Source organism: Shewanella sp. FJAT-51649, assembly GCF_019457435.1.
In the GTDB taxonomy this organism is placed as follows: domain Bacteria; phylum Pseudomonadota; class Gammaproteobacteria; order Enterobacterales; family Shewanellaceae; genus Shewanella; species Shewanella mangrovisoli.
This window is the reverse complement of the sequence record NZ_CP080411.1, coordinates 230,687-346,029: the sequence shown is the minus strand read 5'-3', so window position 1 is coordinate 346,029 and position 115,343 is coordinate 230,687. Positions and strand designations below refer to the sequence as shown.

Below are 115,343 nucleotides of genomic sequence, written 5' to 3'. Positions count from 1 at the left end.
TGCAGCAGGACGCACTCACGGCGCGCGCCCTCGAACAAGTGGAATCGACACTCGCCGATCAAGTGTATCTCGCTCTAATTGCCGAGGATGAACCTCAGGTGGTTGCGGCGGCCACACTCCTGATGGAGCAGCTTAAGACTCAAAATACCGCCTTTACCGATATTCGCAGCGCCGATCTGCAGATGGGTGAAGCCCTAGGGCAATTTTATTTCCCCTATCGCTTTAAACTGCTCACGCCTGAACAAACCGAAGCCTTAAGCCATAATGGCCTCGAGCACTTAATTGCCTCAACCACTCAGCAGCTCTACAACGCCTTTAGTTATGCCAATAGCCAACTCTTGACCCAAGATCCTTTGCTATTGTTCCCCGCCAATTTGCTCGTCCTTGCGCCCAGTACAAAGCTGAGCGCCAGCCAAGGGATTTTACTTGCTCGTCCACAAAGTGTTGATACCAAACAAGGTGTTAATAGCAGTGAAGGCGTGGCTGCCATTGTGATGGCAAAGGGCACAGAAAGCGCCTTTAACCCGAATGCGCAATTACGCCAGCAAGCGGCACTAACGAAAGCGCTGAATACCGTCAGCGCGCAATACCCCAGCATTAAAGTGTTACAGGCGGGCGCGCTGTTCCATGCCATCGAGGCTACCAATACCGCTAAGAGTGAAATCTCTGTCCTCGGCCTAGCTTCTTTGCTTGGCGTAGTGTTATTGGTTTGGCTCGCGTTTCGCTCCGTGATGCCACTCTTGCTGGCGATGGTGACAATCGGCAGCGGCCTGCTGCTGGCGGTGACCTTTACCTTAAGCGTGTTCGGGGAACTGCATTTACTCACTCTCGTCTTTGGCACCAGCCTGATTGGGATTGCCATCGACTACAGCTTCCATTTTTACTGCGAGCGGTTAAGCGATAATGAGCGTAGCGCGCAGGCGACCGTGGCCTATATCTTCCCCACAGTGTCACTCGCCTTTATCACCAGTGCCTTAGCCTATGTCGGTATCGGTTTAGCACCGTTTCCCGGCATGCAGCAGGTAGCGATTTTCTGCGCCTCGGGTTTACTCGGCGCCTACCTGACGTTAGTGCTCGCCTATCCATTATTGGCGGGCAGCAAGTTGCCTTCGGGGGAACGTCCGTTAACCCTTGCAGAGGCCTATCTTGCGAGACTCACCGGATTCTCCAATAAACTGATCTCGCCATGGGGATTGAGTCTGTTTGCCTTAGTGCTCGCGGGAGTCTGCCTGTTGGGGATCAGTAAGCTTAACGTCGACGATGATATTCGCCATTTACAGCAAAGCCCTGCGAGCGTGACTGAGCCTGAAGACAGGCTCAGAAAATTACTCAGTGGCGGCACGGATAACCAGTTTTTATTGGTGCGAGCCCCCAGTGAAGAAGTCTTACTGCAACGACTCGAAGCCTTAAGTCCACAGCTCGATGCCGCCATTAAACAGCAAGAGCTGGGCAACTATGTCAGCCTCAGCCGTTATCTGCCGAGCAAGCAAAAACAGGATGCGGCGTATCAATTGCAGGGCAAGATTTACCAGTCGCAATTAACCACAGTGCTAAACAGCATTGGCCTAGATGACGGCCTAGCACCTGAGCTTTCTGCCGCCTACCTTGCCGCCAAGGATAGCTATATCACCCCGACGGATTTTTTCGAACTGGGCTTAGGCAAACAGCTAGCTCCACTCTGGCTTGCACCACAGGGATTTGCACCGTTTGGGCACTCAACAGAGTCAGCGACCAGCCCCGATAATGCCAACCAAGTGAACGATAGCCACGGCGCCATAGTGCTGCTCGGCGGTATTGAAGATATTGCGGCCCTCAAGGCGCGCTTTGCCGAGGATCCGCAGGTACAGCTTATTGATAAAGTCGCGGATATCTCCACTGTGATGGGCCATTATCGCCTGCTTACCCTCAAGTTATTGGGGCTGGCGCTCGTTATCGCCCTCTTGCTATTTAGCCTGAGCTTTGGCGTTAAAAGAGCCGCCCTAGTGGTCGCCGTACCCGCGCTGGCGGCCTTACTCACCTTGGCCATTTTAGGCTTTGTCGGATCGCCCTTAAGCTTGTTTCATGCGCTGGCGCTGATTTTAGTCTTCGGTATTGGGATAGATTACAGTTTGTTCTTTGCCTCTGCAGCGCAACATGGCAAGGCAGTGATGATGGCGGTGTTTATGTCCGCCTGCTCGACCCTGTTGGCCTTTGGCTTACTCGCCTTTAGCCAAACCCAAGCTATTCATTATTTTGGATTAACCCTGTCCCTCGGCATAGGGTTTACCTTTGTACTTTCGCCATTGATTTTGACCACCAGTCAGGTTTTAGCCACCAACAAGGTCTCGATACCTACAAGGAATGTTATTTAAATGTCCACATCTACCGCTGCAAGCTCCACACAGTCTCACTCCCTTTCCGTCGATGTGGCCATTATTGGCGCAGGCCCCTCGGGCTCGATTGCCGCTAGCCTGTTGCATAAGCAAGGCAAACGCGTATTAGTGCTCGAAAAACAACACTTTCCACGCTTTTCTATCGGCGAGAGCCTGCTGCCATGCTGCATGCAATTTATTGAAGAAGCAGGCATGTTAGAGGCGCTGAATGCGGCGGGATTCCAATATAAAAATGGTGCCGCCTTCCGCCGCGATGGCGTATATACCACCTTCGATTTTACCGACAAATTTACCCCAGGACCGGGCACAACCTTCCAAGTGCAAAGGGCAAACTTCGACAAATTGCTCGCCGATACCGCGGCAAGCTTTGGGGTGGAGATCCGTTACGGTGAAACTGTTGAGGCAATCGATTTAAGCGCCAACCCATGCTTAAGCGTACGTAACGAACAGGGCGAACTCTATCAGGTCGAGGCGCAATATGTGCTCGATGCCAGCGGTTTTGGCCGAGTATTGCCACGGCTGCTCGACCTCGAAACGCCGTCTTCACTGCCGACCCGTAGCGCTATCTTCACCCATGTTGAAGATAACATCAGCGATCCCGACTTCGACCGGAACAAGATTTTAATTAGCGTACACCCACAGCATCAGGATATTTGGTACTGGTTAATTCCCTTCAGCAACGGCCGCTGCTCACTCGGCGTCGTGGCTGAGCCTCAGTTACTCGCGCGCCTCGAAGGCGATTTAGAGCAGCAACTACTGACCATAGTCAAAGAAGAACCCGGCCTGAAAGCATTACTGACCAATGCCAAAGTCGCTCAGCCCTGTGCGACACTCAAGGGCTATTCCGCCAACGTATCGCGCCTCGCCACCGACAAGTTTGCCCTGCTGGGCAACGCGGGCGAGTTCCTCGACCCTGTCTTCTCATCGGGCGTGACTATTGCCATGCAGTCGGCATCCATGGCGGCGAAATGCGTGCTTAAACAGCTTAACGGCGATACAGTCGATTGGCCCACCGAGTACTCGGCGCCGTTAATGCAAGGGGTGAACACCTTCCGCACTTATGTGCAGGCTTGGTACGATGGTCGCTTCCAAGATGTGATTTTTTACGAAAATCCGAATCCTAAAATCAAACAGATGATCTGCTCGATTTTGGCGGGCTATGCTTGGGATGTGCAAAATCCCTTTGTAAAAGATTCCGAGCGACGCCTGAATATGGTGGTCGAGCTATGTCGGCAAGAAGCCGAACTCAGCGCCGAACCTGCCGTTAGCGAATTAGCCGAGGTGTAATTCGATGCGCTTAAGCCTTAACGCCAAAGGTCACTCCAAGGCGATAGCAACCTTTTCCCTGCTCCTTATCAGCCTTGGTTTGATGGGATGCAGCGAGCTGCTCTATCGGCAAACCTGTGTTGGTTTGGCGAAAGATATGCGTTACTGCTTAGCGCCACTGCCCCATGATTTTGGCCCTGCAACGAATAAACCGCTCAATAAGCCGCAGGCGAATGACCCTAAAACTCAAGGCAATAGTCAGCAAGGTGACAGCAAAGCTGGGGTATCCTCGCCCCAGTCCTTTAGTCAGAAGGTGAGTATTAAGGTGGGCGATAACACCCACGAGCTACTCACCCAGCTCGAACTCGAAGGGGAACGGATGACGCTGGTCGGGCTCGCGCCCCTTGGGCAGGCATTGTTTACCTTGGTTTACGATGGGAATACACTCAGCAGTGAACAGAGTCTCTTGCTAGGGGATGAGTTTAAAGCCGAATACCTGATGGCGATGATGCAACTCATCTATTGGCCGGAGCAGAGTATTAAAAGCCATTTAGAGGGCGGCGAGTTAGTGACGGGGCTGTGTGACACTCTTCCCTGTCGCCAGTTTTATAGCCAAGATACGCTGATCAGTCACAGCGATAGCCAGACTCAAGTGATACAAATTCGTTATCAGCAACAGACCGACGATGCCCTCTGGCAGGCACATATTAATTTGACCATGCCACAGGCAAAGTTTGAGTTAGAGATACAACCCATTTAATCGTCTTTTGACAATGCCATAGGCACCCGTTAACAGCCAATTGATATGAGCCTTTAGTCTTGCTCACATCAAAGGCCATAGGTATAGCAAGCAGCAATGAACAACAGAGTCGCCATTACACAAATTGGATTGTGTACCCCGTTAGGGCAAACGCCCGAGCAGGTGTTAGCCCGCTTGATTGCAGGCGATACCAGTGCCATGCAAACCAGTGATACTCTGCTATTTGGGGAGTCGACACTGGTTGCGCCAGTCACTGAGTCGTTACCGACGATTCCTGCCGCGTTGGCGCAATTCGATTGTCGCAATAATCAGTTACTCCTTGCTGCCGCACTGCAAATTCGCGATGCCGTAGAGCAAGCCAAAGGTAACTTTGGCGCCGACCGCATCGGCGTGGTCTTAGGCACCAGCACCTCGGGGATTTCGAAGGGCGAAGCCGCCTTGGCCTATCGCAATCAACACGGCCACTTCCCCGCCGATTACCATTACTTCCAGCAGGAACTCGGTAGCACCAGCGATTTTCTACGCCAGTTATTTGAGCTCCAAGGTCCCTGCTACACCATTTCGACCGCCTGCTCCTCCAGCGCCAAGGTATTTGCCAGCGCCAAACGCCTGCTCGAGGCCAAGCTGTGCGATATGGTGATCGTCGGCGGTATCGACAGCCTGTGCCAACTGACAGTCAACGGGTTTCACGCCTTGGAATCGGTTTCCAAGGGACATTGCAATCCCTTCAGCGCCAATCGCGATGGCATCAATATCGGTGAAGGCGCCGCGCTGTTTACTCTGACCTTAGCGGAAAACGAAACGCTCGGTGCAGCGCAAGCGAATGTATTGCTTGCAGGCATTGGCGAGTCGAGCGATGCGCACCATATGTCGGCGCCGCATCCCGAAGGTGCGGGAGCGATTGCCGCCATGCAAGCCGCGCTTGATGATGCACAAATATCGGCACAACAGATTGATTATATAAACTTACATGGCACAGCAACGCCTAAAAATGATGCGATGGAAAGCCGCGCCGTAGCCTCGGTATTTGGCGACACGCCGCCACCCGCAAGCTCAACAAAACCGCTGGTCGGCCATACCTTAGGTGCCGCGGGCGCGATTGAAGCCGCATTTTGTTATTTACTGCTCTCACCCCATAATCACCATCTTGCCCTACCTCCCCACAGGTTTGATGGGCAGCAAGATCCACAGGATCCCAACATAGCCTTAGTCGCGCCCAAGCAATGTGCCGAGCATGGCAGGCTGAACTATGTGATGAGCAACTCCTTCGCCTTTGGCGGCAGCAATGCCAGCCTGATTTTTTGCCGTAAAGGGGCTTAAGATTTATGTCCAGTTCTACTGACACTGCAATGGCACCCACCGAGCCGATGTGGCTGCAACAATTAGCCAAGCAGAATATTGCCGATTTTATTCCGCACCGCGCGCCGATGATCTTGATTGATAAAATTATTCGCCATCAGCAGGATGCGCTCGAAACCGAAGTGCAGATCACTCCTCTGAGTGCTTATTTTGACGAGCAACGTCAGGCAGTCCCCAATTATGTGGGTATCGAATACATGGCGCAGAGCATCGCTGCCCTCGCCGGCGTTGAGGCCAAACTGCGCCACGATAAAATCCGAGTGGGTTTTTTATTGGGATCGCGTAAATTAGCCTTGCACACAGCGCAGTACGAACTCAATCGCCGCTACCGCACTCGGGTTAAACGCCTCTATCAAGAAGAGTCGGGACTGGCCGTATTCGATTGCCAGATTTATCTGTTGCCTGAGGCGGGAGCGGAGCAAACACCACAACTCGTGGCCGAGGCCAATGTGAACGTGTTCCAACCCCAGGACACCCAAGCGTATATCGCCTCCAGTCAGGCTTAACGCCAGAATTAGCGCTCACAAGCGCCAAGCTTTAAACCGACGCAACGTCAGTCGCACTACAAAAGGATTTAGCCCTTTGATGCATAAACAACTCATCATCAAGCATCACGGGTGGAGAAATAAAGATGAATAACAGAGTATTAGTCACAGGTTCGAGCCGCGGTATTGGCAAAGCCATCGCCCTTAAACTGGCTGCGGCGGGATACGATATCGCACTGCATTACCACAGTAATCAAGCCGCCGCTGATGACAGCGCCGCAGAGCTTAGCGCCCTTGGGGTGAATGTTAGCCTGTTAAAGTTTGATGTTGCCGACCGCGCCGCGGTAAAAGCCGCCATTGAGGCCGATATTGAGGCCAATGGTGCTTATTATGGTGTGATACTCAATGCGGGCATCAACCGTGACAATGCCTTCCCAGCGATGAGCGAAGCCGAGTGGGACAGCGTGATCCACACTAACCTCGACGGTTTTTACAATGTGATTCACCCCTGCGTAATGCCTATGGTACAAGGCCGCAAGGGTGGCCGTATCATCACTCTAGCCTCAGTGTCAGGCATTGCGGGCAACCGTGGTCAGGTCAATTACAGCGCCTCTAAGGCGGGATTGATTGGTGCCACTAAGGCGCTGTCCTTAGAGCTGGCAAAACGTAAGATCACCGTCAACTGTATCGCCCCAGGTTTAATCGAAACCGATATGGTGGCGGATATTCCTAAGGATATGGTCGAGCAGTTAGTGCCGATGCGCCGCATGGGTAAACCGAATGAAATCGCCGCCTTAGCCGCCTTTTTAATGTCGGACGATGCTGCCTATATCACGCGCCAAGTGATTTCGGTGAATGGAGGCATGATCTAAATGACGCAGCACAATCCCCTAGGCAGACGAGTCGTCGTTACCGGTATCGGTGGTATCAGCGCCCTTGGCCATGACTGGCCGAGTATCGCAAGCAGCCTTAAGGCACAAAAAAACTGTGTCGTGACGATGGCGGAATGGGATAAATACGACGGGCTGAACACCCGCTTAGCCGCCCCAGTTACTGACTTTGAGGTGCCGAGCCACTATTCCCGCAAAAAGATCCGCTCCATGGGACGCGTCTCGATTATGGCGACTCGCGCCAGCGAACTTGCGCTGATGGATGCTGGACTCTTGGACAATCCTATCGTCACCTCGGGGGAAATGGGGATTGCCTATGGTTCTTCCACCGGCAGTACCGATCCGCTAATTGCCTTTGGCGATATGCTCAAACATGGCGATATGTCGGGCGTCACCGCCACCAGTTATATCCGCATGATGGCTCACACCACTGCGGTAAACGTGGGGGTTTTCTTTGGCCTTAAGGGACGCATTCATACCACCAGCAGCGCCTGTACTTCGGGTAGCCAAGGCATAGGCTATGCCTATGAAGCCATCAAATACGGTCAGCAGACCTTAATGCTCGCGGGTGGCGGTGAAGAACTCTGCCCCACCGAGGCGGTAGTATTCGACACCCTGTTTGCCACCAGCACCAAAAATGCCACGCCAGAGCTAACGCCTCGCCCCTTCGATGCCAATCGCGACGGTTTAGTGATTGGCGAAGGCGCTTGTACACTAGTGCTCGAAGAGTTAGAGCATGCCTTAGCGCGCGGCGCGAAAATTTACGCCGAGATCGTCGGTTTTGGCACTAATTCCGATGGTCAGCATGTGACTCAGCCCAATAGCGATACTATGGAAATCGCCATTCGTTTAGCCCTTAAGGATGCGGCGCTCACGCCAGATGCCATTGGTTATGTGAATGCCCATGGCACTGCCACCGATCGCGGTGACGTTGCCGAAACCCATGCGACCCATGCAGTATTTGGTGCGGATATGCCGATTTCATCCCTGAAAAGCTACACAGGCCATACCTTAGGTGCCTGCGGTGCGTTAGAGGCTTGGGTCAGTATCGAAATGATGAATGCGGGCTGGTTTGCCCCCACGCTTAATCTCGACAATATCGACCCAGAATGTGCAGCACTCGATTACATTCGCGGCGAGCCACGTACACTCGACACTGACTATGTGATGAGTAATAACTTCGCCTTTGGCGGCATCAACACCTCACTGATTTTTAAACGCTGGAAAACGACATAAGGACATATCAATGAAACCATTAGTAGCAAGCATTTTACTCGGCATTAGCTTACTGGGCTCACCCGTATGGGCACAGGAATATACGGTTGAAACCTATCAAGAAATTTTTAAAGGCGACAATCAATTTAAGCAAAAACAAGCCATCGAAGCCCTGACGATTGCCGGATTATCCGATCCCGCCATTTACGATGTGTTAGAGGCCAAACTGCTCGAATCCCTGCCCCTCGCCACCGAGAAAAATGCCATCGACTACAGCGCTTGGTTAGTCAAAGGCTTAGCTTACTCGGGTAATGACAAATACAGCGCGACCATCAGCAATATAGTCAATGGCAGCTACCATAAGAAGCTAAAGAAATACGCATCACAAGCCCTTGAAAATCTTGCGCAATACAAAAAGTGGAACGCCATTTTAGCGGATAACAGCCAATATGTGGCCGAGCAAAGCCCTAAGAACAATGCCTTTGCCAACGCCTTGAAAAGCGATGATTTAGAGCTGATGCGCCTCGCCGCTAAACGCATAATGGACGATCAAAACTACGATGATTTTCTATTAGAGCGCCTTAGCGTTGAGCTGAAAAATCCACGCCTAATGAGCAACGACAAGTTAGCCATCGACACCTACGCCAATATGGCCAAGGCCCTCGCCGCATCGGGTAATACGCAATACCGCGAAGTGATTGAAAATATTGCCAACAACAACCCAAACAAAAAGCTGAAAAGCTACGCCGAAAGCTATCTGAAGAAGTACTACTAATCATCTTTGGATGAGCAAAAGCGTTAACAAAAAGCCGAGAATCATCTCGGCTTTTTGATCTCTTTTGTAGGCAAACCATGGTACTGACTCGACGACACGCCACAGAGTGAAACCAGCCATGGTAATGACTCGACGACACGCCACGGAGTGAAGCCAACCATAATACTGACTCGACGACACGCCACGGAGTGAGACCAACCATGGTACAGGCTCGACGACACGCAGCAAGTCCATCCCTGGATGCTCGACCGCCCCGTCCATGGGGCAGACGGTCGTCTCGCCAATCACCATGGTTTGCCTTTCGAGCACAGACAACATCTGAAAGCTTAAAAGACTAGAATCACATTAATAATCTGAAAGTAGAACAATCATAACTAAAGGCTAATATATTAAACGGTGTGAGGTTTATTATATTTTAATTATGAGAAATCATTAAACAGATGAAGATATTGCTCAAACTCACTTCCGGTTAAAATTTTTACACTACTATTATCTTTCATCTTTCGGATTAATTTTTCAGTAGAGATTTCAAAACCAGCCTTATTACTCCGATGCAAACAAATAAAATTTTCCAGATGCTCGCATTTCACAAAATTATCAAACCTACTTATTAAGCTGTTTAAGTTATTACGAAAACCCTGTTCAATTTGATAAAGATGACTAGGTTGATAAGCATGCTCCCTAACATAAACCATACTATTCCAAACTGAAGTGTAGTGTTCCAGAGCCTTTTGAGCATTATCTCCATTGGGATCGCCAATATAACTTATTTCAAGCTCACATCCAGACCAATTATGTTTACCAGAACGATACATAGTCGAATAATTCAACTTGAACTTTGGATAAAGTTCATAACTAAAAACACTCCCAACGAGCTCTATAAATGAAAAAGCTGTGTTTGATGGTAAATTAACTAAAGCTGCATCTAATCTAGCGCAAAGTTGTTCCATTCTTCGTAATGAAACCCGATGAAAAGCACAAAACAGTGCTACTATTTCATAAGCAACATCTTTAGTTACTGCTGGATACATTATTACAGGATCAAACTCTATTATGGAGAAGAAATCGTTTGCCTTGATAAAATCCAAATAGTTTGGCTCAGATAAAGTTAATCGCCTTTGAAAAAATCGACTTAAATATTCCTCTGAATCAAACTGTTAACCGTAAACAGCCTTAATTGAACACTCCAGCTGTTTAGTATCTGTAGACATCACGAAAACCAACTTAGGAATATCAAACAAATGCTTTATCACCTCAAGCATTTCAATAGCATATGTAGGTCTACATCGGTCTAATTCATCAATAAAAATATAAACTTTATTTTTATTAGACAGTTCACAAACTTGATCTATTAAATTAGACAACTCCGTTTTAAACTCAACGGCGAACTCTTTATGCTTGTTATGCATTGAAAATATCTCAGCCCCAAACTCGCCTAAACGATTCTTTGATACACTTTTATCATTAGCCGAATCTTTAACTGCCACACCAATTTCTTTAAGTAGATCTCCAAACTCACTACCTAGAAAATGTTTACCTAAAGCCATGGTGATCACTGGTAAAAAGTTTTTTGCTAACTTCCAGCCAGCATTGAATATTTTACTTTCAGTTTCCGAGAAATCTATTATCCCACTCTGACATTTTAATTTAGTCAAGAGTTCAGCGGTGACAAGAGCAAGTGGATCGTTTAGATAATCAGATTCCCATGCGTCGATTTTGATCGCAACATATCTTTGCTCCCCAAGTTTACGACACCAATTATCGACAAAGAAGGTCTTCCCCGTACCCCACGCGCCGTTAAGATTCGCTACATATGCTTTTTCATCACTTCGAGTATCCAAGTACTTCGTAAACGCATCAGCCTGCTTCTCTCGAATTTGCCTGTAAGCACAGGTTGAAAAAGCTAGTGAAGATGTAGAGTCGTTCATGAGTTTTTATTCCATATTTTGTATACTTTTCGGCTCAATGTTACTGCCAATCAATATCTCCTAATTAGTTTCTCTTTATATGATATTTGACGCTCAAATAACACTGAAATCAAAGGAGTACACCATCCCCTCGGAGTTGCCGCAGGGCGAATAGGCAAATTGCGTGAGTCTCGCCATGGATGGCGAGCTAGCTTTCGCAGGTGCAGGGACGCATCCTTCGGAAGCGATAGCAAATTTGGCTATGAGCACAAGGGGCTTTCAACTCCGTTAGGGGCGTCTTGGAGCATCCAAGGAGGATAGGACGAGCAGTTCTCCTTGGTCAGGTGTGGGGTGAAGCCCCACGACTTTGATTTCATCTAAAAATCCAAACTAAGTTGGGAAAGATCTAGAGGCGACTTTTCTAGCATTTACCTGAACCATAGAAAAGAAAGCAAAATAAAACAGTAAGTTATTTCTCTTGCTATCAAGACTGATACCAACCTCTTCCCTAAATATTGGCCTACCCTTTGCTTATCCACCGCGGCGTTTTACCTCTTAAAACAACGAAACGTGATAACGCTATGATGGTTAAGCGACAACACAGGGAATTTTAATCTTGAGAGCAACAATGAAAATAATACTAGATGATCTAAAAGGGCCTGAAATTGCAGCACTTTTAACTGAACACCTCGAGGATATGCGGGCAACCTCGCCGCCGGAGAGTGTGCACGCATTAGACTTGGATGGCCTGCGCCAACCCAATATTCGCTTTTGGACACTGTGGGATGGCCGAAATCTGGCGGGCTGCGGTGCACTAAAATGGTTAGATGCCGAGCATGCGGAGATCAAATCGATGCGTACCGCCGCCACCTACAAACAACAGGGGATTGCTTCTAAGGTATTGCAGCACTTGATCAATGATGCCAAAGCCGCAGGCGTGCAGCGCCTCAGTTTAGAAACGGGCTCAATGGCCTTTTTCCAACCTGCCCGTAACCTGTATGCCAAATTTGGCTTCGAGCTGTGCGGCCCCTTTGCCGATTACGTGCTCGACCCCAATAGCCTGTTTATGACCAAAAAGCTCTAGGCCTCAACATACATCAATCCACTAAGGTGGCGAACCGCAGCCTAGACCTAACCACAGCTAAGCTTTTGCCTGTTTAGCTGTGGTTAAGACGCGATGCTTGTGCCAGTAATGCATTAAAAATCCGAGTAATAATCCCCAGAAGGCACTGCCGATCCCCAATATACTCACACCCGAGGCGGTGACGAGAAATGTAATCACAGCCACTTCTCGCCCGTCGTTATCCGCGAGCGCAGCGGTCAGACTGTTACCTATGGTGCCAAGCAGGGCTAATCCTGCAATCGCCAGCACCAGCTCCTTCGGAAATGCTGCGAAGAGCCCCACCACAGTTGCGCCGAGTAGACCTGTTATCAAATAAAATACTCCGCCCCACACCGCTGCCCAATAACGAGTTGCGGGGTTAGGGTCCGCCTCTTTTCCCATGCAAATGGCCGCCGTAATGGCGGATAAGTTAAAAGCAAAGCCACCAAAGGGTGCAAACAATACGCCCATCAGACCCGTCACGGTAATTAATGGCGAGATAGGCGGGCGATAACCATGGCCGTAGAGCGCGGCCACTCCAGGCATATTCTGCGAAGCCATAGTCACCACAAATAAGGGCAGCGCCACGCCCACCACGCTAGCGATAGAAAACGTAGGCGCTATCCATACGGGGGCGGCGAATTGCAGCTCAAGCTTATCGAGTTGCAATAAACCCAATTGATAACTCATCCCTATCCCAGCAACGAGGGTAAGCAACATAATGTAGCGCGGCGCCCAGGGCTTAAGCACAACAAATACCAATAACATCAAGAGGATTAGACTCAGCTGAGTCTGCATGGCTTGAAATAACCCTAAGCCAAACTGCAATAAAACCCCCGCTAACATGGCCGCCGCCACCGAGGGTGGCATAATGCGAATAAGCTTATCCATCCAGCCTGCCAAGCCGCAGAGGGTGATCAACAAAGAGCTAATCAGGAAGGCACCAACGGCTTCGTGGATACTTAATCCCGCAAGGCTGCTGACCATCAGCGCCGCCCCAGGTGTCGACCATGCCGTAAGCACCGGATTTTTATAGTAGAGAGACAGGCCAATACTGGTGAGCCCCATGCCGACACCTAAGGCCCACAGCCATGAACTCATCTGTGCCGATGTCGCGCCAACGGCGTCCGCCGCCTGCAGGATAATCACCGCCGAACTGCTGTAGCCCACCAGCACGGCAATAAAGCCTGCCGATATTTTTGATAGTCCCAAAGCCTCGCGCCACATCATCCCTACTCCTCTGCCTACCTTTGTTTTGATCATCGAACCACTCTTCGTGCGCTATAACGCACAATATGGACAAGATAGCACTTGTGCGTTATAACGTACAAATAATTTTTTAAGCGTCAGAACCTAATGCAGACCATCAACAGTTATCTTGCCGCGACCCTAAAACAACTGCGCAGCCAAAAGGGTTGGAGCCTAGATAAAGCGGCACTCGAGACAGGCGTAAGTAAAGCCATGATAGGCCAGATTGAGCGCGGCGAATCCAGCCCCACCATTGCCACCCTGTGGAAAATCGCCAGCGGTTTTAATACCTCACTCTCGACCTTTTTGGAGCCAACGCCCGAGAGCCAAGGCGCCGTCTTTCGTAACGCCGATGCATTACGTCAAAAGCCTGCAACCGATGGCATGTTAGTGGCGTCGCTATTTCCCTTTGAGCCACGTTTTGGTTTTGAGATGTTTGAACTCACCCTATTGCCCCACTATGAACGCCTCTCCGAGCCCCATGAGGCGGGTGTGACCGAGCATGTGATCGTGCTGAGCGGCAACATGGAAGTGTTAGTCGATGGTCAGTGGCAGCCATTACAGCAGGGTGAAGCCGTGCGCTTTGCCGCCGATAAACCCCATGGTTACCGTAACTTAAGCGATCTACCCGTGGTGTTTCATGATCTTATCCACTATCACAGGGAACTGCCTGCCACCGAGTAGCACCGACAAGCCAAGCGCCCAACAGATTGTTGCTTGCGCCCGCCAATTCATTAGAATAAACTTATTGAAAATTTTCTAATCATAGAGGCAAAGCTATGTTTCAATCTTTACTGGCTAAATTATCTGGTAGTAGCAACGGTGAAAAGTGTTGGCAATTGATTGATCAAGGTGCGCGCGTTATCGATGTGCGCTCACCGGAGGAGTTTGCCTCGGGTCATTTGCCTCAGGCCATCAACGTGCCGCTGCCTACGCTAGACCAATGGTTACATCAGGTTGAAAATAAACAGCATCCCTTTGTGCTTTACTGCGGCGCAGGCATTCGTGCCCAAAAGGGTTGCGATATTTTAAGGGCCAATGGTTTTGAATGTGTGGTTAACGGTGGCTCGCTAAAAGATTTAGTCTGCTGCCAGCCAAGCTAAAACCTAAGCCAAGCAAGCCAACTATGCGTGAGGAGGTGCGGATGACAACAAAGTGCCCACGCCCAACTAGCGATGAACAACTGCCTCAACCCAAAGTGGTTCGCGAAGCCCGCTACAGCGTGAGCCGCAACCGTGGCCAAGCCAGCACTAAGGTGCGCTATATCGAAACCAGCGCTATGTCCCTCGGTTGCAAGCTGTGCGAATAATCGCTTGCTGTAGAAACAAAAATGCCAGCATTTACGCTGGCATTTTTTATAATCTTGACGATTAAACGGTTAACGCATCGAGGCTTTGTTTCGCTTCGCTGATACCTTTTTGGTTGGCTTCTGGACCCATATTCAGCGCTTCGCCATAAACTACTTCCACGTCGGTGATACCGATAAAGCCGAGGAAGGTTTTTAAGAAAGGCACAATGTGATCCGTTGGACCATCTTTATGGGCGCCACCACGAGTGGTGATCAACACAGCGCGTTTACCTTCTACTAAGCCTTTAGGGCCGTTTTCGGTATAAGTGAAAGTCACACCTGCACGGGCCACAAAATCAATCCAGTTTTTCAGCTGGGTTGGAATGTTGAAGTTGTACATAGGCGCGGTGATCACGATAGTGTCGTTCGCTTTTAACTCTTCAACTAAGGCGTTAGACAAGTCGAGCATCTCTTGCTGACGTGCGGTTAACTCAGCACCGCCACGTAGGCCAGAGGCAATTTCACCATCAACCATTGGCAACACATCTTTACCCGCTAAATCGCGAACTGTGATGGTCGCGCCTTGGTCTTCCCATTTACCGATAAGGTGGTCAACTAACAAGGCAGATTGTGAATAACCGCCAAGAATACTGGATTTTAACACTAGGACTTTAGACATAATCTGCTCCGAAAATTGAAATTCTTGAGAGTCTTTCAACTTGCTCTCGACTCTATGGGCTTAGTTTATTAGCCCATAAAAAAGAAAAAAAGCGGATAAAATTTGAGATTAATTTCGATTTTTTAGAAAGGTTTTACATTTTAGGCACACTGACATACAAGCCATCGAATTGGGCACAGAGTTTTCCGTCACAAAAGAGTTGTACTTCGAGTTTGACTTTGGCTTTGCGCCCCCGTTGCAGCGGGCTTAAATCCGTTTCAGGCCAACGCACTTTGACCTCGGGCGCACAGGTCACGGGCGCCATGTAGCGGATATGGGCATCGGCTAATACTATGTCGCCATCCACCTGTTGAAGTTGCTGTTGCAGCCACACCATGCCCCAACCCGTCAGGGTCATAATGGTATAAATGCTGCCCGCAAACATAGTGTTATGCAGATTGATATTCGGCGCCAGTGGCGCACTCACGTGCAGCTCCCCTTCGACAAAGGAAACTGGCGCTATCTGCATAAACTCGCTAACGGGAATGGTGCTGTGCCAGGTTTGGCGCAATTGGTTTAATAATTCATCCATGTTCATATTCTTACTGCCGTTGGCACACTGTCTTGGGGTTATACCTGCAAATTGAAGGTCACAGGGCCATCGTTGATTAGCTCGACCTTCATGTCGGCACCAAATTGCCCCGTTTCAGTCGTTACCCCCTGCACACGGCAAAAGGCGACAAAGTCTTCATACAGACCAAGCGCTTGCTCAGGAGTACCCGCCCCCGAAAAGCTCGGGCGCAGACCACGACCAGTGTCGGCGGCCAAGGTAAACTGCGACACCACTAAAAGCGAGCCACCCGCCTGAGTCAAGTTGAGATTCATCTTGCCATTCTCATCGGAAAACACTCGATAACTCATCACCTTAGTGGCTAATTTTTGCATCTTCTCGCGGTTATCTTCCCGCTCAACCCCAAGTAAAACTAACAAGCCCTTATCGATTGCACCTATGGTTTGATTGTCCACCACCACGCTGGCGCGGCTCACTCTTTGAATTAACGCGATCACAACTTTTCCTTTAAATTAAGACTTAACGAGGGGCATCAAGGGAATAGGACGCAGATACTGCTCCACACCTTCGGGCAATGACTGGGCAATTTCCGCTAAACCGCCATCGGTCCACAGCATAAAGCGGCGAAGTTCCTCGATTTCAACCTTATCGGCAAAGGTCACTGTGCCTTGGATTTGGATCACTGCGCCCTGCTCACGCAGCACGAATTTAGCAAAATTGAGCTTGGCATTCAGCTCACCAATCACCGCTGGCAGTTCAGGATTAGCCTGCAACTGCGGATGCACCGCATAAAAACGGTTCATCAGAATACGGTCAATCCCCGCTGCATTCATGCTGGGTTCGAGCATAAAGTCATTATTGCCAAATTGCACCGCAACCTTATCTGCCCCAACTTTGGTGGCTAAATAGTTGGCATTGATTAAGGCCTGATACAAGGTATCGGCGGCGGCCTCGTTGGTCATACCCGCCAATTGCACCACTTTAGGCGCCACAGGAGCGCGCGCCTCAGTGGACTCGACCACAGAAGATGAGGATTGAGACTCTGGGGTAGGAGATGAGGTGGCCGCGCAGGCAGTTAATCCCAAAACGGCGGCAATAATAACGGCTAATTTCATGCTAGCTCCTGTCGCTTTATCCAAGTCCACATGGCTTGGATCTCGAGTGTGACGGCAAGTGAGAGTATGTCACTATTCAGCGAATGCCCACCATCGACAATGGTATGAATTTGTATCCTAGGGTTGTCGATTTTTGCCAAAAATGCGGCTAATAAACGTGCCGGACAGACAGCATCCTGCGTGCCTTGTAATAGCAGGGTACGCGCTGTTACTTGCGATGTCACCCGCTGTAATACGCTGAACATATTGAAGTAATCGTTTTTTGCATAGTGCAGCTCGATTTGAGCCAAGGCCAATAGCGGCGCAGCAAGCCGCTTCGGCAAGCCTGTTGGTACGCCCGCTAAGGTTAATTCCCATTGGATCCAGCGACGGGCAAATTCATGACGGGTTGCTTCATCTTGGGCGTTCAATCCTAGCTGGTAGTACGTAAATAAATCCGCCAAACCAATAGAAGGTGCAGCAAATTCACAGTAAGCCTGCGGATATAACTTCGCAGCGCCCGAGGGTGCATAGAGCCATTCAATACCCGCCTTTGAGGGAATAAACACAGCCCACAGCACTTGGGCAATCACTCGATGGGGAAATAAACCACTGTAAATTAAGGCTAAGGTGGCGCCAAATGAGCCCCCCGCGAGGCACCAACGCTCTATGCCTAAGTGAATGCGAATCGCCTCAATATCGCTGATAAGTCCATTTAAATGATTATGCTCTAACTCGCCAGTAGGCAGTGATTGTCCCGCACCACGTTGATCTAACAGTAAAATCCAGTAGTGCTCGGGGTTAAATAAACTCAGTTCACTGACCGAAGCACCCGCCCCTGGGCCGCCATGCAAATACAGCAGCGGAATACCCTGCGGATTACCATATTGAGCCAGATGCAGCTGCTGCCCATTGCCCACCATCAACCAATCACGGCGGATAAAAGGGGCAAGCTGATGGGCATCAGTGATCATAGGCGGGATAAGGTTCGTTGAATGTCTTGGTGGATGACAACTTAGCTACGGCTTATCCAGTGTAGTCGATTGCGGCGCGTTTGCGGCACGTTCACCCGTCGTATCAACCTCTTGGCTTGATTGGGCAGATATGGTTTCTGGCTCCACGGTGGGTGTATCCTGCACCGCTAAAGGCTCACCATCGAGATTGGTTTCATTAATATCGCTGCTGGACTCATAGTCCAAATACTCGGGCATGGCGGCGGTAATTTCGGCGCCAAGCAGCACTATCATCCAAGATAAATAGACCCAAACGAACAGAATAGGGATGGTCGCCAATGCGCCGTAAATGGCCTCATAACTTGGGAATTTAGTCACATACAGGGCAAAACCTTTTTTTCCCAGCTCGAATAGCAAGGCCGCCACAACAGCACCTAATAGTGCATGCCAAAACTTCACCTTCTGATTCGGCACCACCATATAGAGCAGTAAGAACGCTGCCACCGAAAACAGCATAGGCAAACGTTCGATAAATAGCGGCATAACCCCAGATAAGGTATCGCCCTCAAACAGTTTTAACGACACTACATAGGAGGTCGCCACTAAGCTTGCGCCCACCAGCACAGGGCCCAAGGTAATCACCATCCAATACATGGAAAAGGCCACGACCACAGAACGCTTTTCCTTAGTTCGCCAGATATTATTCAGCGACTTATCTATGGCAGAGATCAACATAATCGCTACAACCACGAGAGCGGCGATCCCCACGGCCGTACCCTTAGAGGCATTGCCAACAAATTCATTGATATAGACTTGTACCGTATCGCCCGCCGCGGGCAGAAAATTCTCGTAAACGAAGGCTTCGATTTGGCCACGGATCCCCTTAAACACAGGGAAAGCCGACAGCATGGACATAGTCACAGCTACCATAGGCACAAGGGATAACAGGGTGACATAGGCCAAGTGGCCGGCGCGAATATTGATTTGATCTTCCACTAAACGCTGACGTAAATGCAGCAGGAAGCGCCAGATCCCGAGGAATAAGACTTGAATTTGTGCCAGTTCTATCTTCTTAGTCACGGGTTTCTCTTGATTCTGTTGGTATTGACTCGTTATCTTCGTACAATAAACACTTAATTTACAAGTCTAAGGAGTGAATTGATGTCACAACAAGGATCTGCGGGCAACGTTATCGCCGCTATCGCCAGTCTGTTCTTTCCCGGCCTAGGTCAACTGGTACAGGGACGAATTATGGCTGCATTGCTGTTTTTCGTGGTCACTGTGGTTGGCTATGCCCTCTGGTGGTTAGTGGTCCCTGCGGTAATAGGTGCTATCTTTCACCTCTGGAGCATTATCGATGCGGCGCGTTTTAAGGCCGACTAACTTCATCTGACTCAGTGACGGAATACCCAATGAAAAGATTGATCACCTCTAGCCTGATGGCGGCAACGCTATTGCTGACGGGCTGCCAGAGCGCCTATTACGGCGCCATGGAAAAAGTGGGCTACCACAAGCGCGACATTATGGTCGACAGAGTGAAGGCCGCAAAAGAATCCCAAGAGGATGCCCAAAAAGAGTTCAGCTCAGCACTCGAGGAGATGCAAGCCCTGCTCAACCACGATGGTGGCAACCTCGAAAAGGCCTATAACAAGGCCAAAGATGAATACGAGTCAGCCCAAAGTGCCGCCGATGACGTAAGCAATCGCATCAATAAAGTCGAAGATGTCGCCGAGGCGCTCTTCGATGAGTGGCAAGCCGAAATCGGCGAGATCAGCAAAGCCAGCCTGCGCCGCAACAGTGAAACCAAGCTCAAGGAAACCCGCCGTTCCTACGAGCAACTGATGAAAACCATGCGCCGCGCCGAATCTAAAATGCCACCCATCCTCACCGCCATGAAAGACAATATGCTGTATTTAAAGCATAACTTGAATGCTCAAGCGATTGGCGCGATTAAAGGGGAATTTGCGAGTTTGCAGACGGATATTTCAGGCCTAATCAAAGAGATGAACAAATCGATCAACGAGTCGACCAAGTTTATCGAGGCCCTCGAAAACTCTAAAGGTTAACGCTCGCCGTCATCTTGCCTTGTCAGCCTCAAAGGCTGGCAAGGTCGATACTCTCTTTAACCTTTCACGACATCTACTGTTTGCCGCTTGCTTTGCCACGACTGCCATTCTTATTCAGCGCCATCTCTTCCGCTTTATTTAACTCGATAAAATCCCCTAATCTCGCTGATTTTTTTTCATTCTCAGTACGCTATTGATACTTTATGGCATACTTGTTAGCTCAACGTTAATCAAGAGAATCTGTATGGGCCGAGCGACATGGATGGGTTTACTCACATTGGGAGCATTGCTGCTCATCTGCGTGACATTCACGACCAAGGCCGCAACGGCAGAGATATCCTGGCAGGATAATACGACCAGTCTCACCGACTTTCCGATGAGCTATTTTGTCGATACCTCGGAGAACATGCCCTTTACTGAAGTCACGCAACAAACCTTTATCGACTCCAGCAATCGCGTATCTCTTGGCACAGCCGCCATCAAAACCTGGGCAAAGATCCCCTTAGTTAATACCAGCAATAGCCCACAAACCCTGTATCTGCACCATCCCTACGCCTATCACAATCGCCAGGTTGGACTCTATGAAACAGTCGATGGACAGGAGACGCAGCGCCGAATACTCGACCTCGACGACCCTAGCACCTATGGCTGGCTCTATGGCGGTGCGGCGGTATTTGAGGTCACACTCGCGCCACTGCAAAAGAAAACCCTATACGTCGAAAGCGTGTCCTTTTCACACCAATGGTTTTCTATCGATTTATACAACAAGGAACAATCCCAACGAGCATTGCTCGGCAGTTTTACCGATATCGCCGTGATGGTGGGTATGCTGCTGGCGCTGATTATCTACAACCTATTGTTATTTATGTATTCCCGCCAGCGGGACAATTTGTTTTACGCCTGTTACTTAATCTCAGGCGGGATCTGGATTGCCCTCTCCTATGGGCTGGTCGCCGAAGTATTCGCGTTTTACGGCTCAGCCAGCCTGTATTGGCACCTTACCCTGATGACCATGCCCATCTTTTTGATTTTATTTATGATGGATATTTTCGAGACTCGGCAACATTATCGCTTCGAGCATTACGCTCTCGTGTTTGTGCTCGCCCTGTTAGTGGCCGAATTTTGTTACGGCGTGGTGGATATCGTTGGTGCGCTGCGCTATTCCAGCAGCCTGGCAGCCTTGATGATGTTAACCACCCTCTCGGTCACGATTTCGCTGGTGATAAAACGACATCCCATCGCGAAATACTTTCTCCTCGGTCATTGTCTTTTCGTCGGTTTTAGTGGTCTTGCGGTGATGTTTTACAAAGGCCGCGCCGAGTTTAGCTATCTCTCAAGCCACGGTGTCGGCGTGGGCATTATGCTAGAAGCACTAGTGCTTGCACTTATCATCGCCTATCGCATCCGTCTGCTCGAAGAAATTAAAGCGTCGCAGGAAGAGCTTAAATATCAAGCGGCTACCGATTCGCTCACCCATTTATTTAATCGCCGTCATTTCCACAAAGAAGCGCAGCGGATCTATATGCAGGCGAGCGTGACACAACAACCCATGGCGGTGATTATCTGTGATATCGACCTGTTCAAACGGGTCAACGATAATTACGGCCATCTGATGGGCGATCAGGTCATTATCGATATTGCCACCACCCTCAAACAGCATGCGCGTAAATGCGACATAGTGGCGCGCTACGGCGGCGAAGAATTTATTATGCTGCTGCATGACGTGTCCCTCGCCGAGGCACACCAGTGCGCCGAACGCATTCGCAGCGCCGTTGCTGAGCTAAGCTTTATGGCCGAGACGCAAGAAGTGTTTACTGTCACCCTGAGTCTTGGGGTGGCGGCCGTTGATTTTGCCCATCCCCTAGAGCATGCCATCAAGCTCGCGGACGATGCCCTGTATCGCGCTAAACATCAGGGACGTAACAATGTGCAATCCAGTGAAATCAATCTATTAGAGATACAGGAAGGCATAAACTAACACGATATATCGAAGCAATAGCCATCGCCTACTCCACAAAATCGACTCGGTCTATATGGGGCTGTGTCGGCTTTGTGAGCTATCACTCGCTTTTACCACGGCATACTGTAAATATCGGATCTGCCGCACAATTTCGCTTTAGGCTCAAAAACTTATCCAACGAAAGCCACTCAGATGGAATACGTGTATTCTATTTGCAGTATTAACATGACTTTTATTGAATCTCTTACCCTGATGTTGGCCCTGATGTATATCGCATCCTTAAGTTATTGGAGCGGTAAAAAATGGGGCGCCGTTGCCACCTTACTCTTAAGTGTTGGCGCCGTAGCGATTAGCCTCTACTGGCCTTTGGCGATCGCCCTCGCCATTGCCTTGCCGCTGTGTCTGATAGCCAACAAGTTCGCCCCTGAGGAATTAAAGGGCGAGATAAAAATCAACACCCTGCGAGAAGGCTGTCAGCATCTGCTCGCGCTCTCGCTGTTTATCGTCGCCATCCAATACTGCATTAATGCCATCCAGCTTAAACAAGGCATAGTGCCTTGGTTGATGCGCCCCGATGTCGCCGACGCCTTCTTGCCTATCGCGGGCGGAATTGAGCTAAAAGCCATTTTGGCGCTCAACCTGTGGGACCAAACACACCCCGCCGCAGCCGTCATGCTCTTCGCCGTGCTGCTCACGGGCTTACTCTGCAAACGCGCCTTTTGTGGCTGGGCCTGCCCATTAGGACTTGCCGGCGAATACCTCTACGCCTTGCGCAAACGCTTTATCAAAGCAGAACTTGCGCCACCGGCATGGTTAGACTGGCCACTGCGGATGCTTAAGTACCTATTACTCCTTGCGCTTTTTTACATCGTCATCGGAATGCCTAGCGAGTCGATTCCCTATTATCTGCAGGGCAACTACCACAAGATTGCCGATCTTAAGATGGCGCTGTTTTTTGTCACGCCTGGCCTCATCACCTTAGCCTGCTTTGCGCTTATCCTCGCCTTAGCCGCATGGCGTCGCCAAGGATTTTGCCGCTACTTGTGTCCCTATGGCGCCATGCTCGGACTGTTAAGTTTTGCCAGCCCACTCAAGATCCGTCGTGATACTCAGCATTGTCTGATCGAAGCCAAAGGTATGAAATGCGATAAATGTACCCGCGCCTGCCCAGCCAACATCATAGTGCACACCAAAACCACGGTGCGCAGCGACGAATGCCAAGCCTGTATGCGCTGTGTGGCCGCTTGCCCTAAATCGGCGGCGCTCGCTTTTGGCCTTAAATCGGGCCACAGAGTTAGCCATAAGGACTTGTTAGTATTGTTATTATTGGCACTCTTCGCCCTACCACTGGGCGCATATTTAGCCGGGTTCTGGCATAGCCAAACACCGGACAGTATCCGTATGGAGCTTATCCAAGTGATTGACCGCGTGGGCCATTAATTCTCTGATTTGTTGGTAAGTAGACATAAAAAAGGTGTAGCCCAAGCTGCACCTTTTATGTTCACGCTAAACTTAAGCGCTAGTGATTAGGCAAGGTCAAACCTATCGGCATTCATCACCTTAGTCCAAGCGGCCACAAAGTCATACACAAACTTCTCTTTGGCATCATCCTGCGCATACACCTCGGCATAGGAGCGCAAAATCGAGTTAGACCCAAACACCAGATCGACGCGGGTCGCGGTCCACTTCACTGCGCCAGTTTGACGCTCGACTATCTCATAAAGATTGCTGCCCGCCGGCTTCCAGTTGTAGGCCATGTCGGTGAGATTCACAAAGAAATCATTGGTTAACACACCCACTTTGTCGGTAAACACACCGTGACGCGTGCCGCCATAGTTAGTGCCTAACACCCGCATTCCCCCAATCAGCACCGTCATCTCATGGGCGGTTAACCCCATCAATTGAGTGCGATCGAGCATCATCTCCTCGGGCTGAACCACATAATCCTTTTTCTGCCAGTTACGATACGCATCGTGCAAGGGTTCAAGCACGGCAAAGGATTCCACATCTGTCATTTCCTGCGTCGCATCGCCACGGCCGGGGATAAAGGGCACTGTGATTTTGACTCCCGCAGCGTGGGCGGCCTTTTCAATCGCAGCGGCGCCGCCCAGCACAATTAAGTCGGCGATGCTCACTTTTTTACTCAGGCCTGCCTGCAACTCAGTCAATACTTTAAGCACCTTTTGCAGCCGCTCGGGTTCGTTCGCCTGCCAATCCTTTTGCGGTTCTAAGCGGATCCGCGCGCCATTGGCGCCACCACGGAAATCCGAGCCTCGGAAGGTGCGCGCACTGTCCCATGCCGTTGCAACTAACTCGGATACGCTAAGTCCCGAGGCTAATAATTTCGCCTTCAGGTCGACAATCTCACTGGCATCTAAGCGATAATCGACACTTGGGATCGGGTCTTGCCAAAGCAAATCCTCATTCGGCACTTCTGGCCCCAAGTAGCGACTCTTAGGCCCGAGGTCGCGGTGGGTCAACTTAAACCAAGCGCGGGCAAACACCTCGGAGAAATAGGCGGGGTCTTGATAAAACTTCTCGGAGATTTTGCGATACTCAGGATCCATCTTCATCGCCATATCCGCATCTGTCATGATGGGATTAAACTTGCGATTCGGATCGCCCACAGAAACGACTTTATCTTCCTCTTTGATATTAATCGGTTCCCACTGTGAGGCGCCCGCTGGACTTTTTTTCAATTCCCAATCGTAATTTAACAGTAGGTGAAAATAACCGTTATCCCACTGGGTGGGATGAGTTGTCCAAGCGCCTTCGAGGCCACTGGTCACAGCATTCGCGCCCGTGCCTGGGCCTTTTTTATTGAGCCAGCCCAAACCTTGGGCCTCAAGTTCTTCGCCCTCAGGCTCGGGGCCAAGATCCTGCGCCTTACCATTACCATGGCATTTACCCACAGTATGGCCGCCGGCGGTTAAGGCCACGGTTTCTTCATCATTCATCGCCATTCGCGCAAAGGTGACACGCACATCTTGGGCGGTACGCAGGGGATCGGGTTTGCCATCGACTCCTTCAGGATTCACATAAATCAACCCCATCATCACGGCGGCCAAGGGGTTTTCAAGGTCGCGCTCGCCAGAGTAACGACTGTTGGGATTTTCCGTCGGCGCTAGCCATTGCTTCTCAGAGCCCCAATAAATGTCCTTCTCTGGGTGCCAGATATCCTCTCGGCCACCGGCGAATCCATAGGTTTTTAAACCCATAGACTCGTAGGCCACATTGCCCGCGAGGATCATTAAATCCGCCCATGAGAGTTTGTTGCCGTATTTTTTCTTAATCGGCCAGAGTAGACGACGCGCCTTGTCCAAGTTGGCGTTATCGGGCCAGCTATTGAGTGGCGCAAAGCGTTGATTGCCCGTTCCCGCGCCGCCACGGCCATCGGCAACTCTGTAGGTCCCGGCCGAGTGCCATGCCATACGGATCATCAGGCCGCCATAGTGTCCCCAATCGGCGGGCCACCAATCTTGGCTGTCGGTCATTAAAGCATTGAGGTCGCGCTTCACCGCGGCGAGATCTAAGCTGTTGAAGGCATCGCGATAGTTAAACTTAGGATCCATAGGATCCGTCTTCTTATCGTGCTGGTGCAAAATATCGAGATTAAGTGCCTTAGGCCACCAGTCCATATTGTTGCTGGCGACCGCTGAATTCGCCCCATGCATCACGGGGCATTTACCTTGGGAGCTTTGCGTCTTGTCCATTGAATATTCCTTTACTTAGCTTGCACTAACGGGAGTAGCGCGCCCTAAAACTCTTGCTAGACACACTACGGTCGAAACGAGAGCCTTCACAGTTTGCCAAGGCTTGTTGGCAATCTTGTGACAGCAAAAAAGACAAATTTGGTAACAAAGACAATGCCATCACTAGGGATTGGCCCAACCATTAACCCTAGGCTAGATTCAACAAAACACAATCGAAATCGGTCAAAAGTCGCTATTTTGTGAACCAGTTCAGGATTAAAAATTAGCCAATTGAGGATAACAAAAATAGCAACAATGAACAAAAAAGCCGCTAAACGAGTTAGCGGCTTAATTTGATTGAGCGCTTTGAACGATTAGTTGAGCGTCTCCAACTCGCCGTTACGCCAAGGTTCAATCACAACCTTAATATGTGGATTCGGTTGCATTAATTGCTTGAATGCCGCCGATACCCCATCCATCCCCACTTTACCCGTGAGCAGCTTACGCCAAGGAATGGTGCCCTGAGCTAATTCCGCTAAACAGGCAGCGAATTCATCTGGCTGATAGTAGTAAGAGAAACGCATATCCAGCTCTTTCACTGTGGCATAGGCGTAGTTGATATTCGCTTCTGCGGTGTGAATACCCGTCACAACGATAGTTGCCTTAGCTGGCGCACGCTTCACAAAGCCTTCGATCAGCTTGTGGATGCCCACGCATTCGAAAATCACCACACGATGACCCGCGGCAACTTCGGCGGCATAGGCGACTTCGTCCTGCTCACCTGGGTTTACTATATGAGTCGCACCAAATTCACGGGCTAATTGCAGTTTTTCGCCCTGTAGGTCGGCCGCAATAATGTTGCGTACTCCGCGTAGATGCAGTGCAGAAATGGCAGCTAAACCAATTGGGCCACAACCCACCACTAATGCCGTGTCTTCTGCGCCGACGTTCCCCCGATTTACGGCATGTAACCCTACGGCTAAGGGTTCGGTTAGCGCCACGGCTTCTGGTGGTAAATGGTCAGGCACAGGGATTAACAGCGCCTCATCGAGAATAAAGTACTCTGAATAGGCCCCATTAACACCGGGAGTCACCCCCACACCCGCACCATTTTGGCTCATCAGGATAGGTACCGAAGTGACTCGAGTTCCTAGAGCCAAGGTTTGCTGGGTTTCGGGGCCGAACTCGACCACTTCGGCACAAAACTCGTGACCTAACATCACTGGAGCGTGGTTATCAATTCCCTCTGGCATTACCCCAAGCTTACGATAGAAATCGAACACTTCGTTGTAGTGGCGGGTAATGTGAATATCCGAGCCACAGATCCCACAGGCGAGGCTACGCACTAACACTTGGCCGGACTGTGGCTTAGGCAGTTCAACCTGTTGCAGACTGACTTCGCCATCCTGCATCACTATTGCCTTCATTGTGGGTGCATTCATCATGCTCATTACGGGATCCTTATTCAGCATCGCTCATGCGCGCTAACGCACCGGGTTTAATGTAACGTGGCTTAATGCCCTGTGCCTTTGCCGCCGCCAAGAGTGCCTGCTCAATCCAGCCCGCATCCATGATAAACATAAAGTTACCATCGGCATCGAAGTTAACGTTCACCCCGGTAATCACCATCACACCATCGGCACCTTCGGAATCCGCAGGGCAATGGAACGTATGGATAGAACCGCCCGGCTCGTACAAGTAGCTGCCCGCAGTTTGCGGTTGGTCTGGGTATTCAAGGTAGTTCCAACGACCCGCTAAGGTATAGAAATGCACCACACCAGTGTGGAAATGCTTAGGTAAGGTAATACCCGGCTTAAACTTAGCGCGGATCACCCAGATACCGTTTTCAGGATCTAAAAATAACGGGTACACATCAACGCCCGGCAGCGCATCTTTGATGATCTGCTCTTCGTTGGTATTGAGGGTTAATAAAAAGTCTTGATGATTAATCACTTCTGGTAGAGCCATGTTTGCATTCCTCATTGTTGTTATTGTGTTGTGGGTCGAGCGACCACTACCCCAGCAGTGGATATTTAAAGTTTTCAAAGCCGTCGGAGGCGTTCACTGTGCAGCCATTGATGCAGTTGGCCTCGTCACTGACGAGAAACGCCACCACATCGGCAATCTCATTCGGTTGGGTAAATTCTTGACGCATTTGCTCTTTACGAATGTGTTCCCACAACCCGAGCGCCTCGTACTGACGCAGCATAGGCGTATCGACACGGCCTGGCGCCACGGCGCAAACCCGCACGCCAAGGGGCGCCAGTTCAAGCGCAGCGCATTTAGTCATCATATCTACGGCGGCTTTACTGACGTTGTAGGTGAAGGTCATTTCTGAGGCGATCTGCGCGTAAACCGACGAAGTATTTAAAATCACGCCCCGAGAGCCTTGGGCTTGGAATTGACGGCCACCGGCGAGGATGCCGTGGTACACACCTTTTTGGTTTACATTGGTGACAGGTTCAAAATCATTAATAGGATCATGCTGTAACAGCGGCTTAGCCAAGCCAATGCCGGCATTATTGATCAGAATATCGAGCTGACCGAACTGGTCAGCCGCATGCTTGACCATGGCTTCAACTTGCTTGTAGTCGGTCACATCGACGCTAAAAGTCACCAACTTATCGGCGGGAAAATCGTTAAATACTTTGAGCGCATCGGCCGACAGATCGGCAGCAACAACGCGAGCCCCTTCGGCGAGCAGTTTACGGATGATGGCTTGCCCTATGCCCCCGGCAGCCCCCGTCACCACGGCGGTTTTATTCAGTAAACGCATAGCTGTCCTCTTTTTATATTTATCAATTTCATTATTAAGACGTTGTTAATTTAGATGGTTAATTGCACATCTTCTTGACTTATTACGAGCCAAATTTGATATATTGCGAGTCTTATAACAAAGTGAACTAAGCGTCCCATGTACCTAGTCCGAAGTGGTGCCGTCGCTCAATTCGAGCAACTGGTCCTAGAATTGGGGGAAAACCCCATAGAAATGATCCATCAGGCTGGATTGCGTCAGGCGCAGTTTCGCGATCCCAACACCTATATCGCCTATCCGCGGCTAGCCGAGTTATTGGAAATTGCCGCGCAGCGCTGTCAGCAATCCTTGTTTGGCTTATTGCTGGCCCAGCGGCAAACTTTGCATGTATTGGGTGATTTACCTATGCTGGTTTCCCGCGCGGCCACTGTGGCCGATGCACTTGCCCGCGTGAATGACTATCTGTATCTGCACGCCTCAGGCGTATCATTACAACTGCAATCTCAGGGTGAGATTGTCCGCCTTGCACTATCGATGAATGTTCACAGCCCTAGGGGCATAGAACAACTGATGCAAATGAGCGTGGCGCAGCTGGCGATGTTTGTCTCGAGCCTGCTGAATATCAATATCAGCAACATTCCTTTGTATTTATGCCAGAACAACCCCAGCGAACTGGAATCTCAGCGCCTTACCCACTCGGTACGTTTTCGCGAGCCCTTTAATGGCGTAGTGGTCAAGGCCTCGCAACTGACGGGGCGTAACTATCACGATGAAGAGGCGCTTAATCGCCACCTCCAGTCGCACCTGCAATATTTACAGAGCCGCTACCCCGACAATCTTGCCGACCAAGCACGGGACTTAATCCATCGGCTGCTGCCCACGGGGGAATGCTGCATCGAACGGGTATCAACGGCGCTGGGTTTACACGAACGCACCCTACAAACGAGGCTGCAAGAGACGGGGCAAAGCTATCGACAATTGCTACAGGATGTTCGGCAAAATATCGCCCAACAGCAACTCAGCTACGGCACGCAAACCATCACCGAACTCGCACTGCAACTCGGTTATGCCGAAGTCGCCGTGTTTAGTCGCCACTTTAAAACCTGGACAGGATTTTCCCCAAAACAATGGCAACAACAGTATCGTAAGGGGCGAATTGAGGATTGAAGACAGAAAAACAAAAGCCCCGCTAAGTTGCCTTAGCGGGGCTTTATTCACTGTGTAGTCACTTTAAGCGACTACACAACCACCATTAGCCGCGGCTAGCGCGCTTACGGTCGTTTTCAGTTAAGTGTTTCTTACGAACACGGATGCTCTTAGGTGTTACTTCAACTAATTCGTCATCATCGATAAACTCAAGCGCTTGCTCAAGAGTTAAGGTGATTGGCGTAGTCAGTACTTGAGCTTCGTCAGTACCAGAAGCACGCATGTTAGTCAGCTGCTTACCTTTCAGACAGTTAACTGTCAGGTCGTTAGAACGTGAGTGGATACCCACAACTTGACCTTCGTAAACTTCGGCAGCGTGGCCAATAAACAGACGACCGCGGTCCTGCAGACCGAACAGTGCGAATGTTAGCGCCTTACCAGTCGCGTTAGAGATCAATACGCCGTTAGCGCGTTGACCGATATCGCCACCTTTGTGCGGACCGTAGTGATCGAATGAGTGGTAAATCAGACCAGTACCAGAAGTTGCCGTTAAGAACTCAGTTTGGAAACCGATTAAGCCACGGCTTGGGATGATAAAGTCAACGCGCACGCGGCCTTTACCGTCAAGCTGCATGTCTTTCATCTCAGCCTTACGTACACCCAGCTTCTCGATGACAGTACCTTGATGCTCTTCTTCAACGTCAACGGTCAGAGTTTCGTATGGCTCACACAGTTCGCCATCGATGGTTTTTAAGATTACTTCTGGACGAGAAACCGCTAATTCGTAACCTTCACGACGCATGTTTTCGATCAGGATAGATAAGTGTAATTCACCACGGCCAGATACCGCGAAACGGTCTGGGCTGTCGGTTTCTTCAACACGCAGTGCCACGTTGTGCACTAATTCTTGTTGCAGACGCTCAAGAATGTTACGTGAAGTCACGTACTTACCTTCTTTACCTGCGAAAGGTGAAGTGTTGACTTGGAAAGTCATGGTCAGTGTTGGTTCGTCAACTGATAGTGGTGGCAGCGCTTCAACATTACCTGCGGCACACACAGTGTCAGAAATCTTCAGCTCACCTAAACCGGTAATCGCTACGATGTCGCCAGCGTTTGCTACGTCAACTTCGGTACGCTCTAAGCCCATGTAACCTAATACTTGGCCCATTTTACCGTTACGAGTCTTACCATCGGCGCCGATCACGGTCACTTGTTGGTTAGTCTTGATGCTACCACGCTTGATGCGGCCAACACCGATAACACCCACGTATGAGTTGTAATCGAGCTGAGAAATTTGCATCTGGAATGGACCTTCAGCGTCAGCTGCAGGTGAAGATACTTTTTCAACGATAGTTTGGAACAGTGGCGTCATATCAGTGCCAACTTCATCCGGATCTAAGGTTGCGAAGCCGTTTAACGCAGAAGCGTAAACCACTGGGAAATCTAATTGTTCGTCGGTCGCACCTAAGTTATCGAACAGGTCGAATACTTGGTCGATAACCCAATCAGGGCGAGCACCAGGACGGTCAATCTTGTTGATAACAACGATTGGCTTTAAGCCTTGGGCGAACGCTTTCTTGGTTACGAAGCGAGTCTGTGGCATTGGACCGTCAACGGCGTCAACCAGCAGTAATACTGAGTCCACCATAGACAGTACGCGCTCAACCTCACCACCGAAGTCGGCGTGGCCTGGGGTGTCTACGATGTTAATGCGGTAGTCGTTCCACTTGATGGCAGTATTCTTTGCCAGAATCGTGATCCCACGTTCCTTTTCAAGATCGTTGGAGTCCATCACCCGCTCAGTAGCTTCTCCCCGGGTTGCAAGGGTTCCTGATTGCGACAGCAGCTTGTCAACCAGGGTCGTTTTGCCATGGTCAACGTGCGCAATAATGGCGATGTTACGTAAATTCTCTAGCACGGATAAACCTCTTACCATCAAACAAAAATAGGGATATTTCAATATTCGTTATAGCAATCTACGTTGAGTCGCCATAAAAAAGCGTGACATTCTACTCCAGAGCGGCCTCGCCGCACAGGATTATTTTTGAACACTTATAAAACAATTTTTTGAGCACTGTGCTCAAAAGGTACTCTCTTGCCCGAGTCAAATAGCCTAAATGCACCGTTAATGCGCAGGCGATTCGCCAGTTTATCTTGTCATCAACTAAGCTAAGCAGCTGAATTAACTGTTTTTCACTCAGTGCTACTTTTGCTGCCCTGCCCCAAGCCGCCATAAGTATAGTCAATCCACGCCATCAAGCCGTGACGCGCCAGAATGAGCAGCGAAATAAGCACGGCTGGCGCCATTTAGCGATTTCAGCGGATAACTTTGGCCTCAGTTTCAACAAACTCTATTCCCCATTGCGAACAACGATTTTAATGAGTTGATAATTAAGCGTTATTCAATATATCCATCCATAAGCATCCTGCGAAAAACAGCTTAGGTTGCCACAGTTTTGTGACATTATTGCGTGCGATTGAAATAGTGAGCTTGCACGGTTATCTCGCCTCACTAATGTGCTAGATTCATTGTGCTTTGTTTGGTTTCGAACGCTGTCAAAAGCCAGAATTGAGATATCAATCCAGCTTGTCCATGAGTTTAATGGGCCGACGAGTTCGGGATAAATGGGCGTGGCGAGATTGCACTCAAATACCGTGCACTAAAATGGTGTTGTAACGGTGCGCACCAAAATGGATTAATGCACCAAAATGCCACATACAAACGCACCAACATAGTGCAACACTGAGTGAATTGTTGTGCAATAAAATATATAGCCTTTTATTATCAACATCTTAAATTGTTGGCATAGATATCGCTATATAGCTTGTAAGTTTGGCTCAAGCGCGACTTGAGTTAAAAGATTATAGAAGGGACATCCCTTTACCCTACCGGAGACTTGAGAATGTCAGTTGAATCAGTTTTAAAGCAACTTGAAGAATTAGAAGTTAAGTTTGTTGATTTACGTTTTACCGACACCAAAGGTAAAGAGCAGCACGTATCTATCCCTGCTCATCAGGTAGACGCTGATTTCTTCGAAGACGGCAAAATGTTTGACGGTTCGTCAATCGCTGGCTGGAAAGGCATTAACGAATCAGACATGGTACTGATGCCAGACCCAACCACGTTTGTATTAGACCCATTCACCGAAGAAACCACTGCACTGATCCGCTGTGACATTCTCGAGCCAGGCACTATGACTGGTTATGACCGCGACCCACGTTCTATCGCGAAAAAAGCGGAAGAATACTTACGCTCTACCGGTATCGCTGACACTGTATTAGTTGGACCAGAACCAGAATTCTTCCTGTTCGACGACGTACGTTTCGGTACTGACATGTCTGGTTGTTTCGTGAAAATCGACGCTAAAGAGGCGGCATGGAACTCTGGCACTAGCTACGAAGGTGGCAACACTGGTCACCGTCCATTCGTGAAAGGCGGTTACTTCCCAGTAGCTCCTGTTGACTCATCACAAGACTTACGTAGCGCTATGTGTTTAGTGCTCGAAGAAATGGGTCAAGTGGTTGAAGCTCACCACCACGAAGTAGCGACTGCGGGTCAAAACGAAATCGCAACTCGCTTCAACACTCTGACTAAGAAAGCGGACGAAATCCAAATTCTGAAGTACGTAGTGCACAACATGGCTCACGCCTACGGTAAGACTGCGACTTTCATGCCTAAGCCAATCGTTGGCGACAACGGTAGCGGTATGCACGTTCACCAATCTCTATCTAAAGACGGTGTGAACCTGTTCGCAGGCGACAAATACGCTGGTTTAAGTGAAACTGCACTGTACTACATCGGTGGTATCATCAAGCACGCTCGCGCGCTGAACGCTTTCACTAACCCAAGCACTAACTCTTACAAGCGTTTAGTACCACACTTCGAAGCGCCAGTGATGTTAGCTTACTCAGCACGTAACCGCAGCGCTTCAATCCGTATTCCAGTGGTACCAAGCCCTAAAGGCCGTCGTATCGAAACTCGCTTCCCAGATCCACATGCAAACCCATACTTAGGTTTCGCTGCACTGCTGATGGCGGGTATCGACGGTATCCAAAACAAGATCCATCCAGGCGAAGCTATGGATAAAGACTTGTACGATCTGCCAGCGGAAGAAGCGGCTGAAATCCCACAAGTAGCGACTTCATTAGAAAACGCACTTGAGAACCTGCAAGCTGACCACGAGTTCTTAACTCGCGGCGGTGTATTCAGCGAAGATTTCATCCAGTCTTATATTGCACTGAAATCTGCAGAAGCTGAGCGTGTAAGCCGTACAACTCACCCATTAGAGTTCGAGATGTACTACAGCCTGTAATGGCTAACGGCATCGATTAGCTGAACAACATCTAACAGCCCCGACAGTCTTCTGTCGGGGCTTTTTTATCTCTATCGCTCTGTGATTCCCAATTATTCCCCAGCATATTCGACACCTCTACACACATAAACCCTAACCTCCCACTGTTATTTGTCCATTTGTTGTCGCCTAGTGATTTTGGGTGCGTAAAAAAGTAAAGGCTTTGTAAATTCAATTAAGAACGATTCTCGATTACAACTATAATAATGCGTATTTTTTGGAGCCAAACACGGAATACTCTCCATTCATATTCAGCTAGCGCATTGAATTCAAACCATTAAAAACGCTTTCTGGGTCGCGAGAAAATGTCACCACAGTGCTGTCCTTTTGGCTTCTCATGTACCTGTTGTTTTGATGGAGAATGCTATGCCTAAGTCTATGGGGCCGATAAGCCTAGTCGCCGCCGCAGTTATCTGCCAACTGGGGCTTATTAATGTGGCAACAGCCACTGAAAACGAGATGGAGCGCATGGTGGTCTCCGCAACCCGTTCACCGACCCAAATCAGCGATCTCTCCAGCACTGTGTGGATCATTGATGAAGCCAGCATTCGAGAGCAAACCGATAGCGGCAAAGGGATTAAGGAAATGCTCGCCGCCTTAGTGCCGTCGATGGATGTGTCCAGCCAAGGGCGCACCAACTTTGGCCAGAATATTCGCGGCCGCGCCATGGTGGTATTAATCGATGGCGTGTCGATGAACACCTCCCGCAGCATTAGCCGTCAGCTCGACAGTATCGATCCATTCAATATTGCCCGCATCGAGGTGCTGGCTGGCGCGTCGGCTATCTATGGTGGTGGCGCACTGGGCGGTGCCATTAATATCGTCACTAAAAAAGCGGCGGACAGCAGTGATACCTTCGAAGCCGAAGCAGGATTTAAGTCCGGCTTTAATAGCAGTGATGATTTAGATTATCGCACCGCGCTGGCGGTTACCGGGGGCAGTGATTCGCTTAAGGGACGCTTCAGCGCCGCTTGGCAGGAAAACGGCCAGTGGTTTGATGGCAGTGGCAATCCTGTGATGCTGGATATTTCCCAAACCGGAATGCAGTACACCCAAGGTTATGATTTGATGGCGAATATGGATTGGCTGCTTGCCAATGACGCCAGCCTCAGCGCCATGGCGCAATACTATCGCAATGGTTCAGACGAAGAACATGGCCTGTATATGGGTGAGAACTTCTCCGGTGTCACGGGCGATGCCTCTGTGCTGGAAACCCGTAAAGGATTGGACGCTGACCGCAGCCCCGCCACCGAGCGTACTTTACTGAATCTGTCCTACTCCCAGGATGAGTTTCTGGGTCAAACCCTGTATTTACAAGGCTTTTATCGCAAAGAGAATCTGGATTTCCACCCGTTCCCCTATGTCAATGAAACCAGTGGCGTCTACAACTTCTCTGCATCGGCCCAAAACACCAGCATCTATGGTTTGAAAGCGGTCGTTGAATCCAAACCCGTCGATAGCCTCACACTCACTTGGGGGCTGGATTGGGATAAAGAAAGTTTTGATTCGAACCAAATGAGCTTCGACCTCGATGCCGCCAACCAACACGGTGGCTTAGTGATGCGCGAGCTGTTCACTACCGGTCGTTATGTCGACTTTACGGTCGAGTCTATTGCGGCATTTATCCAAAGCAGTTGGGAGATGAATAGCTTTTTGGTGCTAAACGCTGGCTATCGTTATCAACACATGGAAAACAGTGTTGATGATTTTATCGGTTATAACCAACAGGTAGCGATTGCCTCAGGCAAGGCCAAGGGAGCCGATGCTATTAAAGGCGGCAGCACCGACTATAACATAGGCTTAGTCAACCTTGGCTTGGTGGCCAAGTTGAGCCAAGACCAACAACTCTGGCTTGCCTATTCCCAAGGCTTTGAACTGCCAGACCTGTCGAAATACTATGGCCGCGGCACCTACAAGGCCGATGCCGACGGTTATTTAAAGCTGCAAAATAGCATCAATATCAATGATACCCGCCTTGATGGGATCAAGACCGACTCCATGGAGCTGGGATGGCGTTATCTTGCTGACCGTTGGCAGGCGCAAGCCAGTGTCTATTATGCAGTGTCTGACAAGGTTATTGAGGTCAACAGCAAAGATCTGACCATCAATGTCAAAGACCAAGATAAACGCAGCTATGGCCTAGAGGCACAGCTTAACTTTGATATCAGCTCCGACTGGCAAGTCGGCACCAACCTACATTTGGTGCGCAGTGAAGTGAAGGATGAGAATAATTGGATCGATGAAACAGTCACTAACGCCTCGCCCTCTAAGGCCACTGCTTTTATTGGCTGGCGCGGCGAGACACAGAAGATCCGTTTACAGGCAGAGCACAGTTTCAGCGCCGAGTCCGACTATCGCTTCAAAACCAATGATGGCCTAGCGAGTGAGCTTGATAGCTACACGACGCTGGATTTACTGGGCTCGATCGATTTACCCGTCGGTACCCTGAGCTACGGCATCGAAAACCTGCTCGATAAAGACTACAGCACCCTGTGGGGCCAACGAGCGGTGTACTTCTACAGCCCGACCTATGGCCCTGAGTCTATGTTCGACTACCACGGCCGTGGCCGCACCTTTGCCCTCAATTATCAACTGAGTTGGTGATAACAGGCTAAAAGGGGTCAATCATTTGTGTTCAGCCTTCCGCTAAGGCGGTTGAGCAATAACAAATGCGACAAACAAAAAACGGTCCTCAAGTGGACCGTTTTTTTGCTGATACATGCAGGAGCAAGCTGATTATCTGCAACGACCAAGGCGTGAACCCGTGGTAGTGATTTTGTCGCAATCTTTTTTGGTGACTTTCTTCTCGGCGCGGCTTGCCACCGTCGAATCGGTATCTGTGTCATTTACCGAGGAGCAGCCACTCAAACCTAATAGGGCAACGGGCAGCAGTATCGCAATCCATTTTTTTAGCATTTCATTCATCCCTGATTAAATAGTAATTTTGGCCTTGGGTATTAGCATACAACCCAGAGTGGTTAAGCTAATCAATAAACGAGCGTGGCACAACGCTACAAACGAGCCTAACTAGGTAAATACACCTTTTTACTGACGTGCACTCGCCGTGTGGCTAATACGCCTAAACAGAAGCTATCGCGTTAACAAGAGCCGCATCGTCCGAAATCAGATGAAGAAGAGACTCAAGCACGCTGGTTACCCGTTAGCCCAAAGCCATGTCCTAACCCAAGTCCAAGCCAAAAAACAGTTTATTTCCAATCCCTTCTTGCACTTATTTACATGACTCGCTAGCTTGAACATGTCCATGCTGCATGATTGTTCCCCTTTCATTTGGGCGCTCCTAATGACTCACCAAAATAATGATAAAAATAACAATAGGCGCTTAGCTATGTGGCAAAAACTTAAACCCTATCAAGACTCTATTGTGCTACTCAGCGCATTATTACTCGGCGGCATGATCGGCATCTATTGGCCATCCTTGGCACTCAAGCTCAAGCCCCTAGGGCAAATCTTTCTGAATCTATTGTTTATGATTATCGTGCCCTTGGTGGCGATCAGCGTGACCTCATCAATAGCCCGCATGACGGACTTAAAAAAGCTCGGGGCAATTTTAGTGTCGATTATGGGAGTCTCGATTCTGATGGCGATTATTCCCGCCGTCGGTATCACCATGCTGGCACTGATGTTTGATCCAGCCCAAGGCGTGACGCTCGATCTTAATCAAACCGTTAGCGACACCTCGGGGAAGATGGATTTTGTGGCGCTGCTAACCACTAATGACTTTTCTGGATTACTCTCCAAATCCAATATCTTGGCGCTTATCATCATGTCGGTGATTGCCGGAATCGCCATAGGTCAATCGGGGGAAGATGGCCGTAAAGTTTCGGCACTGCTCGACAGTTTTAATACCGTGATCATGAAGATAGTCGCCATTATTATGCTGGCTGCCCCCGTCGGCCTTGGTGCTTACTTTGCCTCCACCATGGCGAGTCAAGATCCGCAGCTTGTGGTGACGTTTGCCCGCGCCGTAGGATTATTTTTAGTGGCCTGTTTTATCTACCTCACCGTCGGCTCCACCTTTTATGCCTGGCTTGGCGGCGGCATGCACGGGATTAGACAATTTTGGCGCCACGCCCTCGAACCTGCAGTGACCGCATTAGGCACCACTTCCTCCCTCGCAACCCTGCCAGTCACCTTAAGGGCGGCGCTGAAGATGGGGATAAAACCCGAAATCGCCGATATCAGCCTGCCACTGCTGGTGAATTTAAATAAGGGCGGCGCATCCATTATCACCGCACTGAAGATTGTATTTATTTACTCTCTGCTCGGTTTAGATTTCACGGTCGATGTGTTTATGGTGACTATACTCATCTCCGTCCTGTCCGCCTTCATCATTGGCGGCGTACCGGGCGGCGCCTTCCTCGGAGAGATTTTTATCGTCACCACCTTAGGGTTACCGATGGAAACCATCCCCATTCTGGTGGTGATTGGCGCCATTACCGACGCGCCTTCCACCGTTATCAACGTCGTCCACGATCTGAATGCCAGCCAGATTGTTGAACGCCTCAATCGCAAACGGATTGAGTCATAACAGGGCAATTGCCGAATAATTGACAACGAAACTCATCTGATTAGAATGCCAAGCCATTGAAACAGAGTACATTTGTGCCGAGTAAAATCCGCTATGCTACCGCAGTAGCAGAATGCTGAGTCGATCAAACGAGTCGGTCATATGTAAGCAATGCGGTTTTTTATACATAAACAATGGAGTGGTTATGCGTTGGTTGGCTTGGTTAGTTGTGTGCGGGTATCTCAGCGGATGCGCAGCGGTAACGTCGAGAATGGGAGCAGATTCAACCTGGGGTCACTCTTTTTCAAGTGTGCAAACGGCTGTCGATAATGGCGAGGAGTGTGTAGTGATATCCGCGATATCCGCTCCGCCTCTACTGCTGTTTACTATCCCCCTAACACTAGTGGATATGGGCGGCTCACTGGTAGTCGATGCTGTGATGCTACCCGTCGATTTGGCGATCACCCCAAGCAATCCTGAGCTTCGCACCCCGCGCTCGATGTTCTGCCGCTATAACTACAGCATTTAAGCATATTCGCCACCCATAAATTACCTTAGCCTCAACCAGTGAGGCTAAGGGTTAACGACCCATCGACAAAGGGGACAACAAGATCGCCTTAGCGCACCCCATTCATAGCCGCTTCGAGCAAGCCCTGTTCAATCCGTTAACGATGGGCTTTTATCACCTCCAGCAACTTCGCGATATCGGCCTCATCGTTATAGATATGCGGCGATACGCGTATTCCTAAACTGCGAGCATCGACACTGATATTCGCCTCCGCCAACGCCGCCATGATGGGGGCTTGGCGCTCGCCAAATTGTAGGATCAAGGTGCCACTGCGTTTATCGGCTTCCCGTGGCGAGACCAACTCACATTCCAGTGTTTGGACGACCGTCTCCATCAACTGCAAGTTATGTTCACGCATCGCCTGTGAGCCAATATTGGCAAAATATTCAATGCTGTGAGCAGCAATCGCATAGGGTGCGATAGAAGGCGTACCGCCCCAAAACCGCAGCGCAGTTGGGTGATAGCGAAAATCATGGATATCAAACTCGAAGGGATTTTCATGGCTAAACCAACCCACATCCTGCGGCAGACACTGGGGCAAAATCGCCGGATTGACCCACAGATACGCAGCGCCAGGGCCTGAACATAACCATTTCACACTCGAACCAATCATAAAATCCGGCTGTAGCTTGGCTAAATCCAGCGGCAGAATCCCAGCAGATTGCGCCACATCCACTAGGCTCAAGCAGCCGCGCTCACGGGCAAGGGGAATGATCTGCGCCAATGGCGCCTGCTGACCAGTATTGGAATAAGCATGGCTAATAAAGACTAAATCGACATCGGCACAGATATGCGCGTCCCACACATTGGGGTCGGTGACATCTAAGCCCTTGGGAATAAAGCGCAATTCACAGCTTGCAGGCAATGCCTTTTTCAGGGCAAACCCCATGCTGGGAAAATCAATCTCGCTCATCAGCACCACGGCGCCGCTATCTCGCTTAAATCTATCGAGGGACATCACAATTTTGGTCAAAGCGCTCGATAGGTTTACCTGCGGGCAAAAGTCCTGCGGCTGACCATTAAATAGGCTCGCCAGCGCCGCGGTAAAGTTATCGATGACGCCCAACCATTGGCCCCAAGGCTCGCGGCCAGACTCTTGCCATGGCGCAAAAAACGCCTGCTTAAACGCCTGTTCGGTCGATTTAAGTGGTCGCCCCACCGAATGGTTAAGCAGATAACCTGGGCCTGCGAGGCAAAAGTCCTGTTTTACATTTAGCAGCATGGCCTTACCTTAAACTGTCTTTGAGTTTTTTCAGATCGTAATAACGGGTGCGAATATCGTTACGCAATACCGCAGCGCGTCTATCCCTTAAGCGCTCGAGGGAGCCGAGCAGTACATGCAATGGTGGACCACTGGCGGTGACCTTGGCTAAATGTTGCTGCTCCATATTCACCGAAGGCTCGGCAATGTATTTAGTCACCAACTCATTGTGGTGTTGAATGGCGGTTTCGCCATGTAATTCACAAACTTCGATAAACAGCTTGAGGTTTTCCTGATACCAATCCTGCTGCACGCAGGCCTTCGATTGTAAAAAGTCATCCATCAGATTCGGGCGGCGCATACACTCCCGTAGGATTTGTTGGTCCTCTGGCATCATGTATAAAAACTTATCCACCAGCATTTGCGAATAGGCCGATTCGTTAGCAAAACAGAGGCCTAGGGTTAAATCGATAACGTTAATCCCGGCAAAGTCGCCAGCATTGGCGCCGCGATATACCACAGAGCCAACTCGATAGGGTTTGTAATAGGGACGCACGCAATAGAAAAAGCGGTCGGTATCTAAACGTTTGAATAATTGCTGATTTGATTCAATGACGTCCTGCAATGCCTGTTTGGCGACCCGCAATAAATCGTGGCTAATCGGATGAGAGATCCCCAAGGGCTGAATTTTTAATAAGGCATCGCTGGCGCGCTTATAGGCCAAGATGCCCTTAGTGTTGTAATCCACAAACAGCTTCTCATCAGGCAGATCGGTAAAGCGTTTGTAGATACCATTATGGGCACGGTTATGGGTGGTTAAATGGGCGGTGGCAAAGCGTGGCGTCACGCCGATGGAGGCGCCGATATGCATAGCGAGCGCCGATGCCTCAACCAGTGGTGAAGTGGTTTCCCGTGTCGGCTCGGTAATCTCATGGCGACGACAAGCGGCCATATACAGGCCGACATTCCCTAGCAGATCGAAGGCACTGTCGAAGCCTTCATCGGTATTGCCTTCATCGAGCAGCGCCTTAATCAGTTCGCGCCCTTCGCTTTCTAATGTTTGCTTAAGCTCGGTACCGATATCTTGCACATTGGCACGGTCGCTCTGCTGGTAATAAAGCTGTTCGAGCTGGGAGTTGAGTTCCACAAAGCGACTGCGGATCCACTCATCGAAGGCTTCGGTGTTATAGGTGGCAGGTTTCACTTGGACATCCTTGGAAATTGTTATGGTTATTTTTACCGGAGCAAGTACTGATAGACGCGTTTTTACTTGGCGACTGGCGTCTTTAGCGTATCCGAGTTAACAAGAATGCAACTTCTGCTCGCGCGTTTCTAGCGCTAGCTCAAATTTATGAAAAATCCAATGCCACTTTTTATTTACACCTTGCGCCAGCGCAAGTTCTCAAATCCATTCCCCTCGCACAATAGCGCCAAATACAGCTAGTTCTAATGCAATTGTGCGGCAGGTTCCGCAGGGGTGAATCAAATGATTTTAATGGAATTTATCGTCGTCCTCGGCTGCTTGCTGCTAGGTACCCGCTATGGTGGTATGGGGCTCGGGCTGATAAGTGGTATTGGCTTATTTTTACTGACCTTTGTGTTTGGTCTCGCCCCCGGACAACCGCCGGTACAGGTGATGCTCACCATTCTTGCGGTGATCGGCTGCGCCTCAGTACTGCAAACCGCAGGCGGTTTAAATGTGATGATGCAGTTTGCCGAGCGTTTACTACGCCGCCACCCACAATACATCACCATTCTGGCGCCGCTAACCACTTGGACCTTAACCTTCTTATGCGGAACTGGCCACGTGGTTTACACCATGTTCCCGATCATCTCCGACATCGCCCTGAAGAAAAACATTCGTCCAGAACGCCCGATGGCGGTGGCCTCGGTCGCCTCGCAAATGGCGATTTGTGCCTCTCCGGTGTCGGTCGCCGTGGTTTCTATGGTATCGATTTTGGCGGCGCAGCACGGCGTTGGTCATGCCTATAGCATGCTGGAAATTTTAATGGTGTCCGTACCCGCTTCCCTTTGCGGCGTGTTAGTGGCGGCACTCTGGAGCCTGCGTCGTGGTAAAGATCTAGATAAGGACGAAGAGTTTCAGGCGCGAATTAAAGATCCCGAACAAAGGGCATTTATCTACGACAAGAGCGAGACTCTGCTGGATCAAACCTTTCCTAAGGAAGCCTATTGGGCAACGGGGATTTTCTTTACCGCTATCGCCGCCGTGGTATTGCTCGGCTCCTTCAGCGAACTGCGGCCTGTGTTTGAGGTGAAGGGTAAGCTGGCGCCGCTGTCGATGAACTTAGTGATCCAGATGATGATGTTGATCGCTGGGGCTTTTATCTTAATGAGCTGCAAAGTCAAACCCACAGAAATTGCCAATGGCCCAGTGTTTAAAGCTGGCATGGTGGCAATTTTCTCGGTATTTGGCGTGGCTTGGATGAGTGATACTTACTTTATCAGCCATATGGATGTGCTGAAGGAAAACCTCTCCCATGTGGTGCAAAACCAACCTTGGACCTATGCCTTAGTGCTGTTTTTAATCTCAAAACTGGTCAACAGCCAAGCGGCGGCGCTCACGGCTATCGCGCCCATGGGCTTGGCCTTAGGCGTCGATCCTAAGTTGTTGATTGCCTTTTTACCCGCGAGCTATGGTTACTTTGTGCTACCCACTTATCCAAGCGATTTGGCCTGTATCGGCTTCGACCGAACTGGCACCACCAAAATTGGTAAGTTCATCATTAACCACAGCTTTATTATTCCGGGATTGATCGGTGTGGGCACAGCATCGACCGTCGGTTATCTGCTGGCGACCACCTTACTGTAAGCACGGTTTGAAGCGATAAAACACATAAGGCCGATAATATGAAAACATTATCGGCCTTATGCTTGAAATAAATGAAAGTTAAGCGCGATACATGGCGAGGAACATACGAATATTGGCATCAATGATCTCTTGCCGCTGCTCATCGTGATTTTTCAAATGGAACAATTTCGGCCAAAAGGCGAAGGCCTTAAACATCCCCCAAAACTGGGTTGCCGCCAGTGGAATATTATCGATTTTTAATGCCTTATGGGCCACGGCTCCGGCAAGCCACGCCTCTAATCCACCCTCTTGCTTGGCTAATCGTTCCATGGCCTCGGTCGCTTGAACCGGTGACCGAATAAACTCTGCCATCACTACCCTTGCCACTCGCAGGAAATCCGGTTGCTGATACAGCTCCCAGCAGCGGCGCGCGATGTGTTGCAACTGAGACTCAAGGCTCTGCTCAGGGTTAAATGCCAAGGTTGCCGCTTCCTTGGTCCGTGCCCACAGGTCACTTGTTGTCGCCTCGAATAACACTTCTTTGCTGGGGAAATGGTTGTAAACGGTGCGCTTGGAGACATTGGCACGCTGGGCAATTCTATCCATGCTGGCGCCGGCAAAACCATTGACCATAAATTCTTCCTGTGACGCGTCGAGGATCGCTAAACGCTTCAGTTGGGAATGTGTCAGTTTCACTGCTTTTTCTGCCATTGCGGTACGCCATCAAAATATTTGCCGATATTTTACACTATTGAGTTTACTTTTGCACAACCGTGAGTAAACTACACTGTGTAGTTTACTTTTATCAAGTTTACAATGCGACTCAAAATCACCTTGGCCCTACTGCTACTCGGGAGCGTTATTATGACCTTAGATCCCAATATCATTGAAACTAGCCCATCGGAGGGTCAACGCTTTCGTAATGAAGCGCCAAATGCTCACAGTGGTGAAGGTAATCTACCAGCCATTTTATGGCGTTATGTCACTGAACGCATTCCCGACAAGAGTCCAAACCAGCCGCTACCGATTCAGTCAATGCAGCTGCCAGCAACGGCTGATGACACACCTATGCTGTATAAAATCAGCCACTCGACCGTGCTGTTACAGCTAAACGGCCAGTATTGGTTAACCGATCCTGTGTTTTCGAAGCGCGCCTCACCCAGCCAATGGTTTGGCCCAAAACGCTTCCATACTCTGCCGATTGAGCTCGAAAACATTCCGGCACTCGCTGGGATTATCTTGTCCCACGATCATTATGACCACTTAGACAAGCAGAGCGTGTTAGCTCTCGCCGCGCGCACTCAGAAGTTTATTGTGCCACTGGGCGTCGATAAGCATCTTATTGGTTGGGGTATTCCTAAGGAAAAAATTGTCGCCCTCAACTGGTGGCAAGCAACCGAGCACCAAGGTGTGCGCTTTACCGCCACCCCAGCGCAACATTTTTCGGGCCGTGGACTTAGGGATAAGAATCAAACCCTGTGGGCCTCTTGGGCCATTCAATCCCCTGAATTAAACATCTTTTTCAGTGGTGACTCTGGATATTTTGATGGCTTTAAAAAGATTGGCGATAAACTGGGCCCCTTCGATCTCACCTTAGTCGAAACCGGCGCCTACGATGAGATGTGGGCCGATATCCATATGCAACCTGAGCAATCGCTACGGGCGCATTTAGATCTTCAAGGTCAATACCTTATCCCAATCCACAACAGCAGTTTCGACCTAGCGCTACACAGTTGGTATGAGCCCTTAGAACGGATTGCCGCAGCGGCGAAGGCCTATGCCGTTCCCCTGCTGACGCCTGAGTTTGGTCAAGGGATTAACCTCAATGAGTTAGCTCACAGCCCAGCGCTCAATCAAGGGTGGTGGAAGTCATACTTACCCAACGACAGGCCCGAGTTTGAAGTGGTTCCAGTCAAGCTCGCCTCCAACAAATAGTCATAGCCGATGCCTCCTTAAGCGGTGCTTAACTATTGCGCCGCTAAGGATCTCCCCACCAATAGCCCAACGAAAGTATTAAGCTCCTAGCAAACCGCCAGTACGCCTAGACGTTTTTAGCGACAACAGCATACAATCCGACCTTGTATCCTGCTGAATCAATTTATCTTTTGAGAATGTCGTACTAAAGATGATCAAAGGTTTTCGTTTATTGCTACTCAAAGTGAGCCTAGTCTGCGGCTTTAGCTATCTCGGCTACCACGGGCTGACTCGTTATAACTTAAATACCGACTACCAAGTGGGTGATGTGCTCGACTCACTCAATGGCGTCGAGATTTATTATAACGGCGGCGTCAACACTAATGAGGGGCGAAACCTCTCCCTCGACGGCTATAACCTAGGTATCAAATACCAGTGCGTAGAGTTCGTTAAGCGTTACTTTTACCTGCGCTATCAACACAAAATGCCCGACAGTTTTGGTCACGCCAAAGACTTCTTCAATGACCAGTTGCCCGATGCGAGCTGGAATGAAAAACGCGCCCTGCGGCAATATACCAATGGCAGCCAAAGCAAACCGATGGTCGATGATTTACTGGTATTCGCGCCATGGATGTTTAATCCCTACGGCCATGTCGCCATTATCGCTAACGTCACTGAGACCAGTATCGAAATTGCCCAGCAAAATCCCGGCCCTTTTGCACCGTCACGGGAGATTTTCCCCTTAGTGCAACGTGAAGGCCTGTGGTATATCGATGCCCCGCGCACCAAGGGTTGGCTACGCTGGGAAGCTCCTGCGACCATGATTGTGGCGGGAGAGGTTGAGGAGAACGTTGAAGGAAGTACTGAGGGGAATCCCCAAGCAAACCAACAAGCGACTCCACTTAAACGCTAAGGTTAGGAGAACAAAAATGGGACTACTCGACTGGCTAAAACGACACCTCGACTCTAAGGCGAATACGAACTCACAGGCAGCGGATCTCCAAGCGATTTTTAATGAGCCCTTACCTCACCTGCTTTTGCCCAGCCATCAAGTTTATCCCACAGTCACCCCCGCGATACAGCCCGATCTCGCCGCCTATCAAATACATTGCTTGTTGAGTAACCAAGATAAACAACGACTCGATGCCTTGCTTGCCGAGATGGCATTCGCGCCTGTTGTTGAACAGGATGCGGCATCGAGTAAGCTGTTGCACCATGCCCAAGGGCAAAGCCATGTTTTTCTACATCAATATGCTGATTTTGCAGGAGTCTGCGTGCTACTCATCAGTAATGATATCGCGCTGCTGCAACGGCTAATCGGCTTTAAGGCCGCACCACCAGCGCCATGGGAAAGCTTTCCCGATGTCGATCCTGATACACTCGGTAGTCTGCAGGGCAATATTGAGTTTTGGTGTGATACGTTTTGGCGACCTTACTGGTTATCAATCAGTGAGGCCGAGCGCAGCCAATATCCCGCTAATTGGCATGAATTCAGTGAGTTTCACTAACAGCGTTATACCGAGGTCAAAATGAAGCTCAAATTCATTACTCTTGTTATCGCACTTTTTATCCTCGCAGGATGTTTAGTGCCAGAACAGCCCGTCATCCCAGTCAAAGGCGCTAGCAATAAGGACTGGAATAGCCAAACCTTTTGGTATGAACCCTGGGGCAGCTCAGGCACCCACAAAGGCATTGATATTTTTGCCGCAGCCAATACGCCCGTGATTGCGCCAACGCCACTGTTACTGCTGTATAAAGGGGAGTTTTTTAAGGGCGGCAAGGTGGTCGTCGGACTCGGCCCCAAATGGCAAATCCACTATTTTGCTCACCTCGATAGCATAAACACATCGGCAGGTTTATTTGCGGGGCGCGGGGATGTGCTCGGCACCGTCGGTACCACGGGGAACGCCCAAGGCAAACCACCCCATTTGCACTATTCCATTGTCAGCCTATTGCCTAGACCTTGGCTGATAGACACCTCAACCCAAGGATATAAAAAGGCGTTTTACTTAAATCCAATCGACTATTTAGACCCTAAGTAAAGGGTTGGTCGGTTAAGCATTCTCGTTAACGACGAGCTCTGTGGATTGTTCAATGGGTTGTGTCATCTCAGTTTCGGCCGCGATGGCCTGTGCCGCACGCTCGGCTTTAGAAACATATTTAGGCTTATTGCTGCTATGCAACTTGGCATTGGCTTTTTTCGCCTTCTGTTTAAGCGTTTCGTTAATCTTCTTTTTGCGGTTCATATGGGCACCAAGGCGAGAAAAAGGTCGCCATTATAAGCTTCCTTCGACGCGGCAACAAATCGGGGGCTCAGCCTACAAACAAACCCTCAATCTAAATGCACCTATTTGTTAGCCGAATCACAACTCCTAAAAATTGCCACTTTTCCCACGCATTTTATTTACAACTCGACTAGACAAGCCCAATTCACTTCCTTAAAATCGGCGACAATAAAAATCGTTATCATTTGCAATGTTGTTTAACGGAATAGTCTGATGCCAAGGATATCGGTGTAGCAAATTCACTCGCCCTTAGCAGGAAGTTATATGACGTTCAAAACCTCGTTTGTTGCCCTTGCCGTCTTTGCGGCCCTCACCCAGTCCGCCGTCGCTCAAGAAGCCCCAGATACGGGAACGAATAAGAATAAAGACATCGAAAAGATCACTGTCACCGCGAGTCGCATGGATAAATCGCCAAGCTCTATCCCCAATACAGTGACTATTATCGACCGCGTGCAACTCGAAGAGCAGTTCCGCACCACTAAAGATTTGTCGACTATTATCGGTAACTTAGCACCTAGCTTTTCCCCCAGCCGTCAGAAGATGAGCAACACGGGCGAAACCCTGCGTGGCCGTCCGCCATTAATCATGATCGATGGCGTACCCCAATCCAACCCGCTGCGTAGCGGTGGCCGCTCAGGGCAAACAATCGACCCTGCGATGATCGAGCGTATCGAAATTATCCACGGTGCCAATGCGATGCACGGCTTAGGCGCGCAGGGCGGCATCATCAACTACATCACCAAAAAACCAACGGGTGATAACCAGCATGTGGTTAGCTTCGATGCCACTGTGCCCGATTCGCTCGAATCTAACGGTGTGAGTTTTGGTGCCAGCTATGCGTTTTCGGGCGAATCCGATCTGATCGATATGTTGGGTTCGGTGAGCTATCGCAATAACGGCGTGTACTACGATGCAAACCACGATGTGATTGGTGTGGACACGACGCAAGGCGAGTCCATGGACAGCCAGAGCAAGGACTTTTTTATCAAACTCGGCCACAACTTTGCCGAGTCGCGCTTAGAGCTGATGGTTAACCATTACAACATGGAGAACAATGGCGATTGGATGCCGGTGAAAGGCGATATCACCACTGGAAAACCGACGGGCGCAATCGAAGAAAAACAACCTTGGGAAGCGGCCAATAACCAAGTCACGACAACTAGCTTAACTTACACCCACGAGAACATTGCCGGCCAACAGCTGAGTGTCCAGTTATTCAATCAGGACTTCGAGGCAGTGTATGGCGGTGGCTGTAACAAGACCTTCTACGATCCTGCATTGGCAAACAACAGTAACTTAGTGCAATGCGAAGGCCCTAAAGGTGAAAGCTGGTACTATGAGCAATCGCGCAACTCTTCGGTCAAATGGGGCTTAAAAACCTCGCTAATTGCGAAAAATATTGCCGATACGGGTATTGATGCCGCCTACGGTATCGACCTATTCCGCGATACCACTGAGCAGGCTTTAGTGCAGACGGGTTTATCGTGGGTGCCTGAAAGCACCTATGACAACTTCGCACCTTATTTGCAGTTAGATTATGATTTAATTACCGATCTTACCCTATCGACTGGCGTACGCTACGAGCACGCTAAGCTCAATGTCGATGACTACAAGACGCTCTACGGCGCGGGTAACAAACAAATCGAAGGGGGCGAAGCGAGTTTCGACGAGACCCTATTCAACATAGGTATCTCCTACAAGATCACGCCAGATATCCGCGTTTACACTAGCTATAACCAAGGCTTTGGTATGCCGGATATCGGCCGTATTCTGCGCGACGGTAACAGCTTCCCTGGTACGAACCCAAGTATCAGCGACTCCTTATCTCTTGCACCTATTGTGACGGATAACGTGGAGTTTGGCGCCGATTACCAAGGTGAATACTTAAGCGCTAAGATTTCGTACTACCGCTCAGCCACGGATTATGGCGCCCGTTTAGCCTTAAACAGCGATGGCTTCTACGACGTTAAACGTGAGAAGAGCGTGATTGATGGTATCGAAGCCAATATCACAGCTTACCTGACCAGCAACGACGATCTGGGCATGAATCTGGCGATTCAGCGCGGTGAATACGATTCGAATGATGACAACAAAACAGATACCGATCTCGATGGTGCCAACATTTCACCGAATCGTATCAACCTGTTCTGGACCCATAATTTCGATAACGACATGTCGACGCGCGTACAGGCAAACTACTTTATGGACCGCGACTTCGAAGATGCCACAGGCGAGAAATATGCCGAGTTTGATGGCTACACCACTGTCGATGCGTCATTCTCTATGCCGCTCTACACTGGCACCTTAACCTTAGGCGTGCAAAACCTGTTTAATAAGGATTATTTCAACTACTACTCACAAACCATGGGTACAAATGATCGTTATTTCAAAGGCATGGGCCGCACTGCGACTATCGGCTATACAGTGGCATTTTAATTAGTACGCTAAATTTACCGTATAAAAAAGCGCAACCTAGGTTGCGCTTTTTTATTGGATTACTGGAATCACTAATCTTTAGTGACCACCCAGAGGGCGTGTAATAAACCGGGAAGCCAGAAAAATAAACACAGCACAATGTTAATTAATAGGTCTTTGCCTGCGCCCGCCTTTAAAAATACCGCAACGGGTGGCAAGAGAATCGCAATAATAACTAAAAGTAATTTGTTGGTATCCATAACGAGCTTGCTCCTATACAAGGAAAATCATCACACTGCTAACTTCGCAGGAAGACTCAGGATTTGCAAATATTTTATCCCGCAACACACGCATTCAATACTAACAATGCGCAACAAAACTAATCCTTAGAAGGCCAGTCGAGCGAGTCTGGCTCACGCCACGCAGCCAATGCCGCGGTTACCGTCTCCTCTGCAAACGCCTCACCCTGCTCAGGCGTATCGAGATACGCATAATCCTGCCAGTGACCATTCTCATGTTGATAGCGAAAATGCAGACAATAGGCATGCAGATAACAGCGGTCGGCGACATCCGAGCCATAGAGGGCATCACCTAAAATCGGCACCCCAAGGCTAGCAAGCGCAACCCGTAACTGATGGGTTTTACCCGAGTGGGGTTTGAGTAAATAAAGCCTAAGTCCTTCGCCAACACTGGTGGAGAAGAATTGGGTAATCGCTGGGTTTTCTTTGGTACGCAGTAACTTAAACATGCTACGGCGGGATTTAGCCATATCGCCAATCACCCAGCCTTGCTTCTTCTTCGGCTTGCCTTTGGCGAGCGCAAGATAGTATTTCTGCACTCGATGGGCGCTAAAAAGTTCAGTCAACTGCCGCGCCGCCGCAGGATGTTTGGCTAACAGTAACAGCCCTGAGGTGGGCGTATCGAGCCGATGCACGGCAAAGAGTTTTATCCCTAAATCCTGCTCCAGCTGCGCAACGACACCCGCAGTGCCATCTTGGCTGTGAAAATGCACATTCGGCGATTTAGAAATAACTAGAAAATCAGCCTCATCGGCTATGATTCGGTACATGGGGTTCTCAACAGCGTCACGCGGATATCGGCCTAAAACTGAATGGTCACTACTAGGCCGGGATGATTATCCGAAAGAGTAATTTGCGCATTGTGCCGCGACATAATCGCTTTGACCATAGATAATCCTAAACCCGTGCCCTGCAAATGGCGGCTGGGGTCGAGACGCACTAGACGCTCAAACACTCTTTCCTTGCTGTCATCGGGGATCCCTGGGCCGTTATCGCAAATCTTAATTTGAGCGCCGGATTGAATAATATCGATGCGAGCGCCTTGGCCTGAGTACTTCATCGCATTGTCGACCAAGTTGTATAAGGCTTGGAACAACAAATACTTGTCACCATAAATCTTATGATCCGATAGGAGCGACAGACTCAAGGTTTGCTCATTCGACTCGGCGACCGCGTCGGCCATGTCCAACAAATCGGTACATAGCTGCGCCAAACTCAGCTCCTGCAAGTCTAAGGTTTGCTGCCCTTCCTCGATGCGTGTCAGCGAGAGCATGGCATCGAAGGTCGCAAGACAGTGGTCGAGCTCTTCGGTCAAAATCGCGCACCCTTCGCTGATTTCATCGGGGGATTTGGCCGCTAATTCCTCGAGACCGATGCGAATATGGGATAAGGGCGTACGCAAGTCGTGGGCAATATTATCTGTCACCCCGCGCACCGCCATCAGGTTATTCTCAAGAATATCCAGCACGTTATTAAACTGCAGCGCCAACATATCGAACTCGTCCTGACGCCAACTGAGCGGCAGACGCGTGTCGTAATGCCCCCGCTCAATTTGCTCACTCAAGCGATTGTACTGCACTAAACGGCGCAAAATCGCCTTAGAAAACAAATAGCCCAATGCCAAGGTTAACACTATGGTCAACATCACGGCCGTGGCGGCCGCACTGATAAACTTATCGATCAAGGTGGCTAAGTTATCGGTACGAGTGGCGATGAGCACAGGGCCATAGCGGGTCATCACTAGGCCACCAGTGAGGATATGCAGCTTATCAGGGCCGCCAGTTAAAATCGGGAAATCCCGTGTTTGTGGCAGCATGGGCATGCCTTCAGGCATAAAGCTTAAGGCACCAACCATGTCATAGCTATTGCGCCAAGCGATAAGCGCGGTCTGCGGATCGGCGGCACGAATTTGTGCCGCAAAACTACGACGGTCGACAGTAAGAGCAAGCTGTTGATAGCGTTGGGTTTCTGACTCGAGATACTGAGTCACTTGGTACTGCTGTTCAATAATGAGTTGCCGATAAAGGGCAAACAGCAAAGCGCCTATGATCACTGTCACTAAGGTCGAGAAGATAATAGTGATGCGCCAGGCGCTGCTTTGGTAAGGCTTAATGCCTTTGGCGTAAGCGATAACCCGCTCCCCTTACGGTTTCAATCAATTCACCGTGGCCTAACTCTTCAAACTTGCGGCGTAACTTGGCGATATGCACGTCGATCACATTAGTGCGGGGATCGAAGTGATAATCCCATACCGCTTCGAATAATAGCGTGCGGCTAATCACCTGATTGGCGTGTTCCATCAGATACTTAAGCAGTTGGAATTCTTTCGGTTGCAGCATTAAATCGTGGCCATCTAAGGTCACATTGCGGGTGAGCAACTCCATTTTTAAGCCGCCGACCACCAAATCTGTGGTAATTGGCACGGATTGGCCCCGTTGCATCAGTTTTTCGGCACGCACCAGCAGCTCCGAAAAGGCAAAGGGCTTAGTCATATAATCATCACCGCCCGCACGCAGGCCTTTCACCCTTTCATCCACATGGGCCAGCGCCGACAGGATAAGCACTGGGGTTTGGTTACCCGTGGCTCTGAGGGCGGCCAGCAGTTTCAAACCATCGAGTTGGGGCAACATGCGATCGAGAATCAAGAGGTCGTACTGACCACTGGTAGCTTGCAGCAGGCCTTGATGACCATCGCTGGCGGTCTCAATATTATGCCCCTGCTCAAGAAATCCTTTAACGATGTAGTCGATCGTTGTCGCATCATCTTCAACTAAAAGTATTTTCATCTGTATGCTGCGCTCCCCTGTCTTCACTTAGCGGTGATGCTCAGTGCTAATCCCACTTAAGTAAAGGTAGTTGCCGTAAATTTTCAATATCGAATGCCAATTTATACTTACCAGTATCATCCAGCAACTTTAACTCTAAGTAGCTGATACCTAAGTCATGATCTAACTTCGCGTCGGTCAAAAAGGCCTTATGGTCCTTAGTCGCCATCGCAATAATGCCGGAGAAGGTTTGATGCTTAGTGCTGATAAGGCGTGCGGCTTCCACTTCGCCAACATCGTCGGCGGTGACTTTACCCGCTTTTTGTTTCAATAACTTACCATCTCGCGCCCGATATTCGAAACGGGTAATCGCATTCGCCAGCGGATTAATCAACTCAAATTGGTAGACCAACTCACCTTCCTGCATTTCCATTTCAAACTCGGCAATCACGCCAGGAAAATCCTTCTCAATTTGCTGCATCACACTTAACGGCGGCAGATATTCACCGCTCGAAAGCATCGAATACATGCTCTGGGCTGCGGTGGCAATCCCAGATACCAACATGAATCCTAGCAACCATAGTCTCATGGCTCCTCCATAAAAATCGGCTAAGTTTGTATCTTATGAGACAAACAGTTAGATGTCGATGGCGTGCCAAAGCTACCATAATCTCTATCACTGTTTGTCCATGACGGCGCCTAGTTCATCACCCATGTGGATTGCTCAATCCGATTGATTCAGGCTTGGCCAACACTGACGAATGTATTCAGTTTACCTAATACCTACTGAAACACCGATGGAAACAAGATTAAGCTTTGATCATCTAGGGATTTAACGGCAACGCAGCTTCGCAAATCAAGCTGAGTTATTCGTTAATGGAGAATAGATTTCGCGAAATGCGGGAAAAACTTAGCTACTCTAAAATATGAATTTGCTCAGATTTAAGCGCAACTGTGGTTTGCATCCCCTTGGTTAAGCCTAGCTTCTGCGCAAGGTGAAGTGACACTTCCGTATTAAGTTGCAGCTCAGTCCCAGTGGCATAACAGACCACCCGTACCGACTCTCCCATCACCAGCAAGGAGTCGATGGTAACATCTAACTTATTAAAACTGCGGCATAAACGCCCATTGGTGATAGCGTTAAATCGAATGCCTTGATTCGGGATCACCCAACGCACTTTACTGCCCACGCTGCGGTCTTTGCCAAAATCACTGGCGATCAGCTGCTCACCAAATTTGAGCCAGGTGATGTCTTTAGTGCGGTCTTGGAATACCACTTCGCCATCGAAAATGTTTCTTAAACCCATCTGCCGCGCAACGGCCTCGTTACGTGGGCGAGATAACACCTCAAACGGCGCGCCCTGCTGTAGCATCTGACCTTGGCTAATCAAGATCATCGAATCGGCCAGCAGCAACGCTTCGTTTAAATCGTGGGTCACCATAACCACAGGGCAAAGCAGTTGCTCTTTTAGGCGAGCAAGCTCGAGGTATAAACGCTCGCGGGTTTCTCTGTCCACCGCCGAAAACGGCTCATCGAGTAACAACACCGACGGCTCACGGGCAAGGGCGCGGGCAAGCGCAACCCGTTGCCGCTGGCCTCCAGAGAGGTGCATAGGCAGTCTATCGGGTAAACCATGCAGATTGACCCGCTCTAACCAATCTTTTGCCCTGGCCACTCGCTCCGACTTGGGAATATGGTCAAGCCCCGCAACCACGTTCTCGAGCGCGGTAAGATTGGGAAATAGCCCAAAATGCTGTGGCATATAGCCAATATGGCGCTGCTGCGGTGTCAGTGCCGTGCGACTTTGATGGTCGAACCATGGCGTTTCACCAAACACAATGCGGCCCGCATCGGGATGATTCAGCCCTGCGATCATCCGCAGTAACGTTGTCTTACCGCCACCCGAAGGCCCGACGACGGCCAGCACCTCACCCGCCTTACAGCTAAATTCGGCGCTCAGTTTAATATGCTTATGGTTTTGGATCTGGCAATGCAGATCAGCGATGATTTGCGCCACGCTGACCTCCTAAACGCCGCGATAAACTGGTGGTGAGGGCCAATGCCGTAATCGCAAATAACAACAGCACCAATGACATAGTGCCAGCTGCGCCAAAATCGAAGGCCTGAACACTGTCGTAGATGGAAATCGAGATAGTCTTGGTCTCGCCGGCAATATTCCCACCCATCATCAACACGACCCCAAACTCACCGAGTACATGGGAGAAACACAACACTAAGGCGGTCAATACCCCTGGCCACACCATAGGCAATTCAATTTTCAGCAGAATTTTAAGTTTGCTCATGCCGCAACAGGCCGCAGCATCGCGCACATCATGGGGAACTGCTTCAAAGGCGCGCTGTATCGGTTGCAACGCAAAGGGAATATTCACCAGCACGGACGCCAGCACTAACCCCGAGAAATGAAACACTAATTGCTGCCCGGTTAAGCGCTCTAACCATTGCCCTAACCAGCTTTGGCTGCCAAGCCCCACCAGCAAGTAATACCCAATCACAGTCGGCGGTAAAACTAAAGGCACCATGATTAAGGCCTCAACCCAAGACTTACCCACAAACTGACGATAGGCTAAGGCTCGCCCCGCCAGAATCGCCAGTGGGATCAACACCAAAACCGTGATGCTACTGAGCTTGACCGATAACCAGAGTGCCTGCCAATCCATGTCTGGCCCTACCGAGCGGGTAGACCAAATCCGTATTGCAAGAATACGGCTCTGGCGGCATCAGATTGAAGATATTGATAAAAACGCTCTGCGGTTGCTCCCGCTTTTGGCATCAAAGCCATGCGTTGATTGAGTGGACCATGCAATGCTTCGGGCAAGGCAATCGCCTGACCTAAGGCCTTAAACTGTGGCGCTAAGGCAAGGGATAACGGAATAATCCCGCCTTGGGTGGAACCACTCACGGCAAATTGCGCCGCTTGGGAGGCATTTTCGCCCAGGATTAACTTAGTTTGTAGGCCGTCCCACAAACCTAATTTTTGTAGGAGTTCGCGGGCACGCTCCCCATAGGGCGCATGTTCAGGGTTAGCAATCGCAAAGCGCTCCAGCTTGCCCGCGGCGAGCAAGCTTTTTACGCCATTCAGCTCGGCATCTAAGATTAAGGGGGACTTATTTGGAGCCACTAAGGCTAGGCGACCGACCGCGTATTGCACCCCAGCATCGCGAGTAAAGCCCGCTTTTTGCAGCTCATGGATATAACGCTCATCGGCGCTGAGCAACAGCTCAAACGGCGCACCATGTTGAATTTGCGCCACAAAATTACCCGATGAGCCGTAGGAGACTCGCACCTTGAGTCCGGTTTCGGCGCTGAAGTTTTTAACAATATCATCGAGGGCAAACTTGATATTGGCGGCGGCCGCAATCGCAGGCACTGTCTCTGCGCGGCTAACGGCTGGCATCAAGGCAACACAGCACGACAATGCCAGAGCAAATACTAGACTCCAGATTTTGCCTAACCCTGTCACACCATGCATAAACTCACCTCTCACTCTCGCCTGCTGCTAGCTCAGTCTTACGTTAGTCTTTGTGTTGCCACAATTGCGCCGCTTGCTCATCGGCGTCCTTGGCTTCGACCCAATTCTTACCCTTGTCCCCCGCTTCTAATTTCCAGAAAGGGGCTTTGGTTTTCAAAAAGTCGATTAAGAATTCGCAGGCCGCAAAGGCCGCCTTGCGATGGGCACTGGTGACGCCGATAAACACAATTTGCTCACCCAAAGCCATAGTACCGACACGGTGGATAACAGTGACTTTATTGAGCGGCCAACGCTCACGCGCCTCGGCCACAATTTGCTCGAGCACACGCTCCGTCATGCCGGGATAGTGTTCTAGGGTCAGGTCGGTCACCACTGAGCCGTCGTTAAAATCGCGCACCTTGCCCACAAAAGTGACAACGGCGCCATCGCTATTGTCTTGGGCTAATTGGTGATACTCATCGGCCACATTAAAATCGACGGTTTGCACCCGCACATTTGGCAGTAAACGCATATCAACCTCCGGTCACAGGCGGGAAGAAGGCGACTTCATCACCATCGCTCACTCGGGTATCCCATTGGCTGATGGTTTGATTCACCGCCACCAGCAATTTATCTGAGGCTAACACTTTGGCCCATTTATCGTCGGTGGCCGCCAGTGTTGCGCGTAATCCTTCTGCGGTTTGTGTCTGCTCGCTCGCTTCAACACTCAGTTGCGCAGTCCCTAAAAGCTCACGAACTTGGGCAAAAAACAACACGTTAATCATATTCTTATCTCGCTTTACGTTATTCAGCTTTAAAGTGTCCCGACTTGCCGCCGCGTTTTTCGAGTAGGCGCACCTGTGAAATCACCATGTCTTTCTGCACGGCTTTACACATGTCGTAAATCGTCAACGCTGCGACAGAGGCCGCCGTGAGCGCCTCCATTTCGACACCGGTTTTGCCGGATAATTTACACAGGCTAGCGATGCGAACGCGATTGTGTTCAGGCTGAGCCTCGAGCTCGACTTCGACCTTGGTAAGCATTAATGGATGGCACAACGGAATTAAGTCTGAAGTCTTTTTCGCCGCTTGGATCCCCGCAATGCGCGCGGTGGCAAACACATCGCCCTTGTGGTGGCTGCCGCTCATGATCATCTCGAGTGTCGTGCTCGCCATCTCAATAAAGGCTTCGGCACGGGCCTCGCGTTCGGTCACGGCTTTCTCGGTCACATCGACCATATGGGCATTGCCGTCGGCGTTAATATGGGTAAATACATTGCTCATTGAAGCGATCCTTTAAACTGATGCCAAATTCAAGTATAGGGAAGTTAAGCGCCATCGCGAAATCTAACCTAATGAAAGATAACGCGATAAGCAGACTAAAGCCTAAGTTAGATTAACCGCCAATCGAGGCCAGATGTTGCGTCACGCCAGTAATGCCCTGATGCAGATAATGGGTTTCCTTCTTCTGCGCCAGTTGACCGTGTAACCGCTCGATTAATTCCGCTTGCTGACTCGGGTGTTGCAGTAGATCACGCAAATCGATGCCAGACTCGGTAAAGAGGCATAAGTGCAACTTACCCTTGGCCGAGACCCGCAAGCGATTACAGCTCGCGCAGAAGTTAGTGGCGTAGGGCATGATCAAGCCGATACGCCCCTTAAAGTCACTGTGGCTGAAGTTTTGCGCAGGGCCATCGTCGGCACGGGGCGTATCTAATTGCCAACCCTCAGCTTGCAGCTGCGCTTTGATATCGGCCCCCGCCAAATGGTGAGCTTGGAAATACTCGCGGCCAAGGCCTGTTTCCATCAGCTCGATAAAACGCAGATCGATGGGCGTGTGCTTAATCCAATTCAAAAAACGCGGTAAATCTTTATCGTTCATCCCCTTGAGCAATACCGCATTGACCTTGACGCGCTCAAAACCCGCAGATAAGGCGGCATCGATACCACGCATCACCTCGTCGAACTTATTCTCGCCGGTGATCTGGTAAAACATCTTAGGATCTAAGCTGTCTACCGACACATTGATACGGCGTAGCCCCGCGTCGAACCATTCTTGGGCATGCTTCTCGAGCCTATACCCATTAGTGGTAGTGGCTACGGTATGAATACGAGGATTGTCGGCGACCACTCGAATGATATCGGTAAAATCTTTACGCAGCGTGGGTTCGCCGCCAGTGATACGGATTTTTTGAGTGCCAACCTGGCTAAATGCGGACACAAGGTTTTCTATCTCACTGAGAGATAGAAACTGTTGTTTGCCATTCGGATGATAACCATCCGGGAGGCAATAACTGCATTTGAAGTTACAAACGTCAGTGACTGACATTCGTAAGTAATGAAATTTACGACCAAAATTGTCTTGCAATTGAGACATGATCACCTTTCCAAGTGTGGGAGGCGAGTGCATTTCTTTACTCACCCCAGTGGCCTTATTACCACGGCTACACCCCCATATCTGTCGACTTAGGTAGGCAAGCTCGGAGAACCGTCATTCGTGATTATAAGCCGAAAGTACTGCCTAGCTATACCCCTAAACAGGTATTTCTTGATCCGCTTCAAGTGAGCGTGAACAATCTGTGACAGTGCTCACCCAAAGATTTGTCATTCTTTAGGCTAAACAGCCAGTCTAGCCCCTGTGCCCTGCGATGATTTTGAGGTAAGGTGGACATCAGCAATAAAACGCCCGTTTACAAACAAACTACAACACCCGGTAAAAATCGGGGATATGCGAAGGAAGAGGTGAACTGATGGAACGCGAATCAATGGAATTCGATGTTGTAATCGTCGGCGCAGGCCCTGCTGGCTTGGCCACTGCGTGTCGGTTGATGCAGATATCACAGAGTTCAGGTAAAGAGATTACCGTCTGCGTGGTAGAAAAAGGCTCCGAAGTGGGCGCGCACATTCTCTCTGGCGCCGTATTCGAACCACGAGTGTTAGATGAGCTATTCAGCGACTGGCGCGATTCAGACGCTCCTGTCACCACCGCCGTGACCCACGATGAAATCTATCTGCTCAATTCCGCCACCGACAGCAAGCTGATGCCCAATGCGTTTGTGCCTAAAACCATGCACAACGAAGGCAACTATATTGTCAGCGTGGGTAACCTCTGCCGTTGGCTCGCGACCCGCGCCGAAGCGCTCGGCGTAGAAATCTTCCCAGGCTTTGCCGCCAGCGAACTACTCTTCAATGAAGATAACAGCGTGAAGGGTATCCTGATTGGTGACATGGGCGTCGGTGCCGACGGTCAGCCGAAAGACAGCTTTATGCCCGGCATGGAACTACACGCCAAATATACCGTGTTCTCAGAAGGTTGCCGTGGTCACTTAGGCAAACAGCTGATCGCGAAATACCACTTAGATAATGGCAAGACACCACAGCATTACGGTCTAGGCTTTAAAGAAATCTGGAAAGTTCCCGCCGAACAACACGAGCAAGGTAAAGTGGTGCACACAGGTGGTTGGCCACTAACCGATGGCGCATCGGGTGGCGGCTTCCTTTACCATATGGAAGACAACCAAATTGCCGTGGGTCTGATTATCGACCTCAACTACAAGAATCCCCATTTAAGCCCATTCGATGAGTTCCAACGTTATAAGACTCACCCGGTTATCGCCAAATACTTAACTGGCGGTGAGCGTTTGACCTATGGTGCTCGCGCAATCACTAAGGGAGGCCTGAACTCACTGCCGAAGATGAGTTTCCCCGGCGGTCTGTTGATTGGTTGTGATGCGGGTACCTTAAACTTTGCCAAGATCAAAGGCACTCACACGGCCATGAAGAGCGGTATTGTCGCGGCAGAAACCTTAGCCAAAGCGATGCTGGCCGAGGTCGAAGGCGGTAAAGATCTGGATTGTTTCCAAACCCATCTGGAAGAAAGCTGGTTACACGAAGAGTTGTATAAGTCGCGCAACTTTGGCCCAGCAATGCACAAGTTTGGCACTTTCCTCGGCGGCGCATTTAACTACATAGATCAAAACTGGTTCGGCGGTAAGTTCCCTATCACTCTGCGTGATGAGCACCCAGACTATGCACAAATGGCCCCAGTCAGTGCCTACTGCAAGATTGATTATCCTAAGCCCGATGGCAAGCTCAGCTTCGATAAACTCTCTTCAGTTTATCTGTCGAGCACTTATCATGAGGAAGACCAGCCTTGCCATCTGCGCTTAAAAGACAGCAGCATACCGCTTGGCATAAACTTGACGCAATTTAACGAACCCGCCCAGCGTTACTGCCCTGCTGGCGTGTACGAAATCGTTGAAGAAGCAGGCCAGCCTAAGTTTGTGATCAATGCGCAAAACTGCATCCACTGCAAAACCTGCGACATTAAAGACCCTAGCCAAAACATTACTTGGGTGACACCTGAGGGCGGCGGTGGTCCAAACTACCCGAATATGTAACTCAACCGGAATAAGGCGCTCAATGAGCGCCTTATTTTTGCTTGCCTTCACGCCACACTTTGGTCACAATTGCGCCATAAAAATCACATGCTTCAAATCAGCAACTCATTTCCATCTATACTCTACATAACAAGATCTACCGCAAGAGCAACAGGTTAGGCCCAATAAATGTCTTGTACGCTGTTTTATTCGGCATTCGACCTAAACAAAGGTTAACTTTTAACATTTCTGTCCGATACTTGTTATTGGCTAGAAAACGTCGACCGATATTTCTAAACGTCTAACACAGGCATATTGATATTTATGATATTAAATAACCTTACTATTAAGCAGAAAATCCTGCTGACAGTGACATTTGCTGTGCTGCTGTCGACCATACTCGTGGGCGTCCTCAGCCAACGTAGTGCAAAAAGCGTGGTACAACAGCGTATGCTCGGGTCGGAAATGCCCAGCCTAATGATGCAGATCCGCAACAAGATTGAGCTAGATATTTCGAGCTTAATGAATGCCGCCGAACAACTCGCCAGCAGCCGTATGTTACTACGATGGCTTGAAAACGGTCGTCCACAGGAACAAGAGCCACAAGTCGTTGCCCAATTAAAGGACATCACCCGCCAATATCACTTGGCCCAAGCCTCCTACGCCGATAGACAAACCGCCGCCTACTACACCCAGGATGGTTTTTTACGTGTACTCACCCCAGCGCAGGACGGTTGGTTTTTTGGTTATCGCGACAGCGGCCAAGAGCGGATGCTTAACGTGTTTACCGAAGCCAATGGCGAGGTAAAACTCTTTATCAATTATCAGCAACCTAATGGCCGCGGACTCGTTGGCCTAGCCAAATCCCTCGATGATATGGTGCGTCTACTAGGTTCCTTTAAGATTGAAGAAACTGGCTTTGTCTACTTAGTCGATGCTAAAGGTGAGGTAAAACTGCATCCCGACGCCAGTCAAATTGGCAAGAGCAGCCTTAAGAGCTTGTACTCGAGTGCGAATATCAGCTCATTACTCAATCGTAGCGACTTCAACCTGATCGATACCCAAATCCAAGGTGAAAACACCTTCGTAGCCAGCAGCTATATTCCCTCCATGGATTGGTATCTAGTGGCACAAGTGCCCGAAGCCGAAGTGTTCGCCCTACTGACGGATGCCGCCTACCAGATCTTAATTTGGACCTTAATCATTGCCGCAGGCTTTATCATGCTGGCGATTGTGGTGGCTGGTTCAGTAAGCCGCCCTATCGCACAAGTCGCGGCCATGTTCCGTGATATCGGCGAAGGTGAAGGCGATTTACGCCAGCGCCTCCCCGTTAAAGGTGAAGATGAAATTGCCCAACTGGCGCAAGGGTTTAATAGCTTTATCAGCAAAATCCAAGACTCAGTGATTGAAGTTGCGCAGACCAGCGAACAACTCGGCTTCTCGGCGAAGGATGTGTCGAATCAGGCGCAGCAAACCCTTGAAGACAGCCATGAGCAAAAAGATCGCACTATGATGGTCGTGACCGCCATCAATGAGATGGGCGCCACGGTAAATGAAATCGCCAGCAATGCCGCCCAAGCAGCTGTTGCGGCCAAGGATGCCGATACCGAATCCAATAGCGGCCAAGTGGTGGTGACCCGTGCTCGAGATACCATCAATCAGCTCTCCCAAGATGTGGAACAAGTCGGTGAAGTGATTGAATCCCTTGCGACTCATACCAAGTCTATCGGTGGCATTCTCGATGTGATCCGCGCGATTTCGGAGCAAACCAACCTGTTAGCGCTGAACGCCGCGATTGAAGCTGCACGTGCCGGTGAAGCGGGACGAGGCTTTGCCGTGGTAGCCGATGAAGTCCGTAATCTGGCATCGCGCACCGCCGCATCGACCAACGAAGTCCAAGGTATGATCGACAAGTTGCAATCCGAGGCCAGTCGAGCGGTGAATGCCATGGCCCAAAGCCGTGCGCGCTCCCACGAAGGGGTAGCCGCCGTCGATGAGGCGAGCCAGTCTCTGGTAGGCATTAGTGACCGTATTGGCCTGATCAGCGATATGAACATTCAGGTGGCGGCAGCGACGGAAGAACAATCGACCGTGGTGGAAGACATCAACCGTAACGTGACCGAAATTAACGAGATCACCCAGCGCACCGCCAGCACGGCACAGGCTGCGGCACAGGCGAGCTTAGCGCTAAACCAACTCGCCCACCGCTTAGACACCTTAGTGGCGAAATTTAAGGTGTAAGCTCAAGATAGGTTGAAACCAAACAAAAACGCCTTAGCGAGTCTCTCCCTAAGGCGTTTTTTATTACTCAGCGCAAAAGGCAATTAGTTATCGGAAAGGAACTTAATCGTCAGCGGATAACGATACACTTGCCCTTCACTCGCCTTAATGATCCCAAGAATGGTGCAAACTAAGTCGAGAATGCCGAGGATGATCAAAAAGATAAACCCAATGCCCACGAAGGCTAACAGCCCGCTGATAATCACATAGATCAACAGGCTTAATTTAAAGTTCAAGCAACTACGGCCGCATTGGTCGACAAAAGCCGACTCTTCACGCTTCATCAACCACATAATCAGCGGTCCGAGAATTGAGCCTAATGGCACTAAATAACCGATTAAACTGGAGGCATACACCAGTAAGCCAAAATCTCTTTCACTCTTAGTCACTGACTCTATCATTACACTTTCCCTGTATTATCGTTTGAAAAATAAAGTTTATTTACCTTTTGGCCCATACAAGCGCATCTGCCAATCTTCGACTTGTTGTGTCGCTAAGCGCCGCTGCAGGCTATTCACCCAGCTTTGTGCCAACCCTTCACAGGAGGCGAGTCTATCATAGGCTTTGGCATCGTATTCAGGTGAAAAGTACAACGCCATGGCTTCGGCGACACTGATATCGGTTTTACGCTCGACTAATTCTATCCTGTCGTTTAGCTGAATCACGCCTGGGGTTAATACTCTGTAAAACCAACCGCATAGCTGACTCTGCTGCATGGCGAGGGCGAAGTCTCTATGGCCAAATTGCAGGTTCAATTTAAAGCAAGGTGAGCGCGGCTGAGTCACCTGCACTGTGACGGCACCGATTTGCAGGATATCGCCGATATTGACCTCGGTTTCATTCAAACCAACAGTGCTGATGTTTTCCCCCATGCTCGGTGCATCTTCAAGTTGGGTGATTAAATCCCAGCGACGGTACTGACCATAATGCTCACGGGGGAAATGATGCAGCACTCGGTCGAGGCCGCCATGGTGCTTAGGATCGGCCTGCGCATCGCCTTCGACACGGTCGACATTCACTCGCAACTGCTGCGCCGATTTTTTACCGTCGATACCAGTAGAAACACCGTCAATCTCTTGCAGAACCGCCCCTAAATACAAACCCGATAATCTATTTACCAACAAGGTCGACATTTGTTACTCCTACATCATCGCTATCCGTCACCTACCTCTGCCCGAACTGCTCAGTCACTCAAACGCGGCAGTAAGCCCAAACAATCCCCTTGGCAGATTCGGCCATCATAACAGCATACTACTGATTGAGAACCACTTGATTGCGCCCCGCTTCTTTCGCCTGATACAGGGCGAGATCCGCTCGCTTAATCAAATCTTCCGCAGGCTCGAGTTTTTGGTATTCGGCAACCCCAATACTCACAGTAATAGCAATGTGCACGCCATTCACTTTAAGCTCCCGTTGGGAGATTAAATCGCGAAATTGTTCTGCCAGTTCAGCAGCCTGACTTAAATCCTGCTCTGGCACTAATATCAAGAATTCCTCACCGCCCCAACGACACAGCACATCCTGGTTTTTTAGTTGACTTCTTAGTAGGTTAGCCACTGTTTTTAATACTAAGTCACCAATGCTATGACCATAGCTATCGTTTACTTTCTTAAAATGATCGATATCGACAAGCAGAATGGAAATCGGCGCTTGGGATAGCTTGGCCTTCTCTAATGCCTGATGAAAATACTCTTCAAACACCTGGCGATTAGCGGCCCCAGTGAGTTTATCGGTTGAAGCCATGACCTCAAGTTTGCGCTGATAACGACCTAAGGTCATGTTTGAAATCAGTAAAATCCCAATCGTCACCAATAAACTTAAAGCTAAGTTACCCCAAAAGGTATTGAGCAGCTCTTGCTCCTGCGGCGCATCCTCCTGCTCTACGATAAGATACCATTTAAATTCAGGTACTAAGCGGCTGTTCAAGTAGGCGGTTTTACCGTTGCGTTGGTAGCTAAAGGCCGCACTCGGGCTGGTTAAAATCCGCGTAGCGAGTTGCTCAAGCCCAGCGCTGGTTTGCAGCGAATCGGCACCATCATACTCATCGCCATGGAGCGTGACACGACCTTGTCTATCGGTGAAGAACACCCGACGGTTGTAGCGCTTCTGATAGAGTTCAATCAATGCCTTGACCTTCTCAACCGCAAGGCCAACGCCAGTAACACCAATAAACTTACCTTCAAAATCGAACACTTTATAGTTCACAAATACCGTTGTCTTAGTGCGATCTGCGGTGTCTGAATCGATATTGATTTCGTAATGCTCTGACTCAGGTAAAGAACGTACTCGAAAATACCAGGCATCGTTTGGGTCGATATCTTGGATTTTCTTCAATATGCCCGTCGAATGGTAATAGTTGCGACTCTGCTCCGAGACAAAAAAGCTGGTGACTGTATCGTATTTTTCTTGAATTTCTTTGAGGTAACGGACCAGTTTTTCGGGTTCTTGCTCATGATTCAACATCCAGTCACGCACAAAGGTATCCTGCGCCATCAGCGAGGAAATAAAGATGGGACGCAGCAGATCCTGTTGAATTTCTGAATAAATATTGTCGCTGGTTAGAGGTAAAGTATTGCTCTCAATCTGCTGACTCAAGGAGTCGTGGGCCACTTTATAACTAATGCCACTGGTGACTAAAAAGGCCACAAGCAACAGCACTGACAGTAGCCAAATAAACTTCTTTTTATCATTCCAAACGTGATTGCCCATTTCCAACTCCAACAACGGCAGGCTTATTATTTTATTTCAACGAGATGCGTTGCCTGAATGTTAACGTAATCCCTTGCCGACCGCACAATATTTCCACAATATGAACGTTCGGTAACGGAATAACATTATTCGAGCTAAAAAAATGCCCCGTTGGGGAAACGGGGCAAACATGCGAACCAACAAAATGGGAGAAAAGCACAAGAAAACGTTAAGGGACAAGAGCTATTCGTCACTGAGCACACTCTATCAAGCCCAGATGACAGAAAGATGACTCCCTTTTATGCCCTGCTATTTATCTCCCAACTTATGCTTCTAAATACTGCTTCAATGCATCGCCAGGGATAGAACTGTCGGTGGCCACGGCAAATGCCGCCCAAGTCGCACCTTCGGCCATGGCTTGGGTAATGGTTTTTCCCGCGCATAATCCATGGATAAGCCCTGCGGCATAGGCATCTCCCGCCCCAGTGGTATCGACAACCTCAGCAGGCACAGCCGGGACATGCTGCACATCATCTCGGGTATACACCTTAGCGCCGCGCACACCATCGGTGACGACAAAATAGCGTAATGATTCTCCGCCAATGCTCACGCCATAATCCCAAGAAGCGACATCACAGCGGCCTTGCATATCACTCACGGAAGCCAGTAACACGTGACAAGGGCGCGGTCTGTCATCCTTCGCTAGCTGCGCGATCACAAGGCAGTGATCCAGTGCGGTTTTCGCCCAACTTACCGTGCCCTCCGCCGAGGTATTGAAATACAGCGCATCCCAGTGTTGCCATTTAGGCGGCACAGATAACTCAAAAATAGGCCGCTGCGGACGAATGATGGTGCGCTCACCATCGGGCGTCATCACTAATAACATTTCACAGGTATTTCCTGCACGGCGCTGCACTAAACGACAATCTAGCCCTTGAGTACTCGCTTCAGCGATGACCCAGTCGCCCATTTCATCCCGCCCGACTTGGCTCACCAGTGCAACTCTATGACCAGCCCATACCAGTCCGAGCCCAGTATTAGCGCCACCACCACCTAACCTTTGTCCGCCATCTTGATAATGAAAGCGCCCGCCCGTTTTCAATGGCTTATCAAGGATCAACACTCGGTCACAGTTAAGATTGGCCACCAGCAAAATATTTGCCATGACAGGACTCCATAATGAAAGAACAGACCGCGCTAACTCTCGGCGATGACTCGGTTAAAAGAGCCCTCAATCTAGACCAAAACCTCAGGTGACACAATCGCAGCTATCAAGGTGTTGAACCCCATCACGGCAGCCAATAGCAGTTTTTGCTGTAAGACTTTATCCATATTTGAATTCAGCGAGACAACCCACCCGGCACCTTAAACGCTAAATGCAATCAAACAACATTATGATAAATAATAAAAATATTCTTCAATGTGTGATTTTTAGACATTTATTCATAGAAGTGTCATCAAATGCCATCCCACACGAGATTAGAAAAAGGTTAAGCTGGTGCTTCAAGGATGAAAAACTGAAGGAATTTGTATGCTAATGGAATGGCTACATAGGGACATTGATGGTGAAGAACAACTCCGCCGCTATCGCGAATGCTTAGAGGAATTTAACGAGTTGGAATTTCATGATGCGTATGTCGCGAAGATTCAACACGAATATCAGTTACTGCAAGTGTTGTTTGAGGAGCAGTCGGTTCAACATTATGAGCCTAACTGCTCCGAAAAGTAGGATTGACGTTAATCGACCATCTTAAAGGGTGAAAGCGAGGTAAACTTTACATCCAGCTGCCAATCTTGGATCACCATCTCCGAAGGTTGCCAGCTGTCATCAACCCATTCGTAAATCAGGCCAGGATCTTCCTCCGCATTGACTAGCAAGCGACGGCCATCCTTTAACACAACCGTATAATCAAGCCCTTGAGCATCAACACTTTCAATATCCCCCAATACTTTGTGATGAATGCTTGAAATTGTGCCTGTCGCTTTCACTGCGTCAGTTTCTTTCGCGCCGCTGTAAAATCTCAGTGCCTCATTGGTAGCGGGTTTATGAAATACAAACTCTTCAGTCACGCCCACAACGATCGACGGATCAAGCTCATACCAAGCGGGTATCCATAATGCGTTCATTGCCATCCCGTTATATCCTGCATAATAATTTTACGGACGAGAACATTCTGCCTTAACCTTGGCAGATAAAATACTGGTCAGGGATAAAATAATTTTAACCTTCTGCAGACAATTCCCCTCAGGCTGTAACCCGCATAACTGCAATAAAAATAACGCCGCTAAGGTCATATGCTGTACTTCGAGTTAATGATTGGAGCCATGCTGACTTTCTGTTAGCTTGAAAAAAACAGCTCAATAACTGCCACATTTTGTTGATAGAGTGATCCAATAAACCCGCGTCACGTATTGAGCCTGACCCCATAGCCACCACTATGGCACCAGCTTGCCCTATGGAGAAATCGAATATGCCAGTTTTGCAAACACTCAAACTTACGGGTGAGAATGAGGCGCTGAAACGTCAAGAGCTTAAACAATACTTCAATCAAACCTGGGCACTCTATGAATCCCTCTTCGAACTGATAAGGCACGACGATGCTTATTACGTCAAAGCCGAACCACTGCGCCATCCGCTAATTTTTTACTTTGGCCATACCGCCACTTTCTATATCAATAAACTCAAGCTGGGTAAGTATCTCGATGAACGAGTGAATGATCACTTTGAATCTATGTTTGCCATCGGTGTGGATGAAATGTCTTGGGATGACCTCGACGAAACCCACTATCAATGGCCCAGTGTCGCTGAGGTAAAAACGTATCGGGATCACGTCAAACAGGTCGTCAATCAACTGATTGATAGCATGCCAATCACTCTGCCGGTCAGCCAAGACTGCCCCGCTTGGGTCATCTTGATGGGCATAGAACACGAGCGCATTCACCTAGAGACCTCTTCCGCCATTATTCGCCAGCTTCCATTAGAGGACGTGTGTGCCAATGCTCAGTGGCCAGAGTGTCAGGATGTTGGCAGCGCCGAGCCAAATCAACTACTTGCCGTGGCGGGTAAAAAAATCACCTTAGGTAAAAAAGAGCAAGACAACACCTATGGCTGGGATAACGAATACGGTAACAAGAGCTTTAAAGTCGCCGACTTTAAAGCCTCAAAGTACTTAGTGAGTAATGAAGAATACCTAGCCTTTGTCGAAGCGGGGGGCTATCAAACCCAAGACTATTGGAATGAGGAAGGCCAAGCTTGGCTGGCGTATACCCAAGCTCAAATGCCACGCTTTTGGCGCCGCCGCGATGATAAATGGTGGCAACGTAACCTCACCAGCGAAATCCCTTTGCCGCTCAATTGGCCCGTCGAAGTCAATCAACTCGAAGCTAAAGCCTTTTGTAATTGGAAGGCGCGCCAAAGTCAGAGCAATATTCGCCTGCTCACCGAGGCAGAATGGTATATCTTGCGGGAAAATGTGCCGAGCGATGCCCCCGATTGGCATGAAGTCCCAGGCAATATCTCGCTGGCTTACTACGCCTCTTCCTGTCCGATAAACCGCTTTAAACACAATGATTTTTATGACATTGTCGGCAATGTCTGGCAATGGACCGAAACCGCTATCGACGGTTTTAATGGTTTTGCCGTACATCCGCTCTACGATGATTTTTCGACGCCAACCTTCGATGGCAAGCACAATCTGATTAAAGGTGGTTCGTGGATTTCAACGGGCAATGAAGCTATTGCAGCCTCACGCTATGCCTTTAGGCGTCACTTTTATCAACATGCCGGATTCCGTTACGTCGAGTCGTTGCAAAATCCAGAACAGATGGCCGAGGTCAATGTGTACGAAACCGATGAACTGATTTCCCAGTATTTAGAATTCCACTATGGCGCCGAGTACTTTGGTGTACCGAATTTTTGCGTCAACGGGGTGCAACAGGCACTCAACGAGATCCAACTCGAGCACACCACCAAGGCCTTAGATATAGGTTGTTCAGTCGGACGCGCCAGTTTTGAGTTAGCCAAAATGTTTGAGCATGTGGATGGTATCGACTTTTCGGCGCGCTTTATCCAGCAGGCTTACGCCCTGACCGAACAAGGCGAAAAACGCTACACCATTCGCACCGAGGGAGACTTACAGGAATTCAAGAGCGCCAGCCTTGCTAAACTGGGATACCTTGGCGAAGCTAAAAAAGTCAATTTTATCCAAGGGGATGCCTGCAATCTCAAGCCAATCTACACAGGATACGATTTGGTCTACGCCTCAAATCTAATCGACAGATTGAACGACCCGCAACACTTCCTCACCAATATTGGGCAACGCATCAATCAAGGGGGATATCTGGTTATCGCCTCACCCTATACTTGGCTCGAAGACTACACGCCAAAGGAGAAATGGCTTGGGGGGATTAAAGTCAAAGGAGAAAACTTCACAACTTTAGATGGGTTAACCGAAACCTTGATAGGCCAATTTGAACTGGTCGCAGTGAAAGAAATCCCCTTCGTTATTCGCGAAACCAAGCGTAAATTCCAGCATTCGATTTCAGAGATGACGATCTGGCGTAAGCGTTAGTTTTGCAAGATTAATAGCGACCCTAAAGAAAAATCCGCCAGATAATCCTTTCTGGCGGATGCATAACAAACGGCGCAGCAATAACAGTCATCCAGTTGCAAGAACGGCGAATGCTCGGCATTGCTTACTCATGCCTAGCACAGCGTCCTAGACCTTAAACTGAGCCGTTGTTAAACCAAGTTGATTCGCTAGCCCTAACAGGCTGCGGGTGCTGGCGGCCACTTGGCTGATGGCTGCGCTATTTTCCTCTGCCGCCGCACTGAGCCCTGCAATGCCCTGAGCAATCGTCGACGACACTGTGGTTTGTTCCTCCGCAGCCGTTGCCGTTTGGATCATTAAGGCTTTGAGTGTATCGAGCCGCTTGGCAATATCATCCACCGCCGCTTGCATGCCTTCGGCATCCTCTGCGGTTTTAGACGCCTCAGATGAACAAGTCACACTATGCTGCGCCAACACAGCCGATTGCTGCTGAATGCCTTGTAATACCTTTCCAATATCCTGCGTCGCCTCCTGTACCTTCACGGCGAGTTGCCGCACTTCATCGGCGACTACCGCAAAGCCACGGCCATGCTCGCCCGCTCGGGCAGCTTCAATCGCCGCATTGAGGGCTAATAGATTGGTCTGCTCGGCAATCGCATTAATCACATCCAGAACACTGCCGATCTTCTGGCTATCGGCCTCAAGATTACCGACCTGCTGATGAATGGCGGCGAAACTTGCTAGCGTCACCTGTAAACTTTGGCGGGTACTCGCCAGATTCTGCGAGAGAATGCCACTCGATTGAGTACAGGAAGAAACCTCATCGGAAGATTTCATGGTATTAGTGCTGATCTCTGCGGCGGCATAACTCATTTCCTCCACGGCCGTGGCTAACATATCGGTTTCTCTGGCCTGCATCTGAATACTGCTGTCGGCTTGGCTCATTGCCGCCGAGTTTTGCTCTGCGGCGGATTCTAACTCATGGCCCATCCCCACCAATTGGCCAATAATTTCCTTTAATTTGGTCTGCATCCTCGCGAGCCAGCTCATTAAATGATTATCGGCATGGACGTGGGAGAGACTATGGGTTAAGTCCCCGGAGGCGATAAGGCTAGTCAAATGGCACATATCCTCGGGCTCACCGCCCAGAGGTTTAAGCACAAAGCTAGTGACTAGTTTTGCCGCCGCAATCGCCAGCACTATCGATAGCCCGCACACCACGAGTCCGATATACATCATATGGTAGGCAGGCGCGGCGATTTCACTCACATCAATCTCGGCCATTAAGCCCCACTTAAGTCCCATCTCAATGACAGGCGAGTAGGCAGAAAGAACTAGATTATGATTGTAATCATAAACCTGCATAACCCCCTCTTGCCCAGCTAACGCAGCCTTTACCGCCAAGGTATCAACCCCATTTTGAGCAATTGTGCCCGCAAAGGAGGCCGATACGGTGCGATTTTTAGGATCTAAAAAGGAGTCAGAACGCATTCGATTATCGGGGCCGATGAGATAAGTTTCTCCTGAATCCCCCATCCCTTCACGGATTTGCATCACGCGGTTAATTCGCTCGATAGACACCTGCGCCGCCACCACAATGCGCTGTCCATGGTACTGAATGCTTTGACCAATAAAGGCGGCCGCTTGTCCATTCGATGGCGCATAGGCGGAGAAATCCTGTAAAAACACGGTATCCGAAGTTGCAGAGGCCTTATCGAACAGTTGAGCCAGCCCTGAAGTTCGGTAAGGGCCGGTACGCAGATTAGTGCCATAATCAGGCTCTTTCGCCACAGTGTAAAAAACCGAACCGTCATCGGAGATGATAAAAAGATCATAAAAACCCAGCAGCTTGTTGAGGGATTTGAGCGTTGAGTCTAAATCGCTCAGGGTTTCTAAATTCGGCTGACTGGCGATCACCGCACTAACGGACTGTAAGTTATCGGAGAAATCTTGGAACATGCCATTGATCTGTCGCTGCTTAATTTCCCGCACAGCCACTAAACGTGACTGAGCCTCGGCAAAGAGTTCATTTTTAGCAAGATAGGTGACGATCGCCGTCGCAAGTACAAGCGGCAAGAGGACAATCAGTAAACTGATCAATTGAATTTTACGCGTAAATCCCATGGAGACACTCCTTGTCGCACTCAAGATTCCATAATTGCAGGCAAAACAACTCCCGTTAAAACTATAGGTGAAGATTGAAACCTCGACCAAGTGAGGTCGCTTTTTTATTCGGTACGCAACTCCTTAATTGAGTAGACATTAACCTTACTCAGACGCTTTTATGCAAACCATCCCCCAAACGTGTACTGCGCGATGAAGCAGAGCCGATAACTGGTTTATGAAATTAACGATGAAAATTTTCACATTGACGACAGCATAAAAATCACATTGAATTGAATACAAATTCAAATCACACACTTTGGGAGCGTAAAATGGAGTTAATCGAGCAAGTCTCAGTCGCGAAAAAAGCCAATATTTACTTTGAGGGTAAAGTTGCCAGCCGCAGCGTATTCTTCAGCGATGGCAGCAAAAAGACCTTAGGTGTGGTTCTCCCTGGAGAATATGAGTTTTCCACCTCTCAGGGTGAAATCATGCAGGTTACCAGTGGCAGTTTCGAGGTATTACTGCCCAATAGCACAACCTGGGAAACCTTTAGCGAAGGCAGCCAATTCGAACTTGCAGCCAATGTCAGTTTCAAAATCCGTAACAGTGCAATAGCCGAATATTGCTGCAGCTACCTGTAACCCCCTTACCGAGGAATGCTTAATCGACTTAGGCATTCCTCAATCATTTGCTCTCTACTATTGATGCAAACTCGACCACTAGACGACTGGTCTAATATGCTTTATGCTCCTCCCCATGAAAACAGAAACCCAATCGACGCGTCAGCATATTCTCGACGTTGGATACTCACTGATCCTCAAACAAGGCTTTTCGTGCCTAGGCTTAGCCCAATTACTCAAGGCAGCCCAAGTACCTAAAGGCTCGTTTTATCACTACTTTAAATCCAAAGAGCAATTCGGTGAGGCCTTGTTAGCAGGGTATTTTGAGCAATACCAAGCTGAGCTTGATGGCCTGTTTAACGAGACTCAACTCTCAGGCTTTGAGCGCCAAATGCAGTACTGGCAAAAATGGTTGCACGTGCAGCAGGACGGTTGTGTCGATCAAAAATGCCTAGTCGTTAAGTTAAGTGCTGAGGTGGCCGATCTTTCTGAGGCTATGCGCCTTGTGCTTTTAAAAGGCTCGGCTGGCATCATCGAGCGCTTAACCCAGAGCATTCAAGCGGGGATTGCCGATAAATCCATCTGTGAACAGGATGCCCAAGTAACGGCAGAGCTGCTGTACCACATGTGGCTCGGCGCCAGTTTGATGAATAAACTCGGCCACAGCCATGCCGCTTTAGCGCGCGCTCTAGCAATGACCGAATCTATTTTAAAGACCAAAACCATGGGTTAATGCCAGCAACACTGGCACACCAATGCATCAGCAACCCGTTAATGAACAATGAAATATCGCCTCATCGGCTTGATTTATCATTTAGTAGCCAACCAATCTAGACGACTGGTCTACTAAAATCATTTTCCAACTATAGGACACATAGCAGTATGTTCAATTTCGCCTACTACAACCCAACCCGAATCCACTTTGGTAAAAACACCATAGCTGAAATCGACACCTTAGTGCCTCGCGATGCCAGAGTCATGGTGTTATTTGGCGGCAGCAGCGCCAGACGAACTGGCACATTAGCCGAAGTAAAACAAGCGCTTGGAAACCGTTTCGTGGTCGAGTTTGAGGGAATCGAGCCTAACCCAACCTACGAAACCCTGATGCAGGCTGTCGACCAAGTTCGTGAATTAAACATCGACTTTTTACTCGCAGTCGGTGGTGGTTCTGTGATCGATGGAACTAAGTTTGTTGCTGCGGCAGCGGTATTTGAAGGCGAGCCTTGGGATATCCTCACCAGCTGGGGCGCGAATGTGACTCAAGCCATGCCATTTGGCTCGGTATTAACCTTGCCTGCGACGGGTTCAGAGATGAACAACGCCAGCGTGGTGACCCGTAAATCGTTGAAAGCTAAACTGCCATTCCGTAACGACTTGGTTTATCCGCAATTCTCAATCCTCGACCCTACTAAGACCTTCACCCTGCCAGAAAGACAAGTGGCGAACGGCGTGGTCGATGCCTTTGTGCATATCACGGAGCAGTACCTCACCTACCCGGTCAATGCAGCTGTGCAGGACAGATTCGCCGAAGGCTTACTGCAAATTTTGATTGAACTAGGGCCACAGGCACTCACACAGCCCGAAGATTACGATATTCGCGCTAACTTGATGTGGGTCGCGACTATGGCACTCAATGGCACGATTGCGACCGGTGTACCCCACGACTGGGCAACACATATGATCGGCCATGAACTCACAGCCTTGTATGATATTGACCATGCCCGCACCTTAGCCATTGTATTACCAGCATTATTGCGCTGCACTAAAGCCGCTAAGCGTGAAAAGCTGCTACAGTTTGCAGACAGAGTGTGGCATATCAACACCGGCTCTGAAGACGAACGTATCGAGGCCGCCATTGCGAAAACCCAAGCCTTCTTCGAAGCTATGGGCATTGCAACCCATTTATCTGCCTACGATTTAGGTAAAGAAGCCGTCGATGCTGTCGTCAATCAGCTTGAGCAGCATGGCATGGTTGCCCTAGGCGAACATGGCAATATCGATCCTGTCATGAGCCGCGATATTTTAACCCTAGCGCTCTAAGCTTTGGTTGCCGCCGTCAACGCACCATAGTGGTGCGTTGACTCTCCCCTAAAAGAGGCAAACTCCCCTGCGCCTCAACATCAAAGCCGCTCTCACCTTTCCCATACAAAACATTTGCCGCCAGAACCACGCTCGCCGAAGATTTAAAGGCATAAAAACAAACCCGCGTTTATTCCCACGCTAAACCTCAAGCGAGCTGAATAAACACCATGATTTTTGGTGAAAAAACGACTAATCTTGTAGAACTTCATCTCCAAGGCAAAAGGACTTTCGCATGCGTGCATTCACCCTCATCAGCTTATTGCTGCTCAGCCTGTTCGCCCAGGCAACAGTGTACAAATGGGTCGATAAGGATGGAAAAGTCCATTATTCAGATGAACCACATCCCAATGCCGAGGTTGTTGAGTTAAAAGAGAAAACGCTCAATCAAATTGCACTCCCCCCCGTAAAAAATGATGCGGATGACTCGCAAGTGATCCAACAAATCCAGTATCAAGTCGTCATCACTTCCCCTACGGAAGAGGAAACCGTGAGAGACAATAACGGAGACTTTCAAGTCACCGCCACTGTCACCCCAGAGATCAAAAGCCAGTATCTGATGGCACTCAAACTCGACGGTCAAACGGTCGGTCAGCCTCAAGTGGGCGGCATCTTCCAACTTAAGAACATCGACCGAGGTGAACATACCATTGTTGTCGATGCCATGACTCAAAACGGCAAAGTCTTTGCATCTAGCTCTCCACGAAAGATATTTCTTCATCAAGCGGCGATGAATCCAGTCCCGAAAAAACAACCAAAATCAAACTAAACTGTTTAATAACAATTGATTAGGTTGTTTTTGTTCAATCTAGCCCTTTGATGAAGTCGAGTTGCAGCCTGCACCAAATCGGTGCAACATAATGGTGCAACCCTATTTTCAGGAATGGTAGATGGATAAAGAGACTCTGCTTAATCATTTAGTCACCGCGGTACTTGTCATCGATAAGGATCTTAAGCCTTGTTATGCCAACGCCGCCGCAGAGCAACTGTTAGGTGTCGGTAGCCATAGGTTAGTCGAGCAAGCCCTGCCGGAGCATTATCAAGCACTTGGCGTCGAAGCGCAGATCCTGAGCGATGCGGTGAAAGCCGGCCAAGGCCTTACGGTCAACACCGCCACCTTAGTGACCTTAGATGCCCAACATCATACCGTCGATCTGACGCTGATCCCGCTCGAAGATGAAGCGCAGTTAAGCCTGCTTGAGCTTAGACAGGTCGACCAACAACGCCGGATCCACCAGCAACTCAGCCAAGATGCCCAGCAACAGGCGGCGCAATTCCTAGTGCGAAATTTGGCCCATGAGATCAAAAATCCCCTGGGCGGCCTGCGTGGCGCGGCACAATTACTCTCGCGGGAATTAGACGATCCGGCACAAAAGGAATTTACCAATCTGATCATTGAGCAGGCCGACCGCCTGCGCAGCCTTGTGGACAGATTGCTCGGCCCGCAGCGACCGACCCAACATAGCCTGCACAACATTCATCAAGTGGTGCAAAAGGTCTATAAACTGGTGGAAATGGCCCTGCCCGCCAATATTCAGCTTAAGCGTGACTATGATCCCTCGATCCCCGATATCGAGATGGATCCCGACCAAATGCAACAAGCTGTGCTGAATATTTTGCAGAATGCGGTGCAAGCCCTTGAGCATACAGGTGGCGAAATCCTGCTCCGCACCCGCACACAACATCAGGTCACTATCGGTTCGCAGCGCCACAAGCTCGTACTGACCCTGTCGATTATCGACAATGGCCCAGGCATACCACCAGAGCTGATGGACACACTGTTTTATCCCATGGTCACTAGTCGTGAGCAAGGTTCGGGGCTGGGCCTATCGATTGCCCATAACATTGCCAGATTACACTCGGGCAGAATCGATTGTGTATCCAGCCCTGGGCATACCGAATTTATCATTTCGTTACCGATTTTAAGCGCCAAATAATCAAGACAAACCAACACATACCGTATGAGGAAGCAAAATGCGAATGAGTGAACAAGTGTGGATCCTCGACGATGACAGTTCGATACGTTGGGTGCTCGAAAAGGCGCTCCAAGGCGCGAAACTCAGCACCGCCAGCTTTGCCGCGGCCGAATCACTCTGGCAAGCATTAGAGATTTCCCAGCCACGGGTCATAGTCTCAGATATTCGTATGCCGGGCACCGATGGTTTAACCCTGTTAGAAAGACTGCAAATCCACTACCCGCATATTCCCGTCATCATCATGACTGCGCATTCGGATTTAGACAGTGCGGTCAGCGCCTATCAGGCAGGGGCATTTGAGTATTTACCCAAGCCATTCGATATTGATGAAGCGATATCCTTAGTCGAGCGCGCCCTAACCCATGCGACCGAGCAAAGCCCAGCACCAGCGGCGCAGGAGACGCAAGTCAAAACGCCCGAAATCATAGGTGAAGCGCCCGCGATGCAGGAGGTATTTCGCGCCATCGGCCGGTTATCACGCTCCTCAATCAGCGTGCTGATCAACGGCCAATCGGGTACGGGTAAAGAGCTGGTTGCAGGCGCATTGCACAAACACAGTCCACGTAAGGATAAGCCCTTTATCGCCTTGAATATGGCGGCAATTCCCAAAGATTTAATCGAATCGGAGCTCTTCGGCCATGAAAAAGGCGCCTTTACCGGCGCGGCAAACGTGCGCCAAGGACGCTTCGAGCAAGCCAATGGCGGCACCCTGTTTTTAGATGAAATCGGCGATATGCCGCTGGACGTACAAACCCGCCTGCTGCGGGTGCTTGCCGATGGGCAATTTTATCGCGTCGGCGGCCATAGCGCCGTTCAGGTAGATGTGCGGATTATTGCCGCAACTCACCAAGATCTGGAGCAGCTCGTGCTCAAAGGCGGCTTTAGGGAAGATCTATTCCATCGGCTCAATGTTATCCGTGTTCACTTGCCACCGCTGTCACAACGCCGTGAGGATATTCCCCAACTGGCGACCCACTTTTTAGCATCCGCCGCTAAGGAGATTGGGGTCGAGGCCAAAATCCTCACCAAAGAGACCGCCGCCAAGCTATCGCAACTGCCATGGCCAGGGAACGTGAGACAACTCGAGAATACCTGCCGCTGGCTCACGGTAATGGCCTCAGGGCAAGAAATCCTGCCCCAGGATTTACCACCAGAGCTACTTAAAGAACCCGCCAGCATTAATCCTATGGCAAAAGGCAGCCAAGATTGGCAATCGGCACTCACAGAGTGGATTGACCAAAAACTGTCTGAGGGAAATAGCGATTTATTAACTGAGGTTCAGCCGGCCTTTGAACGTATTTTGCTCGAAACCGCATTACGCCATACCCAAGGTCATAAACAAGAAGCGGCAAAACGTTTAGGTTGGGGAAGAAATACCTTAACGCGAAAACTCAAAGAATTGTCTATGGATTAACCATCCATTAAAAAGCAAAAAAGGGATATCACTATCCCTTTTTTATTATTTAGATTAACTCTAAATCATTAGAACTGGTAATGTACGCCAATCGCCAGTTGCTTCATATCGGTGTCGATATCTTTCATATTCAAATAGCTGTGGTCAGCATCTAAATCACCTGTGGTGACATCGTAGCTAAAGCGCACATTTAAACGCTCGGTCACGGCAGCATTAATACCTACGCCATATGTCCAACCAAAACCGGTGAAATCTTCATCGAAACCAAAACCGTCAAAATTCATAGCCATAGATGCAACACCAACTTTTGCATAAGCTGAGAACATATCATTGATTTTCAAAGTAAACTTAGGCGTGAAGGTTAATGCGCCCGCGGTGACATCCGTATCTCTGTCGCCCAAATCTGCAGTCGCAAATAAATTGGCTTCTAAACCAAACCACTCGTTGAAGTTGTAACCACCGTAAACACCGAAACCTGTGCCAGTATCTGAATCATCAACAACATCCACAGCTACGCGGTTTAGTGCGCCACCCACATAAAAACCAGTAGTATCGGCTGCCGCTGAAGCTTGGCCGGCCACTAATGCAGATAATAAAGATACCGCAACTAAAGATAGTTTTTTCATTATATTTTCCTAATGAGTTAACTTGAGTAGTAAACGCGGCGGATATTACAACAAACAAATAATAAGAGTGACAGTTTGTAAAAACTAAATACGTTTCATACAGGAAGTATTCAGCTTTAAATTAAAAAATAACAAACTTGATATACTTAAGTATTAAATAACATACTCAATATTAAATACTAAGTATTAACTGACTATACGCAATAAATTCATTATGCCGAAATAACACCAACGAATTATCGAACGGCGTTTTCGTACATCGAGACATTCAATAATCACCACCTTCCCCGACTGCTCGCAGGTCACACGGCTGCGCCACATCAACAAGGGCCAAATATGCAGTCGGTAGTCCCGCTGTGCAATATTAAATGGAATCGTTCGCGGCCAATAATATAAAGGTTGGCGCAGGATAAGCTCGCTCCAAACGCCCATAGGAGGATTGACTAAATGCGGTTCAGGGAGTTTTGAATCTGGCCCCGCGCTCGCGACGAGGGCATGTTCGGCGATCAACTCAAAGCGGGTCGATAATCTATGATAACGGCAAATGAGCCGAGTCTGTTCGGCTAAGGGGTGAACCTGTTGCTGCGTCCATGACATAACCAATCCTTTGGCTGTTTAATAACAATTCAAACTTATTATTATGATGAAGCCGCAGCACTAGGCTCCACCTGCACGGGATCTTGGTGAATAATCACCTCGGCATCTTCAAAGGCGGCCTTCACCCTGAGTCCCGTGGTATCGGCAATACTATGGGCTTCGTTCAGACTCAAATTGCCATCCAACTCTAAATGGAATTGAATAAAGATGGTTTTACCCGCTTGGCGTGTGCGCAAATCATGCAGCCCTTGGACTCGGGAGTCTTCCTTAGCGATTTGTTTGATCCGCTGACGAGTGTCCTCATCCAGCTCACGGTCGAGCAGTGCTTGAATAGAGCGGTAACCTAGGTCAAATGCCTGTTGGCCGATATAGCAAGCGATAAGCACGGCAAAGAGCCCATCGGCCCACCACCAGCCATATTGGGACAAAACGAGTGCGAGCAACACGGCACCATTGAGGAATAAATCCGACTTATAGTGCAACGAATCGGCTTCGACTACCGTACTATTGGTTGCCGCCAGCGCCCGCTTTTGCAACATCACTAATGCTAATGTCAACACAATCGCGACGACTGAGACCACCACACCTAAAGTTGCGTGCTCAACTGGGGCAGGATTGAGTAACCGCTCTCCCCCATAAAACAGCAGCAGGAATGCCGAGCCCATAATAAAGGCCGATTGTGCCAACGACGCTAATGGCTCCGCTTTACCGTGGCCGTATCTGTGGTCATGGTCGGCGGGGACGATGGCATAACGAATGGCGATAAAGTTGATGATTGAGGCGAGTGCGTCGGCGAAGGAATCCGTTAAGGACGCCAGCATACTGGCCGAGCCAGAATATAACCAAGCTAACAGCTTGATAAGAATAAGGGTCAAAGCGGTAGCCACGGAAGCGCGACTAGCCAGTTTGACCCAAAAATCGTATTGGGAAGTCTGAGTCATAAGGGTCTATATCGGGAAGCTATGACCCTATTGTATATCAGCTTACAAGCTTAACCGCGAGGTTCTTTACCAGCTTGTGCTTCAAATCGCGCTTTAAACTTAGCTTGCTGTTCAGGTGTCAGCAGATTGTAGATTTGATTCTGCATCTTCATCCGTTCAATCGCTTGGGCTTGACGTTTTTCCTGCTGTGCACTCATCAGCGCCTTAGCTTGCGCCTCATCGAAGGTCGCGGAGGTGATCAATGCCTGCATTTCAGCACGATGCGCTAAACGCTCCTCCTTGCTCGGTTTGTCGTCGCTACGTGCGGCGCGTTGCTCAGCAAACAGCTTTTTAATGTCGGCCTTCTGTGCATCGGTTAAATCCAAGCCCTCAAACATTCTGTGCATACCATCATGGGCCATACGCTCGCCGTGTTTGTGGAACTCACCACGAGGATGGTCACAACCTTGGCCTGGCTCGGCATTAACTGTCGTCGCGAATACCGCGGAGCTTGCTAGGATGGCAAATAGGCCTGCTTTAAAAGGAGATAATGTTTTCATCATGTTAACCTCAATAGTTCAACGTTATGTTGTAAAGACAAGATACAGTGACGACCCTTTTAAAAGCCGAATCACTTTCGACGATTACAGTCTAAAGCGTCATATGTAAGTGAGGGCGTGACCTGAGTAAATCAGTGTAAAGTTGCGACAAGAACTAACAAATTCCCTATTCTTTACTTTGGCTTACATTGCTACACAGCAATTGACATCAAAAAAGGTATACTCAGGCAAAATACTCAAGCCGTCTGTGGTTTAGCACATCGCTTTGAGTCTTTCGCACCAGTTCACCCAGATTAAGGAACACTATGAGTCGGATATTATTAATCGATGATGACCTTGGTTTATCAGAACTCCTCGGACAATTACTCGAGCTCGAAGGGTTTAAGCTCACGCTGGCCTATGATGGTAAGCAAGGCCTAGAACTGGCCCTCGCGGGGGATTACGATCTGATCTTACTCGATGTGATGTTACCTAAATTAAACGGTTTTGAAGTGCTACGCGCCCTGCGCCAACACAAGCAAACACCGGTGCTGATGCTCACAGCCAGAGGTGATGAAATTGACCGCGTGGTAGGGCTTGAGATCGGTGCCGATGACTATTTACCTAAGCCCTTCAATGATAGGGAGCTTATCGCTCGGATTCGCGCCATCATTCGTCGCTCACACTTAACCGCCCAAGAGATCCACGCCACCCCGGCGCAGGAGTTTGGTGATTTACGCTTAGACCCCTCACGCCAAGAAGCCTACTGCAATGAGCAGCTGATTATTCTGACGGGAACCGAGTTTACCCTGCTGCACACGCTGGCGCTGCATGCGGGTGAATTGATGAATAAAGAAGAGCTTAACGAGATAGTGCTCGGCAAAAAACTCATGCCCTTCGACCGCAGCCTAGATATGCACCTCTCGAATCTACGCAAAAAGCTCCCCGAGCGAAGCGACGGCAGACCTAGGGTGAAAACCATCCGTGGCAAAGGCTATATCTGGCTACCATAACGGCGGGAACAACTGTGCCTAATCGCTTATTTATCAAATTACTACTCGGGTTTTGGATCTGTAGCTCGCTGATTATCGCTTTGGTCGGCTTGCTACCCTTACTGCAGCAAAATCATGACCGCGCCCCAATTCCGCCGCATCTGCAAAAGGTGTTGGCAAGCATAGCGCAGCGTATTCAAGATAATCCCGAGCTAGTCACGTCCGATTTTCTGCGCCGCTGGGAAAGACGTGGCGATATGGAAGGCAAACCCCTTCGACTCTATCTGGCCAACAGCCAAGGCCAAGTGATTAATACCAGCCGAGTGAGCCGCGGCGTACGCAGCTTTATGCTAATGACCGATGAGGAAAAACAGCCGATTAGTCATCAATTTAAAGATGAATTGGTCTTCGGCCCACACCAGTTTACCCTTCAGGGTGAAACCTACTATCTCTATGGTCGCTTGCCGGATATTCACCCTCGTCCCTGGTTCTTCTTCTTTATCGAAAACAAGCTGCTCACCCTAAGCCTAGCCATAGTGCTCTCGGGATTACTGTGCGCCATACTCGCATGGCATTTAGGTAAGCCATTAAACTCGCTAAAGAAAAGTGCCGATGCCCTCGCCGAAGGTGATCTCAGTAATCGCGTCGATAAGGCGACCACTCAACGTAACGATGAGATCGGCCAGCTCGCCACCGCCTTTAATAGCATGGCGGACTCGATTGAAGCCATGGTGAAGAATCAGCAGCGTTTGATGGGGGATATTTCCCACGAACTGCGCACCCCACTGACCCGCCTACAATTGTCACTGGCACTGGCCCGCAAGAAAGGCCAACAGACTACGGAAACCGACCGTATCGCCTACGAGGCCGAGCAACTAGAGAAATTGATCGCAGAGCTCTTGGAGTTGTCGCGGGTCAAACTCAGCACCAATGAGACTAAGGTGCGCCTCGGATTAGCCGAGTCCCTCAGCCAAGTGCTAGATGACGCCGAGTTTGAGGCCGATCAACAGAGTAAAAAGATCACTATCGATATCGATGAAGCCATCGAGCTCAGCCATTATCCGAAATCCCTGTCCCGGGCGATAGAAAACCTGCTGCGCAACGCGATTCGTTATGCCCAGAGCGATATTCATCTGCTAGCAAGCCAAGCCAACGGCCAAGTACAGATCACCATTAAAGACGATGGTCCAGGGATTGATCCTGCTGAGCTTGAGGCGATTTTCAAACCCTTCTATCGCCCCGATTCGGCAAGGCAGCGGGAAAGCGGTGGCTGGGGCCTAGGACTCGCCATTACCGAAGCCGCTATTAGCGCCCATAAAGGTAAAATCAGAGCCGAGAATCGCCAGCCCCACGGCCTTGAAGTCAATATCAGTTTGCCAACCTAAAAATATAAGCCCCGCGAACTCAGTTTGCGGGGCTTATATCATCAACAGTCAACTGCCGTTAATCCTTAATCCCTAGCTGTTTTAACTTGCGATACAAGGCATTACGGCTAATCCCCAAACGCTTGGCGCATTGGCTCACATTGCCATCGCAGGCACGGTAAGCCTGCAACACGTTCAGATTAATGGTTCCGTGGAGCGAGTCTATGGTGGCGGAGCTCGGCTCTGCCAGCTCGTGCGGATGCGCCGTAGCTTCTGCTTCGACAACTTCAGTTAAAGTTTGGGGCTCACACGCCAGATTCATTAGCTTTTGAGCCAGGTAATCGGGAAGATGATTTATCTCGAGTACAGCCTCACCTTCGGCCATCAAACAGGCCACCTGCATTAGGTTATCCAGCTCCCTTAGGTTGCCGGGCCAATCGTAACGCATTAGCTGCGCCAACAGCTCAGTACACAAGGTTTGCGCGCTGCTGCGGTGACGGCGGTGCAACTTATGGATGATGCGCTCAATATCCTGCCGCTCACGCAGCGCAGGCAGCCGCACCTGCAATCCATTTAAGCGATAAAACAAATCCTGACGGAACAATCCCTGCGCCACCAGCGACTCTAAGTCCATATGGGTCGCGGCGATGATCTGAATATCGACCTTAAAACTTTGATTACTGCCGACAGGGACCACCTCACGCTCCTGCAACACCCGAAGTAAACGGCTCTGCGCCGCTAGCGGCATCTCGCCAATTTCATCGAGGAACAAAAAGCCGCCGTGTGCCTGACGGATCTTACCGATAAAACCAGTTCGATTGGCGCCAGTAAAGGCCCCCGCCTGATAACCAAATAACTCAGACTCAACCAGCTCTGCGGGCAAGGCGGCGCAGTTTACTGCAACTATAGGCTGCGCGCGACGGGCACTCTGGGCGTGGAGCTTTTTCACAAATTGCTCTTTGCCGACACCCGTTTCGCCAAGCACAAGTAGAGGAATTTGCTTAGTGATCACCTTGTTCGCCTGCTGCCAGGCACGCTCAAGTAACGGGTCACGAAACCTGACACCCAATTGGTTCAAGGGTTTATCTTGAAGGGTTCTGGTACTTTTCGTCTGCGTCAGTGCCAATGCTTGCGTCTGCACATGCAGCGCCGAATCGCGGTGAAAGCCCCCCGCTCGCGCCCAATTGTCGCCGAGGTGTTGCTCTAAACTGTCCCCCAGCTTGGCTTGGCTCAGCAGCTGTTTAGCCATGGGATTACAACCCACGATCCGTCCGTCACTGCTGGCGATAACTATGCCTTGCCAGCCGGAATTCAACAAACTCGGCTGCGCCGCGAAATCGATTCGATAATGACTATCGGGCAGATGACACAGCAGCGCCGTTTCGACCTGCTGTGCCAGACTCGACACTAGCATCAAGGTTTGCTGCGAATGCCGTTGCTGCTCACTGGTAATATCGAGCACTCCGAGCATCTCGCCCTGAGGCGAAAAAATCGGGCAAGCGGTGCAACTCATAAAGCGGTTTTGGCGGATAAAATGCTGCTCTCCGACCACTGACACCGCCTGCTTGGCCGTGAGCGCCGTGCCTATTGCATTGGTGCCCTTATACTTTTCGAGCCAGTTGACCCCAATATCGAGCGCCACATCCGCCAGCTTGCTGGAATAGCGGCTCACGCCCCAATGTTTCAGCACATAACCGTCGGCATCGGAGAGCAATAATCGACTATTGGAGTGCGCCATCAGTTGATTAAATAGCGGCAAGGCATGGGATTGTACTAATTCGATGAGCTGCTGATATTGTTCATGTTTATGTTTGAGCTCCGAACGCGTGAGCCTGAGATCCTCACCGGCATGAAACTCTGACAAGCCAGCACCTAAGCTGCGCTGCCATGAATCGGTTAACCATGCCTGTGTGGTTGGAAAATGCGGTTTTACTGTCATAGCCAAGCTCCCCGAGCGCTGTTCCATTTCGGCACACTCACGGTGTGTCGTTGGATGACAAAATGACCACAGGGCACCTTTCCTTCCGTGAGAGCCCTATTATTTTGGATCTGCAAAATTAGCTTTTCATCATACTGTTAGCTCAACAAGTGTACAACTCCTGCCAGTTTGGCACTGTCCTTGCGATGTCTATTTATACGCAGTGCTCAAGTGTTGCGTAAGAGAACACCAACTTAATCAATAGCTTTGTCAGTCAACTCGATTGGCAAAGGATAAAAATAACAACAGTGCTTAAACCTATTTCAACAAGACCCATTGCTGAGACGCTGCACATTTAGCGTATTCGGCAGCCACAGAAGGAAAACACTATGATTTATGCTCAACCCGGAACCGCTGGTGCCATCGTTAACTTTAAAGAAAAATACGCCAACTTTATTGGTGGCAAATGGGTTGCCCCAGTCAACGGCGAATACTTCGATAATCGCTCCCCCGTCAATGGTCAAAACTTCTGTAAAATTCCCCGTTCCGACTACCGCGATATCGAACTGGCGCTCGATGCTGCCCACGCCGCTAAGGATGCCTGGGGCAAAACCTCGGTCACCGAGCGTGCGAATTTACTGCTGCGTATCGCCGATCGCGTTGAGCAAAATCTCGAATACTTAGCCGTTGCCGAAACCTGGGAAAACGGTAAAGCGGTGCGTGAAACCCTCAACGCCGACTTACCTCTGTTTGTCGACCATTTCCGTTACTTCGCCGGCTGCATTCGAGCACAGGAAGGCAGCGCCGCCGATATCGATGGCAACACCGTCAGCTACCACTTCCCCGAGCCATTGGGTGTCGTCGGGCAAATCATTCCGTGGAACTTCCCGCTGTTGATGGCGGCATGGAAAATCGCCCCCGCACTCGCTGCAGGTAACTGCGTGGTACTCAAACCCGCCGAGCAAACGCCCGTATCTATCCTTGTGCTGCTCGAACTGATTGAAGATCTGCTTCCGCCCGGCATCCTCAACGTCGTCAACGGTTTTGGCGCCGAAGCGGGCCAAGCTCTCGCCACCAGCAAACGCATCGCTAAACTGGCCTTTACTGGTTCCACCGAAGTCGGTTACCACATCTTAAAATGTGCCGCCGAATCACTGATCCCATCGACCGTCGAACTCGGCGGTAAATCGCCTAACCTGTATTTCGCCGATGTGATGGACCACGAAGACGAGTATTTAGATAAGGCCGTCGAAGGCATGTTGTTAGCCTTCTTTAACCAAGGTGAAGTCTGTACTTGCCCATCACGGGTGCTGATCCAAGAGTCGATTTACGATCGCTTTATCGAAAAAGTGCTCGCCCGTGCGCAAACCATCAAGCAGGGCAACCCGCTGGATACCGCCACCCAAGTGGGCGCACAGGCCTCCCAAGAACAGTTCGATAAGATTTTAAGCTATCTCGCAATTGGTAAAGATGAAGGCGCACAGGTGCTCTTAGGCGGCTCGCTCTGCCAACTCGAAGGCGATCAAAGCAAGGGCTATTACATCAGCCCAACGATCATGAAAGGTCATAATAAGATGCGGATTTTCCAAGAGGAAATCTTCGGTCCGGTAATTTCGGTGACCACCTTCAAGGATGAAGCCGAAGCCTTGGCAATTGCCAACGATACCGAATACGGCCTTGGTGCGGGTGTATGGACGCGGGACATGAACCGCGCTCAGCGTCTAGGTCGAGGCATTCAAGCGGGTCGCGTTTGGATTAACTGCTACCACGCCTATCCTGCCCACGCAGCCTTTGGCGGCTATAAGAAGTCCGGCATCGGCCGTGAAACCCACAAGATGATGCTCAATCACTATCAAAACACCAAAAACCTATTGGTGAGTTACGATATCAATCCGCTCGGGTTCTTCTAACCAAACGGAAACTTTGCCTTGCTCACAAGAAAGGGCCATGGGCCCTTTCTTTGTTTTTATCGCATTGAACTATAAGAACATACCGCCAGAAGCCTCGATACGCTGGGCGTTTATCCACGCCGCGGCGGGTGATAACAAGACACTGATTGCGCCGCCAATATCCTCGGGTAATCCCACCCGCCCCAACGCCGTTTGCTGCGCTAAAAACTCATTCATCTGGCGGTTATCCCGTACCGCACCACCGCCAAAGTCCGTTTCTATCGCACCGGGAGCCAGCACATTAACGCGAATGCCGCGTGGACCAAGCTCCTTCGCCCAGTATTTGGTCATGGTTTCGACCGCGCCTTTCATGGTGGCGTAGGCACCAAACCCCGGAACAGCAAAGCGCGTTAACCCCGTAGAGACATTGATAATACTGCCATTATCGGCAAGTAGAGGCAGCAACGCCTGAGTTAAAAAGAAGGGTCCTTTAACATGGATATTCATCAAAGTATCAAACTGCTCCACACTGGTTTCAGCCATGGGAACATGGATACCAATCCCAGCATTATTAACTAGATAGTTAAAACTATCCCGCTGCCAAGTCTGTTCGAGCGCGGTTTTTACGCGCAGCGAAAAATCGTTAAAGGACTGGCTATCACCCACATCTAACGGTAAAGCGACAGCCTTGCGCCCGTGCCATTCAATTTCCGCTACCACCTCGGCGGCCGCAGCGGCATTACTTTGGTAAGTTAGAATAATATCAACACCTTGGGCGGCTAAGGTCAGGGCCGCATTTTTACCTAAGCCACGGCTTGCACCAGTGATCAGCGCGATGGGAGTTGTGTTCATTGTGTATCCTCTTCATTCATCTATGTTAATGCCGCCGCACAGCATGGCGATCCCACTGCACACAGCTTATTACTTGCACAAAGAGGGATAAACACACTATAAATGGCAAGACTGTTAGCTATTAGAGAACAATTGCGATGCAAGATAGACTACAAGCCATGCAAATTTTTATGCGGGTGGCTGAATTAGAGAGTTTTACTCAAGCCAGTATCAGCCTAGGTCTGTCGAAAACCCATGTATCGAATGTAGTGGCCCAGTTCGAAACCGCGTTAGGCGCACGTTTACTACAACGTACCACCCGAACGGTGCGCCTCACTCAAGATGGCATAAGTTGTTATGAGCGCTGTAAAAACTTGCTCACCGACTATCAAGAGTTAGAAAGCCTTTTCCAACTGCAGGCGGTGCAAGTTTCCGGTCGCTTAAGAGTCGATATGTCTACAGGGATAGCACGAAACTTAGTGCTTCCCCAGCTTCCTGACTTTATTGAACAATATCCCCAGATTGAGTTGGAGCTGAGCAGCACCGACCGTAAAGTAGATATCGTTGCCGAAGGTTTTGACTGCGTGATCCGCGTTGGCAGCGTGCAGCAAGAAGGCGTTATCGCTAAAAAGATTGGCCACTTTAAGATGCTTAACTGCGTTAGCCCAAGCTACATCGTAAAATATGGCAGACCCTCGAATATAGAAGAGCTTAGCCAAGGGCATAAGCTTATCCATTACGTTGGCCAGTTAGGCGGCAGTGATTCAGGATTTGAATATCTGAGCCAAGATAATCACGAACTATGCGCCCTAGCCTTACCTAAGCTAATCACGGTCAATAATGCCGATGCCTACAGTGCCGCCTGTCTGGCGGGTTTAGGGATTATTCAAGCGCCAAATATTGGGGTGGCAAAATATCTCCAAACTGGCGAACTGATAGAGATCCTGCCAGATTACCCTGCGCCCTCAATGCCGGTGAGCCTGCTCTATCCCCATAGACGCCATCTTTCAAAGCGCCTTCAGGTATTTATGGCTTGGTTAACCGAGCTGCTAACGCCTTTTTTAGTATCGCGTTAACGGCCAGTCTCGATATTCGCTAACCGCTGCGACAGTTCCGCCATCGAGCTTGCCGTGCGGGGATCGCACTCAGGGTTGGCTACTGGGTTAAATGCGAGACGAGGCCCGCCGAACCGACCTAAACGGCTTGGCAGAATATGCAAATCCCAAACTAGCTGATCGTAGTAATGCAGCCGCAGGCCATTATCCGCAACTGGCCAATGGGCATAGAGTAAAAACGAATGATAGCTCTGCGAGAGGGAGCGACTCGCCACTAATTTAAAGGATGCATCGAGCAGGCTGCACTCGGTCGATTCTTCAAAGGGGCAATCGTAGGAGGTCAGCAGTAAATAGCTTTGGGCGCCATTGGGTAAGGTGCAGCGGTACTGGGCCTCAAGCTGTCTTCCCGCGATGTTGGCGCCAGTAGCTTGCTGATTGAAATACAAAGGCTGAGTGAGCGCCTCGGTATCGGACACTCGCAGTGTGAAGGCTGTTATCGGCTTCATGCTGTCTCCTCCCAGTGCCTTGAAATCGCTAATTTCGCTTCCAATACAAGCCCATCAAAATCAGGTATCCGACAAAATACGCCAGCAAGTCGAGTGGATCGAAATGGCTACCAATCACGATTCGCGCCAAGCGATTGCCGCCCAGCCCCAGCTTGTCCACTAAGCCCCAATACTGGCCAAATTCGATAGCGAAGGCAAACAGCAGCACAGCCAGTGCTAACCATGGTGTGTGCCAAAACCGATTGATTGACTCCCCTTTTGTATTCTCCACGGGCACTAGCGTTCGCGCCATGCAAAACAACAGGATCACCACTAACACGTCACCGACAAAACCGCGAATAAACCCCAGAGGCACAAAACGCGCGATCAACACTTCGATGATAAACAGCAGCACAGCATAAATTAAAAAAGATTTTCGATCGGGCCGACGGCTAAAAAGATGGACAGGCATAAACGGTTAATCCCTTACCTCTCGAAGATGAAGCGGCAAAATCTAGCTGAATACCAATAGCTTAACAAGCTTAGTTCGATGGATTTTTCACTTATTTACCCAGTTAGCTCATCAGAACATCGGGCAAGTTCACTCCGCAAAATTTAAGCGCCGTTTAAGTTTGGCTTTAGTAGCCTGCAAGCACACCACCTTAGGAGCAACAGATCATGTCCTCAAATATGCAGCAAAACATCAAAGTCTGGGATCCCTTGATCCGTATCTTTCACTGGTCATTGGTGGGCTTTTTTACCTTAGCCTACCTCACCGAAGGTGAAGACGAATGGATGAACATCCACAGTTACGCTGGCTACAGCATCTTAACCCTGCTGGTATTTCGCCTGTTATGGGGCGTGATTGGCACTCACCATGCGCGTTTTATCAACTTTGTTACCCGTCCGAGCATAGCATGGGCTTACCTGAAGGAACTGTTCACGGGCAGGGCTAAGGATTACATCGGCCACAATCCTGCGGGCGCACTGATGATAGTCGCCCTGATCCTCAGCATAGGGTTCACGGGCTTCTCCGGCATGGCGCTTTATGCCACAGATGGCCAAGGTCCACTGGCCACAAGCTTTTTCGTCTCTTGGCCCGAGGGCGCACTGAAGGAAGTGCATGAGTTTTTTGCCAACTTAAGCCTGTTTCTTATCGTCACCCATGTCGGCGGCGTGATCGCCAGCAGCCTGCTGCATAAGGAAAACCTCGTCAAAGCCATGCTAACAGGTAAAAAGCAGCGCCCGTTGATCCAACAAGATGAACATCAATAACCGTCGAAATTGACCGTTCAAAGGAGTCAGAGATGAACAACAACCAGAATAAAAGCCTGATGGGACTGGCACTCACTGTGGTACTGCTCAGCAGTTTTAATGCTAGCGCCGCCAATACTAAGGTCGCCAGCTTGCCACTCAGCGCCGAGCGAATCGGCTTACAACTGCAACAATATCAGGCACAAGGTGCAGGCCCCTTTAGCGCCGCAGCAGGACAAGCACTGTGGCTACAGCAGAGTGAAGACCGCAGCTGTGCCTGCTGCCACACCGCCAAAGTGACAGACTCAGGTATGCATCAAAACACCCGAAAGCCCATCGAGGCTATGGCGCCGTCGCTCACCAGTAACCGTTTAACCGATGCGGCCAAGATTGAGAAATGGTTTACCCGCAACTGTAACTGGACCTTTAAACGCGAGTGCACGCCTCAAGAAAAAGGCGACGTACTGCTGTGGCTGAGTTTGCAATAACGGCGTTATTCACATCCATTTTAATCAGTAAAACCTAAGGAAATATCATGACTAAACAAGCCCATCCCCTAAGCTGGATTGTAGGTTCAACACTCACCGTCCTCGCCCTTGCGATAGGCGTCGTAGGGCTCAGCTTGACCTTTACCGGTACAGGTTATGCCGACGATGGTCGAGAGCTGAATCAAGCTATCCCACAAAATGCAGAATACTCGGCAGAATGCGGTAGCTGCCATATGGCGTATCCCGCAAATTTACTGCCCGCCGAAAAATGGCAGGCAATCACCAGCAACCTAAGCAACCACTTTGGTGATGATGCCAGCATGGCGCCTGAAGCAGCGGCTAGAATTGAGCAATATCTCGTTCAACATGCTGCGCAAAATGGTAAGGTGATGAAAAATAGCAAACCTTTGATTGCCGGAATGGGGCCGCAAAAAATTACCGAGCAGGCATTTTTTATCCGTAAGCACGATGAGATCCCAAGACGCATGGTGCAAGATAACCCCAAAGTCGGCTCATTCAGTCAATGCAGCAATTGCCATAACCTCGCAGAGAAGGGCATATTCGATGAAGATACCGTTAATATTCCTGGCTTTGGTCGCTGGGATGATTAACAGCCCAAGCTGTCTAGCCCATGATGAAGACCTCTCCAACAAAGTGGTCGAATGGGTGAAGGAGGGTAAAGTATTACCCTTCGACACCATAATGCAACGCTATGAGTCGCGCCTTAAGGGGCGCTTGCTCGACCTCGAGGTCGAGCAAAAACACGGGCGCATCATCTATGAACTCGAAATCCTGCGCGACGATGGCATTGTCTATGAGATTAAGATCGATGCCAAGACGGGTGAATGGCTTAAGGAAAAGGTCGACTGATGCGCTTACTCTTGATTGAAGATGATGCCGACTTAGTAGCTCGCCTCATCCCCGCCCTTAATAAGGCGGGCTACACTGTTGAACATGCCAATAACGGTATCGATGGCGCATTTCTTGGCGAGGAAGAAGCCTTCGAAGCGGTGATCCTCGATTTAGGCTTGCCCGGTAAGCCGGGCTTAAGCGTACTGAGCCAATGGCGCCAAAAGGGCCTGCTGATGCCAGTGTTAATCCTTACGGCTCGCGATGCTTGGCACGAACGCGTCGATGGCCTAAAGGCTGGCGCCGATGATTATCTCGGTAAACCTTTCCATGTTGAGGAGCTGCTCGCCAGATTAGAAGCGCTGATCCGCCGCCACTTTGGCCGCGCCGATAATCTGCTGCAACATGCAGGCGTCTCCCTCGATGTGGATAAACAAGCGGTGACCAATGCCGAAGGGGACGTTATCGAGCTGACTAAGATTGAGTATCGCCTGCTGCATTATTTAATGGCCAACCCGACTAAAATTGTGTCCAAATCCGAGTTGAGCGAGCGTATTTACGAAGAGGAACAAATCAAAGACAGCAATGTGATTGAAGTGTACGTCAACCGACTCCGCCAACGCCTAGGCAAAGACTATATCGAAACGCGACGCGGCCAAGGTTATCGACTCAAGGATGCCTAAGCGTGTATTCACTCAAAGCCTACCTCACCCGCAATCTGCTTATCACCCTCACCTGCGCCATGGCACTATTGCTGTATTTGCTATTTCAAGGCATTCAAATCTTAACCCAAGACTTTGTCGCCTCGCGCCTGCAACACGATGCCGATAGCCTGATCTCCGCCCTCGAACCGCAAGCCGATGGCACTTGGTCGCTAAGTACAGACAGGCTCCCCAATGTGTATCACAGGGTCAATTCGGGCCACTACTTTGCGATTGACATCGGTGAACAGCTATTACGTTCGCGCTCGCTGTTTGACCATGCCGTCTCACTCCCCAATCTTAAAGTTGGCGAGCAACAACAAGCCACTCAATACGTGGGCCAGGAACACTGGCTGATGCTCAGCCAGACCATAGTCAAGAATGGGCAAACCATTACCCTATGGGTAACGGAAGACATAAGCTCGCTCGAGCAAACCCAATTACGCTTTTTAGGCTTTGCCGCGGTAGTGGTACTGCTGACCATTATGATCCTGCTATTTGCCCAGCATCTATTGCTCAAGCGGGGCTTTAAACCGCTAGAGCAAATGCCAGATGCCATCAGGCAACTGCGACTCCAAGGGCAAGAAATCGATACCCAGCACACGCCAACAGAAATTAGCCCATTGATTGAGGAAATCGAACGCCTCATAAATCAACTAGGACAAAGGGTACAACGTTCACGCAATGCCTTGGGTAATCTTGCCCACGAAATGAAACGCCCTCTACAAGGGCTACAATCCTACCTCGATAGCCTAGCGCCCGATCAAAGACGCGAAGGCAGTAAGGTACTCGCGGATCTGCACCATATTATTGAGCGAGAGCTTAAACGCACTAAAATCGTTGGACTTTCAACCCCTGGGCGTTTCACCGTGCTCAATGACGACCTACCGCCACTTATCCAAGTGATGCAGCGCATCTATCCAGAACGTCAAATTGATAGTCAGTTTGATAAGAAACTTGTGCTGCCCTTCGATCGGGACGACTTGCTGGAACTGCTTGGCAATCTACTCGACAATGCCTGCAAGCATGCGCGTCGACAGATACAACTTTGTATTGAGCAGACTAATACCAGCAATCAATCGTATCAAATAGAGGTCAGCGACGATGGCGAAGGTGTATCGGATACTGATTTAGAGGTGATTACGGAGCGAGGGATTAGGCTCGATGAGAGCATTCAAGGCCATGGCTTAGGCCTGTCGATTTGCAAAGATATTGTCGAGAGTTATCAGGGGGAACTTAGCTTTACGCATTCAACACTTGGCGGGCTAAAGGTTAGCGTGATATTGCCTCAGCCGCATTAAGCGCACAGCAAAGCAAACACTCTGCTGTGCGATGGGCATTACGCCTTGTAAGGCATAGGGCCAAGATAATCTTTCTTACCCACATCCACACCGTTGTGGCGCAGAATCGCATAGGCCGTCGTCACATGGAAATATAAGTTTGGGATGGCATGCTCAATCGCAAACTCATACCCCGTCAAATACTTACCTTCCCAACGCGGTTGAGAAACATGGATAGTCGCCGCATCGGCAAAATCTGCCTCAGTAAATTGAGCTAAGTACTCGATAACAGAAGCAATACGCGCTTGCAGCTCAGGTAGCGTCGTTTCAGTATCATCATGCTTAGGCACAGTTTCTAAATTACCCGTCAGACGTGCGACCCCAATCTTAGCGGTATCACAGGCAATCTGGATCTGACGGATCAGATTAAATTGATCGGGTGCTAAGCGGGAATTCAATAATACCGCCATATCCACCTTCTTCAAGTTGGCAAAAACCTCACCCTTTTCCAGAATAAGACTCAAATTTTTCAGCATCTTGCTAAATTGAACAGCCGTTAAATCATAAAGCATGACATAAACTCCTGTGATAAACGCCACCAGATTGCAGCACTTCGGATTATCTTGGGGCAAATAACATGATTTCAACAGCAGAAAATAAAGATTTATTTTGCGTTAGCCTGAGGGCTGGTAGACGAAGAAAGATTGGAGCGGCTAAAAAGTGGTACAGATAAAACGAAAAAAGCCTCATCTTTCGATGAGGCTTATCTCTTTGTGTTGGCGGAGCGGACGGGACTCGAACCCGCGACCCCCGGCGTGACAGGCCGGTATTCTAACCAACTGAACTACCGCTCCAACTCTGTCTGGCGCTACTTGTTTCAAGTAGAGACCAAATTAGGCGCTTGGCGATGACCTACTCTCACATGGGGAGACCCCACACTACCATCGGCGCGATTGCGTTTCACTTCTGAGTTCGGGATGGGATCAGGTGGGACCACAATGCTATTGTCACCAAGCAAATTTGTTATTTACTACCAGTCTTATCTCATGCAGGCAGTAAATTAAATTCGGAAAGCTGGTTTGAGTTGCACTTCTTAAGTGTTTGTATTCAAGCTAAGTACTCTTAGCAAAACCCATCTGGGTTGTATGGTTAAGCCTCTCGAGTCATTAGTATCAGTTAGCTCAACGCCTCACAACGCTTACACACCTGACCTATCAACGTCCTAGTCTCGAACGGCTCTTTAGTGGACTTATAGTCCAAGGGATGACTCATCTTGGGGCTCGCTTCCCGCTTAGATGCTTTCAGCGGTTATCGATTCCGAACATAGCTACCGGGCAATGCCATTGGCATGACAACCCGAACACCAGCGGTTCGTTCACTCCGGTCCTCTCGTACTAGGAGCAACTCCCCTCAATCATCCAACGCCCACGGCAGATAGGGACCGAACTGTCTCACGACGTTCTGAACCCAGCTCGCGTACCACTTTAAATGGCGAACAGCCATACCCTTGGGACCGACTTCAGCCCCAGGATGTGATGAGCCGACATCGAGGTGCCAAACACCGCCGTCGATATGAACTCTTGGGCGGTATCAGCCTGTTATCCCCGGAGTACCTTTTATCCGTTGAGCGATGGCCCTTCCATTCAGAACCACCGGATCACTATGACCTACTTTCGTACCTGCTCGACGTGTCTGTCTCGCAGTTAAGCTGGCTTATGCCATTGCACTAACCGTACGATGTCCGACCGTACTTAGCCAACCTTCGTGCTCCTCCGTTACTCTTTGGGAGGAGACCGCCCCAGTCAAACTACCCACCAGGCACTGTCCTTAACCCCGATTAGGGGCCCAAGTTAGAACATCAACACTACAAGGGTGGTATTTCAAGGACGACTCCATCAGAACTAGCGTTCCAACTTCAAAGTCTCCCACCTATCCTACACATGTAGGGTCAATGTTCAGTGCCAAGCTATAGTAAAGGTTCACGGGGTCTTTCCGTCTAGCCGCGGGTATACGGCATCTTCACCGCAATTTCAACTTCACTGAGTCTCGGCTGGAGACAGCGTGGCCATCATTACGCCATTCGTGCAGGTCGGAACTTACCCGACAAGGAATTTCGCTACCTTAGGACCGTTATAGTTACGGCCGCCGTTTACCGGGGCTTCGATCATGAGCTTCTCTTGCGATAACCCAATCAATTAACCTTCCGGCACCGGGCAGGCGTCACACCGTATACGTCATCTTGCGATTTTGCACAGTGCTGTGTTTTTGATAAACAGTTGCAGCCACCTGGTATCTGCGACTGCCGTCAGCTTAGGGAGCAAGTCCCATCACCAACAGCAGCGTACCTTCTCCCGAAGTTACGGTACCATTTTGCCTAGTTCCTTCAGCCGAGTTCTCTCAAGCGCCTTGGTATTCTCTACCCGACCACCTGTGTCGGTTTGGGGTACGATTCCCGCTAACCTGAAGCTTAGAAGATTTTCCTGGAAGCATGGCATCAACTACTTCATCCCCTTGGGGACTCGTCATCAGCTCTCAGTGTATAGTGACCCGGATTTGCCTAAGTCACCCACCTACCACCTTAAACGCGGACTACCAACGCCGCGCTAGCCTAGCCTTCTCCGTCTCTCCATCGCAGTTAGCGGAAGTACAGAAATATTAATCTGTTTCCCATCGACTACGCCTTTCGGCCTCGCCTTAGGGGTCGACTCACCCTGCCCCGATTAACGTTGGACAGGAACCCTTGGTCTTTCGGCGAGGGGGTTTTTCACCCCCTTTATCGTTACTCATGTCAGCATTCGCACTTCTGATACCTCCAGCGTGGGTTACCCCTTCACCTTCAACGGCTTACAGAACGCTCCTCTACCGCGCAACCCTAAAGGATTGCACCCGTAGCTTCGGTGGTATGTTTAGCCCCGTTACATCTTCCGCGCAGGCCGACTCGACTAGTGAGCTATTACGCTTTCTTTAAATGATGGCTGCTTCTAAGCCAACATCCTAGCTGTCTAAGCCTTCCCACATCGTTTCCCACTTAACATACACTTTGGGACCTTAGCTGACGGTCTGGGTTGTTTCCCTTTTGACGACGGACGTTAGCACCCGCCGTCTGTCTCCCGGATAGCACTCTTTGGTATTCGGAGTTTGCAAAGGGTTGGTAAGTCGGGATGACCCCCTAGCCTTAACAGTGCTCTACCCCCAAAGGTGTTCGTCCGAGGCGCTACCTAAATAGCTTTCGAGGAGAACCAGATATCTCCCGGTTTGATTGGCCTTTCACCCCCAGCCACAAGTCATCCGCTAATTTTTCAACATTAGTCGGTTCGGTCCTCCAGTTGATGTTACTCAACCTTCAACCTGCCCATGGCTAGATCACCGGGTTTCGGGTCTACGCCTTGCAACTAAACGCGCAGTTAACACTCGGTTTCCCTACGGCTCCGCTATTCGCTTAACCTCGCTACAAAACGTAAGTCGCTGACCCATTATACAAAAGGTACGCAGTCACGGTCTCAAGAACCGCTCCCACTGCTTGTACGTATACGGTTTCAGGTTCTATTTCACTCCCCTCACAGGGGTTCTTTTCGCCTTTCCCTCACGGTACTGGTTCACTATCGGTCAGTCAGGAGTATTTAGCCTTGGAGGATGGTCCCCCCATATTCAAACAGGATATCACGTGTCCCGCCTTACTCGTTTTCATCAAAGGTTAGTTTTCGTGTACGGGGCTATCACCCTGTGCCGCTGGACTTTCCAGACCATTCCACTAACACCCCTCTGACTTAAGGGCTAATCCCCGTTCGCTCGCCGCTACTAGGGGAATCTCGGTTGATTTCTTTTCCTAAGGGTACTTAGATGTTTCAGTTCCCCTCGTTTGCCTCGCAACGCTATGTATTCACGTTACGATAACAGCTTATGCTGCTGGGTTCCCCCATTCGGACATCGTTAGCTCAAATGCTTGTTACTAGCTCGCCAACGCTTTTCGCAAGTTACTACGTCCTTCATCGCCTCTGACTGCCAAGGCATCCACCGTATACGCTTAGTCGCTTAACCATACAACCCAAATGAGTTTCACTCACCTAGGTCGTTGCGACCAGCTGGTTTTACTTGTCTCATTTCCGACCAAGGAAATGGACTCGCCTTAGACTTGAATATTCAAGACACTTAAAAAGTGTTTTAAGAACTCAATTTTTTCGTATTAACACAACGACAGACATCATTGCATTAATTACTATCAGCTTTCCAAATTGTTAAAGAACAATGCTTACCGGCAAGCGGTGCATTTCGCTCTCCCTCCTCTTTCGAGAAGTTCAACAAGCCATCTGTGTGAACACTCAACAAACATCGAGTTAGTCGTATAGGTAAGGAGGTGATCCAGCCCCAGGTTCCCCTAGGGCTACCTTGTTACGACTTCACCCCAGTCATGAACCACAAAGTGGTGAGCGCCCTCCCGAAGGTTAAGCTACCCACTTCTTTTGCAGCCCACTCCCATGGTGTGACGGGCGGTGTGTACAAGGCCCGGGAACGTATTCACCGTGGCATTCTGATCCACGATTACTAGCGATTCCGACTTCATGGAGTCGAGTTGCAGACTCCAATCCGGACTACGACGAGCTTTGTGAGATTAGCTCCACCTCGCGGCTTTGCAACCCTCTGTACTCGCCATTGTAGCACGTGTGTAGCCCTACTCGTAAGGGCCATGATGACTTGACGTCGTCCCCACCTTCCTCCGGTTTATCACCGGCAGTCTCCCTAGAGTTCCCGCCATTACGCGCTGGCAAATAAGGATAGGGGTTGCGCTCGTTGCGGGACTTAACCCAACATTTCACAACACGAGCTGACGACAGCCATGCAGCACCTGTCTCAGAGTTCCCGAAGGCACTAAGCTATCTCTAGCGAATTCTCTGGATGTCAAGAGTAGGTAAGGTTCTTCGCGTTGCATCGAATTAAACCACATGCTCCACCGCTTGTGCGGGCCCCCGTCAATTCATTTGAGTTTTAACCTTGCGGCCGTACTCCCCAGGCGGTCTACTTAATGCGTTAGCTTGAGAGCCCAGTGTTCAAGACACCAAACTCCGAGTAGACATCGTTTACGGCGTGGACTACCAGGGTATCTAATCCTGTTTGCTCCCCACGCTTTCGTGCCTGAGCGTCAGTCTTTGTCCAGGGGGCCGCCTTCGCCACCGGTATTCCTCCAGATCTCTACGCATTTCACCGCTACACCTGGAATTCTACCCCCCTCTACAAGACTCTAGTTTGCCAGTTCGAAATGCAATTCCCAGGTTGAGCCCGGGGCTTTCACATCTCGCTTAACAAACCGCCTGCGCACGCTTTACGCCCAGTAATTCCGATTAACGCTTGGACCCTCCGTATTACCGCGGCTGCTGGCACGGAGTTAGCCGGTCCTTCTTCTGTAGGTAACGTCACAGCTGCAAGGTATTAACTTACAACCTTTCCTCCCTACTGAAAGTGCTTTACAACCCGAAGGCCTTCTTCACACACGCGGCATGGCTGCATCAGGGTTTCCCCCATTGTGCAATATTCCCCACTGCTGCCTCCCGTAGGAGTCTGGGCCGTGTCTCAGTCCCAGTGTGGCTGATCATCCTCTCAGAACAGCTAGGGATCGTCGCCTTGGTGAGCCATTACCTCACCAACTAGCTAATCCCACCTAGGTTCATCCAATCGCGGAAGGCCCGAAGGTCCCCTCCTTTCCCCCGTAGGGCGTATGCGGTATTAGCAGTCGTTTCCAACTGTTATCCCCCACGACTGGGCAGATCCCTAGGCATTACTCACCCGTCCGCCGCTCGCCACCTCAGGAGTAAACTCCCTTGTGCTGCCGCTCGACTTGCATGTGTTAGGCCTGCCGCCAGCGTTCAATCTGAGCCATGATCAAACTCTTCAATTAAAAGTTTTGTGAACCCTAAGGTTCGGCTCAATGAATTCTGATTTGTCGTTTCAACCCGAAAGTCAAAACAAACTGTACATATTGCTATGAACACTCATTCATTGATGTAAATTTTGATTACTCGCCAAACGGCAGAGTAATTTCGATTAACTCAACACCTGTGAGTGTCCACACAGATTTCTTGTTTAGATTGTTAAAGAACATTTGACCTCAGCTTTCGCGTTACCGCTCAGCGGGTCAGGGCTGCGTATTCTACGCATTTCCCGTGTCGCGTCAAGGCGTTTTTGCAAACTTCTTGAGGCTTTCGAACCAAGTGCACATTTTGCATTCGATTCACACTGATACCGCATTCGCTTTCGCTGTCTGCCGTGTCAGTGGATGCGCATTATAGGCAGCGAAAACTTTTGTGCAAGGGCTTTTTAAAAGAAAAAAGATCGCATGGCGATCTTTTCAACAATGACGTTCTATTTACGCGCAATCTGCTGCTTAATTCAGCTTTTTCGCGCTTTTATCGATAAAACCTTGGATCAGCGATACGGCTTTTGCATCATCCCAATCGACAAATGATCGCACAAACGCGATCAATTGGCCGTTTTGATCGAGAATAAAGGTCGCAGGGATAGTATCTAATGGAAACACCTGCCCAAGGTTTTGCTGGGGATCATAGTAGGAATTAAAGTTTGCCATTCCTAATGAGGTTAAAAATGGCTGAACCTGCTGTTTGCCATCCGCATCGATAGAGATAGGTAATAGTGCAAATTCTTCCGCTTTAAACTTTGTCGCCAAACGTTCAATCGCAGGTAGCTCTCTGACACAGGGAGGACACCAAGTCGCCCACATGTTCACCATTACGACTTTGCCTTTGTATTGGCTGAAATCGATCGCCTTGCCATCGGCATCACTAAAGGCAACGGGCTCGATAGGATAAGTCTTGGGTAGAACGTTAATCAGATCGACTGTCGACTCTATCGGCTTATTTGCCTGCTGCATGCCGGGGTACGCTTGAGCACCACCAGCAAAGGCAACAGACAGACTCGCAAGGATTGCAGCTAAGGCAAATGACTTCATTTAGTATCACGCTTTAATAAAGCATCGAGCGCTTTTTGATCTTCGGCGCTGATCTCGGCCTCAGTGCTGCCACCGATACGTTGCTTGCGGATAAAGATGAAGCCAATGATCAGACCAAGCAGCAACAAACCCACTGGACCTAACCAAAGAATATAGGTTTTGGTTTCCATTTTAGGTTTGTAGAGAACGAACTCACCATAGCGGCTCGTCATAAACTCGATGATCTCATCATCGCCCTTACCTTCGTCGACCATCTTGTAGACTTCAAGACGCAGATCTCGGGCAACGGGTGAGTTAGAGTCGATCAGGTTTTGGTTTTGACATTGCGGACAACGCAGTTCATGGGCCAGCGATAGACCACGTTTTTGGTTTTCTGGCGATTTAAACTCGTAGGTGTCGACGGGTGTCGCCATCGCCGTTGTTACCATACTCAGCAACAACACTAAACCACCGATGATTTTTGTCAGTGTTCTCACGCTGCACCATCCTTCGCCGCTTCAGCTTGTAGTTGTTGGATCATAGGGTACAAGGTTTCGCTCCATACGCGCTGGTCGATTGGACCCGCGTAACGGAAACGAATGATGCCTTTATGATCGACAATAAAGCTTTCTGGCGCACCATAAACCCCGAGGTCTAATCCTAAACGACCATCCTTATCGAAGATGTTGGTATGGTACGGATCGCCTTGACGTTTTAATTCTTCCAATGCGGGAATACGCTCGTCGCGGTAGTTGATCCCGTAGATAGGCAGAATATTTTGGCGTTTCAGCATGACTAAGAAAGGATGCTCATACTTACAAGATGGACACCAAGTGGCCCATACGTTGAGTAGCGAGACTTTGCCTTTCAGTTGCTCATTGGTAATCATCTCGCTTGGTGTTTCGAGACGTTCCAGTTGGAAAGCCGGGATCGGCTTTCCTTCCAGAGCTGAATCCAGTTTCTGTGGATTTAAAAACAATCCTTTGTATAAAAATACCCCCATGCCAAGAAAGATGACTAATGGGATAAACAGAACCAACTTCTTCATATATTCCCCAACTATTGCGCGGTAGCTAATTTCGCTTTTTCAGCTTGTGGCTTAACCGTAGCCGCCACTTTTGAGCGATAGCGTTTATCCGATGCGGCAAAGAAACCACCGACCATCATGAATATTGCTCCAAACCATAACCAGCGAACAAATGGCTTGTAGTTCAAACGCACAGCAAACTCGGTGCTGCTGATTGGGTCGCCCATGGTGACATATAAGTCACGGAACAGACCCCAATCGATACCCGCTTCGGTCATGTCCATAGTACGCACATTGTATTGGCGACGATCAGGCTTGAGTAACGTCAGCAGTTTATCGCCTTTGTAGATCTCAATTTGACCTTGTTGCGCGGTGTAGTTAGGACCGACGACGTTCTTAGTCTCGAGATACTTAAAGGTATAACCCGCAAGCTCTTGGCTCACGCCTGGGCCCATACGCACACTCTTCTCAACCGAGTAGTTCGATACCATAGTGGCACCAATCACCGACACGGCAATACCTAAGTGGGCTAAGATCATCCCTAGTTCGCTGCGGCCCATACGTGCCACGCTCACTTCGCCTTCTTTTGGCTTAACGATGTTATACGCGGCTCTTGCCGTCGCTAACACAATCCAAGACGCAGCGGCGATACCACAGGCAACCCAAGCGTTGAACGCACCATCCACAATAAACGGTGTCACGATACCAATCGCTGCTGAGACTAATGCAGGCACCAGTAATTGACGTTTGAGCTCACCGGCTTTGGATTTCTTCCAGCGGATGATTGGACCGACACCCATAAAGCCAAACAGTACGAGGACGATAGGCACAAACACAGCATTGAAGTATGGAGGTCCAACAGAAATCTTACCCATGCCTAAGGCATCGATCAGCAGTGGATATAGAGTTCCTAACAACACAGTACCCGCTGCAACCGTGAGTAACACGTTACAGACTAACAGCATGGTTTCTTTTGATTTCAACTCGAAACGTGCTGGGCTGCTCATTTCACTGGCGCGGAAGGCGAACAGCGTGAGTGAACCACCAATCGCTAGACCCAGTAATAACAGAATGAACATACCGCGGCTTGGATCGGCTGCAAACGAGTGTACTGAAGTCAATACACCAGAACGCACGATAAAGGTGCCGAGTAAGCTTAAAGAGAACGCGAAGATAGACAGTAATACGGTCCAGTTACGGAACGCACCACGTTTTTCGGTCACGATCAGTGAATGCACTAATGCTGTACCTACTAACCAAGGCATAAAGGAAGCGTTTTCTACGGGATCCCAGAACCACCAGCCGCCCCAGCCTAATTCGTAGTATGCCCACCAAGAACCTAATGCAATACCGCCTGTGAGGAAAATCCAAGCGGCTAAGGTCCAAGGACGTGACCAACGTGCCCAAGCAGAGTCAAGGTGACCACTCATGAGAGCGGCAATCGCAAACGCGAAGCTTACCGAGAAGCCCACATAACCTAAGTACAACATAGGTGGATGGAAGATTAAGCCCACGTCCTGCAGCATTGGGTTTAAGTCACGACCTTCGGCTGGCATTGGGAATAGGCGTTCAAATGGGCTAGAGGTGAGTAGCATAAATAAGCTGAAGCCAATCACGATCAACGCCAGTACCGCTAAAACCCTAGCGGTGAACACTTCTTCTAAGCCTTTACTGAATAAGGCAACCGAAGCCGCCCAGGTCGATAGCGCAAACACCCAGAACAGCAGTGACCCTTCATGACCGCCCCATACGGCCGCAATCTTAAAGAAGATAGGTAACTGGGAGTTCGAGTGATGTGCCACATAGGCAACGGAGAAGTCATCAACGGCGAAGCTGTAACCAAGAGATACTACGGATAAAGCGATAAAAAAGAACATTCCGTAGGTTAACGGCCAAGCATACCTCACTAGATATTGGTCTTTACGGGCAACACCTATAAGGGGAACGCTGACTAATAAGAAGGCGAATGCCACTCCTATAATCAGCGAAAAGTGTCCAAGTTCTGGGATCATGGGTTTTCCTCAGTCTCTAATAATATGTTGATTTAGAAAGACTCTAGACCAACGCACAACATGCTGTTCACACAAATGCACGAAATTTTGTTCATTTTAGTATTTGCTATTGTTCCTGTCTGCCTCTTTCATACAAAACTGGGTGACTTGTCTCATTCTCGATTTTTGTCGAAATGGAGCCATCACAGGCCTACAGTTTTGCATGTGACAGATAAATGAGCCTTAAGTTTCATACAAAATTTACCTGATGGATCAATTTGTGAACCAGTGCCCAACTCTCAGTTTTCACTGCGTTGAAGGTCTTATATTACTGTTCAATGAATAATCTTTACGTATAATCTTGCTTCCAAGCCGGCGGTAACAACCGCTTTTATGCAAACTAAAGTGAATATAGAAACAATGACGACATTTTGGATTTTTATTGCGCTTGTTGTGTTGGTCAGCTTAACGCTGATCTGGATCCCGCATTTCAGACAGCAAAAGTTGTTACGCACTGAAGAAGCCGGCGTTCGCAGACAAACTAACCTTGAATTGTTCAATGAACGTCTTGCCACTCTTGAGAAAGAACTCAATGAAGAACTGCTCGACCAAGCTGAATTTGATGCACTGAAGAAAGAGCTAGAAATCAGCCTGCTCCAAGACATCAAACAAGCGAGCGATGATTCACTCGTCAACCAGATCAAACCTAAGAGCATTTTATGGCCATCGGTCATGTCGGTCTGCTTGATTGCGATTTCAGGTTACCTCTATCAGCACTTGGGTGCCTTTGAGAATATCGGCAACACCCAACCTGCTAACCCACATGCGGGTATGGACGCGGCGCAAATCATGGCACAACGCGTACAGATGATGGAAGCTCAAATACAAGCCGAACCTGAAAACAGCCAAGCTTGGTTCAGCCTAGGTCACGCTTATATCTCTGCTAACCAATTCGATAAAGCTGTAGCAGCCTTCGATAAGGTGATGGAATTAGTCGGTAAACACGCTGAATTAATTGGTCCAAAAGCAACAGCCTTGTACTATAAAGCGGGTCAGCAAATGACTCCGCAAATTCAAGCTTTAATTGATGAATCTTTAGCATTAGATCCACAGGATCCATCAACCTTACTGCTCGTGGGTATGGATGCTTTCTTCACCGCTAACTATCAAAAAGCCATTGATTCATGGCAAACCATTCTCAATAGCGACCGCACCGATGTAGATCGCGCCGCGCTGATGAATGCCATTGAAACAGCAAACCTGCGTATGCAAGGCGAAACCGCTGGCATGCCAAACGATGATGTCCACAAGCAGGCAAAAGTTGCGACTAAGTCTGTAAGTATTGCGATTTCAATTTCACCCGAACTGGCCGCACAAGCTGGCCCTGATGACACTATCTTCGTCTTCGCCCGTGCGACCGAAGGTCCTAAAGTGCCATTAGCGGCAACTAAGGTGAGCGCAAAATCTTTACCGGTAACAGTAACGCTCGATGACAGCACGGGTATGGGTGGCGATGTGAAACTGAGCCAAACTGCGAGTGTTGAAGTGATTGCGGTGTTGTCTAAGCATGGCAATATCAAACCTCAGGCAGGTGATATTCAAGGCAAGGTCAGCAAAGTGAATGTGGGTGATACTGCAAGCTTAGTGTTAGACACCCAAGTGCAATAAGTTATCCGCGCCTAGCGCTAAGTTTCGGCTTAGCGCAGACATAAAAAAACCGGCTAATGCCGGTTTTTTTAACACTGCAAAAATTACTGAGCTTTAGACATAAACTCGATAGCTGCTTTGTAATCTTCGTCAGTACAATCAGTACACATACCACCTGGTGGCATTGCGTTTAAGCCAGTTTTTACACTGTGTAACAGAGTGTCCATACCTTTTGCTAAGCGTGGCTCCCACTCAGCAGCGTTGTGCGCCTTTGGAGCACCAGCAACACCCATGCTGTGGCATACGGTACATGCCTTGTTGAAAATAGCTTCAGCATCTTGAGCTGAAACGTTGACTGACATAGTCAAAGCAGCGACTGCAGTCATTGCTAACAGTTTTTTCATGTTCAATGTTCCTAATGCAAATACGTACAAAGCTCTCGCTGCCCTTTGAGGCAGACTCATTATAGCGGACTAAGATTACTACAAACTTCAATAAATCTCATCTTTTTGTGATTAGAATCTCAGCACAAATGATATAAGGCGACAAGCGTGACAAATTCGTTAATATATTAGCAAGTATTAAAAAAGTTCGATTAGTTCGAGAAATATTGCGGTTATTGGAACCACATCAAATTGCTGACATCTAGTATTAAGCAAGTGTAAACCCCGCAATATCGTTTGTGTTAGAATCACTTGTGTTTCCTTCCGGCTTGAGATAGAGGGTTCAGTGACAAATATAACTTCAGTAAACACACTGGTATCGGCGAGCAAGCTGACATGTATCCGCGAAGAACGCATCCTGTTTGATGAATTAAGTTTTGATATTAATGCTGGCGATATCGTCCAGATCGAAGGCCCCAATGGCGCCGGCAAAACCAGTTTATTACGTATATTGGCAGGCTTATCTCGTCCCTACGCTGGACAAACTTTTTATCTCAATGAAGATATTAACCGTTGCCGCGACGAATATAACGAAGATCTATTGTATTTAGGCCATCTTGCCGGGGTGAAATCCGAATTAACCGCCGAAGAAAACCTTAACTTCAATTTAAGAATCAGTGGCTATGATGATTTCGATACTTCCGCCATTCTCGCTAAAGTGAATTTAGCCGGGTTTGAGGAAGCACTCGCCGGGCATTTATCCGCTGGTCAACACCGCCGTACAGCATTAGCCAGACTCTGGCACAATGACTGTAAAGTGTGGATCCTCGATGAGCCTTTTACCGCAATCGATAAAAGAGGTGTCGAAGAGCTTGAACAGTTATTTATTCAACATGCGGATAATGGTGGCTGCGTGATCCTCACCACTCACCAAGATATGGGCATTATCAAAGATGATAGGCTTCGTAAAATTCGTCTAGATTATCGCTTCGTATAAGGTTTGGCATAATGAAAAGAGGCATCAGCTTTACCCAAGCGTTTTTAACATTACTGCAGCGGGATCTAAAAATCGCCATTCGTCACCGCGGTGATATCTTTAATCCCTTGTTATTCTTCATCATGGTCGTGACTCTATTCCCTCTGGGGATTGGCCCCGAACCACAAATGCTAGCCCGTATTGCTCCAGGGATTATTTGGGTTGCGGCATTACTCGCGTCTATGCTTTCACTCGAGCGTCTATTTAAAGCCGACTTTAGCGATGGCAGCTTAGAGCAAATGCTACTCAGCCCACAGCCACTCTCGGTATTGGTATTGGCCAAAGTATTAGCCCACTGGCTACTGACTGGCGTGCCACTGATTATAATCGCGCCCCTGCTGGCGGTGCTGCTCAACTTAGACGCCAACAGCTATGGTGCGCTGATTGCAACACTCGCACTGGGTACGCCAGTATTGTCCCTCTTAGGCGCAATTGGTGTGGCCCTTACCGTGGGTCTGCGTAAAGGCGGCGTGTTACTGAGCCTGCTTATTTTACCACTTTATATTCCTGTGCTGATTTTCGCGACCAGCGCCATAGATGCTGCAGGAATGAATTTACCCTATGATGGTCAGCTCGCTATAATTGGCGCCATGTTGATCGGTTCGTTAACCTTAGCACCCTTTGCAATTGGTGCATCTCTGCGAGTGAGTACTAACTAAAATGTGGAAATGGTTACACCCTTACGCGGATCCTGAGCGCGCTTACAAATTATCAGGAACATTATTTCCATGGTTTGCCACCTTAGCCTGCCTTTTTATTGCCGTCGGCACGGTATGGGGATTAATGTTTGCCCCAACAGATTATCAACAGGGCGACAGCTACCGGATTATCTTTATCCATGTCCCGGCAGCCTCAATGTCAATGGCCGCCTACATGGGTATGGCGACAGCCGCATTTATCGGCCTCGTATGGCAAATTAAACTGGCCGATTGGGCCGCCGCATCCATTGCACCGATTGGCGCCGTGATTACCTTTATCGCCCTCTTTACTGGCGCGACTTGGGGTAAACCCATGTGGGGTACTTGGTGGGTATGGGATGCACGTCTAACGTCTGAATTAGTTCTCCTATTCCTCTACTTAGGCGTGATCTCGCTCTATGCTTCCTTCGAAGACAAAGTACTGGCAGCACGTGCAGCGGGGATCTTAGCGATCGTCGGCGTGATCAACATTCCGGTCATCAAATACTCAGTTGAATGGTGGAGCTCTCTGCACCAACCATCAACTATCAAAATTACCTCTAAATCGACTATGTCGAGCGAAATGTTATACCCACTTTTAATCAATATTTTAGGTTTCGGCCTTATGATAGGGGCTATCACAATTGTGAGATTTAGAGCAGAAATATTAGCAAGAAACGGCATGCGCCCTTGGGTGCGTGAACTTGCTAAAGCTGAGGAGGTCAAATAATGCAATTCGATTCTATCAGTGATTTTTTCAACATGGGTGGCTATGCCTTTTATGTATGGCTTGCCTATGGCGTGACATTCTTCTGTTTATCGACGCTGATCATCACTAGTGCGCGCCAAAAGCGCAAAGTACTGATTGAAATCGCGAAGAAGATGAACCGCGAAGAACGCCTTAAAGAGACTAGGAGTACCAAATCGTGAACCCAAGACGCAAAAAGAGACTGACGTTAGCTGTAGCATTAATCGGTGGCGTAGCCGCGATTGCTTCGCTTCTGCTGTATGCGCTGAACTCCAACTTAAACTTATTCTACACACCGTCGGAGATCGTACACGGTAAAACCGATACCGGTGTTAAACCCGAAGCGGGCCAACGTATTCGCGTAGGCGGTATGGTAACGGTTGGTTCTATGGTGCGCGATCCAAACAGCCTGCATGTACAGTTTGCCGTACATGACTCATTAGGTGGTGAAATTCTCGTGACCTATGACGATCTGCTGCCGGATCTGTTCCGTGAAGGCCAAGGTATTGTGGCACAAGGCGTATTAGGTGAAGACGGCAAATTGGCCGCAACCGAGGTACTGGCTAAGCATGACGAAAACTACATGCCGCCAGAAGTGGCCGAAGCCATGGGCCAAAAGCATGAGAAGTTAGATTACAGCCAGCAAAAATCAGCGGCGCAATAATCGCCATGCTGTAAATTTTGATAAACAAAGAGCCTCTTCGGAGGCTTTTTTATTATCCATTCACAATTAACGGCTGAACTATACTCAAGACAGTATTCCGGCAGGACGCTGTCTATGAATGTGATTAAGCCATTTAACAAAAGATGGCGACTGTTGCTACTCCTAATGCTCACCAGTCACCCGCTGATGCTCTACGCTGCTAAAGTGGTGGTTATCGAAAGTTACCATCAGGGCTATCAGTGGGATAAAGAATACTATCAAGCCATTGCCGATAAACTGACACCACAACATCAAGTTAGCCACTTTGAGATGGACACCAAGCGCTTAGCTAAAGAGCGCTACGCAGAACGTGCAGAACTCGCTTGGCAGTTCATTGTCGAGCAACAACCACAACTGGTGATCCTTGCCGATGACAACGCCGTTCATTATCTCCATCAGCGTCTCAATAGCATCCAAATTCCCGTGGTTTACCTCGGGGTGAATATGAATCCTCGGGAATACCATTTAAATGAGCATAAGCGCTTCACAGGCGTGCTAGAGCGCCCGTTACTCAAGCGTTCCTTACTGTTACTCGAGAGATTATTGCCACAAGCCAAGCATCGTAAAATCCTAGTGCTCTTCGATGGCAGCAATACTTCGAAAATCGCGGCCGAGTACATCAGTAAGCAACCATCGAGCATGTTAAGTGATATCGAAGTTCACATTCTCCAACTAACCCAATTAGCAGAGTGGCAACAACAAGTCAGAGCAGCAAAGGATAATGGTTATAGTGCAATTGTGGTGGCGCTGTATCACGCTGTCAGAGATGAAGACGATCAATCAGTGGATGCCGATAACTTACTCGAATGGATTACCAACCACACACCGGTGCCGAATTTCGGCTTTTGGGGATTTAGCATCTATGCCAATGGCAATCTAGGTGGCTATGTGCTCGATGGCTATCATCATGGCTCAATCGCAGCCAACATGGCCCTTAGAATACTTGCAGGAGAAAAGCCTGAGAACATCTTCCCTATTACAGATGATCTTGGCCAATATCGATTTAGCCGTGCAGCGATAAAGAGATGGCAACTCAAACTGCCAAAGGAAATTGAGAAACAAGCGACTTGGGTAGATTAACTAAGAAGCGCTAAAAACAAAAAACCGGGCTTAGAGCCCGGTTTTTCAATCTTTGTAGCCTTAATTACTCAGCAGCTTCAACTTCAACAGCTTGAGCAGCTTCTGGACGACCTACTAGCTCGATGTAAGCCATTGGGGCTTTATCACCAGCACGTAAACCGCACTTAAGGATACGGGTGTAGCCACCAGGACGTTCCTGGTAACGTGGACCCAATTCAGTGAATAACTTACCTACGACTTCAGCGTCGCGAGTACGTGCAAACGCTAAACGACGGTTTGCAACGCTGTCACTCTTAGCAAGTGTTATCAGAGGCTCAACTACGCGACGCAGTTCTTTCGCTTTAGCTACGGTTGTCTTGATGATCTCATGACGAACCAGTGAGCTTGCCATGTTACGGAACATAGCTTGGCGGTGGCTGCTGTTGCGGTTAAGTTGACGACCACTCTTACGATGGCGCATGACCTAATCCTTATAACCTAAATCTGTACAAACCTGAGACTTATAGGTCGTCTGCTAAACTAGCTGGAGGCCAGTTTTCCAGACGCATACCTAACGACAGTCCGCGAGAAGCTAAAACGTCCTTAATTTCAGTAAGAGACTTCTTACCTAAGTTAGGGGTCTTCAGCAGCTCAACTTCAGTACGCTGTACCAGATCTCCGATGTAATGAATCGCTTCGGCTTTCAAACAGTTAGCCGAACGTACAGTTAGCTCTAAATCGTCGACAGGACGCAACAGAATCGGATCGAACTCCGGCTTCTCTTCTTTCATTTCTGGCTCAGTCACGTCGCGCAGCTCAACAAACGCATCCAGCTGTTCAGCTAAGATGGTTGCAGAACGACGGATAGCTTCCTCAGGATCGATAGTACCGTTAGTGGTCATATCGATAACGAGTTTATCCAAGTCAGTACGCTGTTCAACACGAGCTGCTTCTACATTGTAGGCAATACGTGCAACTGGCGAGAAAGAAGCATCAACCAGCAAACGGCCGATTGGGCGATCATCGTCTTCAGTCTGTGCACGAGCAGATGCTGGCACATAACCACGACCACGCTCAACGCGAATACGCATGCTGATATCATTGTTACCTGTTAAATGACAGATAACATGATCAGGATTCACGATAGTGACATCACCATCATGCGTGATATCTGCTGCGATGACAGGGCCTGCGCCGGACTTGCTTAATGTAAGCATAGCCTCGTCTTTACCCTCGATAGTCACTGCTAACCCTTTCAGGTTCAGCAAGATTTCAAGGATATCTTCTTGTACGCCTTCCTTACTGCTGTATTCGTGCAGTACGCCGTCAATCTCGACTTCGGTAACCGCGCAGCCGGGCATAGACGACAATAGGATGCGACGCAACGCGTTACCTAAAGTGTGGCCGAAACCACGCTCAAGCGGTTCCAAAGTAACCTTGGCACGTGTTGAGTTAACCTGCTCGATATCAACGAGACGCGGTTTAAGAAATTCTGTAACAGAACCCTGCATTGTGTCCTCTCTTGTTTGTTAGCCTTACTTAGAGTAAAGCTCGACGATCAGCTGTTCGTTAATTTCCGCAGACAAATCGCTACGTTCTGGAATACGCTTGAAAGCACCTTCCATTTTCGCGCTGTCGACTTCAACCCATGTAGGCTTCTCGCGTTGAGCAGCCACTTCTAAAGCCGCTTTGATACGAGCTTGAGTGCGTGACTTTTCACGGATGCTTACAACATCATTCGCAGACACTTTGAATGACGGAATGTTAACAACACGACCGTTAACCATAATTGATTTATGGCTTACTAGCTGACGTGATTCTGCACGAGTCGCACCGAAACCCATACGATAAACAACGTTATCTAAACGAGTTTCTAAAAGTTGCAACAGGTTCTCACCAGTGTTGCCTTTCAGACGTGCAGCCTCTTTGTAGTAGTTACGGAATTGCTTTTCTAACACACCGTAAATACGACGAACTTTTTGTTTTTCGCGTAACTGTAAACCGTACTCTGACAGACGTGGCTTACGAGCGCCATGCTGTCCTGGTGCAGATTCCAGTTTACACTTTGAATCGATTGCTCTCACACCGCTTTTTAAGAAAAGGTCAGTACCTTCTCGGCGGCTGAGCTTGAGCTTGGGACCCAAGTATCTTGCCATGATCTTTCTCCAACTATCCTAATGAAACGCGTTATACACGACGCTTTTTAGGAGGACGACAACCATTATGAGGGATCGGCGTCACATCGGTAATGTTGGTAATTTTATAACCAACAGCGTTCAGCGCACGAATGGCTGATTCACGACCTGGACCTGGACCCTTCACAAACACTTCAAGGTTTTTTAAACCGTAGTCTTGAGCAGCAGCACCTGCACGCTCAGCAGCTACCTGTGCAGCAAATGGCGTAGATTTACGTGAACCACGGAAACCTGAACCACCTGAAGTAGCCCATGACAACGCATTACCTTGACGATCTGTAATGGTGACAATTGTGTTGTTGAAAGAAGCATGGATATGAGCCATGCCATCTGCAACCTGTTTACGTACGCGCTTACGCGGAGAACGTGACGGAACTTTAGCCATTGTCTACCTTCCCGTTACTTCTTGATTGGTTTACGTGGACCTTTACGCGTACGCGCATTGGTCTTAGTACGTTGCCCACGAAGAGGCAGGCTACGACGATGGCGGAGACCACGATAGCAACCAAGGTCCATCAGACGCTTGATGTTCATGGAAATCTCACGACGTAAGTCACCTTCTACTAAGTATTTGGCAACTTCTTCGCGTAGGGTGTCGATTTGAGCTTCGCTCAATTCCTTGATCTTAGCAGTTTCAGCAATTGACGTAGCTGCGCAGATTGCTCTAGCGCGAGTACGGCCGATGCCGAAAATTGCAGTCAATGCGATGACTGTATGCTTTTGATCAGGAATGTTAATGCCAGCGATACGGGCCACTATGCACTCCTTAAGTTAAAGGCCAACTGCGAAAAGCCCGAAAGGATACTCGACAGTTGACAGATTTGCAAACAATATTTTGTTCAGCCCAAAACTGGGCTGAACAATCTTTCAATTAGCCTTGACGCTGTTTGTGTTTTGGTTCAACACAGATAACGCGTACAACGCCACTACGCTTGACGATCTTGCAGTTACGGCAGATCTTCTTCACGGAAGCTCGAACTTTCATTTCATCACTCCGTAAAGCTACTTAGCGACCAAAGCGATCTAAGTTCGCTTTGTTTACTAGGTTAGCTTTCTTCATCACAGACTCATACTGATGTGACATCATATGGGTCTGAACCTGAGCCATGAAGTCCATGATTACGACTACCATAATTAGTAGTGAAGTACCGCCAAAATAGAACTGTACTTTCCACGCAATTAACATGAACTCCGGAATTAAACAGATAAAGGTAATGTATAACGCGCCAGCTAATGTCAGGCGAGTCATTACTTTATCAATGTAACGCGAAGTCTGTTCTCCAGGACGGATCCCAGGGATGAATGCACCACTCTTCTTCAGGTTATCTGCTGTTTCACGTGGGTTAAATACCAACGCAGTATAGAAGAAACAGAAGAAGATAATCGCTGCTGCATACAATAATGAGTAAAGCGGTTGTCCTGGTGACACGGCCAGTGAAAAATCACTTAACCATGACATAGACTCATTTTGACCAAACCACTGAGCCAGTGTGCCTGGGAACAAAATGATGCTTGACGCAAAAATTGGAGGAATTACACCCGCCATGTTTATTTTCAGCGGCAAGTGAGTAGATTGCGCAGCGAATACCTTACGGCCTTGCTGGCGCTTAGCGTAGTTAACAACGATACGACGTTGACCACGTTCTACAAACACCACGAAATAAGTCACAGCAAAAATAATTACCGCGAGCAACAACAATACTAACACATTCAGGTCACCTTGACGCGCCTGCTCAGCCGTTTGGCCGATAGCGGAAGGTAATCCAGCAACAATACCTGCGAAAATTAAAATCGAGATACCGTTACCTATACCTCGTTCGGTAATTTGCTCACCTAGCCACATCAGGAACATGGTTCCCGTAACTAAGCTCACAACCGCAACAAAGTAGAAACCGAATCCAATGTTGACCACTAGGCCTGGGACTAAGTTTGGTAACCCTGTTGCAATACCGATCGACTGGAATGTACCCAGCACCAACGTACCCCAACGTGTGTACTGACTGATTTTTTTACGTCCAGACTCGCCTTCTTTTTTCAATTCAGCGAGTGCAGGATGCACCACAGTCAATAACTGCATGATAATCGATGCCGAAATGTACGGCATGATACCTAATGCAAAGATAGAAGCACGGGAAAGAGCACCACCCGAGAACATGTTAAACATGCCAAGGATGGTACCTTTTTGCTGAGCAAACAGCTCTGCTAATACAGCTGCGTCAATACCAGGAATTGGCACAAACGAACCGGCTCTAAAGACGATAATCGCACCAATCACGAACAGGAGGCGAGCTTTCAATTCAGAAAGTCCACCTTTCGCGCTTTTTAAATCAAGTCCTGGTTTTGCCATCGACGTATTATTCCTCGATCTTACCGCCAGCAGCTTCAATCGCTGCACGTGCACCTTTGGTTACCTTCAGACCTTTTACGGTCACTGGGCGCTCAATGGTACCTGAAAGAACGATTTTCGCAAACTGGATGTTGCGAGTAATAACGTTCGCATCTTTCAGAGCGTTTAAGTCGATAACATCACCGTTAACTTTAGCCAGTTCGAGTACACGAACTTCAGCTGTTACCATAGCGCGACGCGAGGTAAAACCAAATTTAGGTAAACGGATCTTAAGTGGCATTTGACCACCCTCGAAGCCTGGGCGTACACCGCCACCGCTACGAGATTTTTGGCCTTTGTGACCACGACCAGCAGTTTTACCTAAGCCTGAACCCATACCACGGCCTACACGCTTTGGTGCATGCTTAGCGCCTGCAGCTGGAGATAGAGTATTTAAACGCATCTATTAATCCTCCACCTTAACCATGTAGTAGACCTTGTTGATCATACCGCGAACTGAAGGAGTATCTTCTAATTCAACAGTGTGACCAATGCGACGCAGACCA

The 115,343-nt window shown here is 49.3% G+C and carries 114 protein-coding genes, 1 tRNA gene, 3 rRNA genes and 1 riboswitch (2 of these 119 running past the window's edge); of the genes, 54 read left to right on the top strand and 64 right to left on the bottom strand.

The window, feature by feature from the left end:
• From K0H59_RS01660 to K0H59_RS01625, 8 genes are all read left to right on the top strand, one after another.
• Window positions 1-2,351: the 3' portion of an MMPL family transporter gene (locus tag K0H59_RS01660; protein ID WP_220054460.1), read on the top strand. It extends 169 nt beyond the left edge of the window; the window shows 2,351 of its 2,520 coding nt (coding positions 170-2,520); its start codon lies off the left edge, out of view; it ends in the stop codon at window positions 2,349-2,351.
• Window positions 2,352-3,659: an NAD(P)/FAD-dependent oxidoreductase gene (locus K0H59_RS01655; RefSeq protein ID WP_220054459.1), complete on the top strand. Its 1,308-nt coding sequence runs from the start codon at window positions 2,352-2,354 to the stop codon at window positions 3,657-3,659.
• A 4-nt stretch (window positions 3,660-3,663) separates the two neighbouring features.
• Window positions 3,664-4,398, top strand: coding sequence for a DUF3261 domain-containing protein (locus tag K0H59_RS01650; RefSeq protein ID WP_220054458.1), 735 nt, complete (start codon window positions 3,664-3,666; stop codon window positions 4,396-4,398).
• Window positions 4,399-4,494: 96 nt separating this feature from the next.
• Entirely contained in the window at window positions 4,495-5,718 is a 1,224-nt protein-coding gene (locus K0H59_RS01645) for a beta-ketoacyl-[acyl-carrier-protein] synthase family protein (protein WP_088212599.1), read from the top strand.
• A gap of 5 nt (window positions 5,719-5,723) precedes the next feature.
• Window positions 5,724-6,263, top strand: coding sequence for a hotdog family protein (locus tag K0H59_RS01640; protein WP_220054457.1), 540 nt, complete (start codon window positions 5,724-5,726; stop codon window positions 6,261-6,263).
• A 125-nt stretch (window positions 6,264-6,388) separates the two neighbouring features.
• Window positions 6,389-7,114 (top strand): 3-ketoacyl-ACP reductase FabG2, encoded by a 726-nt coding sequence (locus K0H59_RS01635; RefSeq protein ID WP_220054456.1) that lies wholly within the window; start codon window positions 6,389-6,391, stop codon window positions 7,112-7,114.
• On the top strand, window positions 7,115-8,368 hold the full coding sequence (locus K0H59_RS01630) for a beta-ketoacyl-ACP synthase (protein WP_220054455.1): 1,254 nt from the start codon (window positions 7,115-7,117) through the stop codon (window positions 8,366-8,368).
• Window positions 8,369-8,378: 10 nt separating this feature from the next.
• A complete protein-coding gene (locus tag K0H59_RS01625) occupies window positions 8,379-9,122 on the top strand; it encodes a hypothetical protein (protein WP_011715556.1) in 744 nt (247 codons plus the stop codon).
• A gap of 419 nt (window positions 9,123-9,541) precedes the next feature.
• Here the strand turns inward: K0H59_RS01625 and K0H59_RS01620 are convergent, their stop codons facing one another.
• The gene (locus tag K0H59_RS01620) at window positions 9,542-10,210 is read right to left on the bottom strand and encodes a hypothetical protein (RefSeq protein WP_220054454.1); all 669 of its coding nucleotides are present in this window, start codon (window positions 10,208-10,210) and stop codon (window positions 9,542-9,544) included.
• 69 nt (window positions 10,211-10,279) lie between these two features.
• Window positions 10,280-11,050 (bottom strand): P-loop NTPase fold protein, encoded by a 771-nt coding sequence (locus K0H59_RS01615; RefSeq protein WP_220054453.1) that lies wholly within the window; start codon window positions 11,048-11,050, stop codon window positions 10,280-10,282.
• A 607-nt stretch (window positions 11,051-11,657) separates the two neighbouring features.
• On the opposite strand from K0H59_RS01615, the gene K0H59_RS01610 reads away from it, so the two are divergent.
• On the top strand, window positions 11,658-12,113 hold the full coding sequence (locus K0H59_RS01610; RefSeq protein WP_011715552.1) for a GNAT family N-acetyltransferase: 456 nt from the start codon (window positions 11,658-11,660) through the stop codon (window positions 12,111-12,113).
• A gap of 57 nt (window positions 12,114-12,170) precedes the next feature.
• Here the strand turns inward: K0H59_RS01610 and K0H59_RS01605 are convergent, their stop codons facing one another.
• Complete coding sequence (locus K0H59_RS01605) at window positions 12,171-13,358, bottom strand: benzoate/H(+) symporter BenE family transporter (protein WP_220055539.1); 1,188 nt, start codon at window positions 13,356-13,358, stop codon at window positions 12,171-12,173.
• Between the two features lie 129 nt (window positions 13,359-13,487).
• Between K0H59_RS01605 and K0H59_RS01600 the strand changes: the two genes are divergently transcribed.
• The 3 genes from K0H59_RS01600 (at window position 13,488) to K0H59_RS01590 (ending at window position 14,688) form a co-directional block, all read left to right on the top strand.
• Entirely contained in the window at window positions 13,488-14,063 is a 576-nt protein-coding gene (locus K0H59_RS01600; RefSeq protein WP_220054452.1) for a helix-turn-helix domain-containing protein, read from the top strand.
• 95 nt (window positions 14,064-14,158) lie between these two features.
• A complete protein-coding gene (locus K0H59_RS01595) occupies window positions 14,159-14,482 on the top strand; it encodes a rhodanese-like domain-containing protein (protein WP_011627458.1) in 324 nt (107 codons plus the stop codon).
• Between the two features lie 41 nt (window positions 14,483-14,523).
• Window positions 14,524-14,688, top strand: a complete 165-nt coding sequence (locus K0H59_RS01590) for a hypothetical protein (RefSeq protein ID WP_258405877.1) — start codon at window positions 14,524-14,526, stop codon at window positions 14,686-14,688.
• Window positions 14,689-14,749: 61 nt separating this feature from the next.
• Here the strand turns inward: K0H59_RS01590 and azoR are convergent, their stop codons facing one another.
• From azoR to K0H59_RS01560, 6 genes are all read right to left on the bottom strand, one after another.
• Window positions 14,750-15,346: an FMN-dependent NADH-azoreductase gene (azoR, locus tag K0H59_RS01585; RefSeq protein ID WP_011715548.1), complete on the bottom strand. Its 597-nt coding sequence runs from the start codon at window positions 15,344-15,346 to the stop codon at window positions 14,750-14,752.
• 133 nt (window positions 15,347-15,479) lie between these two features.
• A complete protein-coding gene (locus K0H59_RS01580; protein WP_220054450.1) occupies window positions 15,480-15,917 on the bottom strand; it encodes a thioesterase domain-containing protein in 438 nt (145 codons plus the stop codon).
• A gap of 38 nt (window positions 15,918-15,955) precedes the next feature.
• Window positions 15,956-16,393, bottom strand: a complete 438-nt coding sequence (gene dtd / locus K0H59_RS01575; RefSeq protein ID WP_220054449.1) for a D-aminoacyl-tRNA deacylase — start codon at window positions 16,391-16,393, stop codon at window positions 15,956-15,958.
• A 15-nt stretch (window positions 16,394-16,408) separates the two neighbouring features.
• The gene (locus K0H59_RS01570; RefSeq protein WP_220054448.1) at window positions 16,409-17,011 is read right to left on the bottom strand and encodes a hypothetical protein; all 603 of its coding nucleotides are present in this window, start codon (window positions 17,009-17,011) and stop codon (window positions 16,409-16,411) included.
• Entirely contained in the window at window positions 17,008-17,964 is a 957-nt protein-coding gene (locus K0H59_RS01565) for an alpha/beta fold hydrolase (RefSeq protein ID WP_220054447.1), read from the bottom strand. Before K0H59_RS01565 ends, K0H59_RS01570 begins: the two co-directional genes overlap by 4 nt.
• 45 nt (window positions 17,965-18,009) lie before the next feature.
• Window positions 18,010-19,023, bottom strand: coding sequence for a virulence factor BrkB family protein (locus K0H59_RS01560; RefSeq protein WP_220054446.1), 1,014 nt, complete (start codon window positions 19,021-19,023; stop codon window positions 18,010-18,012).
• An 81-nt stretch (window positions 19,024-19,104) separates the two neighbouring features.
• Between K0H59_RS01560 and K0H59_RS01555 the strand changes: the two genes are divergently transcribed.
• The 4 genes from K0H59_RS01555 (at window position 19,105) to K0H59_RS01540 (ending at window position 23,409) form a co-directional block, all read left to right on the top strand.
• Window positions 19,105-19,326, top strand: a complete 222-nt coding sequence (locus K0H59_RS01555) for a hypothetical protein (RefSeq protein WP_088212584.1) — start codon at window positions 19,105-19,107, stop codon at window positions 19,324-19,326.
• Between the two features lie 29 nt (window positions 19,327-19,355).
• Window positions 19,356-20,009 carry a DUF2959 domain-containing protein gene (locus tag K0H59_RS01550; protein ID WP_088212583.1) on the top strand — a complete coding sequence of 218 codons (654 nt, stop codon included), beginning with the start codon at window positions 19,356-19,358 and terminating at the stop codon, window positions 20,007-20,009.
• Window positions 20,010-20,253: 244 nt separating this feature from the next.
• Entirely contained in the window at window positions 20,254-21,987 is a 1,734-nt protein-coding gene (locus K0H59_RS01545) for a GGDEF domain-containing protein (RefSeq protein ID WP_220054445.1), read from the top strand.
• 207 nt (window positions 21,988-22,194) lie between these two features.
• Window positions 22,195-23,409: a 4Fe-4S binding protein gene (locus tag K0H59_RS01540; protein ID WP_220054444.1), complete on the top strand. Its 1,215-nt coding sequence runs from the start codon at window positions 22,195-22,197 to the stop codon at window positions 23,407-23,409.
• Between the two features lie 86 nt (window positions 23,410-23,495).
• Here K0H59_RS01540 and katG read toward each other — a convergent pair whose 3' ends face one another.
• The 4 genes from katG to K0H59_RS01520 form a co-directional block, all read right to left on the bottom strand.
• Entirely contained in the window at window positions 23,496-25,682 is a 2,187-nt protein-coding gene (katG, locus tag K0H59_RS01535; protein ID WP_220054443.1) for a catalase/peroxidase HPI, read from the bottom strand.
• 353 nt (window positions 25,683-26,035) lie between these two features.
• Window positions 26,036-27,112 carry a zinc-binding dehydrogenase gene (locus K0H59_RS01530; protein WP_220054442.1) on the bottom strand — a complete coding sequence of 359 codons (1,077 nt, stop codon included), beginning with the start codon at window positions 27,110-27,112 and terminating at the stop codon, window positions 26,036-26,038.
• Window positions 27,113-27,122: 10 nt separating this feature from the next.
• Window positions 27,123-27,629, bottom strand: a complete 507-nt coding sequence (locus K0H59_RS01525; RefSeq protein WP_220054441.1) for a 2,4'-dihydroxyacetophenone dioxygenase family protein — start codon at window positions 27,627-27,629, stop codon at window positions 27,123-27,125.
• Window positions 27,630-27,675: 46 nt separating this feature from the next.
• A complete protein-coding gene (locus tag K0H59_RS01520; RefSeq protein WP_011715537.1) occupies window positions 27,676-28,437 on the bottom strand; it encodes an SDR family NAD(P)-dependent oxidoreductase in 762 nt (253 codons plus the stop codon).
• A 138-nt stretch (window positions 28,438-28,575) separates the two neighbouring features.
• Here K0H59_RS01520 and K0H59_RS01515 point away from each other — a divergent pair, with 138 nt between their 5' ends.
• Entirely contained in the window at window positions 28,576-29,583 is a 1,008-nt protein-coding gene (locus K0H59_RS01515) for an AraC family transcriptional regulator (protein WP_220054440.1), read from the top strand.
• An 85-nt stretch (window positions 29,584-29,668) separates the two neighbouring features.
• Here the strand turns inward: K0H59_RS01515 and typA are convergent, their stop codons facing one another.
• Window positions 29,669-31,480: a translational GTPase TypA gene (typA, locus tag K0H59_RS01510; protein ID WP_011715535.1), complete on the bottom strand. Its 1,812-nt coding sequence runs from the start codon at window positions 31,478-31,480 to the stop codon at window positions 29,669-29,671.
• A gap of 985 nt (window positions 31,481-32,465) precedes the next feature.
• Here typA and glnA point away from each other — a divergent pair.
• Both glnA and K0H59_RS01500 read left to right on the top strand, forming a co-directional pair.
• A complete protein-coding gene (gene glnA / locus K0H59_RS01505) occupies window positions 32,466-33,875 on the top strand; it encodes a glutamate--ammonia ligase (RefSeq protein WP_011715534.1) in 1,410 nt (469 codons plus the stop codon).
• 405 nt (window positions 33,876-34,280) lie between these two features.
• A complete protein-coding gene (locus K0H59_RS01500; RefSeq protein ID WP_220054439.1) occupies window positions 34,281-36,518 on the top strand; it encodes a TonB-dependent receptor in 2,238 nt (745 codons plus the stop codon).
• Window positions 36,519-36,650: 132 nt separating this feature from the next.
• Here the strand turns inward: K0H59_RS01500 and K0H59_RS01495 are convergent, their stop codons facing one another.
• The gene (locus K0H59_RS01495; protein ID WP_220054438.1) at window positions 36,651-36,830 is read right to left on the bottom strand and encodes a hypothetical protein; all 180 of its coding nucleotides are present in this window, start codon (window positions 36,828-36,830) and stop codon (window positions 36,651-36,653) included.
• A 430-nt stretch (window positions 36,831-37,260) separates the two neighbouring features.
• Between K0H59_RS01495 and K0H59_RS01490 the strand changes: the two genes are divergently transcribed.
• Together K0H59_RS01490 and K0H59_RS01485 are read left to right on the top strand one after the other, a co-directional pair.
• On the top strand, window positions 37,261-38,463 hold the full coding sequence (locus tag K0H59_RS01490; protein WP_220054437.1) for a dicarboxylate/amino acid:cation symporter: 1,203 nt from the start codon (window positions 37,261-37,263) through the stop codon (window positions 38,461-38,463).
• Between the two features lie 112 nt (window positions 38,464-38,575).
• The gene (locus K0H59_RS01485) at window positions 38,576-38,971 is read left to right on the top strand and encodes a YceK/YidQ family lipoprotein (protein WP_309304156.1); all 396 of its coding nucleotides are present in this window, start codon (window positions 38,576-38,578) and stop codon (window positions 38,969-38,971) included.
• Between the two features lie 136 nt (window positions 38,972-39,107).
• Here K0H59_RS01485 and K0H59_RS01480 read toward each other — a convergent pair whose 3' ends face one another.
• Both K0H59_RS01480 and K0H59_RS01475 read right to left on the bottom strand, forming a co-directional pair.
• Window positions 39,108-40,232: an aminotransferase class V-fold PLP-dependent enzyme gene (locus tag K0H59_RS01480; protein WP_220054435.1), complete on the bottom strand. Its 1,125-nt coding sequence runs from the start codon at window positions 40,230-40,232 to the stop codon at window positions 39,108-39,110.
• 4 nt (window positions 40,233-40,236) lie between these two features.
• Complete coding sequence (locus K0H59_RS01475; protein WP_088212573.1) at window positions 40,237-41,415, bottom strand: monodechloroaminopyrrolnitrin synthase PrnB family protein; 1,179 nt, start codon at window positions 41,413-41,415, stop codon at window positions 40,237-40,239.
• A 282-nt stretch (window positions 41,416-41,697) separates the two neighbouring features.
• On the opposite strand from K0H59_RS01475, the gene K0H59_RS01470 reads away from it, so the two are divergent.
• Window positions 41,698-43,041 carry an anaerobic C4-dicarboxylate transporter gene (locus tag K0H59_RS01470; protein ID WP_011621099.1) on the top strand — a complete coding sequence of 448 codons (1,344 nt, stop codon included), beginning with the start codon at window positions 41,698-41,700 and terminating at the stop codon, window positions 43,039-43,041.
• 78 nt (window positions 43,042-43,119) lie between these two features.
• Here K0H59_RS01470 and K0H59_RS01465 read toward each other — a convergent pair whose 3' ends face one another.
• On the bottom strand, window positions 43,120-43,731 hold the full coding sequence (locus K0H59_RS01465; protein ID WP_220054434.1) for a TetR/AcrR family transcriptional regulator: 612 nt from the start codon (window positions 43,729-43,731) through the stop codon (window positions 43,120-43,122).
• Window positions 43,732-43,884: 153 nt separating this feature from the next.
• On the opposite strand from K0H59_RS01465, the gene K0H59_RS01460 reads away from it, so the two are divergent.
• From K0H59_RS01460 to K0H59_RS01445, 4 genes are all read left to right on the top strand, one after another.
• Complete coding sequence (locus tag K0H59_RS01460; protein WP_220054433.1) at window positions 43,885-44,955, top strand: MBL fold metallo-hydrolase; 1,071 nt, start codon at window positions 43,885-43,887, stop codon at window positions 44,953-44,955.
• A gap of 190 nt (window positions 44,956-45,145) precedes the next feature.
• On the top strand, window positions 45,146-45,847 hold the full coding sequence (locus K0H59_RS01455; RefSeq protein ID WP_220054432.1) for a CHAP domain-containing protein: 702 nt from the start codon (window positions 45,146-45,148) through the stop codon (window positions 45,845-45,847).
• Between the two features lie 16 nt (window positions 45,848-45,863).
• A complete protein-coding gene (locus K0H59_RS01450) occupies window positions 45,864-46,442 on the top strand; it encodes a hypothetical protein (RefSeq protein WP_220054431.1) in 579 nt (192 codons plus the stop codon).
• Window positions 46,443-46,463: 21 nt separating this feature from the next.
• Window positions 46,464-46,976 carry a M23 family metallopeptidase gene (locus tag K0H59_RS01445; protein ID WP_220054430.1) on the top strand — a complete coding sequence of 171 codons (513 nt, stop codon included), beginning with the start codon at window positions 46,464-46,466 and terminating at the stop codon, window positions 46,974-46,976.
• Between the two features lie 12 nt (window positions 46,977-46,988).
• Here the strand turns inward: K0H59_RS01445 and K0H59_RS01440 are convergent, their stop codons facing one another.
• On the bottom strand, window positions 46,989-47,180 hold the full coding sequence (locus K0H59_RS01440; RefSeq protein WP_220054429.1) for a DUF2986 domain-containing protein: 192 nt from the start codon (window positions 47,178-47,180) through the stop codon (window positions 46,989-46,991).
• A 303-nt stretch (window positions 47,181-47,483) separates the two neighbouring features.
• On the opposite strand from K0H59_RS01440, the gene K0H59_RS01435 reads away from it, so the two are divergent.
• Window positions 47,484-49,655, top strand: a complete 2,172-nt coding sequence (locus K0H59_RS01435) for a TonB-dependent receptor (RefSeq protein WP_220054428.1) — start codon at window positions 47,484-47,486, stop codon at window positions 49,653-49,655.
• Between the two features lie 71 nt (window positions 49,656-49,726).
• Here K0H59_RS01435 and K0H59_RS01430 read toward each other — a convergent pair whose 3' ends face one another.
• The 12 genes from K0H59_RS01430 to moaA form a co-directional block, all read right to left on the bottom strand.
• On the bottom strand, window positions 49,727-49,894 hold the full coding sequence (locus tag K0H59_RS01430) for a YqaE/Pmp3 family membrane protein (protein ID WP_011621091.1): 168 nt from the start codon (window positions 49,892-49,894) through the stop codon (window positions 49,727-49,729).
• A gap of 119 nt (window positions 49,895-50,013) precedes the next feature.
• Window positions 50,014-50,703, bottom strand: coding sequence for a TIGR01621 family pseudouridine synthase (locus K0H59_RS01425; protein WP_220054427.1), 690 nt, complete (start codon window positions 50,701-50,703; stop codon window positions 50,014-50,016).
• Window positions 50,704-50,735: 32 nt separating this feature from the next.
• Window positions 50,736-51,992, bottom strand: a complete 1,257-nt coding sequence (locus tag K0H59_RS01420) for a HAMP domain-containing sensor histidine kinase (RefSeq protein ID WP_086903949.1) — start codon at window positions 51,990-51,992, stop codon at window positions 50,736-50,738.
• 49 nt (window positions 51,993-52,041) lie between these two features.
• Entirely contained in the window at window positions 52,042-52,719 is a 678-nt protein-coding gene (locus K0H59_RS01415; RefSeq protein WP_011621087.1) for a response regulator transcription factor, read from the bottom strand.
• Between the two features lie 46 nt (window positions 52,720-52,765).
• Window positions 52,766-53,287, bottom strand: a complete 522-nt coding sequence (locus tag K0H59_RS01410; protein WP_011715517.1) for a hypothetical protein — start codon at window positions 53,285-53,287, stop codon at window positions 52,766-52,768.
• 325 nt (window positions 53,288-53,612) lie between these two features.
• Window positions 53,613-54,716: an ABC transporter ATP-binding protein gene (locus K0H59_RS01405; protein ID WP_220054426.1), complete on the bottom strand. Its 1,104-nt coding sequence runs from the start codon at window positions 54,714-54,716 to the stop codon at window positions 53,613-53,615.
• Window positions 54,697-55,377, bottom strand: coding sequence for a molybdate ABC transporter permease subunit (gene modB, locus K0H59_RS01400; protein WP_011621084.1), 681 nt, complete (start codon window positions 55,375-55,377; stop codon window positions 54,697-54,699). The genes K0H59_RS01405 and modB overlap by 20 nt, the downstream gene beginning before the upstream one ends.
• An 8-nt stretch (window positions 55,378-55,385) precedes the next feature.
• A complete protein-coding gene (gene modA, locus K0H59_RS01395) occupies window positions 55,386-56,189 on the bottom strand; it encodes a molybdate ABC transporter substrate-binding protein (protein ID WP_220054425.1) in 804 nt (267 codons plus the stop codon).
• Between the two features lie 43 nt (window positions 56,190-56,232).
• Window positions 56,233-56,700, bottom strand: coding sequence for a molybdopterin synthase catalytic subunit MoaE (gene moaE / locus K0H59_RS01390; protein WP_023265973.1), 468 nt, complete (start codon window positions 56,698-56,700; stop codon window positions 56,233-56,235).
• Between the two features lies 1 nt (window position 56,701).
• Complete coding sequence (gene moaD, locus K0H59_RS01385) at window positions 56,702-56,953, bottom strand: molybdopterin synthase sulfur carrier subunit (RefSeq protein WP_011621081.1); 252 nt, start codon at window positions 56,951-56,953, stop codon at window positions 56,702-56,704.
• Window positions 56,954-56,972: 19 nt separating this feature from the next.
• Window positions 56,973-57,452, bottom strand: coding sequence for a cyclic pyranopterin monophosphate synthase MoaC (gene moaC, locus K0H59_RS01380; protein ID WP_220054424.1), 480 nt, complete (start codon window positions 57,450-57,452; stop codon window positions 56,973-56,975).
• Window positions 57,453-57,564: 112 nt separating this feature from the next.
• Complete coding sequence (gene moaA / locus K0H59_RS01375; RefSeq protein ID WP_041412503.1) at window positions 57,565-58,545, bottom strand: GTP 3',8-cyclase MoaA; 981 nt, start codon at window positions 58,543-58,545, stop codon at window positions 57,565-57,567.
• A riboswitch (molybdenum cofactor riboswitch) is annotated at window positions 58,533-58,666 on the bottom strand. (Overlaps the previous gene by 13 nt.)
• Before the next feature lie 252 nt (window positions 58,667-58,918).
• On the opposite strand from moaA, the gene K0H59_RS01370 reads away from it, so the two are divergent.
• Both K0H59_RS01370 and K0H59_RS01365 read left to right on the top strand, forming a co-directional pair.
• Entirely contained in the window at window positions 58,919-60,568 is a 1,650-nt protein-coding gene (locus tag K0H59_RS01370; protein ID WP_220054423.1) for an electron transfer flavoprotein-ubiquinone oxidoreductase, read from the top strand.
• A 303-nt stretch (window positions 60,569-60,871) separates the two neighbouring features.
• Complete coding sequence (locus K0H59_RS01365) at window positions 60,872-62,788, top strand: methyl-accepting chemotaxis protein (RefSeq protein ID WP_220054422.1); 1,917 nt, start codon at window positions 60,872-60,874, stop codon at window positions 62,786-62,788.
• 83 nt (window positions 62,789-62,871) lie between these two features.
• Here the strand turns inward: K0H59_RS01365 and K0H59_RS01360 are convergent, their stop codons facing one another.
• The 4 genes from K0H59_RS01360 to K0H59_RS01345 form a co-directional block, all read right to left on the bottom strand.
• On the bottom strand, window positions 62,872-63,228 hold the full coding sequence (locus K0H59_RS01360; RefSeq protein ID WP_011621077.1) for a DUF4870 domain-containing protein: 357 nt from the start codon (window positions 63,226-63,228) through the stop codon (window positions 62,872-62,874).
• Window positions 63,229-63,264: 36 nt separating this feature from the next.
• On the bottom strand, window positions 63,265-63,960 hold the full coding sequence (locus K0H59_RS01355; RefSeq protein ID WP_220054421.1) for an MOSC domain-containing protein: 696 nt from the start codon (window positions 63,958-63,960) through the stop codon (window positions 63,265-63,267).
• A gap of 118 nt (window positions 63,961-64,078) precedes the next feature.
• Entirely contained in the window at window positions 64,079-65,536 is a 1,458-nt protein-coding gene (locus K0H59_RS01350) for a diguanylate cyclase (RefSeq protein WP_011715508.1), read from the bottom strand.
• A 304-nt stretch (window positions 65,537-65,840) separates the two neighbouring features.
• Window positions 65,841-66,680, bottom strand: coding sequence for a PfkB family carbohydrate kinase (locus tag K0H59_RS01345; RefSeq protein WP_011715507.1), 840 nt, complete (start codon window positions 66,678-66,680; stop codon window positions 65,841-65,843).
• A 372-nt stretch (window positions 66,681-67,052) separates the two neighbouring features.
• Here K0H59_RS01345 and K0H59_RS01340 point away from each other — a divergent pair, with 372 nt between their 5' ends.
• Complete coding sequence (locus K0H59_RS01340) at window positions 67,053-67,244, top strand: hypothetical protein (protein WP_258405875.1); 192 nt, start codon at window positions 67,053-67,055, stop codon at window positions 67,242-67,244.
• A gap of 8 nt (window positions 67,245-67,252) precedes the next feature.
• Here the strand turns inward: K0H59_RS01340 and K0H59_RS01335 are convergent, their stop codons facing one another.
• Window positions 67,253-67,648 (bottom strand): hypothetical protein, encoded by a 396-nt coding sequence (locus K0H59_RS01335; RefSeq protein WP_220054419.1) that lies wholly within the window; start codon window positions 67,646-67,648, stop codon window positions 67,253-67,255.
• A gap of 338 nt (window positions 67,649-67,986) precedes the next feature.
• Here K0H59_RS01335 and ovoA point away from each other — a divergent pair, with 338 nt between their 5' ends.
• Window positions 67,987-70,086, top strand: coding sequence for a 5-histidylcysteine sulfoxide synthase (ovoA, locus tag K0H59_RS01330; protein WP_220054418.1), 2,100 nt, complete (start codon window positions 67,987-67,989; stop codon window positions 70,084-70,086).
• Window positions 70,087-70,233: 147 nt separating this feature from the next.
• Here the strand turns inward: ovoA and K0H59_RS01325 are convergent, their stop codons facing one another.
• Window positions 70,234-72,189, bottom strand: a complete 1,956-nt coding sequence (locus K0H59_RS01325) for a methyl-accepting chemotaxis protein (protein ID WP_220054417.1) — start codon at window positions 72,187-72,189, stop codon at window positions 70,234-70,236.
• 311 nt (window positions 72,190-72,500) lie between these two features.
• On the opposite strand from K0H59_RS01325, the gene K0H59_RS01320 reads away from it, so the two are divergent.
• The 6 genes from K0H59_RS01320 (at window position 72,501) to glnG (ending at window position 78,260) form a co-directional block, all read left to right on the top strand.
• Window positions 72,501-72,812 carry a pyrimidine/purine nucleoside phosphorylase gene (locus tag K0H59_RS01320; protein ID WP_220054416.1) on the top strand — a complete coding sequence of 104 codons (312 nt, stop codon included), beginning with the start codon at window positions 72,501-72,503 and terminating at the stop codon, window positions 72,810-72,812.
• A 115-nt stretch (window positions 72,813-72,927) separates the two neighbouring features.
• Entirely contained in the window at window positions 72,928-73,524 is a 597-nt protein-coding gene (locus K0H59_RS01315; RefSeq protein WP_220054415.1) for a TetR/AcrR family transcriptional regulator, read from the top strand.
• A gap of 149 nt (window positions 73,525-73,673) precedes the next feature.
• Complete coding sequence (locus K0H59_RS01310) at window positions 73,674-74,831, top strand: iron-containing alcohol dehydrogenase (protein WP_220054414.1); 1,158 nt, start codon at window positions 73,674-73,676, stop codon at window positions 74,829-74,831.
• A 274-nt stretch (window positions 74,832-75,105) separates the two neighbouring features.
• Window positions 75,106-75,639 (top strand): DUF4124 domain-containing protein, encoded by a 534-nt coding sequence (locus K0H59_RS01305; protein WP_088212552.1) that lies wholly within the window; start codon window positions 75,106-75,108, stop codon window positions 75,637-75,639.
• Between the two features lie 121 nt (window positions 75,640-75,760).
• Window positions 75,761-76,807, top strand: coding sequence for a nitrogen regulation protein NR(II) (glnL, locus tag K0H59_RS01300; RefSeq protein WP_088212551.1), 1,047 nt, complete (start codon window positions 75,761-75,763; stop codon window positions 76,805-76,807).
• A 37-nt stretch (window positions 76,808-76,844) separates the two neighbouring features.
• The gene (gene glnG, locus K0H59_RS01295; RefSeq protein WP_088212550.1) at window positions 76,845-78,260 is read left to right on the top strand and encodes a nitrogen regulation protein NR(I); all 1,416 of its coding nucleotides are present in this window, start codon (window positions 76,845-76,847) and stop codon (window positions 78,258-78,260) included.
• A gap of 68 nt (window positions 78,261-78,328) precedes the next feature.
• Here the strand turns inward: glnG and K0H59_RS01290 are convergent, their stop codons facing one another.
• The 4 genes from K0H59_RS01290 to K0H59_RS01275 all read right to left on the bottom strand — a co-directional run bounded on the left by K0H59_RS01290 (window position 78,329) and on the right by K0H59_RS01275 (window position 80,963).
• The gene (locus K0H59_RS01290; RefSeq protein ID WP_220054413.1) at window positions 78,329-78,886 is read right to left on the bottom strand and encodes a porin family protein; all 558 of its coding nucleotides are present in this window, start codon (window positions 78,884-78,886) and stop codon (window positions 78,329-78,331) included.
• Window positions 78,887-79,072: 186 nt separating this feature from the next.
• Window positions 79,073-79,483: a hypothetical protein gene (locus K0H59_RS01285; RefSeq protein ID WP_220054412.1), complete on the bottom strand. Its 411-nt coding sequence runs from the start codon at window positions 79,481-79,483 to the stop codon at window positions 79,073-79,075.
• Window positions 79,484-79,524: 41 nt separating this feature from the next.
• Entirely contained in the window at window positions 79,525-80,424 is a 900-nt protein-coding gene (locus K0H59_RS01280) for a cation diffusion facilitator family transporter (RefSeq protein WP_011715494.1), read from the bottom strand.
• Window positions 80,425-80,474: 50 nt separating this feature from the next.
• Window positions 80,475-80,963: a Spy/CpxP family protein refolding chaperone gene (locus K0H59_RS01275; protein WP_220054411.1), complete on the bottom strand. Its 489-nt coding sequence runs from the start codon at window positions 80,961-80,963 to the stop codon at window positions 80,475-80,477.
• Between the two features lie 305 nt (window positions 80,964-81,268).
• Here K0H59_RS01275 and K0H59_RS01270 point away from each other — a divergent pair, with 305 nt between their 5' ends.
• Both K0H59_RS01270 and K0H59_RS01265 read left to right on the top strand, forming a co-directional pair.
• Window positions 81,269-81,955, top strand: coding sequence for a response regulator (locus K0H59_RS01270; protein ID WP_011621060.1), 687 nt, complete (start codon window positions 81,269-81,271; stop codon window positions 81,953-81,955).
• 14 nt (window positions 81,956-81,969) lie between these two features.
• The gene (locus tag K0H59_RS01265) at window positions 81,970-83,319 is read left to right on the top strand and encodes an ATP-binding protein (protein WP_220054410.1); all 1,350 of its coding nucleotides are present in this window, start codon (window positions 81,970-81,972) and stop codon (window positions 83,317-83,319) included.
• Between the two features lie 58 nt (window positions 83,320-83,377).
• Here the strand turns inward: K0H59_RS01265 and K0H59_RS01260 are convergent, their stop codons facing one another.
• Window positions 83,378-85,237 (bottom strand): sigma-54-dependent Fis family transcriptional regulator, encoded by a 1,860-nt coding sequence (locus tag K0H59_RS01260; RefSeq protein WP_220054409.1) that lies wholly within the window; start codon window positions 85,235-85,237, stop codon window positions 83,378-83,380.
• 368 nt (window positions 85,238-85,605) lie between these two features.
• Between K0H59_RS01260 and K0H59_RS01255 the strand changes: the two genes are divergently transcribed.
• The gene (locus K0H59_RS01255) at window positions 85,606-87,126 is read left to right on the top strand and encodes an aldehyde dehydrogenase family protein (RefSeq protein WP_088212544.1); all 1,521 of its coding nucleotides are present in this window, start codon (window positions 85,606-85,608) and stop codon (window positions 87,124-87,126) included.
• Window positions 87,127-87,195: 69 nt separating this feature from the next.
• Here the strand turns inward: K0H59_RS01255 and K0H59_RS01250 are convergent, their stop codons facing one another.
• Window positions 87,196-87,957 carry an SDR family NAD(P)-dependent oxidoreductase gene (locus tag K0H59_RS01250; protein WP_220054408.1) on the bottom strand — a complete coding sequence of 254 codons (762 nt, stop codon included), beginning with the start codon at window positions 87,955-87,957 and terminating at the stop codon, window positions 87,196-87,198.
• Window positions 87,958-88,094: 137 nt separating this feature from the next.
• Here K0H59_RS01250 and K0H59_RS01245 point away from each other — a divergent pair, with 137 nt between their 5' ends.
• On the top strand, window positions 88,095-89,012 hold the full coding sequence (locus K0H59_RS01245; RefSeq protein ID WP_220054407.1) for a LysR family transcriptional regulator: 918 nt from the start codon (window positions 88,095-88,097) through the stop codon (window positions 89,010-89,012).
• Here K0H59_RS01245 and K0H59_RS01240 read toward each other — a convergent pair.
• Window positions 89,009-89,497: a hypothetical protein gene (locus K0H59_RS01240; protein ID WP_220054406.1), complete on the bottom strand. Its 489-nt coding sequence runs from the start codon at window positions 89,495-89,497 to the stop codon at window positions 89,009-89,011. The two genes, K0H59_RS01245 and K0H59_RS01240, sit on opposite strands and share 4 nt — an antisense overlap.
• A gap of 28 nt (window positions 89,498-89,525) precedes the next feature.
• Window positions 89,526-89,948 carry a DUF2809 domain-containing protein gene (locus tag K0H59_RS01235; RefSeq protein ID WP_220054405.1) on the bottom strand — a complete coding sequence of 141 codons (423 nt, stop codon included), beginning with the start codon at window positions 89,946-89,948 and terminating at the stop codon, window positions 89,526-89,528.
• Between the two features lie 206 nt (window positions 89,949-90,154).
• On the opposite strand from K0H59_RS01235, the gene K0H59_RS01230 reads away from it, so the two are divergent.
• Genes K0H59_RS01230 through K0H59_RS01205 form a run of 6 tightly spaced genes read left to right on the top strand, consistent with a single transcriptional unit; the run spans window position 90,155 to window position 94,069 of the window.
• Window positions 90,155-90,751: a cytochrome b/b6 domain-containing protein gene (locus tag K0H59_RS01230; protein ID WP_220054404.1), complete on the top strand. Its 597-nt coding sequence runs from the start codon at window positions 90,155-90,157 to the stop codon at window positions 90,749-90,751.
• A 32-nt stretch (window positions 90,752-90,783) separates the two neighbouring features.
• Window positions 90,784-91,218 carry a DUF1924 domain-containing protein gene (locus tag K0H59_RS01225; RefSeq protein WP_088212538.1) on the top strand — a complete coding sequence of 145 codons (435 nt, stop codon included), beginning with the start codon at window positions 90,784-90,786 and terminating at the stop codon, window positions 91,216-91,218.
• A gap of 47 nt (window positions 91,219-91,265) precedes the next feature.
• Entirely contained in the window at window positions 91,266-91,829 is a 564-nt protein-coding gene (locus K0H59_RS01220) for a diheme cytochrome c (RefSeq protein WP_088212537.1), read from the top strand.
• A complete protein-coding gene (locus K0H59_RS01215; RefSeq protein WP_011715482.1) occupies window positions 91,822-92,088 on the top strand; it encodes a PepSY domain-containing protein in 267 nt (88 codons plus the stop codon). Before K0H59_RS01220 ends, K0H59_RS01215 begins: the two co-directional genes overlap by 8 nt.
• A complete protein-coding gene (locus K0H59_RS01210) occupies window positions 92,088-92,750 on the top strand; it encodes a response regulator transcription factor (RefSeq protein WP_023265941.1) in 663 nt (220 codons plus the stop codon). The genes K0H59_RS01215 and K0H59_RS01210 overlap by 1 nt, the downstream gene beginning before the upstream one ends.
• Before the next feature lie 2 nt (window positions 92,751-92,752).
• Complete coding sequence (locus K0H59_RS01205; RefSeq protein ID WP_220054403.1) at window positions 92,753-94,069, top strand: sensor histidine kinase; 1,317 nt, start codon at window positions 92,753-92,755, stop codon at window positions 94,067-94,069.
• A gap of 38 nt (window positions 94,070-94,107) precedes the next feature.
• Here K0H59_RS01205 and K0H59_RS01200 read toward each other — a convergent pair whose 3' ends face one another.
• From K0H59_RS01200 to K0H59_RS01160, 9 genes are all read right to left on the bottom strand, one after another.
• Window positions 94,108-94,620: a DUF1993 family protein gene (locus K0H59_RS01200; RefSeq protein WP_220054402.1), complete on the bottom strand. Its 513-nt coding sequence runs from the start codon at window positions 94,618-94,620 to the stop codon at window positions 94,108-94,110.
• Between the two features lie 205 nt (window positions 94,621-94,825).
• A tRNA-Asp gene (locus K0H59_RS01195) sits at window positions 94,826-94,902 on the bottom strand.
• A gap of 45 nt (window positions 94,903-94,947) precedes the next feature.
• Window positions 94,948-95,063 (bottom strand): 5S ribosomal RNA (gene rrf, locus K0H59_RS01190).
• A 130-nt stretch (window positions 95,064-95,193) separates the two neighbouring features.
• Window positions 95,194-98,086 (bottom strand): 23S ribosomal RNA (locus tag K0H59_RS01185).
• A gap of 309 nt (window positions 98,087-98,395) precedes the next feature.
• Window positions 98,396-99,938: ribosomal RNA gene (locus K0H59_RS01180) — 16S ribosomal RNA — on the bottom strand.
• The 16S, 23S and 5S rRNA genes sit together here with 1 tRNA gene alongside, the layout of an rRNA operon.
• A gap of 486 nt (window positions 99,939-100,424) precedes the next feature.
• Window positions 100,425-101,006, bottom strand: a complete 582-nt coding sequence (locus tag K0H59_RS01175; RefSeq protein ID WP_220054401.1) for a TlpA disulfide reductase family protein — start codon at window positions 101,004-101,006, stop codon at window positions 100,425-100,427.
• Window positions 101,003-101,482 carry a heme lyase NrfEFG subunit NrfF gene (gene nrfF, locus K0H59_RS01170; protein ID WP_086904162.1) on the bottom strand — a complete coding sequence of 160 codons (480 nt, stop codon included), beginning with the start codon at window positions 101,480-101,482 and terminating at the stop codon, window positions 101,003-101,005. Before nrfF ends, K0H59_RS01175 begins: the two co-directional genes overlap by 4 nt.
• Window positions 101,479-102,033: a DsbE family thiol:disulfide interchange protein gene (locus tag K0H59_RS01165; protein WP_011715476.1), complete on the bottom strand. Its 555-nt coding sequence runs from the start codon at window positions 102,031-102,033 to the stop codon at window positions 101,479-101,481. The genes nrfF and K0H59_RS01165 overlap by 4 nt, the downstream gene beginning before the upstream one ends.
• Window positions 102,034-102,044: 11 nt before the next feature.
• A complete protein-coding gene (locus K0H59_RS01160; protein ID WP_011715475.1) occupies window positions 102,045-104,024 on the bottom strand; it encodes a heme lyase CcmF/NrfE family subunit in 1,980 nt (659 codons plus the stop codon).
• A 399-nt stretch (window positions 104,025-104,423) separates the two neighbouring features.
• Here K0H59_RS01160 and ccmI point away from each other — a divergent pair, with 399 nt between their 5' ends.
• Entirely contained in the window at window positions 104,424-105,671 is a 1,248-nt protein-coding gene (ccmI, locus tag K0H59_RS01155) for a c-type cytochrome biogenesis protein CcmI (RefSeq protein WP_089066699.1), read from the top strand.
• An 83-nt stretch (window positions 105,672-105,754) separates the two neighbouring features.
• On the opposite strand, the gene K0H59_RS01150 is transcribed toward ccmI, so the two are convergent.
• Complete coding sequence (locus tag K0H59_RS01150) at window positions 105,755-106,054, bottom strand: cytochrome c5 family protein (protein WP_011621040.1); 300 nt, start codon at window positions 106,052-106,054, stop codon at window positions 105,755-105,757.
• 325 nt (window positions 106,055-106,379) lie between these two features.
• Here K0H59_RS01150 and ccmA point away from each other — a divergent pair, with 325 nt between their 5' ends.
• The 6 genes from ccmA (at window position 106,380) to K0H59_RS01120 (ending at window position 110,277) form a co-directional block, all read left to right on the top strand.
• Window positions 106,380-107,030 carry a cytochrome c biogenesis heme-transporting ATPase CcmA gene (gene ccmA / locus K0H59_RS01145; RefSeq protein ID WP_086904164.1) on the top strand — a complete coding sequence of 217 codons (651 nt, stop codon included), beginning with the start codon at window positions 106,380-106,382 and terminating at the stop codon, window positions 107,028-107,030.
• A gap of 11 nt (window positions 107,031-107,041) precedes the next feature.
• Window positions 107,042-107,728, top strand: coding sequence for a heme exporter protein CcmB (gene ccmB / locus K0H59_RS01140; protein WP_011715472.1), 687 nt, complete (start codon window positions 107,042-107,044; stop codon window positions 107,726-107,728).
• A gap of 1 nt (window position 107,729) precedes the next feature.
• Window positions 107,730-108,476, top strand: coding sequence for a heme ABC transporter permease (locus K0H59_RS01135; RefSeq protein WP_220054400.1), 747 nt, complete (start codon window positions 107,730-107,732; stop codon window positions 108,474-108,476).
• On the top strand, window positions 108,476-108,676 hold the full coding sequence (ccmD, locus tag K0H59_RS01130) for a heme exporter protein CcmD (protein ID WP_011621036.1): 201 nt from the start codon (window positions 108,476-108,478) through the stop codon (window positions 108,674-108,676). Before K0H59_RS01135 ends, ccmD begins: the two co-directional genes overlap by 1 nt.
• Window positions 108,673-109,158, top strand: coding sequence for a cytochrome c maturation protein CcmE (gene ccmE / locus K0H59_RS01125; RefSeq protein WP_011715470.1), 486 nt, complete (start codon window positions 108,673-108,675; stop codon window positions 109,156-109,158). Before ccmD ends, ccmE begins: the two co-directional genes overlap by 4 nt.
• 114 nt (window positions 109,159-109,272) lie before the next feature.
• On the top strand, window positions 109,273-110,277 hold the full coding sequence (locus K0H59_RS01120) for an ABC transporter substrate-binding protein (protein ID WP_220054399.1): 1,005 nt from the start codon (window positions 109,273-109,275) through the stop codon (window positions 110,275-110,277).
• 64 nt (window positions 110,278-110,341) lie between these two features.
• On the opposite strand, the gene rplQ is transcribed toward K0H59_RS01120, so the two are convergent.
• The 9 genes from rplQ to rpmD all read right to left on the bottom strand — a co-directional run.
• Window positions 110,342-110,737 (bottom strand): 50S ribosomal protein L17, encoded by a 396-nt coding sequence (gene rplQ, locus K0H59_RS01115; protein WP_011621033.1) that lies wholly within the window; start codon window positions 110,735-110,737, stop codon window positions 110,342-110,344.
• Between the two features lie 40 nt (window positions 110,738-110,777).
• On the bottom strand, window positions 110,778-111,767 hold the full coding sequence (locus K0H59_RS01110) for a DNA-directed RNA polymerase subunit alpha (protein WP_011070632.1): 990 nt from the start codon (window positions 111,765-111,767) through the stop codon (window positions 110,778-110,780).
• 24 nt (window positions 111,768-111,791) lie between these two features.
• Window positions 111,792-112,412: a 30S ribosomal protein S4 gene (gene rpsD, locus K0H59_RS01105; RefSeq protein ID WP_011715468.1), complete on the bottom strand. Its 621-nt coding sequence runs from the start codon at window positions 112,410-112,412 to the stop codon at window positions 111,792-111,794.
• A 31-nt stretch (window positions 112,413-112,443) separates the two neighbouring features.
• Window positions 112,444-112,836, bottom strand: a complete 393-nt coding sequence (gene rpsK, locus K0H59_RS01100; RefSeq protein WP_006083577.1) for a 30S ribosomal protein S11 — start codon at window positions 112,834-112,836, stop codon at window positions 112,444-112,446.
• Between the two features lie 14 nt (window positions 112,837-112,850).
• Window positions 112,851-113,207, bottom strand: a complete 357-nt coding sequence (gene rpsM, locus K0H59_RS01095; protein ID WP_011070630.1) for a 30S ribosomal protein S13 — start codon at window positions 113,205-113,207, stop codon at window positions 112,851-112,853.
• Window positions 113,208-113,322: 115 nt separating this feature from the next.
• Window positions 113,323-113,436 carry a 50S ribosomal protein L36 gene (gene rpmJ / locus K0H59_RS01090; RefSeq protein ID WP_006083579.1) on the bottom strand — a complete coding sequence of 38 codons (114 nt, stop codon included), beginning with the start codon at window positions 113,434-113,436 and terminating at the stop codon, window positions 113,323-113,325.
• A 21-nt stretch (window positions 113,437-113,457) separates the two neighbouring features.
• The gene (secY, locus tag K0H59_RS01085) at window positions 113,458-114,798 is read right to left on the bottom strand and encodes a preprotein translocase subunit SecY (protein WP_011621032.1); all 1,341 of its coding nucleotides are present in this window, start codon (window positions 114,796-114,798) and stop codon (window positions 113,458-113,460) included.
• A 7-nt stretch (window positions 114,799-114,805) separates the two neighbouring features.
• Entirely contained in the window at window positions 114,806-115,240 is a 435-nt protein-coding gene (gene rplO, locus K0H59_RS01080) for a 50S ribosomal protein L15 (RefSeq protein ID WP_011070628.1), read from the bottom strand.
• Between the two features lie 3 nt (window positions 115,241-115,243).
• A protein-coding gene (rpmD, locus tag K0H59_RS01075; RefSeq protein WP_007644440.1) for a 50S ribosomal protein L30 crosses the window boundary here: on the bottom strand, window positions 115,244-115,343 show its 3' portion. Its footprint extends 83 nt past the window's final position; 100 of the gene's 183 nt are visible here — the last part of the coding sequence; its start codon lies off the right edge, out of view — the gene reads right to left on this strand; it ends in the stop codon at window positions 115,244-115,246.

Excerpts from the sequence above, each read along its gene's own strand:
- K0H59_RS01655 (WP_220054459.1), top strand. The coding sequence starts at position 2,352 with ATGTCCACATCTACCGCTGCAAGCTCCACACAGTCTCACTCCCTTTCC.
- K0H59_RS01650 (WP_220054458.1), top strand. The coding sequence starts at position 3,664 with ATGCGCTTAAGCCTTAACGCCAAAGGTCACTCCAAGGCGATAGCAACC.
- K0H59_RS01645 (WP_088212599.1), top strand. The coding sequence starts at position 4,495 with ATGAACAACAGAGTCGCCATTACACAAATTGGATTGTGTACCCCGTTA.
- K0H59_RS01640 (WP_220054457.1), top strand. The coding sequence starts at position 5,724 with ATGTCCAGTTCTACTGACACTGCAATGGCACCCACCGAGCCGATGTGG.
- K0H59_RS01635 (WP_220054456.1), top strand. The coding sequence starts at position 6,389 with ATGAATAACAGAGTATTAGTCACAGGTTCGAGCCGCGGTATTGGCAAA.
- K0H59_RS01630 (WP_220054455.1), top strand. The coding sequence starts at position 7,115 with ATGACGCAGCACAATCCCCTAGGCAGACGAGTCGTCGTTACCGGTATC.
- K0H59_RS01625 (WP_011715556.1), top strand. The coding sequence starts at position 8,379 with ATGAAACCATTAGTAGCAAGCATTTTACTCGGCATTAGCTTACTGGGC.
- K0H59_RS01615 (WP_220054453.1), bottom strand. The coding sequence starts at position 11,050 with ATGAACGACTCTACATCTTCACTAGCTTTTTCAACCTGTGCTTACAGG.
- K0H59_RS01610 (WP_011715552.1), top strand. The coding sequence starts at position 11,658 with ATGAAAATAATACTAGATGATCTAAAAGGGCCTGAAATTGCAGCACTT.
- K0H59_RS01605 (WP_220055539.1), bottom strand. The coding sequence starts at position 13,358 with ATGTGGCGCGAGGCTTTGGGACTATCAAAAATATCGGCAGGCTTTATT.
- K0H59_RS01600 (WP_220054452.1), top strand. The coding sequence starts at position 13,488 with ATGCAGACCATCAACAGTTATCTTGCCGCGACCCTAAAACAACTGCGC.
- K0H59_RS01595 (WP_011627458.1), top strand. The coding sequence starts at position 14,159 with ATGTTTCAATCTTTACTGGCTAAATTATCTGGTAGTAGCAACGGTGAA.
- K0H59_RS01590 (WP_258405877.1), top strand. The coding sequence starts at position 14,524 with ATGACAACAAAGTGCCCACGCCCAACTAGCGATGAACAACTGCCTCAA.
- azoR (WP_011715548.1), bottom strand. The coding sequence starts at position 15,346 with ATGTCTAAAGTCCTAGTGTTAAAATCCAGTATTCTTGGCGGTTATTCA.
- K0H59_RS01580 (WP_220054450.1), bottom strand. The coding sequence starts at position 15,917 with ATGGATGAATTATTAAACCAATTGCGCCAAACCTGGCACAGCACCATT.
- K0H59_RS01570 (WP_220054448.1), bottom strand. The coding sequence starts at position 17,011 with ATGAAATTAGCCGTTATTATTGCCGCCGTTTTGGGATTAACTGCCTGC.
- K0H59_RS01565 (WP_220054447.1), bottom strand. The coding sequence starts at position 17,964 with ATGATCACTGATGCCCATCAGCTTGCCCCTTTTATCCGCCGTGATTGG.
- K0H59_RS01555 (WP_088212584.1), top strand. The coding sequence starts at position 19,105 with ATGTCACAACAAGGATCTGCGGGCAACGTTATCGCCGCTATCGCCAGT.
- K0H59_RS01550 (WP_088212583.1), top strand. The coding sequence starts at position 19,356 with ATGAAAAGATTGATCACCTCTAGCCTGATGGCGGCAACGCTATTGCTG.
- K0H59_RS01545 (WP_220054445.1), top strand. The coding sequence starts at position 20,254 with ATGGGCCGAGCGACATGGATGGGTTTACTCACATTGGGAGCATTGCTG.
- K0H59_RS01540 (WP_220054444.1), top strand. The coding sequence starts at position 22,195 with ATGACTTTTATTGAATCTCTTACCCTGATGTTGGCCCTGATGTATATC.
- katG (WP_220054443.1), bottom strand. The coding sequence starts at position 25,682 with ATGGACAAGACGCAAAGCTCCCAAGGTAAATGCCCCGTGATGCATGGG.
- K0H59_RS01530 (WP_220054442.1), bottom strand. The coding sequence starts at position 27,112 with ATGAGCATGATGAATGCACCCACAATGAAGGCAATAGTGATGCAGGAT.
- K0H59_RS01525 (WP_220054441.1), bottom strand. The coding sequence starts at position 27,629 with ATGGCTCTACCAGAAGTGATTAATCATCAAGACTTTTTATTAACCCTC.
- K0H59_RS01520 (WP_011715537.1), bottom strand. The coding sequence starts at position 28,437 with ATGCGTTTACTGAATAAAACCGCCGTGGTGACGGGGGCTGCCGGGGGC.
- K0H59_RS01515 (WP_220054440.1), top strand. The coding sequence starts at position 28,576 with ATGTACCTAGTCCGAAGTGGTGCCGTCGCTCAATTCGAGCAACTGGTC.
- glnA (WP_011715534.1), top strand. The coding sequence starts at position 32,466 with ATGTCAGTTGAATCAGTTTTAAAGCAACTTGAAGAATTAGAAGTTAAG.
- K0H59_RS01500 (WP_220054439.1), top strand. The coding sequence starts at position 34,281 with ATGCCTAAGTCTATGGGGCCGATAAGCCTAGTCGCCGCCGCAGTTATC.
- K0H59_RS01495 (WP_220054438.1), bottom strand. The coding sequence starts at position 36,830 with ATGCTAAAAAAATGGATTGCGATACTGCTGCCCGTTGCCCTATTAGGT.
- K0H59_RS01490 (WP_220054437.1), top strand. The coding sequence starts at position 37,261 with ATGTGGCAAAAACTTAAACCCTATCAAGACTCTATTGTGCTACTCAGC.
- K0H59_RS01485 (WP_309304156.1), top strand. The coding sequence starts at position 38,576 with ATGCTGAGTCGATCAAACGAGTCGGTCATATGTAAGCAATGCGGTTTT.
- K0H59_RS01480 (WP_220054435.1), bottom strand. The coding sequence starts at position 40,232 with ATGCTGCTAAATGTAAAACAGGACTTTTGCCTCGCAGGCCCAGGTTAT.
- K0H59_RS01470 (WP_011621099.1), top strand. The coding sequence starts at position 41,698 with ATGATTTTAATGGAATTTATCGTCGTCCTCGGCTGCTTGCTGCTAGGT.
- K0H59_RS01465 (WP_220054434.1), bottom strand. The coding sequence starts at position 43,731 with ATGGCAGAAAAAGCAGTGAAACTGACACATTCCCAACTGAAGCGTTTA.
- K0H59_RS01460 (WP_220054433.1), top strand. The coding sequence starts at position 43,885 with ATGACCTTAGATCCCAATATCATTGAAACTAGCCCATCGGAGGGTCAA.
- K0H59_RS01455 (WP_220054432.1), top strand. The coding sequence starts at position 45,146 with ATGATCAAAGGTTTTCGTTTATTGCTACTCAAAGTGAGCCTAGTCTGC.
- K0H59_RS01450 (WP_220054431.1), top strand. The coding sequence starts at position 45,864 with ATGGGACTACTCGACTGGCTAAAACGACACCTCGACTCTAAGGCGAAT.
- K0H59_RS01445 (WP_220054430.1), top strand. The coding sequence starts at position 46,464 with ATGAAGCTCAAATTCATTACTCTTGTTATCGCACTTTTTATCCTCGCA.
- K0H59_RS01440 (WP_220054429.1), bottom strand. The coding sequence starts at position 47,180 with ATGAACCGCAAAAAGAAGATTAACGAAACGCTTAAACAGAAGGCGAAA.
- K0H59_RS01435 (WP_220054428.1), top strand. The coding sequence starts at position 47,484 with ATGACGTTCAAAACCTCGTTTGTTGCCCTTGCCGTCTTTGCGGCCCTC.
- K0H59_RS01430 (WP_011621091.1), bottom strand. The coding sequence starts at position 49,894 with ATGGATACCAACAAATTACTTTTAGTTATTATTGCGATTCTCTTGCCA.
- K0H59_RS01425 (WP_220054427.1), bottom strand. The coding sequence starts at position 50,703 with ATGTACCGAATCATAGCCGATGAGGCTGATTTTCTAGTTATTTCTAAA.
- K0H59_RS01415 (WP_011621087.1), bottom strand. The coding sequence starts at position 52,719 with ATGAAAATACTTTTAGTTGAAGATGATGCGACAACGATCGACTACATC.
- K0H59_RS01410 (WP_011715517.1), bottom strand. The coding sequence starts at position 53,287 with ATGAGACTATGGTTGCTAGGATTCATGTTGGTATCTGGGATTGCCACC.
- modB (WP_011621084.1), bottom strand. The coding sequence starts at position 55,377 with ATGGATTGGCAGGCACTCTGGTTATCGGTCAAGCTCAGTAGCATCACG.
- modA (WP_220054425.1), bottom strand. The coding sequence starts at position 56,189 with ATGCATGGTGTGACAGGGTTAGGCAAAATCTGGAGTCTAGTATTTGCT.
- moaE (WP_023265973.1), bottom strand. The coding sequence starts at position 56,700 with ATGCGTTTACTGCCAAATGTGCGGGTGCAAACCGTCGATTTTAATGTG.
- moaD (WP_011621081.1), bottom strand. The coding sequence starts at position 56,953 with ATGATTAACGTGTTGTTTTTTGCCCAAGTTCGTGAGCTTTTAGGGACT.
- moaC (WP_220054424.1), bottom strand. The coding sequence starts at position 57,452 with ATGAGCAATGTATTTACCCATATTAACGCCGACGGCAATGCCCATATG.
- moaA (WP_041412503.1), bottom strand. The coding sequence starts at position 58,545 with ATGTCTCAATTGCAAGACAATTTTGGTCGTAAATTTCATTACTTACGA.
- K0H59_RS01370 (WP_220054423.1), top strand. The coding sequence starts at position 58,919 with ATGGAACGCGAATCAATGGAATTCGATGTTGTAATCGTCGGCGCAGGC.
- K0H59_RS01365 (WP_220054422.1), top strand. The coding sequence starts at position 60,872 with ATGATATTAAATAACCTTACTATTAAGCAGAAAATCCTGCTGACAGTG.
- K0H59_RS01360 (WP_011621077.1), bottom strand. The coding sequence starts at position 63,228 with ATGATAGAGTCAGTGACTAAGAGTGAAAGAGATTTTGGCTTACTGGTG.
- K0H59_RS01355 (WP_220054421.1), bottom strand. The coding sequence starts at position 63,960 with ATGTCGACCTTGTTGGTAAATAGATTATCGGGTTTGTATTTAGGGGCG.
- K0H59_RS01350 (WP_011715508.1), bottom strand. The coding sequence starts at position 65,536 with ATGGGCAATCACGTTTGGAATGATAAAAAGAAGTTTATTTGGCTACTG.
- K0H59_RS01345 (WP_011715507.1), bottom strand. The coding sequence starts at position 66,680 with ATGGCAAATATTTTGCTGGTGGCCAATCTTAACTGTGACCGAGTGTTG.
- K0H59_RS01340 (WP_258405875.1), top strand. The coding sequence starts at position 67,053 with ATGGAATGGCTACATAGGGACATTGATGGTGAAGAACAACTCCGCCGC.
- K0H59_RS01335 (WP_220054419.1), bottom strand. The coding sequence starts at position 67,648 with ATGGCAATGAACGCATTATGGATACCCGCTTGGTATGAGCTTGATCCG.
- ovoA (WP_220054418.1), top strand. The coding sequence starts at position 67,987 with ATGCCAGTTTTGCAAACACTCAAACTTACGGGTGAGAATGAGGCGCTG.
- K0H59_RS01325 (WP_220054417.1), bottom strand. The coding sequence starts at position 72,189 with ATGGGATTTACGCGTAAAATTCAATTGATCAGTTTACTGATTGTCCTC.
- K0H59_RS01320 (WP_220054416.1), top strand. The coding sequence starts at position 72,501 with ATGGAGTTAATCGAGCAAGTCTCAGTCGCGAAAAAAGCCAATATTTAC.
- K0H59_RS01315 (WP_220054415.1), top strand. The coding sequence starts at position 72,928 with ATGAAAACAGAAACCCAATCGACGCGTCAGCATATTCTCGACGTTGGA.
- K0H59_RS01310 (WP_220054414.1), top strand. The coding sequence starts at position 73,674 with ATGTTCAATTTCGCCTACTACAACCCAACCCGAATCCACTTTGGTAAA.
- K0H59_RS01305 (WP_088212552.1), top strand. The coding sequence starts at position 75,106 with ATGCGTGCATTCACCCTCATCAGCTTATTGCTGCTCAGCCTGTTCGCC.
- glnL (WP_088212551.1), top strand. The coding sequence starts at position 75,761 with ATGGATAAAGAGACTCTGCTTAATCATTTAGTCACCGCGGTACTTGTC.
- glnG (WP_088212550.1), top strand. The coding sequence starts at position 76,845 with ATGCGAATGAGTGAACAAGTGTGGATCCTCGACGATGACAGTTCGATA.
- K0H59_RS01290 (WP_220054413.1), bottom strand. The coding sequence starts at position 78,886 with ATGAAAAAACTATCTTTAGTTGCGGTATCTTTATTATCTGCATTAGTG.
- K0H59_RS01285 (WP_220054412.1), bottom strand. The coding sequence starts at position 79,483 with ATGTCATGGACGCAGCAACAGGTTCACCCCTTAGCCGAACAGACTCGG.
- K0H59_RS01280 (WP_011715494.1), bottom strand. The coding sequence starts at position 80,424 with ATGACTCAGACTTCCCAATACGATTTTTGGGTCAAACTGGCTAGTCGC.
- K0H59_RS01275 (WP_220054411.1), bottom strand. The coding sequence starts at position 80,963 with ATGAAAACATTATCTCCTTTTAAAGCAGGCCTATTTGCCATCCTAGCA.
- K0H59_RS01270 (WP_011621060.1), top strand. The coding sequence starts at position 81,269 with ATGAGTCGGATATTATTAATCGATGATGACCTTGGTTTATCAGAACTC.
- K0H59_RS01260 (WP_220054409.1), bottom strand. The coding sequence starts at position 85,237 with ATGACAGTAAAACCGCATTTTCCAACCACACAGGCATGGTTAACCGAT.
- K0H59_RS01255 (WP_088212544.1), top strand. The coding sequence starts at position 85,606 with ATGATTTATGCTCAACCCGGAACCGCTGGTGCCATCGTTAACTTTAAA.
- K0H59_RS01250 (WP_220054408.1), bottom strand. The coding sequence starts at position 87,957 with ATGAACACAACTCCCATCGCGCTGATCACTGGTGCAAGCCGTGGCTTA.
- K0H59_RS01245 (WP_220054407.1), top strand. The coding sequence starts at position 88,095 with ATGCAAGATAGACTACAAGCCATGCAAATTTTTATGCGGGTGGCTGAA.
- K0H59_RS01240 (WP_220054406.1), bottom strand. The coding sequence starts at position 89,497 with ATGAAGCCGATAACAGCCTTCACACTGCGAGTGTCCGATACCGAGGCG.
- K0H59_RS01235 (WP_220054405.1), bottom strand. The coding sequence starts at position 89,948 with ATGCCTGTCCATCTTTTTAGCCGTCGGCCCGATCGAAAATCTTTTTTA.
- K0H59_RS01230 (WP_220054404.1), top strand. The coding sequence starts at position 90,155 with ATGTCCTCAAATATGCAGCAAAACATCAAAGTCTGGGATCCCTTGATC.
- K0H59_RS01225 (WP_088212538.1), top strand. The coding sequence starts at position 90,784 with ATGAACAACAACCAGAATAAAAGCCTGATGGGACTGGCACTCACTGTG.
- K0H59_RS01220 (WP_088212537.1), top strand. The coding sequence starts at position 91,266 with ATGACTAAACAAGCCCATCCCCTAAGCTGGATTGTAGGTTCAACACTC.
- K0H59_RS01215 (WP_011715482.1), top strand. The coding sequence starts at position 91,822 with ATGATTAACAGCCCAAGCTGTCTAGCCCATGATGAAGACCTCTCCAAC.
- K0H59_RS01210 (WP_023265941.1), top strand. The coding sequence starts at position 92,088 with ATGCGCTTACTCTTGATTGAAGATGATGCCGACTTAGTAGCTCGCCTC.
- K0H59_RS01200 (WP_220054402.1), bottom strand. The coding sequence starts at position 94,620 with ATGCTTTATGATTTAACGGCTGTTCAATTTAGCAAGATGCTGAAAAAT.
- K0H59_RS01175 (WP_220054401.1), bottom strand. The coding sequence starts at position 101,006 with ATGAAGTCATTTGCCTTAGCTGCAATCCTTGCGAGTCTGTCTGTTGCC.
- K0H59_RS01165 (WP_011715476.1), bottom strand. The coding sequence starts at position 102,033 with ATGAAGAAGTTGGTTCTGTTTATCCCATTAGTCATCTTTCTTGGCATG.
- K0H59_RS01160 (WP_011715475.1), bottom strand. The coding sequence starts at position 104,024 with ATGATCCCAGAACTTGGACACTTTTCGCTGATTATAGGAGTGGCATTC.
- ccmI (WP_089066699.1), top strand. The coding sequence starts at position 104,424 with ATGACGACATTTTGGATTTTTATTGCGCTTGTTGTGTTGGTCAGCTTA.
- K0H59_RS01150 (WP_011621040.1), bottom strand. The coding sequence starts at position 106,054 with ATGAAAAAACTGTTAGCAATGACTGCAGTCGCTGCTTTGACTATGTCA.
- ccmB (WP_011715472.1), top strand. The coding sequence starts at position 107,042 with ATGAAAAGAGGCATCAGCTTTACCCAAGCGTTTTTAACATTACTGCAG.
- K0H59_RS01135 (WP_220054400.1), top strand. The coding sequence starts at position 107,730 with ATGTGGAAATGGTTACACCCTTACGCGGATCCTGAGCGCGCTTACAAA.
- ccmD (WP_011621036.1), top strand. The coding sequence starts at position 108,476 with ATGCAATTCGATTCTATCAGTGATTTTTTCAACATGGGTGGCTATGCC.
- K0H59_RS01120 (WP_220054399.1), top strand. The coding sequence starts at position 109,273 with ATGAATGTGATTAAGCCATTTAACAAAAGATGGCGACTGTTGCTACTC.
- rplQ (WP_011621033.1), bottom strand. The coding sequence starts at position 110,737 with ATGCGCCATCGTAAGAGTGGTCGTCAACTTAACCGCAACAGCAGCCAC.
- K0H59_RS01110 (WP_011070632.1), bottom strand. The coding sequence starts at position 111,767 with ATGCAGGGTTCTGTTACAGAATTTCTTAAACCGCGTCTCGTTGATATC.
- rpsD (WP_011715468.1), bottom strand. The coding sequence starts at position 112,412 with ATGGCAAGATACTTGGGTCCCAAGCTCAAGCTCAGCCGCCGAGAAGGT.
- rpsK (WP_006083577.1), bottom strand. The coding sequence starts at position 112,836 with ATGGCTAAAGTTCCGTCACGTTCTCCGCGTAAGCGCGTACGTAAACAG.
- rpmJ (WP_006083579.1), bottom strand. The coding sequence starts at position 113,436 with ATGAAAGTTCGAGCTTCCGTGAAGAAGATCTGCCGTAACTGCAAGATC.
- secY (WP_011621032.1), bottom strand. The coding sequence starts at position 114,798 with ATGGCAAAACCAGGACTTGATTTAAAAAGCGCGAAAGGTGGACTTTCT.
- rplO (WP_011070628.1), bottom strand. The coding sequence starts at position 115,240 with ATGCGTTTAAATACTCTATCTCCAGCTGCAGGCGCTAAGCATGCACCA.